This is a genomic window from Pseudomonas sp. ADAK7, from assembly GCF_012935675.1.
Classification (GTDB): domain Bacteria; phylum Pseudomonadota; class Gammaproteobacteria; order Pseudomonadales; family Pseudomonadaceae; genus Aquipseudomonas.
This window is the reverse complement of sequence record NZ_CP052861.1, coordinates 1320446-1426020: the sequence shown is the minus strand read 5'-3', so window position 1 is coordinate 1426020 and position 105575 is coordinate 1320446. Positions and strand designations below refer to the sequence as shown.

At 58.3% G+C, this 105575-nt stretch carries 136 protein-coding genes, 2 tRNA genes and 2 pseudogenes (2 of these 140 running past the window's edge); 82 read left to right on the top strand and 58 right to left on the bottom strand.

The window, feature by feature from the left end; all coding sequences use genetic code 11:
- The 3 genes from HKK53_RS06465 to HKK53_RS06455 all read right to left on the bottom strand — a co-directional run.
- Positions 1-445, bottom strand: the 5' portion of a protein-coding gene (locus HKK53_RS06465; protein WP_169370078.1) for a TauD/TfdA dioxygenase family protein. 425 nt of this gene lie to the left of the window's left edge; only the first 445 of its 870 coding nucleotides appear in the window; its start codon is at positions 443-445; its stop codon lies beyond the left edge, outside the window.
- Between the two features lie 242 nt (positions 446-687).
- Positions 688-2271, bottom strand: coding sequence for a rhodanese-related sulfurtransferase (locus tag HKK53_RS06460; RefSeq protein WP_169370077.1), 1584 nt, complete (start codon positions 2269-2271; stop codon positions 688-690).
- The gene (locus HKK53_RS06455; RefSeq protein WP_133838976.1) at positions 2268-2876 is read right to left on the bottom strand and encodes a cysteine dioxygenase; all 609 of its coding nucleotides are present in this window, start codon (positions 2874-2876) and stop codon (positions 2268-2270) included. Before HKK53_RS06455 ends, HKK53_RS06460 begins: the two co-directional genes overlap by 4 nt.
- Positions 2877-3105: 229 nt before the next feature.
- On the opposite strand from HKK53_RS06455, the gene HKK53_RS06450 reads away from it, so the two are divergent.
- Together HKK53_RS06450 and HKK53_RS06445 are read left to right on the top strand one after the other, a co-directional pair.
- Positions 3106-4011, top strand: a complete 906-nt coding sequence (locus HKK53_RS06450; protein ID WP_169370076.1) for a LysR family transcriptional regulator — start codon at positions 3106-3108, stop codon at positions 4009-4011.
- A 119-nt stretch (positions 4012-4130) separates the two neighbouring features.
- A complete protein-coding gene (locus HKK53_RS06445; protein ID WP_169370075.1) occupies positions 4131-4925 on the top strand; it encodes a class II aldolase/adducin family protein in 795 nt (264 codons plus the stop codon).
- Between the two features lie 36 nt (positions 4926-4961).
- Here the strand turns inward: HKK53_RS06445 and HKK53_RS06440 are convergent, their stop codons facing one another.
- Together HKK53_RS06440 and HKK53_RS06435 are read right to left on the bottom strand one after the other, a co-directional pair.
- Positions 4962-5909 carry a Dyp-type peroxidase gene (locus HKK53_RS06440; protein ID WP_169370074.1) on the bottom strand — a complete coding sequence of 316 codons (948 nt, stop codon included), beginning with the start codon at positions 5907-5909 and terminating at the stop codon, positions 4962-4964.
- Positions 5910-6071: 162 nt separating this feature from the next.
- Positions 6072-7160 (bottom strand): LLM class flavin-dependent oxidoreductase, encoded by a 1089-nt coding sequence (locus tag HKK53_RS06435; protein WP_169370073.1) that lies wholly within the window; start codon positions 7158-7160, stop codon positions 6072-6074.
- A 364-nt stretch (positions 7161-7524) separates the two neighbouring features.
- Between HKK53_RS06435 and HKK53_RS06430 the strand changes: the two genes are divergently transcribed.
- The 4 genes from HKK53_RS06430 (at position 7525) to HKK53_RS32555 (ending at position 10940) form a co-directional block, all read left to right on the top strand.
- Entirely contained in the window at positions 7525-8397 is an 873-nt protein-coding gene (locus HKK53_RS06430) for an ABC transporter permease (RefSeq protein ID WP_169370072.1), read from the top strand.
- A gap of 1 nt (position 8398) precedes the next feature.
- On the top strand, positions 8399-9178 hold the full coding sequence (locus HKK53_RS06425; protein WP_169370071.1) for an ABC transporter ATP-binding protein: 780 nt from the start codon (positions 8399-8401) through the stop codon (positions 9176-9178).
- On the top strand, positions 9171-10154 hold the full coding sequence (locus HKK53_RS06420) for an ABC transporter substrate-binding protein (RefSeq protein WP_169370070.1): 984 nt from the start codon (positions 9171-9173) through the stop codon (positions 10152-10154). Before HKK53_RS06425 ends, HKK53_RS06420 begins: the two co-directional genes overlap by 8 nt.
- A gap of 276 nt (positions 10155-10430) precedes the next feature.
- Positions 10431-10940, top strand: a complete 510-nt coding sequence (locus HKK53_RS32555; RefSeq protein WP_169370069.1) for a hypothetical protein — start codon at positions 10431-10433, stop codon at positions 10938-10940.
- 77 nt (positions 10941-11017) lie between these two features.
- Here HKK53_RS32555 and HKK53_RS06410 read toward each other — a convergent pair whose 3' ends face one another.
- From HKK53_RS06410 to HKK53_RS06400, 3 genes are all read right to left on the bottom strand, one after another.
- Positions 11018-11608, bottom strand: a complete 591-nt coding sequence (locus tag HKK53_RS06410; RefSeq protein ID WP_169374191.1) for a helix-turn-helix domain-containing protein — start codon at positions 11606-11608, stop codon at positions 11018-11020.
- A gap of 53 nt (positions 11609-11661) precedes the next feature.
- Positions 11662-11826 (bottom strand): hypothetical protein, encoded by a 165-nt coding sequence (locus HKK53_RS06405; protein WP_169370068.1) that lies wholly within the window; start codon positions 11824-11826, stop codon positions 11662-11664.
- Positions 11827-11961: 135 nt separating this feature from the next.
- Positions 11962-12915: an aliphatic sulfonate ABC transporter substrate-binding protein gene (locus HKK53_RS06400; RefSeq protein ID WP_169370067.1), complete on the bottom strand. Its 954-nt coding sequence runs from the start codon at positions 12913-12915 to the stop codon at positions 11962-11964.
- A 226-nt stretch (positions 12916-13141) separates the two neighbouring features.
- On the opposite strand from HKK53_RS06400, the gene HKK53_RS06395 reads away from it, so the two are divergent.
- Positions 13142-13357 carry a TOBE domain-containing protein gene (locus HKK53_RS06395; RefSeq protein ID WP_034150404.1) on the top strand — a complete coding sequence of 72 codons (216 nt, stop codon included), beginning with the start codon at positions 13142-13144 and terminating at the stop codon, positions 13355-13357.
- A 335-nt stretch (positions 13358-13692) separates the two neighbouring features.
- Here HKK53_RS06395 and HKK53_RS06390 read toward each other — a convergent pair whose 3' ends face one another.
- Both HKK53_RS06390 and HKK53_RS06385 read right to left on the bottom strand, forming a co-directional pair.
- The gene (locus HKK53_RS06390) at positions 13693-14325 is read right to left on the bottom strand and encodes a response regulator (RefSeq protein ID WP_169370066.1); all 633 of its coding nucleotides are present in this window, start codon (positions 14323-14325) and stop codon (positions 13693-13695) included.
- The gene (locus tag HKK53_RS06385; RefSeq protein WP_169370065.1) at positions 14325-15698 is read right to left on the bottom strand and encodes a cache domain-containing protein; all 1374 of its coding nucleotides are present in this window, start codon (positions 15696-15698) and stop codon (positions 14325-14327) included. The genes HKK53_RS06390 and HKK53_RS06385 overlap by 1 nt, the downstream gene beginning before the upstream one ends.
- Positions 15699-15975: 277 nt before the next feature.
- Here HKK53_RS06385 and HKK53_RS06380 point away from each other — a divergent pair, with 277 nt between their 5' ends.
- Together HKK53_RS06380 and HKK53_RS06375 are read left to right on the top strand one after the other, a co-directional pair.
- A complete protein-coding gene (locus HKK53_RS06380; protein ID WP_169370064.1) occupies positions 15976-18033 on the top strand; it encodes a carbon starvation CstA family protein in 2058 nt (685 codons plus the stop codon).
- Between the two features lie 15 nt (positions 18034-18048).
- Positions 18049-18246, top strand: a complete 198-nt coding sequence (locus HKK53_RS06375) for a YbdD/YjiX family protein (protein WP_123407681.1) — start codon at positions 18049-18051, stop codon at positions 18244-18246.
- A 168-nt stretch (positions 18247-18414) separates the two neighbouring features.
- On the opposite strand, the gene HKK53_RS06370 is transcribed toward HKK53_RS06375, so the two are convergent.
- Positions 18415-19266 carry a LysR substrate-binding domain-containing protein gene (locus HKK53_RS06370; RefSeq protein WP_169370063.1) on the bottom strand — a complete coding sequence of 284 codons (852 nt, stop codon included), beginning with the start codon at positions 19264-19266 and terminating at the stop codon, positions 18415-18417.
- A gap of 244 nt (positions 19267-19510) precedes the next feature.
- Here HKK53_RS06370 and HKK53_RS06365 point away from each other — a divergent pair, with 244 nt between their 5' ends.
- From HKK53_RS06365 to metC, 10 genes are read left to right on the top strand one after another with little or no spacing between them, the layout of a single operon-like run.
- A complete protein-coding gene (locus tag HKK53_RS06365; RefSeq protein ID WP_169370062.1) occupies positions 19511-20353 on the top strand; it encodes a transporter substrate-binding domain-containing protein in 843 nt (280 codons plus the stop codon).
- Positions 20354-20402: 49 nt separating this feature from the next.
- Positions 20403-21254, top strand: coding sequence for a transporter substrate-binding domain-containing protein (locus tag HKK53_RS06360; protein WP_169370061.1), 852 nt, complete (start codon positions 20403-20405; stop codon positions 21252-21254).
- The gene (locus tag HKK53_RS06355; RefSeq protein ID WP_169370060.1) at positions 21251-22675 is read left to right on the top strand and encodes an FAD-binding oxidoreductase; all 1425 of its coding nucleotides are present in this window, start codon (positions 21251-21253) and stop codon (positions 22673-22675) included. The genes HKK53_RS06360 and HKK53_RS06355 overlap by 4 nt, the downstream gene beginning before the upstream one ends.
- A complete protein-coding gene (locus HKK53_RS06350; protein WP_169370059.1) occupies positions 22672-23883 on the top strand; it encodes an aminotransferase class I/II-fold pyridoxal phosphate-dependent enzyme in 1212 nt (403 codons plus the stop codon). The genes HKK53_RS06355 and HKK53_RS06350 overlap by 4 nt, the downstream gene beginning before the upstream one ends.
- Positions 23880-24614 carry an amino acid ABC transporter permease gene (locus tag HKK53_RS06345; protein ID WP_169370058.1) on the top strand — a complete coding sequence of 245 codons (735 nt, stop codon included), beginning with the start codon at positions 23880-23882 and terminating at the stop codon, positions 24612-24614. Before HKK53_RS06350 ends, HKK53_RS06345 begins: the two co-directional genes overlap by 4 nt.
- Positions 24604-25392, top strand: coding sequence for an amino acid ABC transporter permease (locus HKK53_RS06340; protein WP_169370057.1), 789 nt, complete (start codon positions 24604-24606; stop codon positions 25390-25392). Before HKK53_RS06345 ends, HKK53_RS06340 begins: the two co-directional genes overlap by 11 nt.
- The gene (locus HKK53_RS06335) at positions 25379-26215 is read left to right on the top strand and encodes an amino acid ABC transporter ATP-binding protein (protein ID WP_169370056.1); all 837 of its coding nucleotides are present in this window, start codon (positions 25379-25381) and stop codon (positions 26213-26215) included. The genes HKK53_RS06340 and HKK53_RS06335 overlap by 14 nt, the downstream gene beginning before the upstream one ends.
- Before the next feature lie 17 nt (positions 26216-26232).
- A complete protein-coding gene (locus HKK53_RS06330) occupies positions 26233-26829 on the top strand; it encodes a hypothetical protein (RefSeq protein ID WP_054614483.1) in 597 nt (198 codons plus the stop codon).
- On the top strand, positions 26826-27482 hold the full coding sequence (locus tag HKK53_RS06325) for a glutathione binding-like protein (protein WP_169370055.1): 657 nt from the start codon (positions 26826-26828) through the stop codon (positions 27480-27482). The genes HKK53_RS06330 and HKK53_RS06325 overlap by 4 nt, the downstream gene beginning before the upstream one ends.
- 24 nt (positions 27483-27506) lie before the next feature.
- Complete coding sequence (metC, locus tag HKK53_RS06320; RefSeq protein WP_169370054.1) at positions 27507-30233, top strand: cystathionine beta-lyase; 2727 nt, start codon at positions 27507-27509, stop codon at positions 30231-30233.
- A 38-nt stretch (positions 30234-30271) separates the two neighbouring features.
- On the opposite strand, the gene HKK53_RS06315 is transcribed toward metC, so the two are convergent.
- Positions 30272-30481: a hypothetical protein gene (locus HKK53_RS06315; protein WP_169370053.1), complete on the bottom strand. Its 210-nt coding sequence runs from the start codon at positions 30479-30481 to the stop codon at positions 30272-30274.
- A gap of 194 nt (positions 30482-30675) precedes the next feature.
- Between HKK53_RS06315 and HKK53_RS06310 the strand changes: the two genes are divergently transcribed.
- Positions 30676-31665: an acyltransferase family protein gene (locus tag HKK53_RS06310; RefSeq protein ID WP_169370052.1), complete on the top strand. Its 990-nt coding sequence runs from the start codon at positions 30676-30678 to the stop codon at positions 31663-31665.
- Positions 31666-31725: 60 nt separating this feature from the next.
- Here the strand turns inward: HKK53_RS06310 and HKK53_RS32550 are convergent, their stop codons facing one another.
- Positions 31726-31923 (bottom strand): hypothetical protein, encoded by a 198-nt coding sequence (locus HKK53_RS32550; RefSeq protein ID WP_237150716.1) that lies wholly within the window; start codon positions 31921-31923, stop codon positions 31726-31728.
- A gap of 272 nt (positions 31924-32195) precedes the next feature.
- Between HKK53_RS32550 and HKK53_RS06305 the strand changes: the two genes are divergently transcribed.
- Together HKK53_RS06305 and HKK53_RS06300 are read left to right on the top strand one after the other, a co-directional pair.
- Positions 32196-32381 (top strand): hypothetical protein, encoded by a 186-nt coding sequence (locus HKK53_RS06305; protein WP_169370051.1) that lies wholly within the window; start codon positions 32196-32198, stop codon positions 32379-32381.
- Between the two features lie 197 nt (positions 32382-32578).
- Entirely contained in the window at positions 32579-32797 is a 219-nt protein-coding gene (locus HKK53_RS06300) for a hypothetical protein (RefSeq protein WP_169370050.1), read from the top strand.
- A 58-nt stretch (positions 32798-32855) separates the two neighbouring features.
- Here HKK53_RS06300 and HKK53_RS06295 read toward each other — a convergent pair whose 3' ends face one another.
- Both HKK53_RS06295 and HKK53_RS06290 read right to left on the bottom strand, forming a co-directional pair.
- Positions 32856-33161, bottom strand: coding sequence for a hypothetical protein (locus HKK53_RS06295; RefSeq protein ID WP_169370049.1), 306 nt, complete (start codon positions 33159-33161; stop codon positions 32856-32858).
- Positions 33162-33293: 132 nt separating this feature from the next.
- Entirely contained in the window at positions 33294-33830 is a 537-nt protein-coding gene (locus HKK53_RS06290; protein ID WP_169370048.1) for a sterol desaturase family protein, read from the bottom strand.
- A 477-nt stretch (positions 33831-34307) separates the two neighbouring features.
- On the opposite strand from HKK53_RS06290, the gene HKK53_RS32775 reads away from it, so the two are divergent.
- Positions 34308-34433 (top strand): hypothetical protein, encoded by a 126-nt coding sequence (locus tag HKK53_RS32775; RefSeq protein ID WP_272900297.1) that lies wholly within the window; start codon positions 34308-34310, stop codon positions 34431-34433.
- 1 nt (position 34434) lies between these two features.
- The gene (locus HKK53_RS32545; protein ID WP_237150714.1) at positions 34435-34623 is read left to right on the top strand and encodes a hypothetical protein; all 189 of its coding nucleotides are present in this window, start codon (positions 34435-34437) and stop codon (positions 34621-34623) included.
- A 17-nt stretch (positions 34624-34640) separates the two neighbouring features.
- Here HKK53_RS32545 and HKK53_RS06280 read toward each other — a convergent pair whose 3' ends face one another.
- Together HKK53_RS06280 and HKK53_RS06275 are read right to left on the bottom strand one after the other, a co-directional pair.
- Positions 34641-35216, bottom strand: coding sequence for a hypothetical protein (locus HKK53_RS06280; RefSeq protein ID WP_169370047.1), 576 nt, complete (start codon positions 35214-35216; stop codon positions 34641-34643).
- Between the two features lie 158 nt (positions 35217-35374).
- Entirely contained in the window at positions 35375-35863 is a 489-nt protein-coding gene (locus HKK53_RS06275; protein ID WP_169370046.1) for a hypothetical protein, read from the bottom strand.
- A gap of 443 nt (positions 35864-36306) precedes the next feature.
- Here HKK53_RS06275 and HKK53_RS06270 point away from each other — a divergent pair, with 443 nt between their 5' ends.
- Positions 36307-36543, top strand: a complete 237-nt coding sequence (locus HKK53_RS06270; protein ID WP_169370045.1) for a hypothetical protein — start codon at positions 36307-36309, stop codon at positions 36541-36543.
- Positions 36544-36654: 111 nt separating this feature from the next.
- On the opposite strand, the gene HKK53_RS06265 is transcribed toward HKK53_RS06270, so the two are convergent.
- Complete coding sequence (locus HKK53_RS06265; RefSeq protein ID WP_169370044.1) at positions 36655-36852, bottom strand: tautomerase family protein; 198 nt, start codon at positions 36850-36852, stop codon at positions 36655-36657.
- Positions 36853-37014: 162 nt separating this feature from the next.
- On the opposite strand from HKK53_RS06265, the gene HKK53_RS06260 reads away from it, so the two are divergent.
- Entirely contained in the window at positions 37015-37917 is a 903-nt protein-coding gene (locus tag HKK53_RS06260; RefSeq protein ID WP_169370043.1) for a LysR family transcriptional regulator, read from the top strand.
- 1026 nt (positions 37918-38943) lie between these two features.
- Positions 38944-39384 carry a hypothetical protein gene (locus HKK53_RS06255; RefSeq protein WP_169370042.1) on the top strand — a complete coding sequence of 147 codons (441 nt, stop codon included), beginning with the start codon at positions 38944-38946 and terminating at the stop codon, positions 39382-39384.
- Positions 39385-40326: 942 nt separating this feature from the next.
- Here the strand turns inward: HKK53_RS06255 and HKK53_RS06250 are convergent.
- From HKK53_RS06250 to HKK53_RS06235, 4 genes are all read right to left on the bottom strand, one after another.
- A complete protein-coding gene (locus tag HKK53_RS06250) occupies positions 40327-40536 on the bottom strand; it encodes a hypothetical protein (RefSeq protein ID WP_169370041.1) in 210 nt (69 codons plus the stop codon).
- A gap of 469 nt (positions 40537-41005) precedes the next feature.
- Positions 41006-42055, bottom strand: coding sequence for a tyrosine-type recombinase/integrase (locus HKK53_RS06245; RefSeq protein WP_169370040.1), 1050 nt, complete (start codon positions 42053-42055; stop codon positions 41006-41008).
- A 1-nt stretch (position 42056) separates the two neighbouring features.
- Positions 42057-42299 (bottom strand): DUF4224 domain-containing protein, encoded by a 243-nt coding sequence (locus HKK53_RS06240; protein WP_169370039.1) that lies wholly within the window; start codon positions 42297-42299, stop codon positions 42057-42059.
- Positions 42300-42336: 37 nt separating this feature from the next.
- Positions 42337-42894 (bottom strand): hypothetical protein, encoded by a 558-nt coding sequence (locus tag HKK53_RS06235; protein WP_169368740.1) that lies wholly within the window; start codon positions 42892-42894, stop codon positions 42337-42339.
- Between the two features lie 525 nt (positions 42895-43419).
- Between HKK53_RS06235 and HKK53_RS06230 the strand changes: the two genes are divergently transcribed.
- Positions 43420-44445: a hypothetical protein gene (locus tag HKK53_RS06230; protein ID WP_169370038.1), complete on the top strand. Its 1026-nt coding sequence runs from the start codon at positions 43420-43422 to the stop codon at positions 44443-44445.
- Between the two features lie 154 nt (positions 44446-44599).
- On the opposite strand, the gene HKK53_RS06225 is transcribed toward HKK53_RS06230, so the two are convergent.
- Entirely contained in the window at positions 44600-45199 is a 600-nt protein-coding gene (locus HKK53_RS06225) for a hypothetical protein (RefSeq protein ID WP_169370037.1), read from the bottom strand.
- A 94-nt stretch (positions 45200-45293) separates the two neighbouring features.
- On the opposite strand from HKK53_RS06225, the gene HKK53_RS06220 reads away from it, so the two are divergent.
- Positions 45294-45378, top strand: a tRNA-Ile gene (locus tag HKK53_RS06220).
- Between the two features lie 50 nt (positions 45379-45428).
- On the opposite strand, the gene HKK53_RS06215 is transcribed toward HKK53_RS06220, so the two are convergent.
- Positions 45429-47591 carry a DNA cytosine methyltransferase gene (locus tag HKK53_RS06215; protein ID WP_169370036.1) on the bottom strand — a complete coding sequence of 721 codons (2163 nt, stop codon included), beginning with the start codon at positions 47589-47591 and terminating at the stop codon, positions 45429-45431.
- Between the two features lie 79 nt (positions 47592-47670).
- Between HKK53_RS06215 and HKK53_RS06210 the strand changes: the two genes are divergently transcribed.
- Both HKK53_RS06210 and HKK53_RS06205 read left to right on the top strand, forming a co-directional pair.
- Complete coding sequence (locus tag HKK53_RS06210) at positions 47671-47856, top strand: hypothetical protein (protein WP_169370035.1); 186 nt, start codon at positions 47671-47673, stop codon at positions 47854-47856.
- 187 nt (positions 47857-48043) lie between these two features.
- On the top strand, positions 48044-48688 hold the full coding sequence (locus tag HKK53_RS06205) for a hypothetical protein (protein ID WP_237150712.1): 645 nt from the start codon (positions 48044-48046) through the stop codon (positions 48686-48688).
- Between the two features lie 33 nt (positions 48689-48721).
- Here the strand turns inward: HKK53_RS06205 and HKK53_RS06200 are convergent.
- A pseudogene (locus HKK53_RS06200) lies at positions 48722-49124 on the bottom strand (hypothetical protein).
- A 109-nt stretch (positions 49125-49233) separates the two neighbouring features.
- Here HKK53_RS06200 and HKK53_RS06195 point away from each other — a divergent pair.
- Positions 49234-50052 (top strand): putative phage abortive infection protein, encoded by an 819-nt coding sequence (locus HKK53_RS06195; RefSeq protein ID WP_169370033.1) that lies wholly within the window; start codon positions 49234-49236, stop codon positions 50050-50052.
- Positions 50053-50083: 31 nt separating this feature from the next.
- Here the strand turns inward: HKK53_RS06195 and HKK53_RS06190 are convergent, their stop codons facing one another.
- The 15 genes from HKK53_RS06190 to HKK53_RS06125 all read right to left on the bottom strand — a co-directional run bounded on the left by HKK53_RS06190 (position 50084) and on the right by HKK53_RS06125 (position 57545).
- Positions 50084-50404: a hypothetical protein gene (locus HKK53_RS06190; RefSeq protein WP_169370032.1), complete on the bottom strand. Its 321-nt coding sequence runs from the start codon at positions 50402-50404 to the stop codon at positions 50084-50086.
- Between the two features lie 72 nt (positions 50405-50476).
- Entirely contained in the window at positions 50477-50728 is a 252-nt protein-coding gene (locus HKK53_RS06185) for a hypothetical protein (RefSeq protein WP_169370031.1), read from the bottom strand.
- Positions 50688-50954 carry a hypothetical protein gene (locus HKK53_RS06180; RefSeq protein ID WP_169370030.1) on the bottom strand — a complete coding sequence of 89 codons (267 nt, stop codon included), beginning with the start codon at positions 50952-50954 and terminating at the stop codon, positions 50688-50690. The genes HKK53_RS06185 and HKK53_RS06180 overlap by 41 nt, the downstream gene beginning before the upstream one ends.
- A gap of 2 nt (positions 50955-50956) precedes the next feature.
- Entirely contained in the window at positions 50957-51619 is a 663-nt protein-coding gene (locus HKK53_RS06175; protein ID WP_169370029.1) for a lambda exonuclease family protein, read from the bottom strand.
- Positions 51619-52608: a RecT family recombinase gene (locus HKK53_RS06170; RefSeq protein WP_169370028.1), complete on the bottom strand. Its 990-nt coding sequence runs from the start codon at positions 52606-52608 to the stop codon at positions 51619-51621. Before HKK53_RS06170 ends, HKK53_RS06175 begins: the two co-directional genes overlap by 1 nt.
- Before the next feature lie 55 nt (positions 52609-52663).
- The gene (locus HKK53_RS06165; RefSeq protein ID WP_237150708.1) at positions 52664-53791 is read right to left on the bottom strand and encodes a hypothetical protein; all 1128 of its coding nucleotides are present in this window, start codon (positions 53789-53791) and stop codon (positions 52664-52666) included.
- A gap of 158 nt (positions 53792-53949) precedes the next feature.
- Positions 53950-54075 (bottom strand): hypothetical protein, encoded by a 126-nt coding sequence (locus HKK53_RS32770; protein ID WP_272900296.1) that lies wholly within the window; start codon positions 54073-54075, stop codon positions 53950-53952.
- A complete protein-coding gene (locus HKK53_RS06160) occupies positions 54072-54266 on the bottom strand; it encodes a hypothetical protein (protein ID WP_169370027.1) in 195 nt (64 codons plus the stop codon). The genes HKK53_RS32770 and HKK53_RS06160 overlap by 4 nt, the downstream gene beginning before the upstream one ends.
- Positions 54263-54496 carry a hypothetical protein gene (locus HKK53_RS06155; protein ID WP_169370026.1) on the bottom strand — a complete coding sequence of 78 codons (234 nt, stop codon included), beginning with the start codon at positions 54494-54496 and terminating at the stop codon, positions 54263-54265. The genes HKK53_RS06160 and HKK53_RS06155 overlap by 4 nt, the downstream gene beginning before the upstream one ends.
- The gene (locus tag HKK53_RS06150) at positions 54493-54741 is read right to left on the bottom strand and encodes a hypothetical protein (RefSeq protein WP_169370025.1); all 249 of its coding nucleotides are present in this window, start codon (positions 54739-54741) and stop codon (positions 54493-54495) included. The genes HKK53_RS06155 and HKK53_RS06150 overlap by 4 nt, the downstream gene beginning before the upstream one ends.
- A gap of 26 nt (positions 54742-54767) precedes the next feature.
- The gene (locus tag HKK53_RS06145; RefSeq protein ID WP_169370024.1) at positions 54768-55193 is read right to left on the bottom strand and encodes a hypothetical protein; all 426 of its coding nucleotides are present in this window, start codon (positions 55191-55193) and stop codon (positions 54768-54770) included.
- Between the two features lie 21 nt (positions 55194-55214).
- A complete protein-coding gene (locus tag HKK53_RS06140) occupies positions 55215-56033 on the bottom strand; it encodes a hypothetical protein (protein ID WP_169370023.1) in 819 nt (272 codons plus the stop codon).
- A 121-nt stretch (positions 56034-56154) separates the two neighbouring features.
- A complete protein-coding gene (locus tag HKK53_RS06135) occupies positions 56155-56337 on the bottom strand; it encodes a hypothetical protein (RefSeq protein WP_169370022.1) in 183 nt (60 codons plus the stop codon).
- Positions 56338-57045: 708 nt separating this feature from the next.
- On the bottom strand, positions 57046-57264 hold the full coding sequence (locus HKK53_RS06130; RefSeq protein ID WP_169370021.1) for a hypothetical protein: 219 nt from the start codon (positions 57262-57264) through the stop codon (positions 57046-57048).
- 83 nt (positions 57265-57347) lie between these two features.
- The gene (locus HKK53_RS06125; protein ID WP_169370020.1) at positions 57348-57545 is read right to left on the bottom strand and encodes a hypothetical protein; all 198 of its coding nucleotides are present in this window, start codon (positions 57543-57545) and stop codon (positions 57348-57350) included.
- Positions 57546-58091: 546 nt separating this feature from the next.
- On the opposite strand from HKK53_RS06125, the gene HKK53_RS06120 reads away from it, so the two are divergent.
- A complete protein-coding gene (locus tag HKK53_RS06120) occupies positions 58092-58313 on the top strand; it encodes a hypothetical protein (RefSeq protein WP_169370019.1) in 222 nt (73 codons plus the stop codon).
- A gap of 388 nt (positions 58314-58701) precedes the next feature.
- Here HKK53_RS06120 and HKK53_RS06115 read toward each other — a convergent pair whose 3' ends face one another.
- Both HKK53_RS06115 and HKK53_RS06110 read right to left on the bottom strand, forming a co-directional pair.
- Entirely contained in the window at positions 58702-58965 is a 264-nt protein-coding gene (locus tag HKK53_RS06115; RefSeq protein ID WP_169370018.1) for a hypothetical protein, read from the bottom strand.
- A gap of 211 nt (positions 58966-59176) precedes the next feature.
- On the bottom strand, positions 59177-59551 hold the full coding sequence (locus HKK53_RS06110; RefSeq protein WP_169370017.1) for a hypothetical protein: 375 nt from the start codon (positions 59549-59551) through the stop codon (positions 59177-59179).
- A gap of 180 nt (positions 59552-59731) precedes the next feature.
- Here HKK53_RS06110 and rhuM point away from each other — a divergent pair, with 180 nt between their 5' ends.
- On the top strand, positions 59732-60760 hold the full coding sequence (rhuM, locus tag HKK53_RS06105; RefSeq protein WP_169370016.1) for a RhuM family protein: 1029 nt from the start codon (positions 59732-59734) through the stop codon (positions 60758-60760).
- Between the two features lie 55 nt (positions 60761-60815).
- Here the strand turns inward: rhuM and HKK53_RS06100 are convergent, their stop codons facing one another.
- The 3 genes from HKK53_RS06100 to HKK53_RS06090 all read right to left on the bottom strand — a co-directional run bounded on the left by HKK53_RS06100 (position 60816) and on the right by HKK53_RS06090 (position 62304).
- A complete protein-coding gene (locus HKK53_RS06100; protein ID WP_169370015.1) occupies positions 60816-61070 on the bottom strand; it encodes a hypothetical protein in 255 nt (84 codons plus the stop codon).
- Between the two features lie 127 nt (positions 61071-61197).
- On the bottom strand, positions 61198-61509 hold the full coding sequence (locus HKK53_RS06095) for a hypothetical protein (RefSeq protein WP_169370014.1): 312 nt from the start codon (positions 61507-61509) through the stop codon (positions 61198-61200).
- A 42-nt stretch (positions 61510-61551) separates the two neighbouring features.
- Entirely contained in the window at positions 61552-62304 is a 753-nt protein-coding gene (locus HKK53_RS06090; RefSeq protein ID WP_169370013.1) for a S24 family peptidase, read from the bottom strand.
- 368 nt (positions 62305-62672) lie between these two features.
- Here HKK53_RS06090 and HKK53_RS06085 point away from each other — a divergent pair, with 368 nt between their 5' ends.
- From HKK53_RS06085 to HKK53_RS32950, 13 genes are all read left to right on the top strand, one after another.
- Positions 62673-62876: a hypothetical protein gene (locus HKK53_RS06085; RefSeq protein ID WP_020799051.1), complete on the top strand. Its 204-nt coding sequence runs from the start codon at positions 62673-62675 to the stop codon at positions 62874-62876.
- A 400-nt stretch (positions 62877-63276) separates the two neighbouring features.
- The gene (locus HKK53_RS06080; protein ID WP_169370012.1) at positions 63277-63699 is read left to right on the top strand and encodes a phage regulatory CII family protein; all 423 of its coding nucleotides are present in this window, start codon (positions 63277-63279) and stop codon (positions 63697-63699) included.
- A 244-nt stretch (positions 63700-63943) separates the two neighbouring features.
- The gene (locus tag HKK53_RS06075) at positions 63944-64681 is read left to right on the top strand and encodes a phage antirepressor KilAC domain-containing protein (protein ID WP_169370011.1); all 738 of its coding nucleotides are present in this window, start codon (positions 63944-63946) and stop codon (positions 64679-64681) included.
- The gene (locus HKK53_RS06070) at positions 64681-65478 is read left to right on the top strand and encodes a phage replication protein (RefSeq protein ID WP_169370010.1); all 798 of its coding nucleotides are present in this window, start codon (positions 64681-64683) and stop codon (positions 65476-65478) included. Before HKK53_RS06075 ends, HKK53_RS06070 begins: the two co-directional genes overlap by 1 nt.
- Entirely contained in the window at positions 65468-66262 is a 795-nt protein-coding gene (locus tag HKK53_RS06065; protein ID WP_169370009.1) for an ATP-binding protein, read from the top strand. The genes HKK53_RS06070 and HKK53_RS06065 overlap by 11 nt, the downstream gene beginning before the upstream one ends.
- A complete protein-coding gene (locus HKK53_RS06060; protein WP_169370008.1) occupies positions 66262-66552 on the top strand; it encodes a hypothetical protein in 291 nt (96 codons plus the stop codon). Before HKK53_RS06065 ends, HKK53_RS06060 begins: the two co-directional genes overlap by 1 nt.
- The gene (locus HKK53_RS06055; RefSeq protein ID WP_169370007.1) at positions 66549-66740 is read left to right on the top strand and encodes a hypothetical protein; all 192 of its coding nucleotides are present in this window, start codon (positions 66549-66551) and stop codon (positions 66738-66740) included. The genes HKK53_RS06060 and HKK53_RS06055 overlap by 4 nt, the downstream gene beginning before the upstream one ends.
- Complete coding sequence (locus HKK53_RS06050; protein WP_169370006.1) at positions 66737-67207, top strand: hypothetical protein; 471 nt, start codon at positions 66737-66739, stop codon at positions 67205-67207. The genes HKK53_RS06055 and HKK53_RS06050 overlap by 4 nt, the downstream gene beginning before the upstream one ends.
- Entirely contained in the window at positions 67204-67815 is a 612-nt protein-coding gene (locus HKK53_RS06045; protein ID WP_169370005.1) for a recombination protein NinG, read from the top strand. Before HKK53_RS06050 ends, HKK53_RS06045 begins: the two co-directional genes overlap by 4 nt.
- Positions 67812-68393, top strand: coding sequence for a hypothetical protein (locus HKK53_RS06040; RefSeq protein WP_169370004.1), 582 nt, complete (start codon positions 67812-67814; stop codon positions 68391-68393). Before HKK53_RS06045 ends, HKK53_RS06040 begins: the two co-directional genes overlap by 4 nt.
- A 287-nt stretch (positions 68394-68680) precedes the next feature.
- Entirely contained in the window at positions 68681-68863 is a 183-nt protein-coding gene (locus tag HKK53_RS06035; protein WP_169370003.1) for a Com family DNA-binding transcriptional regulator, read from the top strand.
- Between the two features lie 11 nt (positions 68864-68874).
- The gene (locus HKK53_RS06030) at positions 68875-69198 is read left to right on the top strand and encodes a hypothetical protein (protein WP_169370002.1); all 324 of its coding nucleotides are present in this window, start codon (positions 68875-68877) and stop codon (positions 69196-69198) included.
- 266 nt (positions 69199-69464) lie between these two features.
- Positions 69465-69773 (top strand): hypothetical protein, encoded by a 309-nt coding sequence (locus HKK53_RS32950; protein ID WP_169370001.1) that lies wholly within the window; start codon positions 69465-69467, stop codon positions 69771-69773.
- A 260-nt stretch (positions 69774-70033) separates the two neighbouring features.
- On the opposite strand, the gene HKK53_RS06020 is transcribed toward HKK53_RS32950, so the two are convergent.
- The gene (locus HKK53_RS06020; RefSeq protein WP_169370000.1) at positions 70034-70387 is read right to left on the bottom strand and encodes a hypothetical protein; all 354 of its coding nucleotides are present in this window, start codon (positions 70385-70387) and stop codon (positions 70034-70036) included.
- A 187-nt stretch (positions 70388-70574) separates the two neighbouring features.
- On the opposite strand from HKK53_RS06020, the gene HKK53_RS06015 reads away from it, so the two are divergent.
- The 5 genes and pseudogenes from HKK53_RS06015 to HKK53_RS05995 all read left to right on the top strand — a co-directional run bounded on the left by HKK53_RS06015 (position 70575) and on the right by HKK53_RS05995 (position 72040).
- Positions 70575-70901, top strand: a complete 327-nt coding sequence (locus tag HKK53_RS06015; protein WP_169369999.1) for a phage holin, lambda family — start codon at positions 70575-70577, stop codon at positions 70899-70901.
- Positions 70898-71275: a hypothetical protein gene (locus HKK53_RS06010; protein ID WP_169369998.1), complete on the top strand. Its 378-nt coding sequence runs from the start codon at positions 70898-70900 to the stop codon at positions 71273-71275. The genes HKK53_RS06015 and HKK53_RS06010 overlap by 4 nt, the downstream gene beginning before the upstream one ends.
- Positions 71244-71432 carry a hypothetical protein gene (locus tag HKK53_RS06005; protein WP_169368739.1) on the top strand — a complete coding sequence of 63 codons (189 nt, stop codon included), beginning with the start codon at positions 71244-71246 and terminating at the stop codon, positions 71430-71432. The genes HKK53_RS06010 and HKK53_RS06005 overlap by 32 nt, the downstream gene beginning before the upstream one ends.
- A gap of 167 nt (positions 71433-71599) precedes the next feature.
- Entirely contained in the window at positions 71600-71788 is a 189-nt protein-coding gene (locus tag HKK53_RS06000; protein WP_169369997.1) for a hypothetical protein, read from the top strand.
- Positions 71788-72040: pseudogene (locus HKK53_RS05995) on the top strand (hypothetical protein). The gene HKK53_RS06000 and the pseudogene HKK53_RS05995 overlap by 1 nt, the downstream one beginning before the upstream one ends.
- Positions 72041-72315: 275 nt before the next feature.
- Here the strand turns inward: HKK53_RS05995 and HKK53_RS05990 are convergent.
- Together HKK53_RS05990 and HKK53_RS05985 are read right to left on the bottom strand one after the other, a co-directional pair.
- Entirely contained in the window at positions 72316-72528 is a 213-nt protein-coding gene (locus tag HKK53_RS05990; protein ID WP_169369996.1) for a hypothetical protein, read from the bottom strand.
- Between the two features lie 99 nt (positions 72529-72627).
- A complete protein-coding gene (locus HKK53_RS05985) occupies positions 72628-72915 on the bottom strand; it encodes a hypothetical protein (protein ID WP_169369995.1) in 288 nt (95 codons plus the stop codon).
- Between the two features lie 116 nt (positions 72916-73031).
- Here HKK53_RS05985 and HKK53_RS05980 point away from each other — a divergent pair, with 116 nt between their 5' ends.
- The 20 genes from HKK53_RS05980 to HKK53_RS05885 all read left to right on the top strand — a co-directional run bounded on the left by HKK53_RS05980 (position 73032) and on the right by HKK53_RS05885 (position 89320).
- The gene (locus tag HKK53_RS05980; protein WP_169369994.1) at positions 73032-73655 is read left to right on the top strand and encodes a putative metallopeptidase; all 624 of its coding nucleotides are present in this window, start codon (positions 73032-73034) and stop codon (positions 73653-73655) included.
- Positions 73656-73687: 32 nt separating this feature from the next.
- On the top strand, positions 73688-74164 hold the full coding sequence (locus tag HKK53_RS05975) for a DUF2280 domain-containing protein (protein WP_169369993.1): 477 nt from the start codon (positions 73688-73690) through the stop codon (positions 74162-74164).
- A complete protein-coding gene (locus HKK53_RS05970; RefSeq protein ID WP_169369992.1) occupies positions 74139-75464 on the top strand; it encodes a phage terminase large subunit family protein in 1326 nt (441 codons plus the stop codon). The genes HKK53_RS05975 and HKK53_RS05970 overlap by 26 nt, the downstream gene beginning before the upstream one ends.
- On the top strand, positions 75464-76927 hold the full coding sequence (locus HKK53_RS05965) for a DUF4055 domain-containing protein (RefSeq protein WP_169369991.1): 1464 nt from the start codon (positions 75464-75466) through the stop codon (positions 76925-76927). The genes HKK53_RS05970 and HKK53_RS05965 overlap by 1 nt, the downstream gene beginning before the upstream one ends.
- Entirely contained in the window at positions 76845-77957 is a 1113-nt protein-coding gene (locus tag HKK53_RS05960; RefSeq protein WP_178117445.1) for a minor capsid protein, read from the top strand. The genes HKK53_RS05965 and HKK53_RS05960 overlap by 83 nt, the downstream gene beginning before the upstream one ends.
- A gap of 8 nt (positions 77958-77965) precedes the next feature.
- Positions 77966-78451, top strand: a complete 486-nt coding sequence (locus tag HKK53_RS05955) for a DnaT-like ssDNA-binding protein (protein WP_169369990.1) — start codon at positions 77966-77968, stop codon at positions 78449-78451.
- A gap of 84 nt (positions 78452-78535) precedes the next feature.
- Positions 78536-79273 carry a hypothetical protein gene (locus HKK53_RS05950; protein ID WP_169369989.1) on the top strand — a complete coding sequence of 246 codons (738 nt, stop codon included), beginning with the start codon at positions 78536-78538 and terminating at the stop codon, positions 79271-79273.
- Positions 79274-79276: 3 nt separating this feature from the next.
- Entirely contained in the window at positions 79277-80254 is a 978-nt protein-coding gene (locus HKK53_RS05945) for a phage coat protein (RefSeq protein ID WP_169369988.1), read from the top strand.
- Positions 80255-80305: 51 nt separating this feature from the next.
- Entirely contained in the window at positions 80306-80746 is a 441-nt protein-coding gene (locus tag HKK53_RS05940; protein ID WP_169369987.1) for a HeH/LEM domain-containing protein, read from the top strand.
- Positions 80747-80756: 10 nt separating this feature from the next.
- The gene (locus HKK53_RS05935) at positions 80757-81134 is read left to right on the top strand and encodes a hypothetical protein (RefSeq protein WP_169369986.1); all 378 of its coding nucleotides are present in this window, start codon (positions 80757-80759) and stop codon (positions 81132-81134) included.
- Positions 81135-81136: 2 nt separating this feature from the next.
- Positions 81137-81526, top strand: a complete 390-nt coding sequence (locus tag HKK53_RS05930; RefSeq protein WP_169369985.1) for a hypothetical protein — start codon at positions 81137-81139, stop codon at positions 81524-81526.
- A 2-nt stretch (positions 81527-81528) separates the two neighbouring features.
- Positions 81529-82125, top strand: a complete 597-nt coding sequence (locus HKK53_RS05925; RefSeq protein WP_169369984.1) for a hypothetical protein — start codon at positions 81529-81531, stop codon at positions 82123-82125.
- Positions 82122-82541, top strand: coding sequence for a phage tail terminator-like protein (locus HKK53_RS05920; protein ID WP_169369983.1), 420 nt, complete (start codon positions 82122-82124; stop codon positions 82539-82541). The genes HKK53_RS05925 and HKK53_RS05920 overlap by 4 nt, the downstream gene beginning before the upstream one ends.
- A gap of 70 nt (positions 82542-82611) precedes the next feature.
- Positions 82612-83259, top strand: coding sequence for a phage tail protein (locus tag HKK53_RS05915; protein ID WP_169369982.1), 648 nt, complete (start codon positions 82612-82614; stop codon positions 83257-83259).
- A 9-nt stretch (positions 83260-83268) separates the two neighbouring features.
- Positions 83269-83658 carry a phage tail assembly chaperone gene (locus tag HKK53_RS05910; RefSeq protein ID WP_169369981.1) on the top strand — a complete coding sequence of 130 codons (390 nt, stop codon included), beginning with the start codon at positions 83269-83271 and terminating at the stop codon, positions 83656-83658.
- 32 nt (positions 83659-83690) lie between these two features.
- Positions 83691-83960, top strand: a complete 270-nt coding sequence (locus HKK53_RS05905; protein WP_169374188.1) for a DUF1799 domain-containing protein — start codon at positions 83691-83693, stop codon at positions 83958-83960.
- 10 nt (positions 83961-83970) lie between these two features.
- Positions 83971-87444, top strand: a complete 3474-nt coding sequence (locus HKK53_RS05900; RefSeq protein ID WP_169369980.1) for a phage tail tape measure protein — start codon at positions 83971-83973, stop codon at positions 87442-87444.
- Between the two features lie 3 nt (positions 87445-87447).
- On the top strand, positions 87448-87789 hold the full coding sequence (locus HKK53_RS05895; protein WP_169369979.1) for a phage tail protein: 342 nt from the start codon (positions 87448-87450) through the stop codon (positions 87787-87789).
- Positions 87790-87800: 11 nt separating this feature from the next.
- Positions 87801-88553 carry a phage minor tail protein L gene (locus HKK53_RS05890; protein ID WP_169369978.1) on the top strand — a complete coding sequence of 251 codons (753 nt, stop codon included), beginning with the start codon at positions 87801-87803 and terminating at the stop codon, positions 88551-88553.
- A gap of 2 nt (positions 88554-88555) precedes the next feature.
- Entirely contained in the window at positions 88556-89320 is a 765-nt protein-coding gene (locus HKK53_RS05885) for a C40 family peptidase (protein WP_169369977.1), read from the top strand.
- Positions 89321-89388: 68 nt separating this feature from the next.
- On the opposite strand, the gene HKK53_RS05880 is transcribed toward HKK53_RS05885, so the two are convergent.
- Complete coding sequence (locus tag HKK53_RS05880; protein WP_169369976.1) at positions 89389-89793, bottom strand: HIRAN domain-containing protein; 405 nt, start codon at positions 89791-89793, stop codon at positions 89389-89391.
- Positions 89794-90278: 485 nt separating this feature from the next.
- Here HKK53_RS05880 and HKK53_RS05875 point away from each other — a divergent pair, with 485 nt between their 5' ends.
- The 8 genes from HKK53_RS05875 (at position 90279) to HKK53_RS05840 (ending at position 98075) form a co-directional block, all read left to right on the top strand.
- On the top strand, positions 90279-90890 hold the full coding sequence (locus HKK53_RS05875) for a tail assembly protein (RefSeq protein ID WP_169369975.1): 612 nt from the start codon (positions 90279-90281) through the stop codon (positions 90888-90890).
- Positions 90891-90948: 58 nt separating this feature from the next.
- The gene (locus HKK53_RS05870; protein WP_169369974.1) at positions 90949-94512 is read left to right on the top strand and encodes a host specificity protein J; all 3564 of its coding nucleotides are present in this window, start codon (positions 90949-90951) and stop codon (positions 94510-94512) included.
- A 3-nt stretch (positions 94513-94515) separates the two neighbouring features.
- Positions 94516-94872, top strand: a complete 357-nt coding sequence (locus HKK53_RS05865; RefSeq protein WP_169369973.1) for a hypothetical protein — start codon at positions 94516-94518, stop codon at positions 94870-94872.
- Positions 94869-95531 carry a hypothetical protein gene (locus HKK53_RS05860; protein ID WP_169369972.1) on the top strand — a complete coding sequence of 221 codons (663 nt, stop codon included), beginning with the start codon at positions 94869-94871 and terminating at the stop codon, positions 95529-95531. Before HKK53_RS05865 ends, HKK53_RS05860 begins: the two co-directional genes overlap by 4 nt.
- A 23-nt stretch (positions 95532-95554) precedes the next feature.
- Entirely contained in the window at positions 95555-96919 is a 1365-nt protein-coding gene (locus HKK53_RS32535; RefSeq protein ID WP_237150706.1) for a hypothetical protein, read from the top strand.
- A gap of 2 nt (positions 96920-96921) precedes the next feature.
- Positions 96922-97305: a hypothetical protein gene (locus HKK53_RS05850; RefSeq protein WP_169369971.1), complete on the top strand. Its 384-nt coding sequence runs from the start codon at positions 96922-96924 to the stop codon at positions 97303-97305.
- Positions 97306-97366: 61 nt separating this feature from the next.
- A complete protein-coding gene (locus tag HKK53_RS05845; RefSeq protein WP_169369970.1) occupies positions 97367-97792 on the top strand; it encodes a cell wall hydrolase in 426 nt (141 codons plus the stop codon).
- Positions 97793-97844: 52 nt separating this feature from the next.
- On the top strand, positions 97845-98075 hold the full coding sequence (locus HKK53_RS05840) for a hypothetical protein (protein ID WP_169369969.1): 231 nt from the start codon (positions 97845-97847) through the stop codon (positions 98073-98075).
- Here the strand turns inward: HKK53_RS05840 and HKK53_RS05835 are convergent.
- The 5 genes from HKK53_RS05835 to HKK53_RS05815 form a co-directional block, all read right to left on the bottom strand.
- Positions 98072-98767: an SOS response-associated peptidase family protein gene (locus HKK53_RS05835; protein WP_169369968.1), complete on the bottom strand. Its 696-nt coding sequence runs from the start codon at positions 98765-98767 to the stop codon at positions 98072-98074. The two genes, HKK53_RS05840 and HKK53_RS05835, sit on opposite strands and share 4 nt — an antisense overlap.
- A 28-nt stretch (positions 98768-98795) precedes the next feature.
- Entirely contained in the window at positions 98796-99140 is a 345-nt protein-coding gene (locus HKK53_RS32435; RefSeq protein ID WP_178117444.1) for a hypothetical protein, read from the bottom strand.
- A gap of 292 nt (positions 99141-99432) precedes the next feature.
- The gene (locus HKK53_RS05825) at positions 99433-100050 is read right to left on the bottom strand and encodes a hypothetical protein (protein WP_169369967.1); all 618 of its coding nucleotides are present in this window, start codon (positions 100048-100050) and stop codon (positions 99433-99435) included.
- A 278-nt stretch (positions 100051-100328) separates the two neighbouring features.
- Positions 100329-100538: a hypothetical protein gene (locus tag HKK53_RS05820; RefSeq protein WP_169369966.1), complete on the bottom strand. Its 210-nt coding sequence runs from the start codon at positions 100536-100538 to the stop codon at positions 100329-100331.
- A 216-nt stretch (positions 100539-100754) separates the two neighbouring features.
- Positions 100755-100842: transfer RNA gene (locus tag HKK53_RS05815), tRNA-Ser, on the bottom strand.
- Positions 100843-100965: 123 nt separating this feature from the next.
- On the opposite strand from HKK53_RS05815, the gene HKK53_RS05810 reads away from it, so the two are divergent.
- A complete protein-coding gene (locus HKK53_RS05810; RefSeq protein WP_092280745.1) occupies positions 100966-101637 on the top strand; it encodes a Bax inhibitor-1/YccA family protein in 672 nt (223 codons plus the stop codon).
- Between the two features lie 63 nt (positions 101638-101700).
- Here the strand turns inward: HKK53_RS05810 and HKK53_RS05805 are convergent, their stop codons facing one another.
- Both HKK53_RS05805 and HKK53_RS05800 read right to left on the bottom strand, forming a co-directional pair.
- The gene (locus tag HKK53_RS05805) at positions 101701-102027 is read right to left on the bottom strand and encodes a YceK/YidQ family lipoprotein (RefSeq protein WP_169369965.1); all 327 of its coding nucleotides are present in this window, start codon (positions 102025-102027) and stop codon (positions 101701-101703) included.
- Positions 102028-102085: 58 nt separating this feature from the next.
- Entirely contained in the window at positions 102086-102523 is a 438-nt protein-coding gene (locus tag HKK53_RS05800) for an Lrp/AsnC family transcriptional regulator (RefSeq protein WP_169369964.1), read from the bottom strand.
- A 135-nt stretch (positions 102524-102658) separates the two neighbouring features.
- Here HKK53_RS05800 and HKK53_RS05795 point away from each other — a divergent pair, with 135 nt between their 5' ends.
- A complete protein-coding gene (locus HKK53_RS05795) occupies positions 102659-103552 on the top strand; it encodes a DMT family transporter (protein ID WP_169369963.1) in 894 nt (297 codons plus the stop codon).
- Between the two features lie 3 nt (positions 103553-103555).
- On the opposite strand, the gene HKK53_RS05790 is transcribed toward HKK53_RS05795, so the two are convergent.
- Both HKK53_RS05790 and HKK53_RS05785 read right to left on the bottom strand, forming a co-directional pair.
- Positions 103556-104593 carry an FUSC family protein gene (locus tag HKK53_RS05790; protein ID WP_178117443.1) on the bottom strand — a complete coding sequence of 346 codons (1038 nt, stop codon included), beginning with the start codon at positions 104591-104593 and terminating at the stop codon, positions 103556-103558.
- Positions 104594-104631: 38 nt separating this feature from the next.
- Positions 104632-105575, bottom strand: partial view of an NADP-dependent glyceraldehyde-3-phosphate dehydrogenase gene (locus tag HKK53_RS05785; protein WP_169369962.1) — the 3' portion only. Its footprint extends 682 nt past the window's final position; only the last 944 of its 1626 coding nucleotides appear in the window; its start codon lies off the right edge, out of view; it ends in the stop codon at positions 104632-104634.

Below are 105575 nucleotides of genomic sequence, written 5' to 3'. Positions count from 1 at the left end.
CGCCAGTATCGGCCCACAGGGTATCGCCGCCCACCGGTGGCAAATCGACTGCGCGTAATACGGCGCCGAGGGTCGGGCGCAGCAGCCAACTGGTGTCGGTGTGCCAACGGCCGCTGATCCTCGGGCCGTAGAGTTTGCGTTCGTCCTGGGCTTGAATCAGGTGCGCTTGCGGTTGCGTCGGGTCGTTCTGCTGGGTGGTTGGGTGCACATACAGCTCGCCGAATTCCCGGGCGAAGGCGATCTGCTGGTCGGTGCTGATGAGCTGGTCGCGGAAGAAAATCACCTTGTGTTCGAGCAGCAGGTGACGCAGTTCATCGCGCAGCTCGGGCGTCAGTGGCTGGCGCAGGTCGATGCCGCTGATCTCGGCGCCGATGGTGGGTTCCAGGCGGGTGACCTGGAGTGTTTGCCGGGGGCGTGAGTCGGTGCGGTGCAGGACGGCGGACATGGTGTAACTCCTCTCGGTTGTGAATTCAGCCTCCGCCTGGAGAGGGGTCGGATGTGTGATGTGTCTTGTGAGTGGTGGGTCCTGTAGCAGCTGTCGAGCAACGCGAGGCAGCGTTCGGCGGCGAAGCCGTCGCAAACCCTGCGCACGCGGTTTACCTGAAAGATCGCGTCGGCAGATTTTACGACGGCTTCGCCGCCGAACGCTGCCTCGCGCTGCTCGACAGCTGCTACGACGGATTGCGGTTAGATCACGAAAAAGCCATGGGTGGCGTCGCGGGCCAGTTGTGCGACCAGGCCATATTCCCAATCCAGATACGCTTGCATCGCTTCACGCGGGCTGTCGGTACCTTCATAAGGGCGGCGATAGCGATCGATGCGCGGCGAGGCCAAGTGTGTTTCGCCATCCTCCAGCGGCAATTGCGCGGCGACCCAACTGGCGGTGCCGCCCTTGAGCAGGAACACTGGTTTGCCGGTCAGGGCCTCGACCTCGGCGACCGCCAGCCGCGCCAATTGGCTGCTGCCACAGGTCAGCACGTAACGTTGCGCGGTCGGCACATTCTTCAGCGCTTCACTTAATTGCCCCCGCAACGTCCACCACGCACCGGGGATATGGCGTTTGACGTAGTTGGCGCTGCTGGTGAAATCCAGCACCACGCTATCGCCATGAGTCAGCCATTCGGCCAACGTCTCGGCGCTGATTTCCTCGGCCTGTTGCGGCGCAGGCACGGGCGCCTGCCACGCACCGGTTTCGCTGAAATGCGCAGGTTGCACGTCATCCAGCACATGCACCTCCCAACCGAGTTGCGAGAGCCAGGACGCCGACATGTTGGCCCGCACACCGTCGTCATCCACCAGCACCAGCCGCGCACCGCGCACGCTAGCGAAGTGATCGGTTTCCTGCACCAGTTGGCCGCCGGGGGTCGAGCGGGCGTTGGGCAAGTGGCCTTGTTCAAATTCTTCTGGAGTACGAACATCGAACAAATAAGTGCTGCGCGTCGACTCCTGCTGCCAGCGCTGAAGATCGGCCTGGGTGGCGCGGCCTACCAAGGCTTTTTCGGCGACACGACGGGCATCCTTGGCCGCGATGTGCCGATGCTCGTCGCTGGTCGGCGCAAACCGGCGCGACTGGCCGTGTTGCAGTTTTTGCCCGGCGAGGGTCCAGCCGATGGTGCCGTTGCGCAAGGCGGAAACCGGGTTCGGAATGCCCGAGTTGATCAACGACTGCGTGCCAATAATGCTGCGGGTGCGTCCGGCGCAGTTGACGATAATCCGCGTCGCCGGGTCCGGCGCCAGTTCCCGGGCGCGCAACACCAACTCGGCGCCCGGAACGCTGATCCCGGTGGGAATGCTCATGGTCTGGTATTCGTCGAAACGCCGGGCATCGAGCACCACCACATCGGCTTCGCTGTCGAGCAGCGCCTGCACTTCTTCGGCCGCCAGGGACGGTGTGTGGCGCTGGCTTTCCACCAGTTCACCAAAAGCCTTGCTCGGCACGTTGACGTCGATAAACAACTCGCCCCCAGCACGCCGCCAACCGTCCAGGCCACCTTCCAGCAGGCCGACATTCACATAGCCCAGACCCTGCAAACGCTGCGCGGCAATCTGTGCCAGGCCTTCGCCATTGTCGTAAACGGTGACTTGAGTGTCGAGCCGTGGAATCCGCGAATACACCTCAAGCTCAAGCTTGGACAACGGAATGTTGGCCGCGAACAACGGATGCGCTTGCGCGAAAGGCGCTTCTTCACGGACATCCACCAAGGCCAGTTCTTCCTTGTTCAGCAGCGCTTTTCGAATCTCGGTGAAGGAGCGGATCGGTTGGTTGCTCATAGGGCTTGGCTCTCTTTGGACAGATCCCAGATGTTGGGGAGAAAGGCGTTGGAATAACCGGAGATAAACAGTTTCTCGCTGCCGTCGGGCTGATACACCGCACGGCGCACGGCACCGATGTTGGCGCCATACACATGAATGCTGATGGACACTTGGTCATCGAAGGCGTTGCTGACTTGATGGATATCGCCAATCTTCGGTGACACGGCCTCGACCTGACCGGGTTGCAATTGAATTCGGTTGCCTTCAGGCACCAGCGTGCCGTCGGTATGACGCGCAAAACCTTGGGAATATTCCGCGCCGCGCAACATGCCGATCAAACCCCAGACCCGATGATCGTGGATCGGCGTGCGTTGTCCCGGCCCCCAGACAAAACTGACGACGCTGAAGCGCTGCCGCGAATCGGCATGCAGTAGAAATTGCTGATAACGCTCCGGGTCGGGGCGGGCGAAGTCGTCCGGCAGCCAGTCGTCATGGCTGACCAATTGCCCGAGCAGCTTGCCGCCGCGATGCAACAGGTCACCCTCGCGCGGATTGCTGTCGATCAATTCCGCCAAGGCGCCTATGAATGCTCTGAGTCTCTCCGGGTGTCGGGCCTGGGTCATGGCGATTCCATCGTTGGTTTCGAAGGTTGTTGTAGTTATCTAAGCATAATGATTCGGCTTAATATGCAATTTTTAAATGATTAGCTTATAGCTGAAGGGAATTTAGAACTCGATTGAATAGCGTTAATCGTTATCGATCTGGACGCCTGAAGCTTCGAGCTATCCAGATTTCATCAATGGAACTATGCTTTTCAGACATCTTATTGACTGTTCTCTATGTGCGGACCAAATGAAAATTGATGATATCGATGCCTTCGTCGAAGTGATTCGTTGCCAGTCCATCAGCCATGCGGCCGAGTCCTTGCAACTGACCCAGCCCGCCATAACGCGGCGCGTGCAGAACTTTGAGCAAGCGCTGGGTGTGGAATTGTTCGACCGCAACACCAAGCCGCTCAAGCCTACTTTGATCGGAACTCGCGTGTATGAACAGTGCCGTTTGATCCTTCGGGAAATGGACGCACTGCGCGAACTGGTGGCGACCGACGCACCGCCCACCGGGCTGTTGCGCCTGGGCGTGCCGCAGACCATCGGCGACGTGGTGCTGCTCGATGCCCTCAAGCACCTGCGCGTCGAATACCCCGAATTGCGCACCCAGGTGGCGACGGGTTGGGGCAGTCAATTGGTCGGCAAGATCGAACGCGGTGAGCTGGATGCGGCCGCAGCGCTGTTCCCGGCGGGCAAGATTTTCCCGGACAACATCATCGGCGAGTCCATCGGCAAAATGGAACTGGTGGTGGTCTGCGCCAAGGACCAAGTGCCCAAGCGCCCGTGCAAACTTGCCGACGTCTACCAGAGTGGCTGGATTCTCAACCCCGATGGCTGTGGTTTCCGCGCCGGGTTGCAACGGACCTTGTCGGATCAGGGCCTGGCGCTGCGGGTCAACCTGGAAACCTTCGGCACTGAGTTGCAACTGGGCCTGGTTGCCGACGGCCTGGGCCTCGGACTGGTGCCGCGCCCGTTGCTGGAGCGCAGTGCGCATTTCGAGCAGTTGGCGGTGGTGCCGCTCAAGGACTTCAAACCGGTGATGGATTTGTGGCTGATCTATCCGCACTTCCTCGGCAACCTGCAGGGGCCGGTGGATGCCTTTGGCAAACTGGTCGTCGGGTCGCTGCAGAAGATTAAGAGTGCGGCATGACAGCAGGCTCAAGACATAAAAAAAAATGATAATTAGCTTAGATTAAAATGTGCTTTTTATTATTTTTTCGCTTCCCCTAGGCTGGCTGGAATTCTTAAGGCCATCCAGGAAGTTTTGCCATGAGCAGCGTCAGCCCGTTATCCAGCGTCTCGAAAAATGTCCGCCAGCGCGTCACCCCCGAAGAATGGGAAGTGCGGGTCAAACTGGCTGCGGCCTATCGGTTGGCGGCGCTGTTCAAGTGGACCGATCACATCTACACGCACTTTTCCGCGCGGGTGCCGGGGCCCGAGGAGCATTTCCTGATCAATGCTTTCGGGCTTTTGTTCGATGAAATCAGCGCCTCCAACCTGGTCAAGGTCGACCTCGACGGCACGATTGTCGACGACCCCACGGGCCTGGGCATCAACTACGCAGGCTACGTGATCCACAGCGCCATCCACGGCGCGCGCCCTGATCTGCAAGCGGTGCTGCATACCCATACTCGCGATGGCATCGCGGTGTCGGCCCAGCGTGACGGGTTGCTGCCGATCTCCCAGCATTCCATCGGTTTTTCCGGGCGTGTGGCCTATCACGGTTACGAAGGCATTGCCCTTGACCTGGATGAGCGTGAGCGGCTGGTGGCGGACCTGGGGGACAAGAGCGTGCTGATCCTGCGCAACCACGGCCTGCTGACGGCCGGTGTCAGTGTTGAACACGCGTTCCAGCAACTGCATGGCCTGGAGCGGGCCTGCAATATCCAGATCGCCGCTCAGGCCGGTGGCAATGCCGAGCTGATCTTCCCGCCGGCCGAGGTGGTGGCCAAGGTCGAGAAACAGGCCGAAGTGTTTAAAAGTGGCGACGGGCCGGGCGTGGCACGGCATTGGAATGCGCTGATCCGGCAATTGGAGCGCAGTGATACGGCTTACAAGGAGTGATATACAACCTTGTGGCGAGGGAGCAAGCTCCCTTGCTTAAGGCGCGCGATCCGCCAACTCTTCAAGTAAATCCGCCGAAGGCACAAAGAACAACCCGCCGGTGACCGCCGTGCTGAAATCCAGCAAGCGGTCATAGTTGCCCGCAGGCCGACCGACAAACATGTTCTCCAGCATCAGCTCGATCGGCTCCGGCGAACGGGCATAGCCGATGAAGTAAGTGCCGAATTCGCCTGCGCCTGGGCGCCCGAACGGCATGTTGTCACGGAGGATTTTTACCTCCTCGCCGTCCTTGGTGATGGTGGTCAAGGCACTGTGGGAATTGCTCGGTTTGACCGAGTCTCCCAGTTCGATATCGGACAGTTTCGTTCGCCCGATGACGCGCTCCTGAGCCTCGACCGACAGCCCGTTCCATGCGTCCATCTTGTGCAGATACTTCTGCACCAACACGTAACTGCCGCCGGCAAACGCCGTATCTTCATCACCAATGATGGTGAATCTGGCCATGTGCCGATCATCCGGATTCTCCGTGCCGTCGACAAAACCGATGATGCTGCGCATGTCGAAATAACGGAAACCCTGGACCTCATCGACCACCGAAACCGCATCGCCCAGCGCCGAGAGCAATTGCGTGGCCAGCTCAAAACACAGGTCCATCTGGTCCGCACGAATGTGCAGCAGGATGTCGCCCGGTGTTGCCACCGCGCGACGTCCCTCGTCACCGAATTCGCGAAAGGCGTGCAGCGAGGCCGGGCGCGGGCCGCCGAAGAGCGTGTCCCAGGCACTGGAACCAAAGCCGCAGACGCAGGACAGGTAACCGGTAGGCACGCGTTTGCCGACGGAGCGGGTGAGGGCGGCGATGTCGCCGCACCAGGCTCGCACTTTTTCTGCGGCATCGCTGCCGGGAGCCAATGTGGCGACGATGAAAATTGCGCTGCGGGTGATCGGGGCGCAGACGGCTTGAGGGTCAGGCGTTGGGTTGCTCATGGGCGTGAACGCTTTCATCGATGCAAAGTGCAGAGACAGTAGCAAAAAACTGAGGCGAGAGGGTTTCTTGTAGCGAGGTGGACGGTAGTGAGGGGCTTTCTGTGGTAGGCATCAATAACTGGGGCTTACTGCACAGTAAGCCCCTTTTGTGTGCGTTTGTAATCAGGCCACTTTTTCCGCCGCCTGCCGCTCCCGCTCAGCCACCAATTGGCGAGTCAGCGGTATCAAACGCTTGCCATAGTCGATCGCGTCATTGAGCGGATCGAAACCACGGATCAGGAACGTGGTGATGCCCAGGTCGTAGTAATCGAGCAGCGCTTCGGCGACCTGTTCCGGCGTGCCCACCAGCGAAGTCGAATTGCCCTGCGCACCCAGCAACCCGGCAATGCCAGTCCATAGGCGCTTATCCAGCCGCGAGCCCTGGGCCGCCGCCGCCAACAGACGTCGCGAACCCTCGTTCGGTGGCTCGCGCCGCACAAAGCCATTCTGTTCCGCCAGCGCCGTGGCCTGTTGCAGAATCTGTTCCGCACGTTCCCAGGCTTGCGCTTCGGTGTCCGCCAGAATCGGCCGCAACGACAAACTGAAGCGAATGCTGCGCCCATGCCTGGCCGCTTCCGCGCGCACCTGATTCACCACTTCGCGCACCTGTTCGTAGGTTTCGCCCCACAGCGCATAAACGTCCGCGTGCTTGCCCGCTACCGCAATCGCGGCCGCCGATGAGCCACCGAAGTACAGCGGAATGTGCGGCTGTTGCGGCGACTTCACCGATGAATGCGCGCCCTCGACCTGGTAGTACTTGCCCTGATAGTCGAAGGGCTTTTCGCGGGTCCATTCCTGACGCAGCACATCGAGGTATTCATCGGTGCGCGCATAGCGCTCGTCCTTGCCGATGTAGCTGCCATCGGCGCGCAGCTCGCGGTCATCGCCACCGGTGATGATGTGCACGGCGGTGCGCCCGCCATTGAACACATCAAGGGTGGTGAACTGCCGCGCGGCCAGCGTCGGTGCGGCGAAACCCGGGCGATGGGCAATCAGGAATTTCAGGTTTTTCGTGACACTGGCGGCATGAGAGGCAATCAGCGTGCTGTCCGGGCTGTTGGAGTGGAAGGCCACCAGGGCACGGTCGAACCCGGCCTCGTCATGAGCGCGGGCGACGGTTTCCACGTAATCGGGCTGCAACACCGGGCCGCTGCGTGGATGGATTTCCGAGGAGTGGTGGCCGCCGATGTAGCCGATGAATTCGATGCTCATGCTCAGTTCCTTGTCGTTGGATAGGCGTAATGAAAAGCCTCCACCTGGCAGGGGGTCGGTTTGTGCTATCGAAAGTAGGCGCAGCAGGGCAGGGCTGTGAAATGCCGATTTGTTCTAAGTTAATTATTAATTTAATGAATCATGTGAAATCTCAGATATCAGCAATACGCATTTTAAGGTCAGGTCATGGATAGACGCCGCAAAGGCCGCGGCCTGAGCCCTTTAATTATGCAAATAATTTATCTGGATCATGTTCTATCTGATTTTTAATCATATTAGGTTATTCCTAAAAAGCCTTTCACTGGCGTTTCTTATACGAATAGCATGAATCCGAAGCCATGTTATTGATGAGGAAGGAAGCCTGATGACCGAAAAGACCTTCGATACACAGAGCGCCAGCAGCTCGTTTTCAGTCAATAAGGTGGTTGATCGCCCCGAGGCTTCAAGGCTGCTCCCCAACTGGCTGCGCAACTGGCGAACCCCTGAAGTTTTCCTGCGCTTGCTCAGCCCGATCGCGTTGCTGTTGTTGTGGGAACTGGCCTCACAGTTCGGCCTGATCCCGCAACGCATCATCGCCGCACCGTCGCAAATCGGCGGCACGCTTTGGGCGATGATCATCTCCGGTGAGTTGGGCAAACATCTATTGGTTTCCCTGCAGCGCGCACTGTTGGGCTTGAGCATCGGCGTCAGCATCGGTGTCGTCGCGGGGCTGATCACCGGGCTGTCGAAGCGCGGCGAGGTGATCCTCGATTCGCCAATGCAGATGCTGCGCACCATTCCGTCCCTGGCGCTGGTGCCGCTGTTCATCCTCTGGTTCGGCATCGGCGAGTTCACCAAGATCGCGCTGATCGTCACCGGCACCACCTTCCCGGTGTACCTCAATCTGTTCTCCGGCATTCGCAACATCGACCCCAAATTGATCGAGGCCGCCAACACTCTGGGCCTGAATCGTCGCGAGCTGATCTGGCACGTGATCCTGCCAGGCTCGCTGCCTTCGTTCTTCGTCGGCCTGCGCTATTCCCTGGGGATTTCCTGGCTGGCCCTGGTGTTCGTCGAGCAGATCAACACCACCGCCGGCATCGGCTTCCTGGCCAGTGACGCCCGGGACTTCATGCGCACTGACGTGATCGTTATCTGCCTGCTGATTTACAGCGTCCTCGGCTTATTGATCGACGGACTGATCCGCACGCTGGAGCGTTTCGCCCTGGCCTGGCGCCCATCTTTTGTGAGGAACTGACATGTCGACTCTTGCAGCGAAAAACCTGCAATCAGAAGCACCGGTGCAACTGCGTAATGTGGTGCGCCAGTTCGGCCAGCAACGGGTTATCGATGGACTTGATCTGGACATCGCGCCCGGCGAATTCGTGGCGCTGCTCGGGGCCAGCGGTTCCGGAAAAACCACGTTGCTGCGTAGCCTGGCCGGGCTCGACAGTATCGACAGTGGCCAGTTATTGGTGCCCAAGGCCCGGGCCGCCGTGTTCCAGGAACCGCGCTTGATGCCGTGGAAACGTGCCTGGAAAAACGTAATCCTCGGCCTGCACATCCCGGATGCCAAGGCCCGCGCGGTGCAGGCCCTGACCGAAGTCGGGCTGGCCCATCGGCTGGAAGCCTACCCGGCGACCCTCTCTGGTGGCGAAGCCCAGCGGGTCGCGTTGGCCCGTGGCCTGGTGCGCGAACCCAAGCTGTTGCTGCTCGACGAACCGTTCGCTGCCCTTGATGCCCTGACCCGAATCAAGATGCATCGGCTGATCATCGAGTTGTGGCGCAAACACACGCCGGCGGTGCTGCTGGTGACCCACGATGTGGACGAAGCGATCCTGCTGGCCGACCGGGTCATCGTGCTGGCCAACGGCAAGATTGCCGAGCAATTGACCATCGATCTGCCCCGCGCCCGCGACACCGGGCAGGACGGTTTCCAGGCCATTCGCGCACGGTTGCTGAGCCTGTTGGGCGTCGAAGTGGAAACTGCGGCGGTGGTTGAGCGTCAGTCTGCGATCCGGCGGTTTGCCCATGCGTGATCGACGTTTATGGAAATCGGCGATGGTGTTGCTCTCAGGTGCAGCGCTGTTGCTCAGCGGCTGCGGTGACGCCATCGAGTCAAAAAACCAGGCCGACCTGTCCAGCGTCACGCTGATCCTCGGCGATCAAGCCAAGGGACTGCGCACGGTAGTCGAGGCGGCGAATGCGCTGGAGGGCATTCCGTACAAGGTCCAATGGGCCAACTTCCAGGGCGCCGCGCCGCTGTTCGAAGCGTTGCGTGCCGGGGCGGTGGATCTGGGGCCGGCGGGGGATACGCCGGTACTCGCGGCGGCCACCGGTGGCACGCCGTTGCGCATTGTCGCGGTACGGCGCAGTCAATCGCGAGGAATCGCCATTCTCGTCCCGCACGACTCACCGATTCACAGCGTCGCCGATCTGAAAGGTCGCAACGTGGTGGTGTCGTCGGCGCGGGGCAGCATTTCCCAATACCTGTTGATCCGCGCCTTGGCCAACGCAGGGGTCGATGAGAAAGACGTCAACGTCGGTTTCGTCCTGCCCACCGACGCCCTGGCGGCGTTCAACGCCGGCAAGATCGAAGCCTGGGCTACGTTCGGCATCTACCAGGCATTTGCTGAGCAGCAGGGCGCCCGGGTGCTGGTCAGCGGCGAGGGGATCAACACCGGGCTGACGTTTATCACCGCTTCCGATGAAGTGCTGACCGACACGCTCAAGCGCCAAGCGTTGAGCGATGTGTTGCAGCGTTTCGCCAAGGCCTTCGAATGGGCGCGGCAGAATCCCGATGAATACGCGCGGGTGTTCGCCAAGGTCAACGATGTGTCGCTGGAAGTCTCGCAGCGGCTGCGCAGCTGGGGTGATGAGTCGCTAATGCCGATCGAGGCGCGGGATGTACAGGCGTTGCAGCAGGTTGATGATTTGTTCGTGGAGAAGAAGATCTTTCCCCATCGCGTCGACGTGGAAAAGTTCACCGATGCGCAGGTGTTTTCCAGTCAGTAAGAATCTGCGCCAGCGTTAGATCGATTATTTCTTTCGGTTATTTATATAGGTTCGCATCGCATATCGATAACCGAGAGAAACGCGCTCCAGTTTGTATCTCATCTGCAATGAAAGCTGAATGTTCGCAGCAGCGGATAATCCCGTTCCACCCACCTGTTTAAAGTCGCTTGAGCATGCATTCCGGCTGTTTGATCGCCATCTTGCCGCGTGTTGGCCAATCCTTAGAATCCTCCCCATCAGCTTCGTCCACCTATCGAACCTTCGGGGAACACCACCATGATGAACGCCATGCAGATGCAAATGCCGATGAACGCCAACATGCCAATGATGCCGATGATGGGCATGCCGATGATGATGGCGACCATGAGCTGCGACATGATGGACGACGGCATGATGTGCAAGATGATGCCGGCCGCTGGCATGGACATGGCGATGTTCAAGAACAGCGCTGAAATGATGCAGATGATGATGAACTGCGGCATGCCGATGATGATGCATTGCGGCAACATGAGCATGATGTGCATGTCCCCGGCGGCCATGGCCATGCCAATGATGAACATGATGATGCCGATGCCGATGATGGGCATGCCGATGCCATCGATGAAGTGCGTGATGGAATGCACCCTGATGGACGACGGCATGATGTGCAAAATCATGCCGATGGCTGGCATGAACATGGACATGATGAAAAGCTGCTGCACCCTGATGATGAAAATGATGAACGACTGCAGCATGCCGATGATGATGAGCTGCAACGGCATGCCGTTGATGTGCTGCACCTGCTGATCCATCGCCATTGAAAAAGCCCGGCTAATGCGAATTAGCCGGGCTTTTTAATGTGCTTTTGCTTTTTGTAGGAGCCGTCAGTCCAGGCGTTCGGGGTAAGTCACGACCAGATACGCCACCGCCTCGCTGTCGGCGGGGTTGCGATAGCGGTGCGGCTGGTCGGCATAAAACAGAATCGAGTCGCCTGTGGAAAGCAGGTAACGTTCATCGTTGACGCTGATTTCCAGCACGCCTTGCGACACCACCAGGTTCTCCTGTACGCCGGGGCCATGGCCCTCGGAAATGTCCTCACCCAGTGGGCTCAAGCGCAGTTCGTAAAACTCCGATTGGCGCGCCACGTCGAACGGAAACAGCGCCCGGCTTACAAACGCGCCGCTGGCACTCACCAGCCGTTTGCTCTGGTTCGCCGACAACACCGCCACGCCTTCGAAAGCCCGATGCTCCAGAAACGCCGCCACCGAAACCTTCAAGCCCTTGGCGATTTTGCACAGCACTTTGATCGACGGCACGCTGCGTCCGGATTCGATCTGCGCCAGCATCGCCCGGCTCACACCGCACTGGCGGGCGAGGGCATCGAGGGACAGATGCCGCTTGCCGCGCAGGCGTTGCAGGTTCTGTGCGACGCGATCGCAGATCGGGTCTTCTTCCAGAGATTCCAGGTTATTCAAATCCAGCACGGGTTCATCGGCGCTCGCCAGAAAGCGCGAGGGTTGCTGCCCGTTCACGCGTGACGCGTCTCGGTGGCCAGTTGGGCTGCTTGCACCCACTGATAGGCCTGTAAGCCGGCGTTGCGTGCGTACATTTCCCACATGGCCCGTGCCCGTTGCTGAGCCTGTTTGCGTTTGCGGTAGCTGGCGAAGTCGATGAGGTTGTCAGTCGGATTCATGGGGCACTTCACTGTGTAATGAATGACGGGATGAGCTGACCATACGCGGATATTTTTATAACGATAAATACTGATTTTGTATTTATTAATTCGTTTTAGTTCTTTAGTGGTCTGCTTAAAGTGAGGCCATGGGAACTAGGGTTTCCAGATCTCGACGTCTTTGGCATCCACCGCTTTGGGCAACAAACCCTCGGCGAAAAATGCATCGGCGATTTTTTGCTGCTCGCCCAACTGATCGGCTTTCACCGGTTGCACCTGATAACTGCGATGGGCATTGGCGGTCTCGACGGTTTCCACATCCAGGTTGCCCCATAGCGGGCCCAGCACCTGTGCGGCGTCACGCGGGTTGTGCTTCACCCAGTCGCCCGCCTTGTGCAACTGCTCATAAACCAGCTTCAGGACTTGCGGGTGCTCTTTGGCGTAGGTGTTGCTGGTCAGGTAGTAGCGCTTGTAACTGGCCAGGCCGGTGCCGTCAGTTAGGGTGCGGGTCGGCAGTTGGCGTTGCACGCCGCTGAGGAAGGGTTCCCAGGTGACCCAGGCGTCGACCTTGTTGTTCTCGAAGGCCGCACGGCCATCGGCGGGTGACAGATAGGCCGGTTCGATATCGGAAAACTTCAACCCGGCCTTGTTCAGCGCAGCGATCAGTAAATAGTGCGAGCCTGCCGCTTTGGTCACCGCGACTTTCTTGCCTTTAAGATCCGCCAGTTGCTGCAACGGCGAGTCCTTGCGCACCACGATTGCCTGGGCTGAAGGTGAGGGTGCTTCCTCGGCGAAGTAGGTCAATTTGGCCTGCGCGGCCTGGGCGAAGATCGGCACGGTATCGGCCACGTCGGCGCTGATATCGACATTGCCGACATTCAACGCTTCCAGCAGCGGCAAGCCACTGGAGAACTCATGCCAGGTGACGTCAATGTTGTTCTGCGCGAGAGTCTTTTCCAGGGTGCCCTGGGTTTTCAGCAGGGTGATGAGGGTCGATGACTTCTGGTAGCCGATGCGCACGGTTTCCCGGGCCTGGGCCGTCAGCGTGAAGGACAAAGCCAGTGCGACAACCAGGCCGGCGAAGACAGCGTTCTTTATGGGTTTTGACATGATCAGCTCGACAGTTAGCGGAGGAGAAGGTGGCTATCTGTCATGAGCATAGGGTTCTAAGAATTATTCCTTAAATAATTTTTGGGTCTTAGCTTAGGGGGTTTGCATATGCGATATAGGAATATATAAATCGTTATTTATTCCTTTTGTTATCGCTTCCGCCGGTGCATTTTGAAGGCCTGCACCTCAGTGCGGTTTTGCCCCACCTCAGACAGGAAGCCTCAACATGACCATCAAAGCGATCAACGTTCGTAACCAGTTCAAAGGCGTTATCAAGGAAATCCTGGAAGGCGAAGTGGTCTCGGAAATCGACGTGCAAACCGCGTCCGGCATCGTCACATCGGTGATCACTACCCGTTCCGTGCGCGATCTGGAATTGAAGATTGGCAGTGAAGTGATTGCGTTCGTGAAGTCGACTGAAGTGTCGATTGCCAAGCTCTGATTTGGAGTCCGCGCAAAACACGCTTTTTGTCGCAGCTGCCGAAACACTGTTCGCTTGTAGCAGCTGCCGAGGCACGAGGCTGCGTTCGCTTGTAGCAGCTGTCGAGCTTGCGAGGCTGCGTTCGGCTGCGCAGCAGTCGTAAAATCAGGCGACGCGGTGTGTCAGGAAATCCGCATGCTCAGGTTTTACGACTGCTGTGCAGCCGAACGCAGCCTCGTGCCTCGGCAGCTGCTACAAGCGAACAGTGTTTCGGCAGCTGCTACAAGCGAACGCAGTGTTTCGGCAGCTGCTACAAGCGAACGCAGGCTTCGACAGCTGCTACAGATTGCGTACGGTTAGCGGGAAATCAGTCCGCGTTCAATCGCGTAGTTGAGCAACGCCGCCGGTTTGTCGATGTTGAGTTTGCGCCGAATGCTCAGCCGATGGGTTTCCACCGTGCGCACGCTGATATCCAGTTCGCGCGCCATTTCCTTGTTGTTCAGCCCCAACACCATCTTGCACAGCACCTCGCTCTCACGCGGGGTCAGTTCGTTGTCGGTCGGCCGGTCCGCCGCCAGTTTCTGCGCGATTTCCGCACTGTAGAACGTCCCGCCACTGGCAATCGCTTCAATCGCCGCGATGATTTCCCGAGATGGGGAGTTCTTCAGCACATAACCACTGGCGCCCGAGCGTACTGACTCGCTCACGTATTCATTGTTGTCGTACATGCTGAGGATCAGGATCTTGATCGACGGGTGTTCGCGGCGCAGCAACCGGGTCAGTTCCAGGCCGTTCATGTCCTTGAGACCAATATCCACCAACAGCAAATCGGGCTGGGTATCGCGGACCATTGCCACCGCGCTCGCACCGCTGTCCGCTTCACCGACGATGGCGAGGAAGTCCACCACCGCCAGCAAGGCACGAATGCCGTCGCGCACCAGGGAATGATCGTCGACCAGGGCGACACGGATCGGGAAGGGCAGGCTCATCAAGTCATTTCTCTTATTGTGTTGGCCGTCTCGCTCAGGGGCAGCAGCACATTCAGCTCACTGCGCCCCGGCGTCGAATGCAGGTCGAGTCGGCCACCAAAGTGCTCGACCCGTTCACGGATATTGCGCAAGCCGATACCGGCATTAAGGCGGTCAACCCGATTGACGTTAAAACCGATGCCGTCATCGACCACGATCAATCGCAAGGCCTGCGGCGAACCCTGCAGTGTGATCGACACTGTGCTGGCCTGGGCATGTCGTTCGATGTTGGTCAGCCCCTCCTGGGCGATGCGGAATACGGCGACGGCGGCACCGTCCACCAGATCGCAGTCGATCAGGTCGCTTTGATAATTGACCTGCAAACCACTGCGCTGCTGGAACTCGGCGGCCAGTTGCCCGATGGCGGCGGGCAGGCCCAGGGTGTCGAGCAGCGATGAACGCAAGTCATGGGAAATGCTCCGCACCTCGCCGATGGCACTTCCGAGGCGCTCGGTGGCTTCGCGCAAAATGTTCAAACCGTTGTCCCGACCGGCCTCGATCAAATGACTGGCCAACTCAAATTGAAACTTGATCGACACCAGTAACTGGCTGATGCCGTCATGCAATTCTCGGGAAACCCGTGAGCGTTCCTCTTCCTGCAAGCTGACGATGCGTTGGTTGAGGCGCTGCAGTTTTTTGTCGGCCAGGCGATGCTCGCTGACGTTCAGGGTCATGCCGCTGATAAACACCAGCAGCACGGCAATCAGCGCCACCGCCGCAATCGCCAGCATGGTGCCGTGGATGCCATGGGCGACTTCGTCCCGGGCTTGTTGGGTGGCCTGTTCGACGTCTTCGAGGTAGATGCCGGTGCCGAGCATCCAGCCCCAGCGATCCAGCATCACCACGTAGGCGAGTTTGTCGGTGACCGCGCCGGTCGAGGGTTTTTTCCAGGCGTAGCGTTGGAACCCGGCGCCGGATTCGGCGCTTTTCAGCAAGGCCTGGATCACCGGCAAGCCGTGGGGGTCGGTCATGTCCCAGAGGTATTTGCCGACCAGTTCGGATTGCCGCGCGTGCATCAGGCTGCGGCCCTGGCGGTCGTAGACGAAGAAGTAGCCATCGACGCCGAAACTGAGTTTTCGCAGTTCTTCGAGCACCCGCTGCTGCGCCACCGCATCGCCGTGGCCATCGTCATACAGTGGCTCGATCAGGCTCTTGGCCATTTCCACGTAGTTTTTCAGCTCGGCGCGTTTGCTGGCGAGAATGCTGTCTTCGATCAACTGCGCCTGCTGCTCGCCCAGTTGTCGGTTCTGGAAAATCACCAAGGCGCAAATCACTGCAATCGCCAGGATCAGCGGCAGGATGCCCAGGGCAACGATTTTGTGTTTGAGCTGCATATCTACTCCTGTCCAGACCGGGCGACGGTGCGGCAGGGCCGTTGGCGGGTGGCGTGGTGGGGGCATGATAGGCCAAAAAGACCTGCACTTCGCCAGCGCAAAGTGCCGTCGGACTAATGGATAGAGCCGGTCTGCGTAGTACTACGTAGAAGGGCCTTACGTAGTACTGCGGATTCCGCTGCTGGCGACATGCGCGGATATTAGGCGGGCTCGCATAACGGGCACCATTATAAAAATTATCGCCGCGGCCTATCGGACTGCCGGCAGGAGACACGCAATGACCCGTCTGGTTAAACACCTCGCCTGGTTTGTCGTGGCTGTCATTGGAGCGATTGCGCTGAGTGTCGTGGCCCTGCGCCGCGGCGAAGCGATCAACGCCCTCTGGATTGTCGTCGCCGCCACCGCCATTTACCTTGTTGCCTACCGCTATTACAGCCTGTTCATCGCCAACAGGGTGATGCAGCTCGATCCCAATCGGGCCACTCCCGCCGTACTCAATAACGATGGTCTGGACTATGTGCCGACCAACAAACACATCCTCTTCGGTCACCACTTCGCGGCAATTGCTGGCGCGGGGCCTCTGGTCGGTCCGGTGTTGGCGGCGCAGATGGGCTACCTGCCCGGCACGCTGTGGCTGATTGCCGGTGTGGTCTTTGCCGGTGCGGTTCAGGACTTCATGGTCCTGTTCATGTCCACCCGCCGCAACGGTCGCTCCCTGGGCGACATGGTCCGTGAAGAAATGGGCCGCATCCCCGGCACCATCGCGCTGTTCGGCTGCTTCCTGATCATGATCATCATCCTTGCGGTGCTGGCGCTGATCGTGGTCAAGGCCCTGGCCGATAGCCCGTGGGGCATGTTCACCGTGATGGCGACCATCCCGATCGCGATGTTCATGGGCGTGTACATGCGCTACATCCGCCCGGGTCGCATCGGCGAAATCTCGGTGATCGGTGTGGCGTTGCTGCTCGGTTCGATTTTCGTCGGCGGGCAGATTGCCGCTGATCCAGCCTGGGCCAAGGTCTTCAGCTTCACCGGTGTGCAAATCACCTGGATGTTGATCGGCTACGGCTTTGTCGCGGCGGTATTGCCGGTGTGGCTGATCCTGGCACCGCGCGACTACCTCTCCACCTTCCTGAAAATCGGCACCATCCTCGCGTTGGCGGTCGGCATCCTGGTCACCATGCCGGAGCTGAAAATGCCGGCGCTGACCCAATTCATCGACGGCACCGGCCCGGTGTGGAAGGGCGGGTTGTTCCCGTTCCTGTTCATCACCATCGCCTGTGGCGCGGTCTCGGGTTTCCATGCGCTGATCGCCTCCGGCACCACGCCGAAACTGCTCGCCAGTGAAGGCCATGCCCGTTACATCGGTTACGGCGGCATGTTGATGGAATCCTTCGTCGCCATCATGGCCATGGTTGCCGCTTCGGTGATCGAGCCGGGCGTGTACTTCGCCATGAACAGCCCGGCCGCGGTGGTCGGTGGTGATGTGATTCAAGTGGCACAAACCGTCAGCAGCTGGGGTTTTGCGATTACTCCGGAAGCGCTGCAAGCAGTGGCCAAGGACATCGGGGAAACCACCGTGCTGGCCCGCGCTGGCGGCGCCCCGACCCTGGCAGTCGGCATCGCACAGATCCTGCACAGCGTGTTGCCGGGTGAAAACACCATGGCGTTCTGGTACCACTTCGCGATCCTGTTTGAAGCGCTGTTTATCCTGACCGCCGTCGATGCCGGTACCCGTGCCGGACGCTTCATGCTTCAGGATCTGCTCGGCTCCTTCGTCCCGGCGCTCAAACGCACCGAGTCCTGGACCGCCAACCTGATCGCCACCGCCGGCTGCGTGGCGATGTGGGGTTACTTGCTGTACCAAGGCGTGATCGATCCACTCGGCGGCATCAACACCTTGTGGCCGCTGTTCGGCATCTCCAACCAGATGCTTGCCGGCATCGCGCTGATGCTCGCCACGGTTGTGCTGATCAAAATGAAACGCCAACGCTACATCTGGGTGACCTTGTTGCCGGCCGCGTGGTTGCTGATTTGCACCACCACCGCTGGCTTCATCAAGCTGTTCGACGCCAACCCGGCGATCGGCTTCCTGGCCCTGGCGAAAAAATACAGCGACGCCTTGGCCAACGGCCAGATCCTTGCGCCGGCCAAAGACATCAACCAGATGCAGCACGTGATCTACAACGCCTACACCAACGCAACGCTGACCGCGCTGTTCCTGTTCGTGGTGTTCAGCATCCTGTTCTATGCGCTCAAGGTCGGTATTGCGGCTTGGGGTACAAAAGAGCGTACGGATAAAGAATCGCCGTTCCAGGCTGTGCCGGACGCTTGATCGAGGATTGCCCACATGTTCAATGACCTGAGTCGCCTCGGTAAATACCTCGGTCAGGCCGCACGCCTGATGGTCGGCATGCCCGACTACGACAACTACGTCGAGCATATGCAAACCAAGCACCCGGACAAACCGCTGATGAGCTATGAGATGTTCTTCCGGGAACGTCAGGAAGCGCGTTACGGGAGCAAGGCTGGGCCGAAGTGTTGTTAATCAACGCGATGTTGCAGGCCTGACACTGACCTTGTGGCGAGGGAGCTTGCTCCCGCTGGGTCGCGAAGCGGCCCCCTCACCCAAAAGAGGAGGGGACTGCTGCGCAGTCCAGCGGGAGCAAGCTCCCTCGCCACAGGTTTTTTATCGTTCGTTCGATCCTCGTTCTGATCAGTGGCCTTGATTGCTCTTGATCAATTCATAAGCCCGCCGCACCAACGGATTCACCGTATTCGGCCGAATCCACAAGTGATACGTCACATCCGGCAATCGCGGCAACCCATCGTTTTCCCCCAATACCCGCATATCCGGCCCGAGCATTTCCATGCTTCTTGGGGTCACGCCCAACCCTGCGCGCGTCGCAGCTTTGATCCCGATCAGGTTCGACGCCAGGTACGCCTGGCGCCAGGGAATGTTCGCCCGCTCCAGCGCCTCCAACGCATAACGCCGATAGATGCTTGGCTCATCCACCAGAATCAGCGGCAACGGTTCGTTGGGGTTGTGAATGTACTGCGCCGAACAAATCCACCACACCGGCGAAGTACGCAAGGCGAAGCCTTCGAGGGATGGGTCGGCGCGGGTGGAAATCACCATATCGACCTTGCCCCGGTGCAAGTCGTCCATCAAAAACGGACTGCGCCCGACGTCGATCTCCAGGCGTAAACGCGGCGCCGAGCGGGCGATGTGGCTCAGCATCGGCGGCAGGATGGTGTCAGCAATGTCGTGGGGCGAACCAATGCGCAACACGCCGCTCAAGCTGCTTTCACGTAGGGAGTTGAGCGCGTCATCGTTGAGCGAAAGCATCTGCCGGGCATGGCGTAGCAACTGCTGACCCGCTTCCGTGAGCTGCTTTTGCCGCCCACGCTTCTCGAACAGACTTACGCCCACCTGTTGCTCCAGGCGTTGCATGTGCTGGGTCACCGACGACTGCGTGCGGGCCAATTGCGCGCCGGCTTCGGCAAAGCTGTGGTGATCGACCACGGCAATGAAGGTGCGCAGTAATTCGAGATCGAGGGTCGACATGGGGGCTGCTTTTTATATCAAGGGTAGGAAGCTAAACATTACATATTTTTATGTGTTGCTTGCCATGGATTTTATTCGGTGACAGTGAGAGGCAACAAATTCGGGGTTATAAGCTTTTTTCACAGATGGGAAACACGGCAAGTTATAACGATATTAGATATTTGTATTTCCGTTACCTCAGCGCTGTACCCAGGATGCCCACTCATCAGGTCGGGGTACGCCGATCATCCATGAGGGGAAATCCATGTTGTTCGAGCGCTCACCCGTAAAACGATTGTTGCCTGTAATGCTGGGCGCCTTGATCTCCTTGTCCGGCATCAGTGCCGCGCAGGCCGATGCCACCCTCGACAAGATCGAGCAACGGCATGTGTTGGTGGTCGGCGTGCTGCTGTCCGGCGGACCCTTTGGCGGGATCGATCCCACCAGCCAGAAACCTCGGGGCTTGAACGTCGACCTTGCTAACGAGCTGGGCCGACAACTCGGCGCCGAGGTGCAACTGGTGCCGGTACTGCCCGCCAACCGCGTGCAGTTCCTGCAACAGGGCAAAGTCGATTTGCTGATCGCCAACATGGAATGGACCACCGAGCGCGGCGAGATCCTCGGCTTCGTGCCAACGCCGTTCTACCGCGTCGGTGGCACTGCTGCGGTGCTCAAGGACAGCAAGATCACCCGGTGGGAAGATTTGAAGAATCAACCGGTCTGCACCTCCCAGGGCAGCAGCTACGTCAAGCCGCTGACCGAGTTGGGCGCCGAGATCAAGGCGTTCAAGAGCTCGTCGGAATCCTTGCTGGCCCTGCGCGGCAACAACTGCGTCGCCGCCGTGCACGATGCGACGCTGATCAACCCATTGATTGCCGACACCGCCGAATGGCAGGGCTATCGCGCCATCGAGCCGGAACTCAATCCGGCGCCGTCGGTGATCTGGACCCGTCGTGGCGAAAACGACACCCAGGCCAGACTCGACCCGATCATCAAGGCGCTGCACCGCAGCGGCTGGTTGATCGAAGCCCAGACCCGCAACCACATCACCCCGGCGTCCCCGGCGCTGGTCGAGTTGCAGAAGCAATTCCAGGCCAATGGCGCCTGAGCCCGGCACCTCATCGTTTTCCACCGACCGTCGCCCAAGGTAGCCGTGCATGAAGCCACTTTTTTCCGCTAGAACCCTGACCACCCTGTGCCTGGCCGGGTGCGCTGCGCTGGTCGCCAGCCTGGCCCAGGCCGACGCCACGCTGGACAAGATCGAGCAACGCCACGCCATCAGCGTCGGGGTAATTCTCAGTGGCCCGCCATTCGGCACCCTCGACCCGAAGACCGGCGAACACCTGGGCTACAACGTTGAGTTGGCCAAGGGCATCGGCAAGGCACTCGGGGTCGAAACCAAAACGGTTTCCGTCCTCGCACCGAACCGCGTGCAGTTCCTGCAACAGGGCAAGGTCGACATCCTGATCGCCAACATGCAGTTCACCGAAGAACGCGCCGAGATCCTCGACTACGTGCCGACGCCGTACGAAGAAGTCGGCGGCGCCGCGCTGATTCGCAAAGGTGCGGGTATCAGCCAGTGGGCCGATTTGAAAGGCAAACCGGTGTGCGTGTCCCAGGGCAGCAACTTCATCAAGCCGTTGCAGGAAACTTACGGCGCCGAGATCAAGGCCTTCCGCAGTCAGTCGGAATCGTTGTTGTCATTGCGCGGCAATGGTTGCTTGGCGGCGGTGCATGTCAGCCCGACCATGCATGCGTTGTTGAGCGAGGCCGAGTGGGCAGGTTATGAAATCCCGCTACCGGGGGATCTGATCCCGTCGAACTCGGTGATCTGGATTCGCAAGGGCGAGCACGATACCCAGGCCAAACTCGATGCCATCGTCCGCGATTGGCACCGCAGCGGTTGGCTGATTGCCTTGGGCGAACGCACCGGCATGGCACCGTCCCAGGCCTTGCGTGACTTGCATGAGCAATATCGCAACGCTGCGCCATTGGCGGTTCAGCCATGAGCCAAGGTTTGTTCGAGACCTTGCAGCAATTGCTCGGTGCCAACCATGTGCAGAGCAACGAAGACGCCGCGTCGTACCTGACGGATAAACAGGGCCGCTACGTGGGGCAAGTGATCGCCGCCGTGCACCCGGCCAACACCGACGAAGTGGCGGCGGTGGTCCGCGCCTGCGTGGCCAATGACACGCCGGTGGTGGTGCAGGGTGGCAACACCGGTCTGATGGGCGGCGCGACCCCGGACGCCAGTGGCCGCGCCGTGTTGCTGTTGCTTGATCGCCTGAACCGCGTGCGCAACGTCGATACGGATAACGACACCCTGACCGTCGAGGCTGGCTGCATTCTGCAAACGGTGCAGGACGTGGCGCGTGACGCCGGACGCCTGTTTCCGTTGAGCCTTGGCGCCGAAGGCAGCTGCACGATTGGCGGCAACCTCGGCACCAACGCCGGCGGCACCGCAGTGCTGCGTTATGGCAATACCCGAGAACTGACCCTGGGTCTGGAAGTGGTCACCGCCCAAGGCGAAATCTGGAATGGCCTGCGTGGTTTGCGCAAGGACAACACCGGCTACGACTTGCGCGATTTGTTTATCGGCAGCGAAGGCACCCTCGGCATTATCACAGCCGCGACCCTGAAACTGTTCCCGCTGCCCAAGGCCCAGGCCACGGCGCTGTTGGCGTTCGACTCGTTGGCGCAGGCCGTGCAATTCCTCTCCCATGCGCGCGCCGGTTTTGGCGCCAGCCTCACCGCGTTCGAATTGCTCAGCGCCGATTGCCTGGCGTTGCTGCGCGAGCAATTCCCCCAAGGCCCGCAACCGTTTCTCGGCGCCGTGCAGCCGTGGTTTGCGCTGCTGGAACTCTCCGACAACCACAGCGAAAGCCATGCCCGGGAAGCCTTCGAAACGGTGCTCGGCGAAGCCTTCGAACAGGACTTGCTGGCTAACGCGTTGATCGCCGAAAGCCTGGCCCAGAGCGAGGGCCTGTGGCTGTTGCGGGAAAACATGAGCGAGGCGCAGAAGCGCGCCGGTCGCAATATGAAGCACGACATCGCGGTGCCGATTTCCCAGGTCGTCGCCTTCGTTGCCCACACCGATGCACTGCTGCAACAACACTTTCCCTGCGTGCGGAATTTCACCTTCGGCCATTTGGGCGACGGCAACCTGCATTACAACGTCGCGCATCCGCTGGACTCGACCGTTGAGGCGCACATGTCCCATTACGCGGCACTCAGCCTGTTGGTGCACGACAGCGCCCATGCCCACGGTGGCTCGATCAGCGCCGAACACGGGATCGGCCAGCGCAAGGTCGGTTTGCTGGATCGCTACAAAAGCCCGGTGGAGCTGGACCTGATGCGCCGCATCAAGCACGCGCTGGACCCGAAAAACCTGCTCAATCCGGGCAAGGTCGTGGAGGTGGTTACGCCATGAACCTTCGTCTATCCAAATGCGTGCAGCGCGTGTCGCTGTCGGCCAATGCCGCCGCCAAATCCCAGGCCACGGCGTTGCGTGAGTTGGGTCGCGACATCCTCGACCTGACCACCGGCGAGCCGGATTTCGATACCCCGGAGCACATCAAGCAAGCCGCCTATGCAGCCATCGCCGCCGGCGCCACCAAGTACACGCCAACGCCCGGCGTGAAAGCGCTGAGACTTGCCGTACAACGCAAACTCCAACGCGAGAACCAACTGGAGTACCCGCTGGAATCCATCGTGATTGCCAACGGTGCCAAACAGATCATCTTCAACGCCTTCGCTGCGACGCTCGATGACGGCGACGAAGTGCTGGTGCCGATGCCGTACTGGCCGTCGTTCCCGGACAGCGTGCGTTTCAATGGCGGTGAACCGGTGTTTATCGAGTGTGGATTGGAACAGGGCTGCAAGCTGACGCCACAACAACTTGAGCAACACATTGGCGAGCGTACCCGCTGGCTGATTCTCAACGGCCCCGGCAACCCGAGCGGCGCGGTGTACAGCGCCGCCGAGTTGCAGGCGCTGGCTGAAGTACTGCGACGTCATCCGCAGGTGCTGATTTTGCTGGATGAGCTTTACGAACATATTCGATTCGACGGCCAACCACCGCAGAGCCTGCTTAACGTCGCGCCAGATTTGCAGCCGCGTTGCCTGTTGGTGGGCGGTGTCTCCAAGACGTATGCCATGACCGGGTGGCGCATCGGTTTCGGTGCCGGGCCCAAAACGCTGACCACTGCAATGGCAGTCGTGCAGTCGCAATCGACTTCGGGCGCGTCCTCGGTCGGACAAGCCGCGGCGCTGGCAGCCTTTGACGGTGGACTGGATTTCTTGCCGGAGCAGGTGGCGGCCTATCAGCAACGGCGAGACCTGCTGGTGAAAACCTTGAGTGAAGTGGACGGTCTGGAAGTGCTCGAACCCCAGGGCGGCTTCTTCGTGTTCGTCCGCTGCGAAGGCTTGTTGGGGCGCCATCGCCCGAATGGTGAACGACTGAACAACGACGCCGATGTCGTCGCGTACTTGCTCGAGGAGGGCGTCGCCGGCGTAGCGGGCAGCGCTTACGGTTTGTCGCCGTGGTTCCGCCTGTCCATCGCCACTGCGACCGACAGCGTTGCCGAAGCCGGACGCCGCATCGCCCACGCCTGCGGCCAATTGCGGGGCGCAGCATGAGTCATCTGTTGGAGCTGTTCGTCCACTGGACCGCCGGGCTCGGTCTCAATTACAACTTCCTGCTGGACGCCTATCAACGCGGCACCCTGGAACAAGGCGCGTTGACCACCGCGCTGCTGTGCCTGTTCACCATCGTCGGCAGTCTGCTGGCGGGTGTTGGCCTGGCGGCGATGCTGACCTCGGGCAAACCCTGGCTGGCCAGACCGGCGCGGGTCCTCATTGAAGTCACCCGCAACACGCCGACCCTGGTGCAGCTGTATTGCGCGTTCCTGGTGTTGAACATGTTGCTGACCCAAGCGGTCGGCACGGCGAACCCGCTGACACCGTTCGCCTGGGTGGTGATTGTGATCTCGCTGCACAAGGGCGCATTCCACGCCGAAGCCTTGCGCGCCGGTATCGAAGCGGTGCCGGCGGTGACGATGGAAGCCGCCAGTTCCCTGGCCTTCAGCAGCCGCCAGTTGCTATGGAATGTGCAATTGCCCCTGGCCCTGCGTTTTGCCTTGCCGTCGCTGATCAACAACCTCATCGACCTGGTGAAGATGACCGCCGTCGCTTCGGCGATTGCCGTCGGCGACATCACCTACGCGGCGATCATGATCTGGACTCAGAGCGATAACGTGCTGGAGCTGATGATCCTGATCCTGAGCTTTTTCGGCCTGCTGAGTTTTATCGTCAACTGTGTGGGGCGTCTGCTTGAAGCGCGCCTGAGGATGCCCGGCTATGGCCATTGAATCGTCCGTCAGCGCACCGCTGGCCTGGCCGCGGCGGCATGTTGGCAAACTGTTGCTGGCGGCTGGCGTCGTGTTATTTCTCTTTTACTTCGCCCCGCAGAGCCCGGTGTTCACGGCTTTGTTGCAATGGTCACCGGCCCTGGCCGTGGGTTTTGGCCAGAACATTCTGATCAGCCTGGTGGCGATCGGTTTGGGCTCGGTCCTCGGCTTGCTGGTGGGCGCTCTGGCGGTGTCGCCGCTGCGGTTGTTGCGCCTGCCGGCACAGATTTGGGTGCAGATTTTCCGTAACGCGCCGTGGTTGGTGCTGATCTATTTCACCACCTACGTGTTCCCGTTCGAGATCAAGCTCGGCAGCAGCTATGTCTCGTTCCCGGACTGGGTAAAAGTCACCATCGGCCTGGCCTTGCCGGCGAGTGCCAACGTTGCGGAAATCTTCCGTGGCGCCATCGGCTCGATCCCCAGCACCCAATGGGAAGCGGCGCGTTCCCTGGCCTTCACCCGTGGGCAGATCTTTCGCTCGATCATCCTGCCGCAGTGCTTTAAACGCATGTTGCCGCCGTGGATGAACCTCTACGCAGTGATCACCATGGGCACCGCGCTGGCCTCGCTGGTGGGCGTGCATGACGTGATCGACACCGCGCAGATCGCCAGCAACACCGTGAACCTGACCGGTTTTACCGTGGTGATTTACCTGAGTCTGCTGGTGCTGTTCTTTGCCTATTGCTACCCGATTTCCCGACTGACCCAACGCCTGGAGCGACGTTATGCCTTCTATTGAAACCGTCGCCGAGCCCCTGGTCAGCCTGCGCGATTTGCACCTGTCGTTCGGCGCCAACCCGGTGCTCAAGGGCATCGATCTCGACGTTCATCGCGGCCAGGCCGTGTCGATCATCGGCCCGTCCGGCTCCGGCAAATCGACCATCCTGCGCTGCATCACCGGCCTGTTGCAGCCCCAGCGCGGCAGCATCCGCGTCGGCGCCACCGAAGTGCACAGCCTGGCCAAGGAAACCCAGCGCATCGAGTTGCGTAAACGCGTGGGCTTTGTGTTCCAGCAGTACAACCTGTTCCCGCATTTGTCGGTGCTGGAAAACCTGGTGATCGCCCCGCGCAAGGTCTTGGGCCGCAGCCGCATCGACGCCGAGAAAGACGCCCGGGCCTTGCTGGCCAAAGTGCGCATGGAACACAAGGCCGATGCCTATCCGGGGCAGTTGTCCGGGGGCCAGCAGCAGCGGGTGGCGATTGCCCGTGCCCTGGCCATGCGCCCGGAACTGATCCTGTTCGACGAAGTGACCTCGGCTCTCGATCCGGAAACCGTCGGTGAAGTGCTGACGGTGATTCGCGAGCTGACGGAGGAGGGCATGACCTGCGTGCTGGTGACCCACGAAATGCGCTTTGCCGAAGAAATCAGCGACATCGTCTACTTCACCGAAAACGGCGTGATCGTCGAACACGGCAGCGCCGCGCAAATCTTCCAGCACCCCACCAGCGAACGCACCCAGGAATTCCTGCGTCATGCCTTGGGTGATCCGGGCCGTCGCCCGGCAAATGCCAATGATCCGTACCTGTTGACCAACCTGAGCCGCTACAGCCTGTCCGTGTAACACCGAGGAGCTAATTCATGAGTACCGATAACCGTGCCGTCGTCATCGAGGATTTCCTCAAGAAAATCCGCGTCATTAATCAACGGGGCGTTGACCGCGCCGCGCTGGTGGAAATCGTAGCCTTGCTCGAAACCCTGGCCGAGCGCCGCGACCTGTTCAACTTCGACGCGTTTCCGGCGCCTGTGCCGGGGCAGGGCAGCACCGCATTCCGCTATCGCCTCAACGACGATGGCGACACGCCGACGCTGTACCTGAACTCGTTGTTGCCGGGCAAAAGCACCATCGCGCACAACCACGAGACCTGGGCGATCATCAGCGCCGTCGAGGGCCAGGAAATCAACTACGTCTACGGCCGTAGTGACGAAGGTCGCGAGCCTGGGTTCACGACTTTGCACCTGGAAAAAGAAGTGATCGTGCAACCCGGCACGTCGATCTCGTTCCTCGGCGAAGACCTGCATGGGATTCGGGTGGAGGGCGAACAGGCGACCCTGCATTTCCACCTCTATGGCTTGCCGCTGGAATCCCTTAACGGTCGCTACGGTGTGGAAGCCGACGGGCGAATCCTCAATTACAACGCCTCGCAAATGGCGCCGTCGATCAAGGCCTACGCATGATCGACTTGTACTACTGGCCCACCGGCAACGGGCTGAAGATCGGCATCCTGCTCGAAGAACTCGGGCAGGACTACCGCGTGCTGCCGGTCAACATTCGCACGGGTGAGCAGAAAGAAGCGGCGTTCCAGCGCATCAGCGCCAATGGACGGATTCCGGCGATTGTCGATCATGCGCCCGAAGGTCTGGATCAGCCGCTGAGCCTGTTCGAATCCGGTGCGATCCTTAATTACCTGGCCGACAAGGCCGGGCGTTTTCTGCCGCCATCCGGTACGGCGGAACGACAAAAGGTTCAGGAATGGCTGTTCTGGCAGGTCGGGCATGTGACGCCGTACCTGAGCCAGTTGCAGCTGTTCAAGGAGAAGGCGCCGGAACCGATTCCGTTTGCCCTCGACCTGCTGAATACCGAGGCGACGCGGTTGTATCGAGTGCTGGAAACGCGTTTGGCCGAAATGCCGTATGTCGCGGGCGAGTATTCCATCGCCGACATGGCGATCTTCCCGTGGATTCAGCCGCTGCGACAGGGCCAGGACTTGGCGGATTACCCGCATATCCATGCCTGGCGCGAACGTCTCAAGGCCCGGCCGGCGATTCAGCGCGCCTATGCCAAGGGCCGCGACATCGCCGCGAATGAGCGCTCCCTCGCACTTCAATAACTCTATTTTCCAAGCGGGACTCCCATGAGCCAGACCGTAACTCCAGGGCAATTGCAGCAGTGGCTGTTCGACGGGCAGGAAATCGCCCTGTTTGACGTGCGTGAGCATGGCCAATATGGCGAAGCCCATCTGTTTTTCGGGGTGAATCTGCCCTATAGCCGCCTGGAGCTGGAGGTGCGGCGGCTGGCGCCGAATCCGCAGGTACGGCTGGTGATTTATGACCAGGACGGCGGCGACGTTGCGGCGCGCGCCGCCCGGCGTTTGCAGGCGCTGGGCTATGGCCGCGTGCACATTCTCGATGGCGGTGCCGAGGGTTGGCAGGCGGCGGGTTTTCAGCTGTTTGCCGGGGTGCATGTGCCGTCCAAGGCCTTTGGCGAGTTGGTGGAAGAGGCCAGCCATACGCCGCATGTCACCGCCAGGCAGTTGGCCGAATGGCAAGCCCGGGGCGAACCGTTGGTGGTGCTCGACGGTCGGCCATTCGATGAATACCGCAAGATGACCATTCCCGGTTCGGTGTGCTGCCCGAATGGCGAGCTGGGTTATCGCGTCCACGACCTGGTACAGGACGACAGCACGCCGATCGTGGTCAATTGCGCCGGCCGCACCCGCAGCATTATCGGCGCGCAGACGCTGATCAACCTGGGGCTGAAGAACCCGGTCTATGCCTTGGAGAACGGCACCCAGGGTTGGTATCTGGAGGATTTTCAGCTGGAGCATGGCAGCACGCGGCGCTATGCCGATGAGGTGTCAAGCGATGCCTTGCCGGGGCAGCGCTTGGCTGCCGCGCAACTGGCGGAGAAGGCTGGGGTGAAAACCGTCGGGACTGCTCAAGTAGAAGCGTGGGCGTTGGATAATGGGCGCAGCCTGTTCCTGTGCGACGTGCGTACCGCCGAGGAGTTTGCCGCCGGCAGTCTGTCGGGCGCGCAACACACGCCGGGCGGGCAGTTGATTCAATCCACCGATTTGTACATCGGCGTGCGCCGGGCGCGGTTGGTGTTGGTCGATAGCGATGGCGTGCGCGCACCGATTGTCGCCAGTTGGCTGCGGCAGTTGGGGCATGAGGCTTATGTGCTTGAGGGTGGCGTCGGCAGTTCTTTGGCGTTGCCGGTACTTGAAGCCGCTTCGCCTGAACCATTGCCATTGATCTCGGCGCAGGCCTTGGCCGATGCATTGAAGGATGACGCGGTCGCGCTGATCGATCTGCGCCCGAGCATGGTTTATCGCAAAGGTCATATCGGCGGGGCGCGCTGGTCGATCCGCTCGTTGCTGGCGGCTGATGTGGCCGGGGAGCAACGGCCGTTGGTGTTGCTGGCGGATGACCCAAGGCTGGCGGCTTTCGCGGCGCTGGAGTTGCCCGAGCATCAGCGCCAGCAAACCCGGTTCGCTTCGAGTGCACCCGGTTTTTCCCTGCAAGAGGACGTCAACACACCGCCTGACGAGCAGTGCATCGATTTCCTGTTCTTCACCCACGACCGCCACAGCGGCAACAAAGACGCGGCGCGGCAGTACCTGGCCTGGGAAATCGGCCTGCTGGCGCAGATGAGCGCAGAGGAAATCGCCAGTCTCAAACCGCTGAAAGCTTCCTATGGTGATCGGGTTCGCACTCGACTGGTCCATTCGGCGCGCACCGAAAAGGGCAACGGCGGTCGCGCGGTCAACGTCCCGGTCACGCGCTTGAGCACGGTGCTGTTCGACAGCCTCGCGCAAATGCGCGACGCCCGTTCCCGACGCGACCATGAGCGCGTCCTGAGCTATGGCGCCCGGGGCAATCCGACGGCGTTTGCCCTGGAGGACCTGGTCACGGAGCTTGAGGGCGGCTACCGAACTCGCTTGTTCGGCACCGGCCTGGCAGCGGTCGCGCAAACCTTCCTCGCTTACCTGCGCCCCGGCGATCATGTGCTGATCACCGACGCCGTGTACTCGCCCGTGCGGCGCCTGGCCCGGGAGTTTCTGCAGCCGTTCGGGATCGACGTCAGCTCCTTCGCCCCCGACGCCAGCGACTTGCCTGCAAAGCTGCGAGCCAATACCAGAATGGTCTACACCGAAGTGCCCGGTTCCTTGCTCTACGAACTCTGCGACCTGCCGGCCCTGGCCGCACTGTGCAAGCCGCGGGGCATCCTGTTGGCCGTGGACAACACCTGGGGCTCGGGTTACCTGTATCGACCGCTGACCCTCGGCGCCGACATCTCGATCATGGCGCTGACCAAATACCTGTGCGGCCACAGTGACGTGGTCATGGGCAGCGTCTGCACCCGCGAAGATGTCTGGCAACCGCTGGCGGCGATGAGCGACACCTTCGGCAGCGCCGTCAGCCCCGACGACGCTTACCTGGTGCTGCGCGGCGCCCGAACCCTCGCACCACGCCTGGAAGTCCACGAACGCCAGGCGCTGGAAATCGCCCATTGGTTGCAGGCTCAGCCGCAAGTGAAGCGAGTGTTCCATCCAGCACTGCCCGAGCACCCCGGCCACGCCTTGTGGCAGCGGGACTTCAAGGGCAGTAACGGTTTGCTCTCGTTTGAGTTGCGCGACGTTGACGCGGGTTACATCGAGCGCTTCATCGACGCGCTGCAGTTATTTGGCCTGGGCGCGTCTTGGGGTGGCTATGAAAGCCTGGTCACGGTCGCTGAGCTCAACGAGCGCGATAGCGAGCAGGATCGCGCGCTCAATCCGGTGCTGCGATTGCACATCGGGCTGGAGGATGTCGAGGCGTTAATCGAGGATCTGCACCGGGGATTCGCTGCGGCGGGGTGAACCCGGGGTCGAGGCAGCGAATCGGTGAGGCGCGGCAGTTACCAGAGTTTGTCGCCTTTCGCCGGATCCGCGTTGCGCCGATCCGGGCCATCGGGGTTGCCGAGGTTCACAAGCCTTCTTTCCAGCAGAACATTCTGAAGCGCCTGTCGTTCCTTCGGGTCCAACTGATGCTCGCGCTCCTTGAGCTCAAGCAGGATAGGGCTGGACCAGGCGCGACAGGTTTGCTCGTCAATTCGAACGGATGCCATCTATCTCTCCTTAGATAAAGCGTGCGCGATGAAGCGGGCGCTGTTCGATGAGGTAGAAACACTAGTCGAGGAAAGGGGTTATCGCCAGCCATCGGTCCGGCTGTTTCCTGGCCATGATCTGAAAGCACTGTCCTACTAGCCAAAAGCCACGTAACTTAACGCGCAAAATAATTAGACATTCAAGGATGAGGCGCGTGGGAGCTTTTCGACTGCTGCTGGCGGTGCTGGTGGCGATTTCAAATATGGGCGTGACGTTTGCGGGGCTCAATCCCGGCGTTGTCGCGGTGGTTTCCTTTCTGATCATCAGCGGCTACGTGATGACGTCCCTGATCGAGAGGAATTACAACAGTCCTGGGCAGTTTCCGTTGTTCTACGTGGATCGACTGTTGCGGCTTTACCCGCAGTTTCTGCTCTATTTCATCGCCTCCTGCGTGGTGATTTATTTTCTGTTACCCGGTACGCCGCCTGCGGCAGCGCTGACCGTCAAGAACATCGCCCTGAGCCTGACGATTGTTCCGCTGGATTTGTACATGTACGGCTTCACCATCCCCGAAATCCTGCCGGCAGCCTGGTCGCTGGGGCTCGAAGTGTGTTTCTACCTGCTGATCCCGTTCCTGATCGTCTACAAGCTGCGAGGCCTCGCGTTTGCGCTGTCGGTGGCGGTGTTCATGGTCGCGTCCCTGGGTTACATCAACACCGACGTCTACGGCTACAGACTGCTGCCCGGTGTGCTGTTTATCTTCCTTTGCGGCAGCTATATGTACAGGTTACAGGCCAGGGGCGGGATGATGGTTGCCGCTACCGCCATCATGGCCGCGCTAATGTTCGTGGCCATTGCCGCGGGGATCATTCCTCGGCGCCCCTTCAACGCCGAGGTGACCGCCGGCATCGCCCTGGGCGTGCTGGCCGTATTCTTGCTGAGCAGGCTGAAATACCACCGCATTGACGAGTTGCTGGGCAACATCAGCTATGGCGTGTTTCTGAACCACTTTGTGGTGATGTTTTTCCTGCGGGGGTTCTGGCCTGCTGCCTGTAACGTCCCGACGATGCTGCTGCTCTCGTTTTTGCTGAGCGGCGTGTCTTACTGCTTGGTCGAACGGCCGGCGCTGAAGCTCCGTCACTCGCTGCGTGCGGGCGGGGGATATGGCCTGGGACGGGAGCAGCGCGGTGCAAGCACCGCGTAGGGCGGGGCTTGCTGCACGCCAAATGTCGAGTCATCTGGCGTGTGACAGGGAAGTGTCGGATCAGGCGCAGGCGTGGCCGAGTGGGTTGTCTTGCGCTGCCGTGATCAAGTGCAGGGGCACGTGCGGTGGTGCATCGACGCAGGGCAATTCGAAATGGCCCACTATCTGAAGATGTCGCTCGTTCAGTCCGGTCGACTCTTGTGCCTTTGCCATAGCCATTCTCGCGTGGTTCGCTGCGATTTCATTGAGAGTTGACACGTTACATCTCCGGGGACTGAGCAAGCTGATTGTGATTGCCGCCGCGTCAGAATTACGTCGTTCTGGGGCCGCTAGACCGGCCTTTGCAATCCCCACGCCAGACAGGCTCGCGCATGCCACGCCACCTTTTTGCAGGCGACGAATGGTGTCATCCAGCGCCTGTTAACGTGCACCGACCGTCAGGCTGCGTGAATTATCGGTCATGGCCGGACTCCATTGATCGAGGGGCAATTGTTCCTCGATGGCGGTGTACTCCGCACTGAGGCAACGTAATGACATCGTTCGAAGATTTCAGAACCCAATCACACGCGCTCTTGATCGAGCTGGATGCCGCGACGATGGGAATGATGACGTTGGTGACATCAAAATGCGTTTCAGGGCCGGAATGGGACGCGGCCACGAAAAGACAGCACGATGCGTACGAACGCTGGAACGCCTTCCTTAATATCCGCGGCTAACACCTGCGAAGGGGCCAAGGCTCTCGCCGACAAGATGCTGAAACACAGAAAATAACCGCCGCCCAGCCATCGCGCTGGGCTTTTTCATTGGCGCGCGTTACCGGTGATCGGCCGCCGTGAATCATTCACCGAATACCGGCTCAATGTTCCTGAAGCCTTTGCTTCTCTGTTTTGGCAGGTCAATGGGAGTGGACGCAATGACGTCAGTCGACGATTTCAGGATCAAGTCCCACGCACTGCTGATGGATCTCGATGCGGCAACCGCGCAAATGATGCAACTGGTTTCCGCACGGTCGGTTTCAGGGCCGGCATGGGAGGAGGCCGTCAAACGCCAGCACGATGCCTATGTGCACTGGAACGCCTTTATCAACAATCGTGACGGCGCCGATCCGGCCGATGGTCCGCCTGACGCTTGAACAGCGAGCAATGGGCGAAAAAAAGCCCGGCGCTGGGCCGGGCATGTATTGTTTCGATTCAGCTCCCAGAGCCGGTACCCCCTTTACCCTCACCACCCCCTTTGGAACCTCCGGCGGGAGCAGGGCCGTTATCGGTCGTGCCAGAGTCGGCGCCATTGGATATGGTTCCCGTCGTGCCATCAATGCCGGTGGCCGACTTGCCACCGTCCGTACCCGTCCCGACGCTGTTCGTTTCGTTACCTTGCGGCTGCGCGGTCCCCGGTGGAAGGGCGGAGCCTTCGGTCGTCTTCTCGGCAGCCAGGCCATAAAGCGAACAGGTGGAGAGCAGACCGGCGAGGGTGAGCACTGCAAATTTGTTTTTCATGGTTCAAATCTTCCATAAGCGTGGTTGACACAATATTGGAAGAAGGGGAAATGCAAAGGTGCTGGGGAGCGGACGGGCGGTGGTTAAGTTGGGGGTGGGTGTGTGGCCCGCAACCCGATACGACAGGGTGTTTTATGTGTTTTCCTCGACCGTGCTGAGCGCCGGGACCCGGACATAGGTGCCGAACACGTGATCCCAGAGTGGCGAGGACACGCCGAAATTCTTCTCGACGCCTTTGCGGTGATGCAGGTCATGATTGACCGCCAGTCCCGAAATAAAACGGTAGGCCCAGTGTTCCGGGCGGTGCATCACGTAGTGCAATGAGATGTAGAAGAAGTAGCCGACGATCACGCCGGTGAAAGCCGACGTCAGGCCGGTCAACCACGCAAGTACCAAAAGTCCGGCATAGGCCGAGCTGGTCTTCCAACTGGAAATGCCGATGAAAGCGAGCACATCAAGATGATGGGTCCAATGTTCCCGGCGGTATAACGAGTGGAACAAGAAGCGGTGCACCAGGTACTCAACCAACGACCAGGTCAGCAGGCCGGCGAGTGCCTCACCGAGATGTAAGGGGGCGATACACAGGGCGAGGGCGACAAACAGTGGAACGGTAAAAAAATCGAGGTAATACGCAGCCGATGACATCAGCCATTTGTTGGACGCAGCCATGCGCAAGAATTCCTTGGTGTGCCCGATAGGCATCATTTTATGAGTCGATGGGGTGAAGCGCGGCAAAACTAACATAAGAGCATTGGATTGCATATTTCGGCTGCTCACTTTCTTGGCTGCGGGAGTAAAACTCACGTACATCCTTATTGATTGGATCCAAAAAAAGTTATAACCCTATTCTTTAACGGTCTGCGATATCAGTCGGTTTTACTGCTAGGTTGGCAATGCGCGACATCAACGTTGCTAATTGCAAACAGTGTACGGTCTGCCCATAAAAGTCCTCTTTGAACCCGATACTTGCACCTCGCGGCTTGAGATATAACGTGCCGTTACCCGGCCGATCAAGAGCAATGCGGTAGCGGCTTCGATAACGATCATCCGTCAACATCCGGCCAGGTAAACATCATCGCTTTTCAGTGTTGCTGTAACTGAAGGACTGCCGCCGCGCGGGCTGTTTTTTTGCAATTAGGAGCATTCATGTTTGCAGCGGCACTGATTTACATCATGGCGGTCATCAGCCCGGGCCCGAACTTCATTATTGTCAGCCGTTTTTCATCACTCCATTCGGTGACCGCCGGTGTCGGCGCCACAGTGGACCGATAAGGTGCTGGTGGTGCTGTTATGTTCAACGCTGGAGTTGATCTGGTATTCAACGGTGGCCTTGCTGTTCGGACAAGGCCGGGTCCGGGCGCTGTTTCTGAAATACACGCGCCAGATCGACGTCGGGCTGGCTGTCTTTCTGGTGGGGTTCTCGTTGAACAATGCCATCCCCGTTTTTATTGGCAGTCACTGAGGATGGCCTGTTCTACCTCAGCCCTGGCGCGATGCCGGTGTTCTGCGGTAGCGATGGGTCAGCAGCAAGGCCAGCATCAGGCCCAGCAGGCTGGCACCATAGGACATTTGCAGCGCCAGGAAGTAATCCACGGTTTCGCCGGGACGCACACAGCTGTAGCCATAGCTTTGGCCTTCCTGAGTGACGCCCGGCGCGTCGGTCAGGTCAACGGGTGGCAGGGGTTCCTGGGGTGCCGTCGGAGCATCGGGCTTGCCGATGTAGCTCGGGCTACTCCAGCTTTGCTCCGACAACTGATTTATCGCCGCCAGTTGCCCGGCGTTGCAACGATTGAGCGCATAGCCTCCGATGATAATCACGGCAAATACCAAGATCAGCATCGGCACCACGTAGTAGCGCTGTGCAGGTAGCAAGCGCACCACCACCAGTCCGGCAATAAAGCCCGAGACCCATGGGTTGGCCCAGAAAGCCCAACTGCCGCCCCAGCCCTCGGGGATCAGGAACATGAGCGTGTAGGGCACGACAAATCTCACCAGCAGATTGCACAGGGCAGCTACCAGGACGGCGATCAGCAGGGGTTTGATCAAAGACTTCATTGGGTAGTCATAACCTTGGGTGGGCAGTGTAGAGCGGGGAGAAAAAAAGGCGCGGCCACGCGACCACACTAAGCAGCGAACGCGGGACCCGTCTTGTCAGGCAGCAGGAGACGCCGTGAAGCCACAGGGCTCGCGACGTATCCATTTACTGCCGGGTATCAGGAAGCGTTCTGCTGATAGCTGCAACCCACGTAGAGATCGCTGTCCTTGTCTTCCGTGGAAACCACTCGCAGGGTTGCGCCGTTGTCGAGGCTGCGCTGGAAGTCGACATAACCGTCGGTATCCAGGACTTTTTTCAGCTCCAGTTTGCTGGCGATCTGCTCTGCATCGGCCTTTGGACTGCTGCTTTTGGCCTGGAGAAAGAAGCTGGCGCGGTCAGTCATCACTGCGGTGGTCGACGATACACCGTGCACCGTCAGCGCCGGCGTGACCTGCCACGCGCCGCCGCCCCATGGGCTGTGTGGCACATCCTTGGGCAACGACAATTGTCCAGCGTCCACCAGGCCATTGAACTCGGCCACCTGCTGCGCACTGGCCTGGCACTCCGCCAGCGCTTTGAACAGATCGCTTTGGCTCGGGCCGGCGGCCAACACAGAAAAGGTAGACAGGCACCCAGCCAGGGCGACGAAACCAAGAGAGACTTTCATGACGACATCCTTGTTCAGTTGAACCAACAGGTGATGGGCACCCGCGGTGAATAACAGCAGTTATTGGGTATTGAGCTTCCTGCCCGGCTGCACACGGGTTGGCGCTGCGGGGCAGAAGCTTGCCATCGCTGACGTTAATATGCCATCAGGGTATCCCCGAGAATGGGCTGCCGTGGAAAAGCCTGTTTTTTAGGCTGAAACCAATCAGTGTCCACCTGTTGAAAGGCATGAGTCAGCACTAAATATTCAACTCTTTATTGTTCCCGCCTTTAGCCGTTGTATCGTTTTTCTCCAAAGGTTCGACTATGCCGAATCGTGGTGTGAGCTTAAGTAGAGGCGCAACGTCAACCGCCCGGGCCATGCTCTACCTATGAGTCTGAACTATACGATGATCATCAAGTCAGGATGGTTAGCTGTACTTCTAGCCATATGAGGATGCCACCGTGCGCAACTTCACCCTGGAATACCTGTTCAACGGCGAGCCCCGCACGTACATGTTCCAATTAAAGCAGCTTCAACTGCCCGTCCACGAGGCGGCGATGCACCTGTTGCAGCTGCACTTCGGCGATGGGGAGAACAGCTTGATCATGCCTAATGCGGACGCGACGCCGGAGCAGGTTCTAGAGCAGGCTGAACGGGTAGGGCTGACGCAGATCAAGGTCGCCGATCAACCCCGATGACGCCAGGACTTGGCATCTGCGCTGCCGTATTTTTCAGAGTCCTTTTTTTGGCATCTCTTGGAGCAAGGGGGCGCATCGCTGACCAAGCCGATGCACGTAGCGGCCGACAACTCAGGGTTTATCTGGAGCTTGCCCGAACAGCTTGCCCGCACCCGCCCAGTCCGATGGCGCAATGTCTTCGAAGATGACGTAGATGTAGTTCGCATCAGTACCGGTGTACCTGACGATGCTTTCGGTGATGTCTGCGGCAACCGCAGCTTTTTGCTCGTGTTCCTTACCTTCGAACCAGCTCACACGTACGACGGGCATGACGTATTTCCTCTTTTAGGCATGGATCAGAGATGCGGCTTTGTTGGCGTCGAGCCGCATCGATGTCTTTCGAGAGCCCATGCTAGTGTGGAGTCTGCTGGCGATAAACAGCCTGAAACTATAATCTGGGTAGACATAGATTCTACAATCAGACGATTTTTTATGGTTCCTATCGATTCCTTTCAGGGTGTGATCACGTTTGTGGTCGCGGCGCGATCCACCAGTTTCACTCAGGCGGCCGAGCGCCTCGGACTCTCCAAGTCGGCGGTGGGCAAGTCCATTGCGCGGCTAGAAGAGCGTCTGGGAACCCAGCTGTTTCATCGCACCACCCGACGGATTTCCCTGACGGCCGATGGCGAGGCTTATTTGACGGCTTGCTCCACCGCCCTTGAAGAAATCGGCGCTGCTGAAAGCGGGCTCGGTCCAAGGGGCGCAGAACCATCAGGTCGCCTGCGGGTAGATATCCCGGTGGCATTCGGTCGTCGGGTAGTGGCCCCATTGCTGTTCGAGATCGCCAACAAATATCCCGCGCTGCAATTGCACATGACGTTTTCCGACCACATTGTTGATCCCTTCGAAGAGGGTATTGATCTGCTGGTGCGCTTCGGCGATTTGAAAGACACCAGTGGCCTGGTGGCGCGCCGGTTGACGCGCCAGCGCTGGGCGATTTGTGCCGCGCCCAGCTATCTGGCACGTTTTGGTGTTCCGCAAACACTGGAAGAGCTGAGCCATCACCACTGCATTGTCGGCCATCGCCGGGGCCAGCCGCTGTCATGGCGCGTCAGGCAAGGGGCAGAAACGGTGCGTTATGCACCACTGTCCGCCCACCAGATTGGTGACGGGGAAGCCATGATTCTTGCGGCCGTTGCCGGGACAGGCTTGTGCCAGATGCCGCGTTGCCTGTTCAGAGAAGACATCGAAGCGGGCAGGTTGGTTGAAGTGCTTGAAGCATACGAGCCGGATCCGGTGGATGTGCACGCCGTCTGGCCAAAGGTGTCGCATCTGCGTCCCAAGGTCAGGTACGTGGTCGATGAGCTGGTCAAGCTCTGTGAGCATTGGCAGTGAGGCTGTCGAATCCGACTTTCAGTATCAGTAACGCAGCGCATCAACGACCACAGCAAACGCGGACGAGGAGCTGATTCAGTTCGCCCCTAATTTGAGTTTTATGTTGTTGGATGGCCACCAAGACCATGACGGCGCTGGGGTATAGCAGCCTGGCTGATTGGCTGGTGTTGCATCGCAGCGGACGGTGTAGCCTTTGTTGTTGAGTTCCCTTCCGCCTTCGCCGGTACCGCGCTCACTGTATGAGGAGCAACCACCGAGTAAAGCCGCAATCAAAAGAATCGTTGTGTACTTCATAAATGCCTCCCTGCGTGGAGCACATAGCTTAATCATTGAATCCCGCCGAGTGCGGGCTTTTTTTCGCTCAGAGAAAAGTGATGCCTGTTATCGGGAAGACCGCGACACCCTTGCTCGCCTGCTGTGGGGCGAAGCCTCTAGCCGTTATGTCGAGGTCGTAGAGCTCTTTGCGAACTTTTGCGAGCTGCCCGGACCGCTGTCGAAGATTGCTCATTGCTTCCTCGCGGATACTGGCGCGCAACCAGGTTCACTCTAGTGAGATCAGTCTGGTGCTGCTCAACGACCGATTTAGCCGGCGAAGGTGGGGCAAGGACTTAAATTTGCTGGTTGGCTTTGTGCCTGTGGCAACGCTTTTTACTCTACGTAGGCGGGTCCGAAACCATTTTGCAAGTCAACCATGGCGTGGACCTCGGAGTGACATGCCCCCTATGGGCATGGGGCGTGAGCGCCGTTTAAGCCTGCAAGGTGTATGGGGCGGGCGCTTACATTACAAAAACCGTTGGTCAGTTTTCAATGCAACCCAACAAGCTAGAGGCTACGTTTGTGAGCGAGTCCGTAAAGCGACGGGAGAAACCAAGAAGTAGCTGAAGCGTTAATTTGAGCTGGACCCAATGACGTTGATTCCAGGATGGAACTTGAATAGGGCGCGGTACGTCGTTCAGGCGATGCGTAGTCAGACTTCCAGTCTGTAACGCAAAACCCGCCACCTTTAGCCTGTTAAGGAGAACATAGATGGCAATCAGCCAAGTACTCGAAACATCAGATAAGACAGCCCTCGTCAAAGCTGAGGTTTACCGTTGGTATAACCTCTTCTTTCCGTGGTCGCGCGGCGTGTCTTCTCAGTCAGAAGGCGCCATCAAACCCTTATACGATGCGCTGGCTAGTGAGTTCCGAGTGGTGCTCACGGATGGCCAGATCATGGGGCGGGCGGACTACTGGGAGCGACTCTGGGGCCTACACGGAAAGCGTGTCGGGAGCCCCGAATCGCACATCACTAATCTGTCGATCACACCCCTTCCAGGGGACTTCTTTCTAGCGGTATTCGATCTCGTAAAGGACGGTATTACCAAGAAGAAAATTGATTCGGCCCTCATGCGCATCGACCACACCTCCCCATCGGGAATCTCGTGGATTTACGTCCATGAAAGCGAGCATGAGAGGTTGCTCACGTGAGTCGCTGCGAAGCAGTGCATTCGATGAGTTTGAACAGACTGCGCTGCACTTTATGCTCCCGCACGTGAAAGAGAAGCTGTAGTTGTTGGACTGGGGTGACTACCTCGTCGCCGAGATCAAGCTTCAGTTCAGCAAGGCTTTCATTTCGAAATATCTTCGCCACGTTTTCGCTTATTTGCACTTTGTGGCGTGGACTTTCTATTGCCTGGTAGCGTACAGGCAACAAAAAGCCCGGACTTTGCCGGGCCTCTTTGAACATCACTCAGCGAGAATAAAGCTTCCTCACTTGCTCTTTGCGTTCGTAAATGGATTTACTCTTTCGCCTTTGAACCCAACCCCAGAGTGCGTGCACGGGGTGAAGTACGGCTCCAAGCACGCAAAGCAGCATGATGATGAAGAGCGAAATAAGCGGGATGCTTTCGTGCGAGAACATGGTGGGTTACTCCTGTATTCACTATGTCGGAACCTTGAGGGTAGACACCTGCAGCGGCGGCAGGATGAATGTATGTTCATCTTTCTCTGCTTGAATTGCGGCGGATCAGCTGTTACCCAACAACTCATTGATACTGCGGAACGAGCAATTGCAGGTGCTCCGTCGATAAGAGATAGGGTGGCGCCTTTCAGGGCGAGGAAGAATCAAGCGGATTTTGATATGGACGTTGTCGGGGGACATCGGCTGAGCCGCGTTCTTCGACCCCGTTGGCAAGCTCTAGAATGGCCGCTCATAGATATGGTTCAGAATCATCAGCTCAAGCACGGCCACCAACACACAGAATGCGACAAATCCCCGAGTAAAGGCCCGACGAGGCTTTTCGTAAGACGAAATATTGCCGAAGAGAGTGAGGAGGTCGGATAGAAACTCAAGAAGCCCCATAGATGTATGCCTTCGCTCCGTCAATTTACCCAGCCTGCAACTGGATGGCAGGCTGCCTCGTACATCACTTAATGGAGCGTCGCAACCCTGCGACTCTCGCCAATTCTGATCCGATCCAACGCTCTGTTTAGCGAATCCAAAGCATCAAGCAGCGCTTTCGCCTCAGATTCCCGGCCATCACCCCAAAGGCGTTCAGCCATTTTGTTCAGGGCCTGGATAGAGCGCTCAATGTCCGCAGCGGTCGCCGCCGTTTTATTTTCCTGCTGTTTCTTCGGCATTCAGTAACCCTTTTGCTGGACATTGCTTGGCTCTCAGGAGCTCGCGCGAGTCCATCGTTCGCTAGACCCTGTATTTGGTCGACTCCGCCAAGCCCAAAGCGCGAACTATGGCCGCTGGAAGGTCAGCGTAGCATCGTGTTACATGACGAATAATTAACGATCGGCAGGACGCCGGACGAGGGGTGTAACAGGTAGGGTTATGGGACACATGCCAAAAGGCAGCGATTTCACCAAATCCCAGAAACGAAAAAGCCCTGACTAATCAGGGCTCTAACGTATTCAAGATGGCGGAGGCGATGGGATTCGAACTCATGGACCTGTTACAGTCGACGGTTTTCAAGACCGCTATTCGAAGCCGCTGAAACCGGGCCCTGTAGCTGTTTTTCGTTACAGTACTTTCGTTTTACGGCTCCTCTGAAGGCCGCATTCTACAAGGGGTCAAGTTTGAGTTTTGTAACGGGTTTTTGGGCTACTTTGACGGCTTGGCGATGGCGCCGATGCGGCGGTAAACACGTTCGGTAATGTCGCCCTTTGTGTGACCCAGAAGCAGGCTCGCATCGCCGACGTCGAGGATTTCCGACGCGGCTTTCGGCCTAATGTCACGGAACTGGAAGCTGCCGATTTTCTCGGCCAGTTGAACATCGCCTTTCTCATCAGCCTCTTTCTTGGCTTTTTCACGAGCCTTGTCCCATCGGTCGCGGAGCATCTTCGCGGTCATGCGTTTACCGCGCGCACTCACAATCAGATAGCTGCAAATGTGCTGAGCATTGCGCTCAGCCATTTTTGCGATCAGCAGCCCCAGGCTGTTGGCCTCGTCGCCGTCGGTCATTTGAATACGCAGCTTTTTGTGTGTCTTGTTCTGCTGTACACCCAAATATTTCCCCTCGACATCGTCCTTTCTCATGACCAGGACATCTGCCGGCCGCTGCCCGGTCAGGTAGGCCAGGTCCATCGCGTCTTTCAGCTCTTGAGCAGCCTTCTTGTAAACAGCATCCCAAACAACATCATTCGCGTAATAGTCCCGCGGCGTTTCCTTGTTTTTACGAACACCCTGGCAGGGATTCTCTTTGGTCGTCAGCCCCCATTCCCGAGCGATATTGAAGACGTGGGAAAGGGTGGCGATCTCGCGATTCGCCCGTACCTTGGCCGTCCGCGCATCCCGGTAGCCAGCAATCGTGGCCGGGGTGATCGAGTCGATAGGGGCGCTGTCGAACATCGGCCGGAGCTGCTTGATCTCTGCCAGGTTGTCCTTCTGGGTGCGCGCCGCTTTCTTCGAGACGATATCGCGGATGTATCGGTCGAAGATGCCCTTCATGGTGCGCAGGTCGAGCGGCTTTTCCTTGGCTTCGAGCTCCGCCCATTTGATCCTGGCCAGGTCCAGGTCTTTACCCAGTGGAATCGCCTTCCCGGTCAGGTCGAGGTAGTAATAGGCGATCCAGTCTTTTCCGCTTTTCCGTGGCCGCGTCCATTGATACATCCGGGGCGGCAAATTACGTGTTTCGGCCTTGCGGGGTCGCATATCAGTTCACTCGCGAGAAGTCAGGCGTCCATGCCGGCGCCGCCGGCGGTGGGTTGGGGTCCATGATGGTCGGGGAGAGCATGCCCAGCTTCATGCGGGCGTACATCCGGCCCACGAGCGGCCGCTTGCCGCGGCTTTCGATAAACACCCACTGGCGATCAATTAGCCACCGGCGTTGGTAGGCCCTGGCCTTGTAGCCGGTAATATCGGCGAGCTCTTCGTCTGAGAGGATTTCTGTTTCCATGTTGTTGCTCCATGCCGCGCGTGACGGCAGAAGGTGGTTATTGGGCGGCTTTGGCGATTACTGCTTCAGCGGGGGCGAGGGCGGCGTTGTACTTGTCGAGTCGTGCGGAGCCAAGCCTGGCCAGACCGACGAGATTGGTGAGGCTTTCCAGCAGTTCTTTGCTTTGATCCGTCAGCTTGATCACCTCCTTGCGGAGCTGGTCAGCGTCCTCCATCCATTCCTCTGCCATTATTTCGAAGTGTTCGGCAGGCTCCCATGGGGATGGGACGACGTTCGTTACCCAGTCGGGCCAGTGCTCAACACTTTCGCCGCGTGCGATGCGTTCAGCCTTCATCGTGTCGCCCATGGCTCGCAGCTCTTTTGCTCGGCGCTCGGCATCTTCCCTATTGAGGCAGGGATATTCTTCGCCCGGGCCAACACTGTGGATTGCCCAGAGCTGCAAGACTGGCTCAGCCAGAATGCACCGGAGCGCCAGAACTTCAGATGGTGTCGCGCCTTTATCCTCGAGCGCCGTCAATGCTGCTTCGGCAAGGATGCGGGGTACGGTGACGACTTCGGCTGCTGGTGGCGATGGCGCAGCCATTTCTTCAAGCATTCGTTCTATTCCGGACATGATTGAGCCTCGCCCGCCTTTTCACCGGCAGGCCTTGTGGTTTAATGAGAGAAATTAAGGAGAAGTTGCTATGGAAAACGCGTTTCGAAACCCGTTGTTTCTAACAGGGCTACCACTGACCGTTTGTGGCTTTGCTATCACCGCGCCTGGCTTGTGGATCCCAGGTTTGGTTTTGATGGTGTGCGGATGGGCCAAGGGGAAGAAGCAAGACTGAGGTCATCATCGCGGCCCCTTGTAGCAGTACACGTAGGCGAACTAGGCGAGGGCGATCATGGCTTCACCTCGCGGCGCGCCCAGCTGACGAAAGCCCCGTTTTCGGTGTCAAAGATTCCCAGCAGGAACCATTCAGGCCCGGGTGCGACCGAGTCCGAGCCGAGCCCGCAGCACATATGGAAATGTTTGAAGGTTCGTTTCGCTAGTAAGTAAGACTCCGTGCAACCACAAAACTATAGGGTGGCGTTAAATTGAAAACTGGGATAAAAAGATGTCAAGATTGGGCTGGGATCAATGAGCTGGGTAGTAGGTGAAACTATGGAAAGAAGCAAGGCTAGAAATCATCACTATATATCGCAAGTTGAACAGCGGCTAAATGCGATTGATAAATCCGTCAGTTCAGAAAATCAGCGGATCTTCAAGTTTGAGGTCGTTGATGCTGAGTCAAAAATAATAAAAAATCTGGATCTTGCAGGTAAAAAGATAGAAAAGAATCTTGCGATTAAAGATTTGTATGCTCTTAAGATGTTAGAGGGAGGCGGTCAAGAAAATTTAGAAGCTGCCTTTCAGGTCTACGAAAATGATATCGGAGAGTTAACGAAATCTCTGCTTGAAAAAATTGCGGATCCAAATTCAACAGATTTCAAAGTGGAAATTTTAAGGCTTTATCTTTTGAAGTTTCTAAACTCATTCAGAAATCCCTATTCAATCAAAAAAACACTACACACCCTTGCGTCGTTGAAAGGCGTTGTGCCGGGTAGTGCGCAGTTGGCGGAAAATTTCTCTAGCATCGACGATGGTCGTAGAAGCCAGGTTGCAAGAATTTGCAGGGAATATGGTGTATCGGAAGATGAATATATTGAGTGGTTAAAGGCCATATATCTTTTGATTCTTCAGCCGCTTGATAATGGACTAAATTTGCTTGAAACAATGGTCAAGTCTTTGGTGGAGAATGAGCGCCTAGTAAAAGATATTACGGTCTTTAGTTACGACAATGAGGGTGGTGGTGTCGGTATTCTACTTTGTGATCGTGGAATGGTTGAAGGTAATGTCGATGATGGTGTTTTGATACAGCTGTTTAATTTAGATGCAAATAACTTTGTGTCTTTTATGTTTATCGATGTTGCGGCTCAGCAAATAGTTCCAGTTCCGCCAAGATATCTTGAAGGCATAGAGCGACTAGCCAAAGAAACTAAGGTTAGTAACCCTGTCAACGACATGAACATGCTTGCTGCATACAATCGGTATTGCGTATGGCAGGCAGCTAGTCACGTATATTGCTCAAGGGTAATTGTTTTCGGTATTGAAGTTATCCATTAGCAGTAACTTCCTAGAAAGAGGCGCCCGGGATGTTGTGATAGGTGGTGTTAGCTAGCATGCTGCAACTGCTCGTCGCCAGTGGCGATACTGCCGTCGATTCATATAGCGTAGATTTCAGCCGGTAGCTTGGCGGCGATACGCCAGAAGAGACTGATCATGCCGCACGCTCCTGCTGATAGAAGTCCCACGCTGCTTTGTCACCCTGGGCCACGTACCAAGTCAGGTCGCCGTTATCTTCCTGATCGCGGACTGAGCCGCCGTACTGGCAGCCGGGGAATTTGAACGTGGTGGACATGACGATCCACGGGTAGCCAATCTTAAATTCGCCGAATGTTAGGTCGGGGCGCTCGGCCAGCACCCTGACCTTGAAGGATTCACCCTTGGCGTTTGCATCTGCGATCAGCTTGTCCCGCAAGTCTTTGCAGTCCTGATCGCAGTAGGCGTGCCGGCCGGCGTAGATGAGCGTGAGCGGATTACCTTCGTCGTCCTCGGCGTCCTCATAAAGCGGGGTTTCGCAGTTGTTGCAGTACAGCCACCAGCCTTGGTCGTGATACGCCTTTGCTGGAATGAAAGATTGCCCGGCGAATTCATCTGCCCACGGCGCGCGCCGGCAAAAGCTCACTTCCTCGAAGGCCAGGTTCAGTTCGTTCCCGCCTTCGCGGCGAGCCTGGGCGCTGCTGCTGGCGAAGGTGATGACATGTTCGCCTTCGGACCCTTCACCAACGTGATAGGCCTTTTGTTTTTCTGTGGGCATGGAGCGTCCTCGCCGGTAGTGGCGTATTGATATTTTCTTGGCGGTGAGTTAAATTTCCTGCCGCTCAGCCTCCTGCGGAAAGCAAAAGCTTTCCAGAGGTGGCAGAGTGGCCGATTGCACCGTCCTAATAAGTCGGCGAATGGGCAACCGTTCCATGGGTTCGAATCCCATCCTCTCCACAAAACCCCTTCCAGCAATGGAGGGGGTTTTGCGGTTCTGGGGTATGGGATTAAGCGGCGGCCGCCTGCCTTTCTATTGCTCGCCACGGGTCGTTGGCGCGAGCCAATGCTGCCATTGGCGGCGGGCTGACGCTGTTCCCGCACATGTGCACCTGCTGGGTCTTGGTGAATGGTTTGCCATCGGCGCCGTGGCTGATGATGTAGTCAGCGGGGAAGCCCTGAGCCTTGTAGAGCTCTGCCGGTTGCAGCATCCGCAGGCAGATGTCGACGATCACGTACGGAGTGCCTTTGATGGTGACGGTGACCAGGGCCAGCCGGTCCTTGGTGGTGATGGTCGGTGCGGGCTCGCCAGCGGCGCTCACGTTCTCAGTGCCGTAGTAGCTGATCAAGAATGCTGCGACCAGCAGCGCGCCGGCTTCTACCTCGGGCGAAAGCTGAAACTCGACCAGCGAGCTTTTGCCGCCGCCTCCCGCCGTGATGGTTGGTGCGGGTTCGTCCACGGCCTGGCCAACGCTGGCGCCAAACTGGCGTTCCATGAAGGCGGTGACCAATCCGTGGTGGGTGCCGCCGGCGCTGATGGTGTGTAGCGGGTCTGCTGCGTCCCGCGCGTCGCAGTTGCCGCGCAGATGCACCAGGTTCGCCGTCACCAACTGCTGCTGGCTGCCAGTGTTGGTGACCGTCGTCATCGGGTCTTCGATGCTCTTGGCGTCGGTGGTGTTGAAGCCGCCATTCATCTGGGCCATGAACACCGTCGAGATACCCATCGCGTGGGCCGCTCCGGCTGGGCGCTGATAGTTGCCGCCGCTGGTGATGGTCGGCAGCGGCTCATTGAGTGCCTTGCCTTCATCCGAAAACCGGAACTTCACTAGGTGCGCGGCGGCGATCGCGCGGTGGTTCTGGGTCATCAGCGTCCCGGCCGGCTGATCAATCGATGCCGGCTTGCCCGAGTACTCAGGTCCACCGGTACCGACCAAGACAGCACTGGTGAGAGCATGCTTCACACCGCCGGCTACCACTGTGCCAAGCGGCTGATCCAGACCAGGCACGCGCGGCTCCTGTCCCGGGCGTTCGCCGTATCCGGTCTGAATGAGCGTCGGACTGATCAGCGTCAGCTCTCCGCGGTTGGCGCAGGTCACCGTCGGCAGCGGGGCGTGTGGGTCGTTGATCCGGTCGCTGCCCTGGTGCGTGGCTGGCGCGATGATCGGGCTGGCCATTGCGAAGGATCCGCCGCGCGGCCAAGAGGTGACAGTGCGCAGCGGGTCGTGCGCTGACTGCACGCTTTCTCCGGACCAGTTTGCGATCGGCACGATAAAAGGGTCGGCGGCATCGATGACGAACTTCTTCATGCCCTTGGCGATTCGGCGCAGGGTGGCGGGTGCCAGCGGCTTGGGCCGATCGAAGATGCTTTTGCTCGGGATCGTCCAGTCGATGCATTCGGCGGCGGTGCGCCACTTCTGCTGACCCTTCACCGGGTGCTTGGCGTGTGTCGGCGCCGGCCAGACAATGGGCTCACCGTCACAGCGGGCGATCATGAACAAACGTTCCCGACTGGTTGGCGCGCCGAAGTCGCAGGCCTTGATGACGCGCCACTCGACGACATAGCCCAAGCGCTGCAGCTCGGCAACGAAGGTTGCCCAGGTCTGGCCGCGGCGCTTCGGGTCAGGCACCAGGAACTGCTGGTGGACCGGGACGACTTCACCCAGCTCGGCAATGGCTCCACCCAACTTCATCACTCGGCCAGTTGCCTTGCAGCGTTTGGCGATCAGCGGCCCCCACTGGAGGATCTGTTTCACGTTCTCTAGGCTGATGACGCGGGGCTTCTTCTTGCCGGCCCACTTCAGACCAATCCATGACAGGTTACGAATCTCACGCTTACGCGGCTGGCCGCCGGCGGCCTGGCTGTGATGTGTGCAATCCGGCGACATGTGGAACCAGCCAACGGCCTTGCCGCCGCATTCGGTATCCGGATCACCCTCGAACACGTCGGTGGTGTAATGAACAGCGCCCGGGTGATTCACGGTGTGCATGCTGATCGCTTGAGGGTTGTGGTTCTTCGCTACGTTCACCGCGCGGCCCAAGCCCATTTCCAGACCGGTACCGGCGCCACCACCACCACAAAAGAAGTCGACAACGATCTCATCGTCCTGAGTGCTGAAGCCAAGTCCGTATTGGGTTTTGAAATCGAAGGGGTGTTTCTTCTGTTGTGCGGACATAGGGGATCCTCGCCGGCTGGCGTGATTCAAAAAGTTGGGGTATTTATTTATGTCGAACTCAGCCTGGCTGGAGGCCGACATGAGACTGCAAAGCGATATCGATGCACTCGCGGCGATCGAGGAAGACGCGCGAATGATGCTGAAGCGAATAGGGATACCCGACGACAAGCAGAAGCTGGAAGTCGTGATCTGTTTGCGGCAGATCATCGACCTGGCGAATTACAGGAAAGCGACTGATCGATTTTCAGAGTCGTCAGCGCGGTAGGTGGTGCCTTTCGGCTGCTGGCGTGATTCGTTGAAGTGGGTTATTTGTGTTCGGCCCGACATGGGCTGGACACATTCGAGAGAAAGCAATGGCAGAGCGAAACCAGCATGGACTTGGCCGGTACGTGCCAAAGGATGTCCGTCGTGAAATCCGGACTCGGTGTGGGTTCGGCTGCGTGATATGCGGCTTGGCTTACTATGATTACGAGCACTTCGATCCCGACTTCAAGGATGCGAAGGAGCACAATCCAGCCGGGATGACTCTGCTCTGCATGCAGTGCAATCAAAAACGAGCGCGTGGAACTCTATCTGCCGCAACTGTTGCCAGAGCGAACGATAACCCTGTGTGCAAGCAGCAAGGGTTTGCCTCAGAGTTGTTTGATTTCGGCCCTGATCCTATTGAAGTTCGATTTGCCGGCGTCAGCTTCGTTGATTGTAAAGTTCTAATTCAGGTCCATGGAGTGAACCTGCTATCTGTTCGACCTCCCGAAGAGCCGGGTGCACCGGTTCTACTATCGGGATTTCTTGCGGATACAACAGGCGCAACAACACTGAGGATCGATGACAACGTGTGGTCAGCCGGTGACGACAATTGGGATGTGGAAATTGTCGGGCCTTTGATAACAATTCGTCGTGGCCCTACGGACATTGCTCTGCAAGTGCGGACATTACCTCCGCATGCAATCGCTATCGAAAGAATCGATATGCTATTTGAAGGTTATTTCTTAAGTGGCGACGAGAGTGCTCTGCGGATATCCACTGATGGAAAGAACTGGAGTGCTTTTTCAACGGTAGGGATGCACGGTTGTGACATCGGCATAAGCTTGCGCTGAAGAGTTTGATCTGAAGCAATAAATTATGACTAATCAGGCGCGCCGAACGTTAAAGTGCAACATCGCCTTTATGCTGTGGCAGTAATCCTGAAGCCGCTCGTAGGCCTTGTATTTGGCCTGACTTCGAGTGGCAGCCCACACCCCTGACCAGATCTTCGCGGGCCTCGCGGTTCCAGTCCAGATCATCCCAGTCATGCTTGAACTGCAGGGCCAACCACTCTTTCAGCGGCAGCGTCTCGGCCATTTCGCCGTACTGCATTTCGTGCGTTGGGTGGTAGTTGCCGATGCGCTTCTTCGGGGCTTCATCCAACGCCACGCCGATGTAGTGGCCACGATCCGCCAGGATGACGCCGGGCTTCCCGTGGGCAATCACGCGGCGGCCGATTTCTGCGGGCACTTGATAGTGCTGCCGGACGTATGCGCAGTTGTGGGTCAAGGATTATTTCCAGTCAGGCGCCGCCCTCCGTGACCGGTGGTGGCATTTTGATTTGGGTTAAGGTATTACGGTTGACCGGCATGGAGCCGGGTCAGATAGGTATAAATATATGAAGAAAAGAATTAGTGCTGAAGCAATGATCGCTGGCGGTGTATTGGCAGTATTAATAGCATATGTTGGCTATTATTATTTTTTGTACTCAGGTTATTCCTCGTCGGAGGCTATTACTGATTTGAAGGGGGTTCGCAGTGGGACATTTGGAGATGCATTTGGCGCCCTAAATGCCCTTTTTTCAGGCTTGGCGTTCTCTGGCGTACTAATCACGCTTTATTTTCAGAGAAAGGATTTAAAGGAAAGTCATATTCAAAACGCTAAGCAGCAAACAGAGTCACAATTTTACAATATGCTTGCCCTTCAGCAGCAAGTTGTCCAAGGATTTGATTTGCATCGTAGTGGTCCCGATGCCCATACGATACAGGGACGAGATTGCTTTCGCGATTGGAAGCGAAAAATGCAGGCGCGGTACGTCGCTCTGAGCCCAGATTTTCAAGGCAAGCCGGATATCAGCCGAGGAATTGAAGCTTTTAAAAAAATATACAGAGCTCATCAGGGCGATTTGGGTCTTTACTTTAGAAGTCTTTATTCTGTATTTAGATTTCTTGATGGGGTGGATCCTTCGCAAAGAAAACATTTAGGAGCAGTCATGCGCTCTTTGTTATCTGATTATGAGCTGGTATTTATTTTTTATAATTGCCTTAGTGAAAAAGGACGAAAATTCAATCGTTTTGCAATTGAGTATGCTTTGTTTGATAATTTGGATGCTCAACGGCTGCTGAACTTCGAACATGTGGCTCATGCGGATCGATTATCGCTAGGTGAAAACCAACTCGCATTGAAAATCAGAGAGGCCGCATACACTAATAAGTAAAACTAATTCAGAAGCGGAACGATTAGAACATTTATGGACTAACAATTTCATCGCCAGGGTTTTTTCGAATCTCGATCAGGCTCTGATTGTGAAATTTCCGCGCCACGTTATCGCTAATTACGATTTTGTGGCGCGCAGTTAATGCCATTCGAGCACCCTCAGGTCCGAGCGAATGCACATAGCGCAGGCAGCCTTCAATCACTGAGGCCTGCTCGGTATCATCGTTCCAGGCCATGAGCGTTTCCAGCGTCTGCCGCGTACCGAGCCTGACCCGGTGCCGCAGTTCCTTCTCGTCGTACTCGATCCGCTTCTCGGCGGCCTTCGCCGATCGCTCTTGTCCACTCTTGGCCATGGCCAACCTCTTCTATGCCACTGGCCGGCAGCGCCAGCCAGGTTTGTCGTTTGCGTTGTTGTGACCGGCTCTTCATCGAAACGCCGGCTCCAGCTTCGGATAATCGATGTCGTAATCCTTGATCAACCGGTAGAGCAGCGTTGAGCTGATGCCCAGGGTTGCGCAACACCGCGTTCGGTTGATGCCTTTGGCTATGCAGTCCTTCACCTGGGTGACCAGCAACGAATCGGATTCAAGCGCCGTCTTGTTCGGCGCGAAAGCCTTCTTCGGGCCGGCGGTGAACTCAATGGCGTAGCGCGCAGCAATGCCCCGAAGAACCCCCATCGTTATACTTTCTTGCTCGCATATTTCGGCCCTGGTCAGTTTCTTGGCCAAGGCGCGGATCCGCGAAATCTGCTGCGACGTTTCGGATTTCACCGCGGGCCGTTGGAAGTTCGGAGGCTGGCGCCCGCTGGATAAAGACCATGGCCAGGAACTGCGCGACCTGGGTGGCGAGTTCCATGGCCACTGGTTGGCGCTCGTTGATGATGTTGAGGTGGTTGCTGATCATGATCAGGCTCCTAAACGATGGGCTTGCGCACGAGCTTTGTCCGCGACCTCATCAACCATACGATTCAGCTCCAGGTTGAACTGGACCAGTTCAATGTGCAGGTTTGCGATGTAGTCTTCGTCGCGGTGAATCGTCTCGATGTAGAGCTGACACTCTTCATCCTGGCGAGAATCGAACGACAGAAAGTCCCACCATTTTCGGCCCGTAACGAACATGCAGCCCTGGACCTGCGGCATGTGTTCCTCTGGCATGCCTTCGAGCCATGTCCTGACGTGAATCGCTTCATTGAAAGGGCACTTCGACTCTGTGCCCCCGTCATCTTGGACCAAGCCGTCTGGAGAGCAGCCAAGCCAGTCGTACTTCGGGTGGACGATGAACTCGGACGGTATGACGATGTTGCCGGTTAACATCTCGTAGGCGTCCTGCGCCTTCTGCTCTTCGGTGTGGCCCCACTTCATGGAAGCACTGCTGACGTTGTGTTTCGACTTCTTTGCCAGTCGCTCGAAGCACAGTTCGCGCATGTAGGAGGTACGCGCTTGCATCGGCTCGCGCTTGCCATTTTTGTCGGGCTTACCCCAGGCCAGCACGTCTTTAAACCGGCTGGCGGTCACTCGGCCAGACCGGTCTGCATTCCACTTTTCAGTGCCCTGAAGTTCCGTTCTCACTATGCCGCTTCCCCGGCCTGAGTCAGGCCGTCGTGGGTGCCATTCATGTCGGTAAAGTCGGCATCAACGGTAGCCGCCATGTTCTTCAGCGCTTCGTGGCATTCCAGGCCGATGGCTGCACGCTGTTTAGGCTTGAGGCCTGCCCAGGCTGTCGCATAGGCTTCGATGTCCTGCTGTTTCGCGACGACCAAAAGGTCCGCAAATACTCCGTCGATTTCCGGAGATGGGGATTTCGGACCGAACGACACGCCAGCAGTGGCCGCGGTGTTTGAAGCCTGCTTGGCAGGAGTGATATCGATTTCGCCGCCGTACGAGTCTTCGAATTCGTCGGGGGTATAGACGCCGAGGATGACGTCAGGGCAGAAGAGTCGCGCCCATTTTTTTGTCACTAGGTAGGCGATCTGCTGTTTGGGGTCTTCCGCCCAAAGCGTAGAGTTCCGCGTGCGGACCTGGGTAAGCAGGAGTTCCAGAACGCGCGGCTCGTCTTCACCTTTGAAGGTTGCCCAGACCTTGATGCCGAGGCCCTTCTCATCGTCAAAGCTCCATCCGGGAACGCGATACTTCTTGAACTCGCCAGTGTCCTCGTCCTTCTTGGTCCGGCTAGTGACTTCGCGCATCTTCCCGATGACGTTTTCCCAGGCACCGAACCATTCGAAGTTCAAGCGACCCTTGACGGGGGCCTTGGCGATGATCACCGCGTTGACGAGTTGCGCCTCATAACTCAACGCGCCGCCATTGACGATGAATGTCTTCTGCGCAACAGCGAATGGGTTCATCTGCCACTGCATCGCCTGTAACACCACCGCCATGCAGTCAGCTTGATTGCCCCTCAGATGCTTGGGGACCGCTGTCACGCCTTTCGACATCATCAGCGCGAGGTCGCTCATCGACTTCATGGTGCCTGGGTCGAGAATGAGCGCTGCCGCGTTGTGCGATGGATCGTGGTACGTGGCGAGGCCGGTTTGTGCTTGGTTGTCTGAATCGGTCATTGCGCTCTCCGTGGCCGGTCAGGAGTTGGTCGGCCTTTAGATGGAAAGAGGGGAGTTAGAAGCGGATGGCTTGAAGCCAGGCGCGAGCAGTGTCGAGGTCCACGTCGAAGCCCAGGGCTACAACCTCGACAATGTCGTCAACCGATGGGGCGGTCGTAGTTACGTCGTCGGATTGAGCGGCGGCTGCATGTGCGCCGATGGGCACGACTTCGACCTTCTCTGCGACCACTGGCGCGGCCACCGGGGTGACTGGAGCAGGCGCGGCGGCCTGGGCGCGGAGACGGACCAGTTCTTCCTGGTCACGTTGATACTGTGCATCGCGCTCGCGCTGTTGGCGTTGCTGGGCTTCCATGTCGCGGCGCTGCTGGTCCAGTTCGTCCTGCTGCTTCTTCAAGCGCAGGCGGTCCTCCTCGGCACGTTGCTTGCGCAACTCCTCAGCCTCAGCGTCGGCAATGCGCTGCTTCTCGCGCAGCTCATCAAGTTCTTTCTGCTGGACCAGCAGCTTGGCGGCAGCCTCTTCTCGATCCAGGGCAGACTTGTGCAGCGTTTCCAACTGCTCAATAGCGTTATCGCGAGCGATGGTGCCTTCAGCTTCGAACTCTGCATATTCTTCCGGCAGGATCACCGATAGCTTCACGCCTTGCAGGATTTCGGCGATATCGACGGCGCTACGGCTCGCATATCCAGCAGCCACCGAGCTGAAGCGGGTAATCTTTGCCCTGATGGCTTCGACACGTTCGGCCTCGACGCGCTCGCGCTCGGCCTTGGCGTCAGCTACGCGCTTTTCTTCGGCCTTGATTGCTTCGTCGACAGGCGCCTCGATCGCCAGCACGCGATCCTTCAAGGCCTCGCCGAACTCCTTCACCTGGTTGACGCGAGCCTGGGCGTCTTTGACCTTCTGCTGATACGGAACGAGCGCGGTCTTGGTGGTGTTCGCCAGGGCATAGCGCACGTCGCGGATATCGACGCGTACTTCTTTCGCATTCGCCAAGCCTTCGCTGGTCGAGCAGTCAACGACCAGCTTCGCGTAAGTCGTTTCCAGGCGGACGATCTGCTCTTCGTGCGGGCGATATTCAGCGATGTCGGTGACGGCTACCGCAGGGACTACAGCTTTTGGTGCGTCGACGGTTTCGCTCATTTCGAGCGATTCTTGTACGGAGGCTTGCTTGGCATTTGCGGACATGACAGTTCCTTGCCGCGCGGTGCGCAGCTTTGAAAGGCGTGAGGGTTATTGAGTGACGCGGTCAGCGAGAGCGCTGAGCAACATCAGGAAAGCGAAGAGGCCGAGGGCGGGGAAAGAGCCGCGCCAGATCAGCAGGCGCCGCGCCCGCTGGCGACTGGTCACCGGAACACCCGGTAGGTCGTCGAGTGCGGCACCTGGCATACACCAGAAGCTTCGCGCTTGACGTTGTAGGCGAGCATCACCACAAGCAGGCCGGCGGCGAGTAGCCAGAAGACTGGCTTCATGGTCGAACCCTCACAGCGATCCGACCACCCTTCATGGTTGCCGCCAAACGACGTGGCAAGCTGGCAACCAAGGATTCGCGGGATTTTCCGATCACCTCGTTGAAGGGAAGGCCGAAACCCAGCAGGACCAGCTTCGATTCGATTTCATCGAGCTGCTCGTCGATCAGGGATTTAACCGGTGGGGTCGTCATGCTGCAGCTCCTTGCTTGATCGATTCGTTGTAGGTGGCGTAGATCTGGTCGACCCGCGCCCGGTAGTGGCGGTGCTCGTTGTCGTCGATGGCGCGCAACAGGTAGGCCAGGGTGATGACCGATGTTGCTGCCGAACTGGCGTTGGGCTTCCCGAGGTCGCGGATCATGTTGTCGATCTCGCCCTCGATCCAGCCGATCGCTGTTTGGTGATCGCGCTGCTGTGTGTTCACGACGACTTCTCCTTCAAGCCCCAGAATTCGCCGATCGCATCAGTGGCGGCGGCGACACGTTTGGCACTGGCCTTGCGCTCATCCAGTTCACGAACTGACCGATCTGCCAGTGCCTGGGTGCGCTTCAGCGCCTCGGCCTCGTAGTCGTGGAACTCTTCCGGCTGAGGCCTCTTCTCTCGCCCCCAAGCGTCGTAGCGCCTGTCCCACTCCCGGGCCTGGGCGCTGTCTGCATAGCTGGTTGCCATGGTCGCCTCCAGAGTGGCGGGGTGATTCAGTCTGTGTAAGCGATGTACTTAAATTTGCCTTCGCCGAGACGCTCGAAGCGACCACCGAAAGTGCCGCGCACCTTCGCCAGAATTTCTTCTGTAGTTGTGCCTTCGGGGTATACGCCTTCGCAGATCTGCGAGGAGTTGGTGTGCGAGCAGATTCTGTAATCGATCTTGCTCGGGTCGAGTGGGCGAGGTTCCCAGCTCCGGTAGATGCCGGTTGCCTTGTCCACATTGACGACGTAGTCGTTGACGATCACGTCGTCAGCTTCGTCCCACTCGCATTTGTCACAGAAGTGGCGCGCATCGGTGCAAGCCGAGCAAGGAGGGTTGATGTGGCAGCTACAGCCGTCCGCCTTGCGTATCTTGATCAAGCCTTGGCAGCCTTTGCGACGGCAGACATCACCTTCGCAGTGTCCGAAATCGCTCATGGCGACCTCCAGTGTTTGGGGTTAGGCGGCAGGAGTGACTTCAGCCTCAAGCTTCGCAAGCTGCGTGCGCAATTCTTCGATACGCTTCAGTGTTTGCTTGTGCTGCTCAGCGCTGTGCTTGTCACGAACAGCCTGAGGGATGGCGATGCCTTCGATTTTTTCCCAATCGGTTAGATGGATGCTGATCCGATCCGAAGCGAGGTAAGCGGCGGCGTCTTTGTCTAGCTGCGCCTGGGCCATAGCCAGCGCATCTTCGTAGCTGGTAGCGGGGTAGATTGTCTTGCTGCTACCGCTACCGTCGCGGTAGTCATGCAACCGATAGGCGAGGTCGCCATCCGACTTGCCCATCAGGGAGACGAGCTTGATACCTTCGACTCTTGTGCGACCACCGTAGGAGTCGCAGTCGTAGACCTTGCTGCTGTCTGCCCAGCTGATGATTTCGGGCGAATAACCAGCGACAAAGAGGTGGGTGATCTGGCCCGCCATGAAGAGCTTCAACGTTTCAATCTGGCCTACGTCGCCCCCCTTGACGAAACTAAGCAGCACGTCGGCATGAACCTTTGCCTTTTCCTTCGCCAGTGAAAGCCGGCTGCCCTGCTGGTCAATCTGGGCTTGGAGTTTTTTCCGATCACTTTCGTAGCGCTGCTCAAGCTCGCGCAGGTTCTTTTCCTTCCACGACTCAGCGGGCTGATCGTGAAGGCTTTTCACAACGAAGTTTTCGCCGCTCGGGATTTCCTGCCCGGCGCTGACGAATATTTCCTGGACGATGGTTTGTTCAGCGTTGAGCTTGCCGACGACCAAAACCTTTTTGCCGTCGCTGGTGTATTTGATATCGGTCATCACTTGCTCCTGATGGTTGATCCAACAAAACTCGGCTGCACTCATCCGTTCCGCTCGTTGCCGTTGGGCGCAGAGGGGAGTGCATGCGGGTGGTGTCGGGAGGAGGGTGCAGCCGGCCCGATTAGGCCAGCCGGAATTTTCTTTCAGGGAAGTCCCTTTCGAACTCCTCAAGAATGCGGCCCGCAAGTTCCGGGCATTTGCGTGGAAGGGCGTGGTCGCGGTTGTCAGTCGTTTCCAATTTCTTCCCAATGAAGCAAAAGACGAACGCCCAGCCTTTGTCCGTTTGGACTTGAAGCTTTTCCATGTGGCGGCTCCGTTTTGAGATGTGGGGCCCAGGCCCGCTACTGGCGACGGCCTGGGTTTGCAACGTCAAGTTGTCCTGGTGCGCTGGGGTGGCCTACCGGAATCCCGGCCGATGCGCGGTGACATCGACGGCCTACTGTCCGCTGCCTGAATGAGTGTTGGGCGCAGCCTTCAGGCTTGCTGTGCCACGCAGGTGAATCGTTCAGCTACTTCATGGCGCGCCCTCCGTGCGGGGTTTCAACTGCGGGAAAGCCCACTGGCAGTTGGTGTTGCAGATGGCCGGAGCTGATCCCGGCATGAAGTACTGAGTTCGTCATGTCACTGTTCCGCATGACCGGCTTCGATCCTCGCCCCTGTAATCCCGCGAGGTATCCCAACAAGGCCCGAGCCCTCTGCGCATCAGCACTGCGCATTCATCTGCTTGCCGGTTACGTCTCCGGCGCCAGCCTTTGCTGGCCGTGGCCCAGGGTTTTGAGTCCTTCTGCTACTGGTGCTCTACAGGACTTGATGCAGGTGGGCGGTTATAGGCCGCAGTTTCGTCCGCATCGGGGTGTGATCTGGCCGGTACTGAACTCCGGCTTTGCGGATAGTCACCGCTTGGGTTACCCCAATTCCGCTGGACCTTAGCCAATCAGTCTTGGCATTCAGATCACACCCCGATGCGCTCTCATAGAGAGGATCGGGCAGTTGTAAACTCCGGGTTTACAACTCAATTACCTTTCATCAATTCGAGCGTTGTGATGGCCGAGTTGTAACCGCGAGCCCACTCTGCCGGTTTTCCGCGCATCTCATCCTTCAGCTTGATGATTGCCTCGTCGATAACCAGATTTCTTTCCGCCTGGTACTTCTTCTTCCAATTGATCGGCGGCTTCGTCGGTGCGGCGTGGCGCTTTTTGAAGCCAGCTACGTAGTCGCTTGCTGTGACCATCTCTGTTGCCTCCGAACCGTCAAGCCTGACTTGTCAGTTGATTTCCCGTCTGGCCCTGTCGCCAAGGCCAGACAGTGGAATCTTCACGCCTTCAGTTCGGCAGCAGCTTCGGCTGGAGTGCAGCCATCGGCGTAGTAGTCGAACGCATCGCTTTCTTCATCCGACCCTGCAGCAATGAAGTGGCCGAGGATTGCGCCAAGGCGCGAGATCCAGCGGCTGTAACTGATTTCAGCAGCGTCGGTGCGGCACTCGTCGGCCGCCATGGTTGCCATGTTGAACATCGTGTTGCCCTCCGGTTGTCATCCCAAAACCCGCTCATTGAACGGGCTTCAGTGATGCTTTCCGCCGTGACCCGCTTCTGGCGTCGGTCACTGGCCTATCCCAAATTATTCGTCCAGCCGCGGGCCTTTCGGCTTGTTCTCCCGCTGGATAACTGTTCTTGGCGTTTTACGCTGCACGCCTGGGTCAGTTGCCAACCCTCTGAACCGTTGAGGCCGGTTCATCGCTGCCTTTGAATCTGGGCCGGTGGTGATCCGGCAAGGTGAAGCGGAGAAGCTAAAGAGCGGTTGTGCGTGCTGCTTTGCTGTCTCGACTTCCGGTCCCGATGTGGGGACTGGGCTTCGATGGAATGAACATTACCTATGGGTAACTTCATATGCAATACCTTCGGGTAATTATTTTTGCGTGGGCGAAAAAAAGCCCGCGCGCGGCGGGCTTTGATCTGGCTATTTATTTTGCGGTGGGGGTTAGCAGCCCCGTACGTCGATCCTACAAAACATCAGCGACGGCGCAGCATCTACCAATTACAAACAACCAGGTGAGCTGCAATGAGCGAAGATCAAAAAGAGAAGGCGATAGCTACTTGGCGCAGGCTGCTGGAAGAACCTGAGATCCGCATGAGCGTCGAAGAACAGTTCGAAGCCCTGGTGATGATGGCGGACGAGCTGAAGCGCACCGGGGTGATCGACAGAGAGGAATGGCGGGAACTGGCGGAGGAGGCCAGCGCCTTCTATGCGCACACCATCGAGGGGCTGGAAGGCGGGACGTGACAGAGGAGTTTCAGGCAAAAAAAGCCCGCCAAGGGGAGGTGGGCTGTAAAAAGTCATGAGGACATGTAGCAGCATAGGCAACCACTACTGCCACGCAAAAAAGCAAAGAAAAATCCGCGCTCGACTACGTCTGGCCACCATTGGTCGCGCGAAGTGCCATCACACTGAACGCCTCCAACGCTCCGCCCTCTACCCCCCAATAGAACAATAATAAGGTGCTCCAAATGAGAGAGGCACAGCGAAGACTGGCCATGACAGCCTGGCGTGAGCTGTTCGGACTGGCTGGAAGTCAAATGGATGCAGAGGTTAAGTACTTCGGGTTGTTGAGGCGGGCTGACGCCATGGAGCGCGCCGACCTCATCACCAGCGACGAGTGGCGAAGGCTTGTTCAGGAGGCAGGGGCATCACTTGCGAGCACCGCAGAGTGCATGGGAGGACCAGGGTAGGGTGGGGAGAGCAGCTCTGTAATTGCCCTATCCATCACCTCCGCGTTGAATCTCAGATCGCCAACGCGAACCCTCAGCTTCTGCGTCGTTTCTGTCGCACCTTCTTTATCCAGCCACGCTGCGATTTCCTCGAAGGCCTCGCCGATCATCATTTGATTCAATTGAAGGCTGGCCAGCACAGCCGGGAATAGTTTTGGGTGGGCCACGACTCATTCCTCCATAAGGGCATTGGGCGCAGACAACAAAAAGCCCGCACTGGGCAGGATATTTGTCGAAGGGGCGCCGATCCGTCAGCCCGGCCAGTGTGCAGCCACGCGATGTGACCGCTCAACAGCGATACGACGAAAGGCGGGAATGAAAAAGCCCGGCGCTGGGCAGGGCTCGATGATGGATACCTATGCTGCTACCGCCAAGGCATTACCCCTCACAAGCAGTCGGATCTTCATAGACTTCGCACCACGCAGCCTTCATCAGCGGCTTGCACTCCGCGTCATACTTTCCCCTTAGCTTGGCAGTGCTGGCCGGGGTCATTGGTCCTGGGATTTCCTCGCCTAAATCCACCATCTTTTGCGCTACGGCGTCCTGGGCTTCTTGGGTATCGCCGGCGCGCTTCAAAAGTGCATAGAAAGCTTTTGACGACTGTTTGCGACTTATGTCGGGCTGGTCGCCAACAACCGACAGTAATTCGTAGTAGGCCGCACAATGAATGTCCTTCTCATTTGAAGCATCGGCTAGGGCAATAGACGAAGCGCTGCAGCAAAGGACAGCCAGTAGCCAAGAAATTCTGATCATTACTTTCTTCCAATAAATGTGTTGCGCAAGTGCGCAGCCATAGTATCGGCGAGAAAGTGAGGGTCTAGAGTGCGGGGAGAGGGGGCAGTCAAAAAAAACGGCGCTGGGCCGGGCGCGGTTGATGTGCAGGGGGTAGAGTGGCATCGTGACAAGTTACGAAATCAAATATCGGAGCAAGTAATGTCAGTGGAAGAAAATGGCAGCAATCAGCCAAAAAATAACCAAATGCTGTTCACTGATGAGGAGACGGAAGTAAGTCTTAGATTTGACTCCGAGGACCAGTCGCTCTGGGCTACAGGCCAGAATATTGCTCAGCTCTTTGGCGTTGACTATTCAAACGCGTTAAAGCATATCAAGAACGTTTATGCAGACGAGGAGCTTGATAAATCGGCAACCATGGCAAAATTTGCCATAGTTCAGAATGAGGGTGGTCGGGATGTGATGCGCGCGGACGTGCCTCACTACAACATCGACATGATCATCTCTGTTGGTTATCGCGTAAATGCCAAAAGAGCGGTGAAGTTTCGTCAGTGGGCCACTAAGACACTGAAAACCTTCATTGAGCAAGGTTATGTAATCAACGAAAAGGCTCTGCGGGAGTCGCCAGAAAAACTCAACAAGCTTGCCGCTGCAGTACGAGCTCTCCGGTCTGAGGAGAAGCAGGTCTACGCCAAGGTGCGAGAGTGTTTCAAAATTTGTTCCTCGGACTACGACTCTGGTTCGAAAACGGTCAGAAACTTTTACTCGTTACTACAGGATAAATTTCATCACGCAGTTACTGGAATGACAAGCTCAAAGCTGATCCTTGATCGGGCGAATCATCATACTGAAACAATGGGCATGCAATCAATTCGCGGCGACTTTCCGACACTCGAGGAGGCTAAAACAGGAAAAAACTATCTGAATAGTGACGAGCTTTACCGCCTTCACTTGCTGTCTGAGCAGTTCATGTTATACGCGGAGAGTACAGCCCTTACGAAGCGTCCCATGACCATGGAGTCACTTCACGGAAAGCTTGACGCCCTGTTGGTCTTTAATGATTACCCAGTATTCAGCGGATATGAGGATTACATTAAAGAAGAGGCGATCAGTCATGCACGTCAAGAACTGGGGTTGTATAAAAAGCGTAAGAAAATCGAGTCGCTGGGCTATGCATACGACGAGGACGCCTTGGCTTCCGGCGAATACGACGAGCTTCTAATCGATTAAAGAGTCAGGCAAATGACTGGAATCTGATCCTAGCCAAACTGCTGGCAATACTCGCTTACTCAGCCTTGCCCCGCACAATCCTTCCCGCCTTCACCTCATCAGCGTGGCGGCGAATCTTTTCTTGCTGAGCTTTCAGAAGAGCGGAGATCTTCATAAGCGCAACGGCATCATCGGGGGATCTGCCGCGGCCGGCCATGCTGGTCAATTCGGCCACTGACCAGTCGATGACCGCGGACGCATCGTCTAGGTCGTAGAACAGCTCTTGCTGGGCTGTTCTGGGGCCGTCGAGGCCTTGTATGAGATCTGCCATCTATTTGATTGTCCTGGTTATTGCGCCGGCTTTGATCTCGTCTGAATACGCGGTTAACCGGTCTTCGTCCGAATGGAACGCAGTGCACATCTTCAACAATGCCTGGACATCGCCTAATGCGCCTGCATCATCGGTCGTACCGCTTGCCGCCCGTGGAGATCAGATAGAGCGACTCTGAGTAGGGTAGGCGGGCGAGAATTTTCGTATTGTTCACCACGGCACCCATGGTCACCCCTCGGCAAAGCAGACTAACGCTGCCCTGCAGGCGCTCGCACATGGCGTCGGCACTGTCGATAAAGTTGGTCTTGTTCAGCCGCAGCATTATCACCGTGCGCCCCTCGGGCACTGCGCCGATCGGCGGCACGGCAAAGATAGTTATCTGGGTGTAGATGACTATCGCAACGAGAGCGACGATTCCAGTAATCACCAGCTTTTTCATGGAGTCCATTCCTTTTGGTGTGTGGTGCGAGCGTTGCGATTGTTATCGGGAGTACATTGCCCACCAAAACACGTGACCCAGGATCGCGATTTGCTGCTCCTGAATCTCGGCGAAGGTGTAGTCCTCATCCGGGTGCTCGTCACGATTGAAGCTGCGCAGGCGGATACCGGTTGGCAGGCGATAGACCTGCTTCACCCGGAGCTGGCCGTTATGGTTGATCGCGTACATATCGCCGTCGACGATATGGCCTAGCGAATTTTTGCCGACGTTCACGCCTACCGTGGCACCGTCGCGCAGCACAGGCAGCATGCTGTTACCACTCACCACCACACACTTCGCGTTGCTGAACTGCACGTTGTTGTGTCGGAGGTCTTTCTTGAAGAAGCGCAGCCTGGCGCTGTCGCTTTCAGCGATCGCGAACCGGCCCGAACCCGCGGCCAACTCTACTTCTTGGAGGAATGGCACGTAGACCTCGTCGTCATCGAGCGGGGTTTCGTCATCCCATGTATCGATATCGGAAAGGTGATCGGGCGGACTTTTTCTAGATCCGTCGCTATCCGCTGGCATTCCTACTTTATCGAGCTGATACCGGTCCAAGCCCAGTGCCTGCTCAATCTCCCGCGCAAAATCCTCGCCGATGTTCTTCCTGCTCGATGCTGGCATCGATGTTGAAAGGCATCGCGATATGTAATTTGCGCTTTTGCCGAGGGCGTCAGCCAGGCGGGCCTGCTTTCCCTCGAAGCGCTGCTTCATGAGCGACCGCAAGTTTTCGCGGCGAATTTCTGAAATTTCCATCGCCAAATCATCCCTTCCTGTTACCAAAAGGTAAATTCCCTGTAGGTATTGCTTTGTGATTACCTGCGGGTAATAATCAAATTACCTAAAAGGAGGCCCGACATGCGGACCAAACACCCAAGCCTGCTGGCCTGGCTCAAGGCGGCAACAGACACCGATGTCGCCCGCACAGGGACCACTCGCGCATATCTGAGATTGATCGCCTACGGGCACAAAACTGCGTCTGCCGAAATCGCTGCTCGTACAGAGAGCGCGACCGGAGGGTCGGTTACGCGCCAAGAATTAAGGCCTGAAGACTGGCGCCAAATTTGGCCTGAGCTTTCCGCCGCCTAACCCAGCCCCGTCACACCGAAAGCGGAAGTGAACCTATGGCCTACGACGATAAAGCGCACCGGCACGAACACCAGGTGAAGGTGCGCCTCGATGACGAAGTCTTTCAGGAACTGAAGGACGTAGCCCGCGACATGAAGCTGCAACACAGCGTGCTTAGCCGAGAAATCATCGAGGCCGCGCTTGAGGTCAAGCGAACGCTCGGAGAGCTGCCGTTTGAGCTGGAGAAAAGACGCGCCTGAGAAGGCCATAGAGGGGGATTCATGCCCAGTGCAGTAGTTGAACTCAGGAAGGGCGCAACAGAAGAACTGGCGCGATGGGCGTCGGAGATCGGAATCACCCCGGATGCCTTGGCCTCCGAGCTCTTGCGACTGGCCATGCCAGGACTCAAGAAAGCGATCTGCGACAGCACACCACCCGAAAGCAACGTGGTTGCCTTCCCTCCAAAGCGGTGATTCACAGCCCTTATTAGGGACCGCAGGGCGAGCAGGGCAGGCCGGTAGCGGGTTTCAAGATTGTCCACGGTCCCTGTTTCGGGACTGGAGAAAAAGAAGGTCATGGATTCGTCCCTGATCAGTTGATGAACGAATTATTTCCTTGTTGGCGTATCGCCACCACGGAAACAGAAACGAGGTTTTACGAATGGAAGATTTCCTGCGGGCCTGCCAGAGCGCTGTTCTGGACAACGAGGCAAAAGCACTGGCGGCAAAGATGGGCGTTCCGCATGTAGGTCTTCTTCAGCGGGCAAACCCTGACAACGATGCGCATCACCTGACCGTGGAGCATTTGTTCGGGATCTTGCTGCACACCGGCGACATGCGCCCGCTGCTGGCCTTGGCCAACGAGTTTGGTTTCGACCTGGTCGCCAAGACCGCGCCCAAGCCTCAGGCGCTGACCAAGTCGCTGATCAACGTCGGCAAGGAAGTGGCGGACCTGACCATCGCAGTTCACCAAGCGCTCGACGACGACCGCGTCAACACCTTCGAGAAAACCCTGATCCGCCAAGAAATCAACCATGTTCGTCAGAGCCTGGACGTGATGGATGCGTCGGTGAAGGCCGCCTGATGTTCCCGCATGCACAAGCTTTATTTGATGGTGCAGATGGAAAAGCCCAGAAAAAGGAGGGCTCCCCAACACTATTTGGGTAACGGCTTCAAAACCCAGGCACAAAAAAGCCGACGGTCGAGGTCGGCTAATTCATTAACACTTTGTGGGACAGATTATGCAGAGCCAACTCACTTCAAGCAATACCCCGAACCATGTCGCGACACGTTTTCTGCAAACGCAAAACGTGTCGCGGAATGAAACCATGAGCAGCTTTGAGCTTCTGGACCTGGTCAACTCGGCGCGGTCCTCGTTCGGTGAGGGAGAAGTCCGGCGCAATGATTTCGCTGCTCGCTGCAAGGACGAGCTGGAAGGGGAGCACTACGAAACTTTCGTAGTGAAGAACGCCAACAATACCGAGTCCGAAGGCATCCGGATGACCAAGGATCAGTGCATGTGCGTGCTGATGCGGGAGTCAAAGGCCGTGCGCCGCAAGGTAGTGATTCGACTGAACGAGCTCGACGCCAAGCCAGCCTTCGACTACGCAGCCGCCCTCAACGACCCCCGCACCTTGCTGGCCTTGCTCACTGACAATGTGAAGAAGGTCGTCGCCCTGGAAGCGGACAACACCGAGCTTTCCCACGAAAACCTGATGCTCGAGCAGAGGGTTGCCGCCGATGCGCCAAAGACAGCCTTTTTCGACGCAGTGACCGTCACGCACGAAACGTACTCGGTGGCCGAGGCCGCAAAGCTGATCGGCACCGGCCAGAACCGTCTGATGGCGTTCCTGCGTCAGCGCCGCTGGGTCACCCTCCGCAAAAACGAACCAATGCAGGGGCCGATTGAATCCGGCTACCTCACCGCAAAGCTCAGCACCTTTGAACATCCCGAAAACGGCAAGACCACCGTATCCACGCCACGTGTCACCGGCAAAGGCCTGACCAAGCTTCAAGCCCTATGGGCGCGGCGTGACGCTGACCTGCTCAACATGGAGGGCAAGTAATGGCCCGCGCACGCAACCTCAAGCCCGCCCTGTTCAAGAATGAACTGCTCGGCGTGGCAGACCCAATGCTCACCCTGCTGTTCGAGGGCCTGTGGCTTCTCGCTGATCGGGAAGGGCGCCTGGAAGATCGTCCACTTCGCATCAAGGGTGAACTGTTCCCGTATCGCGACGGCCTCGACATGGACGACATGCTCAACTGGCTTGCCGAAACCGGCTTCATTTTTCGCTACACCGTGGGTGAAAAGCGTTACATCGAAATCGACAACTTCGTGAAACATCAGAACCCGCACCGTAATGAACCCGAGTCGTTTATCCCTTCAGTATCAGATGGATGTATCACTTCGGATTTTGGCAGAAGTACTTCCGATAAAATCGGAAGCGCTCCGGCTGACTCCCTCTCTCTTGACTCCCTTAACCTGACTGCTGACTCCCTCACACCACCGACGCCGGCGGCATCGGCGACCGAGGATCTGTTCCCGAAGTTCTGGAAGCTGTACCCGAACAAGAAGGGCAAGGCGAACGCCGAGAAGGCCTGGAGGAAACTCAAGGTCACTGACGAACTGTTTGCCCTGATCGCCAGAGGCCTGGCCCGGCAAGTCGTCTGCGCCGAGTGGACCAAGGACGGCGGCCAGTACATCCCACACCCGGCGACCTGGCTGAACGGCAAGCGCTGGGAGGACGAGGTCAAGCCTGTCAGCAACGTGCACCAGTTCCCGCAATCCCGTCACACAGGCTTCGCTGAGCGCGACTACACCGCCGGCCTGACCCAGCGGGAGGACGGCAGCTATGCGATCTGAAAAAGTAATCGCCATGCCAAGCACGGCGCCCGCACCGCAAAAGATCACCGGCATCTGCGAAGACCACGGCCAGTTCCCGCAAACCGTGAACGTGATTTTCGGCAAGGTGTTCAAGACCGGCTGCCCGGAGTGCACCCGGATCGAGAAGGAAGAAGCTGCTGAGCAGGCCAAGATTCACGAACGCTACGAACTTTCCATCAAGCTCGGCTCGGCTCTGATCCCGAAGCGCTTCGCGGGCAAGACGCTGGCTAGGTACGTGGCCACCACGCCCGAACAACTCAAGGCCCTTGGCACTTGCCGCCGGTACGTCACCGAGTTCCCGCAGATCTCCGAATCTGGCCGTTGCCTGCTGATGCTCGGGAAGCCCGGCACCGGCAAGACGCACCTGGGCTCCGCCATCGCGAACGAGCTGATGCGCAAAACCGCCGCTACGGCCGTGTACCGCACGATCGGCTCAATCCTGCATGACATCAGGTCCACCTACGGCGGCGGAACCGAGCGCACGGAGGGGATGATCCTGGCCGGCCTTATCGCTCCGTCTCTGCTCGTTCTGGACGAAATCGGCGTGAGCAAGGAAACCCCGAGCGACTTCGAGCTGACCACGCTGTTCTCAATCATCAACGGCCGGTACGAGCAGATGCGCCCCACGGTGATCATCTCGAACCTCGACGGCAAGGCGCTGCCGTCGGCCATGGGCGAGCGCTGCGTGGATCGTCTGCGGGAGGGCGGGGTGATCGTCATTCCGTTCGAATGGGAATCTCAGCGCGGCAAGGAAGGCTTTTGATGGCTATCGACAAAGAGAAATTGAAGGCGCTGCTCTGGGCTGAAGCAGCCTCATTTCGAGCCGACTGCTCTGACTGGAAACGCAACACCGAAGCGCTGCAAGACTTCCTTGGCGAGAAGACCGTCGAGGAAGCGGCGCTGGAGCTGCTGGCCGAGAACGAGGCGCTGCGCAAAGATGCCGAGCGGTTCCAGTACCTCGACGCAAACCCTGATTTTCAGATCGCGTACACCGGCGATATGAGTCTCGGCCATTACATCGACGCCGCAATGGGCAAGGGAGAGCAGTTATGAGCGTGATCATCTGCCCAAGCTTCCTCGTCGCCAAGGCATTGTCGCGCCTCGACACGTTTTACCACCTGCGGGAGCGGGATCGTAACAGTGCAGTTCCAGCCTTGCGCGGTCTTGCTATTGCAGCGAAAGCCTACGGCATCGTTTCGCATGATCGGACGTTGGCATGTGCAAGCGAGGGCGCCCGATGACCGACAAGATCAGCGTCAACAGCCAGGCCAAGCTCACCGAGGCCATCACCAGTCTGACCACCATGTACAAGGACAAGAAGTTCGTCGTTGTCTCACTGCGCCCGGGCAAGGACCGCACCCTCGACCAGAACTCTCTGTGGTTCGGGATGTACAAGCGCATCGCCGAGATGACCCAGATCGGCGATGCGGCCGACGCCCGGCGCTACTGCAAGCTGCACTTCGGTGTGCAGATTCTGCTGAACGAAGATTCAGGGTTCCAGGCTGCGTGGTATCGGGTCATGCGCCATCTGCCCTACGAGGAGAAGCTGGCCATGATGGGCGAGTGCAAGCTGTTCGGTCCGGACGGCTTCCCCGTCACCAGCCTGTTCAATCGCGCCCAGGGCATCCAGTACACCGACCGCATGGCCGCGTTCTTCACGGGCCAGGGCGTTGTCCTCACCGATCTGCTGAGCAAGGAAGCCGCATGAAGCGCACCCCACTACAACGCAAGACCCCGCTCACGTCCGGTGGCCCGCGCCGGAAGCGCTGCCCGTCCTGCCGAGTGATGTACACGCCTGCCCGCGACTCGCAAGCCGTATGCGGGGAGATCGAGTGCGCAATCGCTCACGGACAGTCAGAGAAGGGCCGGGAAACCACGCGTAAAGCCTTCGCGGATGCCGGGCGCCGGGAGATCAAGGTTCGCAAGGAGAAGCTGAAGAGCCGGGCCGAGCATCTCAAGGACACGCAACAGGCCTTCAACGCCTGGGTGCGCGAGCGCGATGCCGAACTGCCGTGCATCAGTTGCAGCCGGCACCACCAAGGCAAGTACGACGCAGGGCACTACCGCACCGTCGGCAGCAATCCCGCGCTGCGCTTCGAGCCGCTGAACTGCCACCGCCAGTGCTCGCCATGCAACACCCGGCTTTCCGGGAACATCGTGAATTACCGCATCGAGCTGGTGAAGCGGATCGGCGCCGAGCAAGTCGATTGGCTGGAAGGACCGCATGAGCCGAAGAAGTACACCGTCGAAGAACTGAAGGCGATGACCGCCGACTACCGGGCAAAAACAAGAGAGCTGAAGGGGAGAGCAGCATGAAAATCCATTCCGCGCGCCAGGCTTGGCACGACTGCAACTACAACCCGGCCCCCGGCCAGACTTCTGACGCCGCTGAACTGGGCGTGGTGGTGCAGGGCACGGAGCGAGGCCCGACGGCTAACCCTGCCATGCACGGAGCGCTGGCCGGCCACATCCAGTCAGCAATTGCTCGGCTTCATTTTCAACTGCGGGCTTTCGGCAATGCCATGTATGCGGCCGAGCCGACAGATGATGATCGGGAGGAGGCAGAAGGTGCTGTTTTCAACCTGGCATGCTCACGGGTAGAGCGTATGACCGCCAGCAAGCGGGAGCGGGCCGAGTATGTCGCCAAGGGTGTGTTCCGTCGTTACCGCTACATGCACCAAGGCGGGCAATCGGCCAATGCCGATCCGCTGATCAAGCCCGAGTTGTTCCGCGCCTGGATGAAAGGAGAGTACGACGTCGAGCTTCCGTCAGCGGCATGGGGGCGAGATTGGGAGCCATTCGTGCAGCTTTGCTTCGATGCCTGCTATGACATTGACGCTCGTGCGTTGAGTCCAATTGGCGGTGTAATTTACAAGATGAAAGAGGCTGCTTGACTTCCCGCACGGCTGAGGGCATGATTTCCCCATAGTTAGTATTTTGCCTTCGGCAAGTTACTTAGAAAGCCGGCCACTGTGCCGGTTTTTTTATGCCCGCAAGAAAGCAAAAAGCCCCGACAAGTTCGGGGCTTTTTTATGCGCGCAGAAAAAGAGAGGGCGATTCCAGAGGGTGCGCGAACACCCAAAAGAAACGCCGGATCGCAGATAGTGCCTGCAAGCCAGCCAAGGCCCTCACTGCTCGCGCGAGCGGGACGGAGCCTAGCAGAAATCAAACGGACTTGCAGATGTTGAAAGAATGCAGATGTGGAAATTGCAAACGACTTCTCGCCCGAGTGGGTGAGTTTACCGAGCTCCAGATCAAATGTTCCCGATGCGGGACGTTGAATCATGAGAAGGCCGCGAGCCTCGAGCGATCGCCTTTGAGCGACATGAAAGCGGAATCCTCCGCGAACAATCATTCGATTTAAAGGTGAAAAAAATGGAACCAGTAACTATTGGTGCAAAGTTCTACAGCTCCGACACATATAGTGTTGAAGCGATCATCAAGCCAACTGAAAACGTCGCAGGTGCCGTAATTCGTACAGCCTCGGTGAGCGGCACTCATCTTTCCGGCCTAATTACCGGAACTGTGGCTCCGAAGCTCGGCTCGGACTATGATGGGAAGCCGATCCTGATGACTCTGGGTAGTGGCTCCCAAAATCTTTCGTATCCGATCCAACTGCCGCCTGGCTATGGTCTGTGGATTACTGCAAACAGCAGCACCCCGAGTCGCGCTTGCGTGACTTACGATTTGCTGCCTTAAGGAGCGAAGGGCTGCATAAACAGCCACTTGTTGTTGCTCTGTGGTTACGTGACAGGGTTTAGGCCCCAGCAGATGCTGGGGCCTTTTTTGTTTTCAGCTCCACCACGCCCATCACTCTGAGCGGCAAAGATTACGCCCCTATTCAAGATCGTGTACCGAGCGGGGCTATCGTGTTTCACCGTTCGTCCAGCGCCCGGCACTCGCCGATCCGCGCCGCCTCTCAAGTTCATGCACGGATATCCCGCGCCTCAGAACGGAGACTCAGCATGGACATCGACGAGAATGCGCCAGGGAACATTTCCCAGAAGGGCGTGACGAGTGATACGGACAACGAAACAGGCCATGATCCTAAGCGGAATGAGCCAGAAGTGCCGCTGCCTGCGGATGACGAAGCACCTGTCGAGGCAGATATGTCAGACGTGGATGCCAACAATTCGGTGTCGAGTGAGCATACAGAATCTGGAAAGAGTGGGCGCGTCGATGATCCGGACGCAGACCCACTGATGAATGATCAGGACGAAGACGATAAGGAGGCTCGCGGCCTACCTGCGAGCGACCCTGAATCAGGGGCCTGAACAAATCTTTGGATTATTCCAATTGCCCGCATAGCGCGGGCTTTTTTACGCCTCAGATTTACCTGTAGCCAGAGCAGCACCCGGGAATGCCTGGACGTCGATAGCCGAACAGTACGACGTACGGAAATAACACCGACAGCCCGCGCACCCTGACCTCACCAATGCTGCAGGGTGGCGTGAGACTGGACTGCGAGATCGATGCAAAGGCGCGTCGACGCAGAGAAGGTCTTCGGCGGACAGGAGAGGAAAGACCCTCACGCCTATTCAGATTGCAAACTGCTTAGGTATTTTTTGCAGAAATCAGATTCTGTAATTTTTCGAGCGCGACCCTTCCACACTTCAACGGTTGAATTGGGTACGCCGAATATCTCACTCATGATCTTTTCAGTATTGGCAGTCTCTTCCGCAGGAGTGTCTTCGAGATTGTGCTCATTCATATACTGAGCAACTACGCCGGCGGACTTGATTAATGTCTCTGCGTTGGAGTCGTCATCCATCGCATATGCGGCTTCACATCGGTTAACCTGGAATACGTAATCGTCTTTGCTCTCGCTTCCGTACAGCGAGAGGCATGAAGCCGAAACCAGTGCTACAAAAATTTTAGATCCTTTCACTTTTCCTGTCCCTATTACGCCAAGATTTCGCGGTGGGTTATACCTCCTGCGCTGTCTTTATGCTCTTATCCAAGGCTTCGCTATCGCGCGGGGCCTTTTTCGTTTTCGGCTCCACCACACCCTTCGCTATGGCTGGGAGTGCTGCTGGAGCCGTACCTATCACGCTCCCCGAAAGGGAGGACATCGGATGAAGCTCATGCCCGAAAAGAACCCGGACGCCTGGGCCGCTATCTGGATGGCCCTGAGCAATCCACTTTGGCAGGGCGCAATTATGGCGATCCTTATCTCCTTCCTGCGCGTCCTGTATGACGCTAAAGAAACCAGCAAGCGCCGGATCTGCTTCGAAGCGTTGATCTGCGGTGGATTGAGCTTGTCAGCCAGTAGCGTCATTGAGTGGATGGCCTGGCCATCGAGTTTGTCTGTTGCCGCCGGCGGGACCATTGGGTTCCTCGGCGTCACGGCCATTCGCGAGATGGTGACCCGCTTCCTGGGTCGCAAGGTGGATTCGCTATGAAGGCCTTCGCCGCTGCAGCAATCATCGCGCTCGTTGCCTGCCTGTTGCTGGGTATCCAGCACTACCAGGTCATTGCGCTTGAAGGTCAGGTGACGATCGAGGCTAAGGGCAAGCAGGACGCCATTGCGGCCAACACCGAGAGCCAGGCGACGATCACCACACTTCGCGCCGAAGCCCAGCGCAACGCCGCCTACACCGCAGACCTCAACAAGAGAATCAAGGCCAGCGAAGACAAAGCCAAAAAGGCGAGGAAAGATTTTGAAGATCTCAAGCGCAACAGCAAGCCTGTTCGTGACTGGGCTGCTCAGCCTCTGCCTGACGGCCTGCGCGGGAAAGCCGGCAGTGGTAACAAAGACCCAGGCCGTAAGAATTGAAGCGCCCGAGCTGGTCCCGTGTGAGCGGGTAGACCCTGACGAGTCTGACCTTCGCCTCAACGGCGATGTGTGGGAGCTCAAGGATCAGGCGATCAAGCTGCTCGACACGTGCGCCGACCAGGTGGACGCCCAGATCAAACGCAGCCAGAGCAAGTAACCGAATCCGCGACACGTTTCGCGAATCAGTAAATCGTGTCGCGACCTGCGACGAGGGAATCACCATGGCTTCGAACACCAATTTATCCAAAGCAGTATCCACTCTCGGCTGGATCGTAATCGCGGTCATTGCCTTGGGCGTTGTTGCGCTGAGTCTCGTGTGACGGCATGACCAACGTCACCCGTCTGCGCCACGTCCTGCCATTGAGCCCGGACATCAACAAGGCCGTCGCCGATCTGGATAGCGCCATCGCCAAGGCGGTAGATGCTGCCAAGGCCGCCGGCCTACCTCAGGGCCTGGTCGTTTCCCTGCTGCACGGGCACGCCCAGGTGCAGACCACCATCATGGTGAGCTAATGACAGTCAAGGTTCTGGAGTTCAAGCGGAAAGGACTGGCGCGACGCCGCCAAGACCCTGCGTAAGATTGCTGATGATCTCGATGCTGGCGAGCATCCGGAGTGCAGTGTTGGCGCCTTAACCCTGATCGGCCCAAAAGGCGAGGTGACTGTATTCGGGTTGGGGCCTAAGTGCGACGACCTGCAATGCCTCGGTGCCATGCGCCTGGGCGAGCAGAAGCTGATTGATGTGCTGTTGGATGCTGATGACTAACGGCTTGAGCGGATCAGGTAAGAACGAACTGGCCCAGTATTGCCATCATGGTGATCACCAATACAGCAAGCCCTACCGCAGATGTCCATTCGGATTCTGGTGATTGGGAAAACCATGAGCCTTTCGCCGGATACTTCCCGAGCGTGACTACCCGCATTACGGGCCACCCGATAGGGAAGCAAATTGCGCGAAATACCGTTTCAACCAGTATGTCCATCAAGATCGCGAGTCCTTTGCTGGGTTAGTGTGCCGCAGGTGAGTGCGGCACGGATAGATCACTCTTTGTGTTCGGCGTTCAGCTTTGCGCAAACAGAATCCGCATCTGCCCTGTCGTCGTACACGCCGTGCTTATTGGCATCGCCTCGATTTTTTCCGTCATAGATCCGGTAGCGCGTGGCTCCGCTAGTGGCGTGAATGAAGTCCAGCACCTTGAATCTCGGTTCCATGGTGATTGCCCTTTGAGAGTTGATCGTCAGCAATACCGGCACCCCGCCACCTTTTCAAGTAACAGAGCGTCCCGACGGCCATCAAACAACCCGACCGGGAGGCAATTGAACGCGCCTTTCAGTCGGGCTGCTGTCAAACACCTACGGACTGATGTGCTTAAAGAAGCATGGACCAACAGGTTGACCGTATGCTGCACATTCGGCATGGATTTCGGTTATCCCCTGGGTAAAGCTCCCGATACACAACCCCAAAAGTGCCGCAACGACTACAAAGGCCCATACCCGATCGGTTGGCATTGGCTGCTTCTTCATCCACGAGTCAAAACATCTGGCTCCGTAGAATAGAAAGTACAGGACGATCAATGCGGCGACGCCGATTGCCGAGTAAATGCCCAGCGAAAAGATACTGAGCGGTTTTAGAAACTCCATTGCACATCTCCTTTTTTAAAGTGCGACTCGATTGAAGCATTCCGTCATCACCCTCGCCACTCAACCACGTGTAGTTTCTCGCACTTGTGTGGTTTGCCCCCACAGGATGACTCCAAATGCGCAGACCAATGCCTTCGGCACCAATGCTTGAGCTGTCCGACCTGTCCGACTTCGGTATTCGCCTGACTCCAGCCCCTGATGTGTGGGAATGGCTCCAGGCTGAGATCCTTGCCGATACCGGGAGTATTCACAACGAAGACCATGCCCATCTACTGGATGCAGACATCCGGGTGATGTGGGCGTCGGCAGCCTTCGATAAGCAAGGACGCACCGTCCTGGGACAAGCCGAGCAGGTAGCGTTCCGCGCCGGCGGTTGGCAGAAGGCCCGGATGGAGCAACAGATGCGTGATTGGTTTGGCGATGTGCCGGCCTTCATCATCACCTTGGCCGCTGACTACAGCGCCCAGTGTTCCGACGCCGCCTTCTGCGCGCTGATCGAGCACGAGCTCTACCACATCGCCCAGGCGACCGATAAGTACGGTCAACCAGCCTTCACCGAAGAAGGTGCACCCAAGCTGAAGCTGCGCGGTCATGACGTCGAAGAGTTCGTCGGTGTGGTCCGCCGCTACGGTGCGAGCCCTGACGTTCAAGCGTTGGTGGATGCTGCAAACAGTCCTGCCGAGGTGGGGAAATTGAATATATCGAGGGCCTGCGGAACCTGTCTGCTCAAGTCGGCCTGATTCCATGACAGGTATTGACGGATGACAACCATATGGCAGTACTACGAAGCGAGGTCAAAGCCTTCATCGTTCAGGCACTGGCCTGCTTCGATACGCCATCCCAGGTGGTAGCAGCGGTCAAGACAGAATTCGGAATAGAGATCACCCGACAACAGTGCGAAACACATGACCCGACAAAGTTTGCTGGCCAAAGGCTGGGGAAGAACTGGGCCGACCTGTTCCACGCCGCCCGTAAACGATTCCGCGAAGAGACAACCGACATCCCGATCGCCAATCGTGCCTACAGGCTCAGGGGGCTGGGTCGCATGGCCGAGAAGGCCGAGAACATGCGAAACCTGGCACTGACCGCTCAGTTGTACGAGCAGGCCGCCAAAGAGGTGGGCGATGTCTACGTGAATCGCCGTCTCGAATTTGAAAAACCCCTGGGCTCCCAAGCGGACCAGCAGCACGCAGTTGCTGAGTACACCCTGGAGCCTGATGAGAATGTCCCGACTACCCCGCACCTTTGACCCGCCGGTAAAGCTGACGCCGAAGCAGGCGAACATTTACTGCTGGGGGTTTCAGCCTGAAGCACGCTTTCGTGATGCTGTGTGTGGTCGCCGGTTCGGCAAGACGTTCCTGGGCAAGGCCGAGATGCGCCGAGCGGCCCGTCTTGCTGCCGAGTGGGGTGTAAGCGTTGAAGACGAGATCTGGTACGGCGCACCGACCTTCAAGCAGGCCAAGCGTGTGTTCTGGCGGCGACTGAAACAGGCCATCCCAGAAGCCTGGCGTTCGCACCGTCCAAACGAGACGGAGTGCTCGATCACTCTGAAGTCAGGCCACGTCATGCGCGTGGTCGGGCTTGATAATTACGACAACCTTCGGGGCTCTGGTCTGTTCTTCGTCCTAGTGGATGAGTGGGCGGATTGTCCGTGGGCTGCGTGGGAAGAAGTTCTTCGGCCGATGCTTTCGACCTGCCAGTACACGATCCCTGGCATTGGGCTGCGCAAGGGCGGGCACGCGCTGCGAATTGGGACCCCGAAAGGATTCAATCACTGCTACGACACCTACCTTGACGGTAAGCCTGGCGGAGAGCCGGACCACAAAAGCTGGCAGTACACATCGCTGCAGGGGGGCAACGTACCAGCCGAGGAGCTGGATGCTGCCCGTCGCAAGATGGACCCCCGCACGTTTCGGCAAGAGTACGAGGCCGGCTTCGAAAACTATGCAGGCGTCGTGTATTACACGTTCAACCGCGCCGAATGCCGCACCAGCGAACGAATCAAGCAAGGCGAAGCGCTGCACATCGGGATGGACTTCAACGTCATGAAGATGGCGGCAGTGGTCTATGTCGTGCGCGACGACCTGCCGCTTGCACTGGATGAGTTTCACGGGGTGCGCGATACGCCGGAGATGATCGAGAAGATCCAGGTGCGTTTCCCAGGACACGCCGTTGCGGTTTACCCAGATGCCAGCGGCCAGAACACCAGCAGCAAGAACGCCAGCGAGTCCGACCTTTCGTTGTTGAAAAAAGCCGGATTCACGGTGGTGGTTGATTCGACTAACCCGGGCGTCAAAGACCGCGTTAACTCGGTCAACGCGATTTTCTTGAACACCTACGGCGAGCGGCGATTGAAGGTCAACATCGACCAGTGCCCTCAACTTACCCTATGCCTGGAGCGGCAGACCTACACCGACAAGGGTGAGCCGGACAAAGATCCGAAAAAAGGTCACGACCACATGAACGACGCCGCCGGCTACTTCATCGCTAAGCGTTACCCGATCAAAACACGCACAGGCGGAACGCGCCGTATTGGAGGATTGGCCTGATGCCAGTGCAATCGACAAACCCCGACTTCGACGCACACATCGCCGAGTGGGAAATGATGGACGACGCGCTCGAAGGTGAGGGCGCCATCAAGCGCAACGATCGGAACCTGCCGAAGCCCAGCGGCATGGTGGAAGCTGAAAAGCTCGACGCCACCGGCAACAAATACCTGTACCAGAACTATACAAACCGGGCTCAGTACGAACACTGGGTGCGCGACTCACTTCGGTCGATGATGGGTCTGGTGTCTCGGCTGATTCCTGAAATTGAGCTGCCGGCTGGGCTGAAGGGCTTGGAAGACAACGCCACGTCTGACGGCTTCGGCCTGAAGCAGTTGTTCTTCCGCATGGTACGACAGGCGATCTCCCACGGCCGGGTGCCGCTGGTGGTGAACATCGACGACAGCAGTGAGCCGTATTTCTCGACTTATGCCACCCGCAACGCGATCAACTGGAAGGTAGGCAGCCAAGGCGGCGGCCGGCAAGACCTGGTGCTTGCCGTATTCATCGAGTTCCGAGACGACAAAGAGGACGAGTTCGACCACGACTGCAAGATGGTTTATCGCGTCTTCAAGATGGTCGGCGAAGTTTGCTACAGCGAAGTGCTGGGTGAAAACGGGGAGGTCATCGAAGAGCTGAAACCGCTCGGCACGACCGGCACAGACAATCGCCTGGTGAGGGGCCTGGAGTTCCTGCCGGTGATCTACTGCGGCTCAACGGACAACTCGCCCGACGTGGATGAAGTGCCGCTTCTAACGATGGCCAGGGCCGCGCTGAAGTCCTATCAGCTCAGTGCTGACTATTTCACTGCTCTGCACCAGACCAGCCACCCGCAACCGTGGGTATCTGGCTTGGATGAAACGGTAGAGTTGAGCGTAACCGGGCCATCTGCCGCGTGGGACCTTGGGCCGAATGGCAAGTGTGGCTATCTGGAGTTCCAGGGCGCCGGCATTGAAGCCGTCCGCAAAGCCATGGATGACCAACGCAACGCCGCTGTTGAGGCTGGTGCCAAGGTAATGGACGTCGGCGGAACCGAGTCGGGAGAGGCGCGCAAGACGCGCCAGAACGATCAGCACGCAACGTTGCACAGCATCGTCATCACTGTGGCCGAGGCCGTAGAGCAGGCGTTGCGATACGCCGCTGAATGGAAGGGCTACGACCCGAAACAGGTGACATTCAAGGTCAACCCTGAGTTCGTTATTCCTCAGGTCGACCCTCAGGTCTTGGCTGAGCTTCAAAAGAGCGTCATGGCCGGCACGGTCAGCGCCGACACCTATTGGCAGTACCTCACGACCGGGAAGCTACCGGAACGTCTTTACGACGAAGAAGCCGAGCTGATCAGCGAAGAGCGCGAGTCGGTCGGCCTCAACCTGGACAACGAAGATGCCAACAGCAAACCAGGAACAGGCCGACAGCCAGCTACTGGAGCAGACGACCCGTCACTCAGTGATGATCGAGCGGCTTAAGGCCGGCGAGGTCAAGAAGTTCGAGAAGTACTTGCGCAAAATCGACGCCCTGGTGCGGGAGCAACTGACGCGCAAGGAGTTGACGACCTACAGTCGTGATCGCCTTGAGCAGTTCCTTGCCCGGGTCGACGGCAAGTTGCTGGAGATCTACAAGGCCTTCGGCGATGTGGTGCAGGCCGATCTGGTGGATATCGCGCTGTATGAGTCGACCTTCGAGGCCAACAGCCTCAGTCATGCGATGTCGATTGATGCCGTAGTCCCGGCCAACGCCGTGATTCGCGCCGCGGTGTTCTCGTACCCGCTTCAGGTCAAAGGGTTGGACGGCGGCAAGCTGTTGAAAAGCTTCCTCAGCGGCTGGACCAGAACTGAAACAATGCGGGTGACGAACACGATCCGGCTCGGCTTCGGCCAAGGCCAGACGAACGCCCAGATCATTCAGGCCGTACGCGGCACCGCGGCGCAGAATTTCACCGACGGCATTCTCGCCGTGAGCAACCGTAACGCGGCGTCAGTCGTGCAGACGGCCATCCAGCACGTTGCGACCACTGCGCGCATGGAAACCCTCAAGGCCAACAGCGACGTGGTGCTGGGTTATTACTGGTTGTCGACGCTGGACCGCAAGACCTCTCAGCAGTGTAAAGGCCTAGACGGCATGCGCTTCGACCTGGGCAAAGGGCCGTTGCCGCCGGCCCACATTAACTGTCGATCCACAACGGTACCAATAACGAGGCTGTCTGAGATGTTCTCAAAAGGCGCCACGCGAGCATCGGTGGGCAATACTGGCGGTGGCCAGGTCGATGCAAGCATGAACTATTACGAGTGGCTGGCGACGCAGCCGGCGAGCTTCCAGGATCATGCGCTCGGACCGGTGCGAGGCAAGCTGTTTCGCGATGGCGGCCTGACTCCAGAGAAGTTCGCCATGCTGCAGCTCGACAAGAAGTTCAAGCCGCTGACCTTGGCCGAACTGAAGGTCATTGAGCCTGACATGTTCACCCGGGCAGGCGTTACACTCGGTGCTCCACCAGGTTGAGATGACCGATGCAGATCATTGTTGAGGACGGGCAGGGAAGGCCGGATGCCAACAGCTTCGTGCTGCTGGAGAAGCTGACCTTCTACCGCGACTACTATGGCTTTCGAATCCCTGAGGAGGAGGCTGATCAGGTCGCGCTGCTGCTGCGCGCTGCGGCGGATATCAACGCCCGGCAGTGGAAAGGGCGCAAGGCCAATCCAGATCAGGCAATGGCCTGGCCCCGGCGTGACTGCAAGATCGAATACCAGACGCTTTCAGAGACGTTCGTGCCCTTTGAGCTTGAATGGGGGCAGGTGCGGCTTGCTGCCGAGCTGTTCGCCGCAGAGCAGGGCTTTCAAATTGACGAGCCAACGCACTGCACTGAGCCGAACGGTCGGCGGACACGCTTAAATCGTGACAATCCGCGCGTCCGAATGCGCCCACCGCCATACGCGCCGAGCAGGACGCAGTTCGCCGATTACCTGGTGATGCGCGGGCTGTCGATAGTCCGATAAAACATAGAATTCACACCAAGCCGCCCAATGGGCGGTTTTTTTATGCCTGCAAAGCGGGCCGACCATACCCAAGGGGTGCACCAAGTGGCAGACGAAAACCAGATTGATCTTGAAGACCCGGCCGTTCAAACCGCCATTGCAGCAGCTGTTGAGGCTGCGACACTGGGTCTCAAGAACAAAAACACCGAGCTGCTTGGCTCGCTCCGAACCACCAAAACCGAACTGGACGGTTTCAAGACCCAGTTCGAGGGCCTGGACATCAACGCGGTGAAGGCCTTGCTCACCAAGGTCGGGCAGGACGAGGAAACTCGGCTGCTGGCCGAGGGCAAGCTCGACGAGGTCATCACCAAGCGTACCGAACGCCTGCGCACGGACTACGACACCAAGCTTGCCGCCGAGAAGACCCGAGCCGACAAGGCCGAGGCCTTCGCTGCCAAGTACAGCGACAAGGTGCTGGCCGACTCCATCCGTGCTGCTGCCATCAAGGCCGGTGCGCTCCCCGAGGCTGCCGAGGACATCATCCTGCGCGCCCGGGGCACTTTCAAACTCAGCGAGGACGGTGAGGCGATCGCTACCGACCGTGACGGCGAAGTCGTTTACGGGAAGGACGGGAAAACCCCGCTGTCACCGCTCGAATGGGCGGAATCGTTGCGTGAAACAGCAACACACCTGTGGCCAAGGGCTCAGGGTGCCGGTCCGACCGGCGATCAAGGTGGCAAGGCCACGAAAAAATGGGGCGAGTACACGGAAACCGAGCGCGCTGCGCTGGCCCGCGATAACCCCGAGCAGTTCAAAAAACTCTTGGCCACCAAAGGAACCTAATCCATGGCAACTACCCAACTGGCAGACATCTTTGTCGCCGACTATTACGGCGCTCTGGCGCCGGTCAACTCCCCGGAAAAGACCGCGGTCTTTGAGTCGGGCATCATCACCAAATCCCCTGAGCTTGATGCCATTGCGCAGAACGGCCAGGGTACTTCGGAAATCAGCTACTGGCAGGACCTGGACGCTGACGAAGAGCCGAATATCTCCAACGATAACCCTGACGACCTGGGTGAAGTTGGCAAGGCAGAGCAGGGCAGCATGCGCGCCCGTACCCTGTACCTCAACAAAGGTTACGGCGTAGCGGATTTGACCTCGGAGCTCGCCAACTCCGAACCGATGCAGCACATCCGTAACCGTTTCGGCACCTACTGGACTCGCCGCTGGCAGCGTTACCTGCTCGGTGCAGCCCGTGGCGTGATCGCTTCGAACATCGCGAATAATGCCGGTGACATGGTTGTCGATGCCGGTGCGACCATCAGCGCCGGCGCGTTCCAAGATGCAGCTTTCACTTCGGGCGATGCTGCTGATGTGTTTGCTGCTATCGGCGTGCACTCCGTGGTGATGAACCAGATGGTGAAGCAGGACCTCATCGAGTACCTGCGCGACTCCGACGGCAAGATCATCCTGGCGACCTACCTCGGCAAGCCGGTGTTCATGGATGACAGCCTGATCTACGGCCCTGGTCGTTATCTGTCGGTCTTCTTCGGCCAGGGTGCGTTCGGCTACGGCGAAGGCAATCCAACCGTGCCTGTCGAGCTGGAGCGCAAGGCTTCCGGCGGTAACGGTGGTGGTGCGGAGGTCCTGTGGGAGCGGAAGACGCTGATCCTGCAACCGGCGGGCTTCAGCTGGAAGGGCAGCACCAACCAGAACCTCAGCCCTACCGCCGCGCAGTACGCGGCTGCTGGCAACTGGGAGCGCGTCTTCGACCGCAAGCAGGTTCCTTTCGCGGCTGTGATCAGCGGCACCGCCACCCCGTAAGACAGCCTCGGCGGGGCGCCAGGTGGCGCTCCGACCGCAACGGAGAGAATCATGAAGGTTATCTATACCGACAAGCCGAGTGCGGAGCCTGGGGTTTGCTATCGCCTTACCGATGAGTTCTTCGGTGTCATCAGCGCAGCAACCAAGGTAATTGTCGACGGCGACTTCCCGCATATCACTGCGGCCTATCAGCGTGCCGGCATCGCGGTTGAAGACGGGAAGCAGTCGGCAGGCCTGCGCGAAGACGGCCCAACGGTCGCTGAATTCGTCGCTGCCGGCTACAAGGCGAGCAATTACCCGCCTGAAGGCTACGCCTCCCGCAGCACTGCCGAAGAAGTCGCAGAGGCGATGAAGATCGAGCAGGCCGCACCGGAAACCGATCCTCTGAAAATGAAGGTCCCCGAGCTGAAAGAGTGGCTCACCGCCAAAGGCATTGCCTTCGACGCAACCGCTAAGAAAGAAGACCTGCTGGCCCTGGTGCCGGCGGAATAAGGACAAGCAAATGACCGACTTCATCACTGTTGCCGATGTTGATGCCTCGCTGGGTCCTGGCTGGGCCGGCACCGGTGATCCGGTCCTTGCTGTGGCCATGGCCAACGCCTGGCTCACGGCCAAGATTAAGCGGGCTGTCCCCGACCCGGTTCCGGCCGAGATCAAGACGGCCGGCGCCCAGGTCGCCAAAGAAGCGGCGGCGGGCAATTTGTACAAGGCCACCCATAAGGAAGTGCTGAGCAAGACGGTGTCCGCTCAATCTGGCACCTCGACAAGCAAGACTTACGCAGCCGGGTCAACAGACCTGTCCGCTGGCGAGAACTTCGCCCTAGCTCTGCTGGTGCCGTGGACCAAGCGTTCCGGTGTGATGATGCTCAAGAGGATCTGATAATGGGGATGCGCGACGAGATTCAGGCTGAGATGGCCGAGGCGTTCGATGATCCCGACGGCCTAGCCGATGCTGTGAAGCCGGTGCTCGGCGTGCGGAAGGTGGCAGGCGAATACGACCCTGACACCGGTACCGCTCCCGAAGTGGTTGTCACCTATGGCGGCCGCGGAGTGTTCGGCAGTTATCTGGCCAGGGAGATTGATGGCTCACTGATCCAGACGACTGACGTGAAGTTGCTGATCTTGCAGAACGAGTTATTCGTCACGGTTGCTGGAGTTCCCACGGCTGAAAGTGCTACGCCTGTCATTGGCGACATCATCAGCGGGAAGCGAGCCTTAAATGTCAGTCAGGACCCGGTGGGCGCCACCTGGACAATTCAGTTGAGGGTTTGAAGATGGCATCCAAATACGCCGGCCAGTCCGGCAGCTTTGCGTTGAGCCTTGCCGAGTTTGCGGCCCAGGCCACGGAAGCCATCGACGCCAGCCTTCGCGAGATCATCATTCAGGTCGGCATAAGCGTTATCAAGATATCTCCGGTAGGCAACCCTGAGATCTGGGCGCAAAACGCCGTCGCGAGCCAGTACAACAAGGCCGTGGACGAGCACAACAGTGGCCTGCGCAGCGATCCCGCCAACCTGACAAAGGCGGGGCGGTTGAAGGCTGGGCGCAAGCTGAACGACGGCATGGACATCTCCGCGCCGAGTGGCTACGTCGGCGGCCGGTTCCGCGGGAACTGGATGTTCAGCATTGGCGCCCCGGACAGCACCACGACCGAAGAGGTCGACCCGAGCGGAGCCAAATCAACGGCGCGAATCATTGCCGGTGCAATCGAGTTCAAGGCGGGCGACACCTGCTACATCACCAACAGCCTTGGGTATGCGATTCCGCTGGAGTTCGGGCATTCGACCCAGGCACCGGGTGGCATGGTCCGAATCACCGTGGCCCGCTTCCAGCAGATCGTGCTGGAGGCCATCAGGAACAACCAGGTATGAGCCATAACCTGATCGCATCAATCTACGAAGCCAGGCTGATCGCCTGGGCGAAAGCGTTGCCGGTACCGCTGAAGGTCGTCGTCGAAAACGAGGCCTTCACGCCCGTCGATGGCATCACCTACCTGAGGGCGTTCACGCTGCCGGCCGATACCGCCAGCAACACGCTCGGCGGAGACCACAAGCTGTACACCGGCGTGTTTCAGGTCAGCATCGTGACGCCGTCGGGTAAGTACCGCGGCGCGGCCGGCGCACTGGCAGACCAGATCGCCGCTTTATTCCCGCTGTACCAGCGGAACACCAAGGGGGCGCTTACGGTGGTGACCATGACGCCGGTCGACCCTGGCCCCGGCATTCCAGACGACACCACGTTCACCGTGCCCGTGTCGTTCCAGTACCGGGCCGACACCACAACTTAATCCGCCCATTGGGCAAACCCAGAACCCGCCATTGAGCGGGTTTTGTCATTTCTGAGAAGAGGAAGCACCAATGGCCGTTTTTCTACCCAATGGCTCGACCGCCGCCATCGCTGGCTCGTATGACGCGCCGATCATTTTTACCGCGATCACCAACGCAACCGAAGCTGTTGTGTCGTCGGCCGGCCATGACCTTGAGGTGGGCGACTTTGTCGAAGTCACCTCGGGCTGGGCACGCCTGAACAATCGTATTGCTCGAGTTAAAACGGTGACCACCGACTCGTTCGCGCTGGAGAAGATCAATACGCTCAATGCGGCACGCTTCATCGCCGGTGCCGGTGGCGGTTCAGTGCGGAAGATCCTGACCTGGGTACCTATGAGCCAGGTCACGGAGTCGAGCAAGTCCGGCGGCGAGCAGCAGAACGTCACCTACTCCTTCCTCGAGGAGGACGATGAGCACCAGATCCCGACGTCCAAGTCGGCGTTGTCGTTCACTCTGACTATGGCGGATGACCCCGAACTTCCGCACAACGAAGTGCTGCTGGAAGCTGACGACGACAAAAAGCCGCGCGCGGTCCGTGTAAACCTCGCCTCTGGCGGCGTCATCGCCTACAACGCTTTCGCCTCGTTCGATAACGTGCCCTCGCTGACCAAGAACAACATCATGGCCGTCACTGCCGTGTTCGCTGTGGTCGCAAAATTCATCCGCTACGGCGCTTAAGGGGTATCCATGGCCAAGTTCAAGATCGCCCAAAATGCCACGTTCAAAGCCGACGTGGACATTCCGCGCGTCGGCGGTACCACGATCAAGGTGCCGTTCGAGTTCAAGTATCGCGACCGCAAGGAGCTCGCCGCGTTGTTCGCGGGCTGGCAGGAGAGCGCTAAGGAGGATCAGGAGCGCTTCAAGGCGAAAGGTGACGAACTCACCCTGATCGAAATTACCGACTCCCACATCGAGCGCCAGGTGGAGCAGGTCACTCAGTTGGTCGCCGGCTGGGGCTTCGACGACAAGTTGAGCCCTGATTCAATCCGTGCACTGGTCGAGACTTCGGCCGGTGCTGGTGATGCCGTGGTCGATGCCTACCAAAAAGCATTTTCCCCGGCCCGACTGGGAAACTGACCGGCGTCGCGCGCTCCCTCTATCAGCCGAGCATTCAAGGGCAGGACGCCTTTGGCTTCTCGGCTGAGGATTACGGTGATGAATGCGAAGTATGGCCAGACAACTGGCCGGCCTTCTGCCTCTTCAATGCCCTGTCCACGCAATGGCGGACAGGGGCGTGCGGCGCTACCGGGCTCGACTACACGTCCATCCGCGACGTGGCCGGATACCTCGGCATCAAGAAAAAACAAATCGCTGAGATTTTCCACGACCTCCAGGTGATGGAGGCCGAAGCCCTGCTCGTCATGAGCGAATCGAAGTAACGGAGCACTCATGTCGGGCACAATCGCGCAGTTGGGCATCGAGGTAGATTCGGGTGATGCTGTCCAGGCTGCCACGGATCTGGAGCGCCTGACTCAGGCTGGCATCAAGGCAGAGAAGGCAGCGGAAGGTGTGGCTGCCGGCTTTGACAAGGCGGCGACGGCGTCGACTGGCCTGGCCACGGCCGAGGGCAAGCTGTCCGAATCCACCGAAGACGCAATGAAGCGTCTGACGGCCATGGCCAAGGCTTCGCTGGACTCAAGCGACTATTACCAGCGCCTGACCACCAGCGTGGCCACCAACTCGTCGGCACTGGACAATTCCAGTTCATCGGTCAGTAGCCTGGCCGCGCTTCAGCGACGGTTACAGGCTGAGTCTGACGCCCTGGTCGGCTCGACAGATCGGCAGGCTGAGGCAGCGAAGAAGGCGGCGGCAGCCACCGGCGTTCAAGCCGAGGGGCTGCAAGCGCTGCTGGCCAAGATCAACCCCGCTATTGCCGCACTCGATAAGCTCGATCAGCAGCAGGCGCAGTTGCAGAAATACAAGGCTGCCGGCCTGATCGACGCCGAAACGTTCCGGGACTACTCGACCCGCATTGACGCCTCCCGGCAGAAGCTGGGCGACTTCGACGAGGGGCTGCGCAAAACCGGCGTGTCTTCGGCACAAACTCAGGCGGCATTGCGTCAACTGCCCGCGCAATTCTCGGACATCTTCACCAGCCTGGCGGGCGGCCAAAACCCGCTGATGGTGCTGATCCAGCAGGGCGGCCAGATCAAGGATTCGTTTGGCGGCGTTGGCAACACCTTCGATGTATTGAAGGACAAGTTCCGCTCGCTGTTCAGTGGTGGTGCCGGCGCGGCAGTGCTGGGCGAGTCGCTCGCCGGCATCGCGACTAATGCCAAGGACGCGGCAGAGAACACCGGCAAAGCAGGCGAGGGCCTGTCCAGCCTGGCTGAAGGCACGAATACTGCCGCAGAAGCCGCAGAGAACGCGAAAAAGGCGTACGGCGCTTTGCCTCCAAGTGTCACTGGGGCCTCGATGAGTGTCGTAGGCATGACGGTTGCAGTGCTGGCCGCAGCGGCTGCTATTGGCATCCTGATTTACGGTTACAGCCAAGGCAGCAAAGAGGCTCAGGAGTACAACAAAGCCCTGATCCTTACCGGCAACTACGCCGGCACTTCGGCGGATCAGATGGCCAATTTGGCCCAGCAGGTCAGCGCCACCAACGGCACGACTGGCGAGGCAGCGGCATCGCTGACCAAGCTGGCGGCAAGCGGTGTAATTGCCGGCGACAGTTTCAAGGAAATTGCAGACGCCGCCGCAGCGATGGAGGACGCAACCGGTAAATCGGTCGATGCGACCATCGCTGAGTTTGTCAAAATCGCCAAGGACCCGGTCGCAGCAGCGAAAGAGCTGAACGACCAGTACAACTTCCTCACGGCGTCGACCTATGCGCAGATCGTTGCGCTGAAAGAGCAGGGCGACACCATCGGCGCGGCCGACCTGCTCACCAAGGCGTATGCCGATACCGTGCAGAATCGCTCCAAGCAGGTAACTGACAACCTGGGCTTGTGGCAAAAAGCCTGGAAAGGCGTAAAGGACGCCGCAAGCGGTGCTCTCGACGGATTGAACAACGTTGGCCGGGCCAAAACCTACAGCGAGCAGATCGAGGATCTGAAGGCGAAGCTGACAGGCTCGAATGCGTATGACGTTGGCGGTTTGAGGATGAACCCCGGCGCCGTCAGCGACAAAGAACGTGAGGATATTAAGGGGCAGATCAGATTCCTTGAGCTGCAAGAGGATGCTGAAAAAAGCCTCAATAAGTATCTGGGGGATCGAACTCAGACTCAGAAAGAGGGTATTTCCGCTGAGCAGCGGCTCAAGCAGATCAGCGACTCGAACCTCTCCAATGCAGAGAAGCGCGACAAGTTGAGCAAGGCGTACCTTCGGGACGTAGAGACGCTGAGAAAAGCCAACCCTGATGATCCGAAAGTCCAGGCCGACTATGTCGCCAAGACGCTTCAGAACATCAAGGATAAGAACAAGGACCCGAAGGCGGCATCGTCCGCTGGCGCCGTCGATCTCACCAGTGTCAATGCCACTCAAAATGCCCTCAAGGCGATCCAGGCTGAATACGCGAACACTGAGAAGCAACTGGATGCCGCGCAAAAGGCTGGGTTGATCTCGCAGGACGCGTACGCGACACAGCGTTCCGTACTTATCAAGGCCGAAAAGGACGAGGTCACCTCGGCCTACGAGGCAGAAATCGCCGCTCTCGAAGAGGCCAAAGGCAAAGCGACAACCACTGGCGAGCAGCGAATCCAGCTCGACCAGAAGATCGCCGATGCGCGCGCTGACATGGTCAAAGCGCAGAAGTCGGCAGACAGCGAACTGGAAGTGCTGGCCACGAACGAGCAGGGCCGGCTGAAGAAACAGGAACTGGCGGTCCAGACCTATACCAGTGCGCTGCAGCAGCAAGTCGACACGTTGCGCCAGCAAGGACAGCGCGCCGCGGCCGGACTTGGCCAGGGTGATCGGCAGCGTGGCCTGACCGACCAACAGAACGCTATCGACGACCGCATCAACTCGCAGAAGCTCGACCTGGCCAACCAGTACGGTGACGGCTCGCGGGGCATGAGCCTCGACGAGTACACGAAGAAGCTGGCGGCGCTGAAAACCACGCAGCAGGATCTGCACGACACCGTGCAATCCAACTATGACGAGATGACCGACGCCCAGGGCAGCTGGAGCGCCGGCGCATCGTCGGCGTGGCAGAACTACTTGGAGTCCGCACGGGACGTTGCCGGGCAGACGAAAAGCCTGTTCACCAACGCCTTCAGCTCGATGGAAGACGCGATCGTCAACTTCGCCATGACCGGGAAGCTGTCGTTTGCGGACTTCGCGAAGTCGATCTTGGCTGACATGGCGCGGATTGCGACCCGGCAGGCGAGTTCCTCGGCACTCAGCGCGATCTTCGGTTTGGCTGCCTCTGCCGGTGCGTCGTACTTTGGTGGCGGCACGGGTTCGGCCGGCTCCACACAGGCTGGCTACACCGGCACCGATCTCTCTGGCTTCACGCCTGGCAGCGTTCAAGCCAATGGTGGCGCGTGGTCGGGCGGCGTGCAGATGTTTGCCGATGGTGGTGCCTTCTCCAATAGCGTGGTCAGCAAGCCGACAGCCTTCGGGATGGCCGGCGGACAGACTGGGGTTATGGGGGAGGCGGGGCCGGAGGCGATCATGCCGCTGACCCGCACTGCCGGCGGCGCGCTTGGCGTGCGCGCGCTGGGTGGCGGATCGGGTGGCGGTACCGTCATCACCGTTCAGGTCAACGTTGCCAGTGACGGTTCGACCAGTTCCACCACTGACGATCCTGCCTATCAGCAGTTCGGCAAGGACCTGGCCGACTTCGTTGATCAGCGTTACCAGAAGTTGGTGAGCGTTGACTTGCGGCAAGGCGGGAAAATCAACAGGGCCATCAAGGGGTGATCCATGGCAATCGAGCGATTCACCTGGCAAATCGAGAAGGGGGCGACTGGCGAGATCAAGCAGCGCAACCGATCCAAGCAGTTCGGCGACGGTTATGAGCAGTCGGTCTCGGACGGCATCAACAACAAGGTGCAGTCCTGGCCCATCAGCCACACCGGGAGTGCGACGCGGATCAAGGAAATTATCGACTTCCTCGATCGCCACAAGGGCGCGAAAGCTTTCCTGTGGACGCCGCCCCTTGGTGAGCTCGGCCTTTACAAGTGTCCCAACGGCTACCAGCCATCACACAAAGGCGGATCGGTCTACACCCTGACCGCCACCTTCGAACAAACCTTCCACCCTTGAGGTAATGCCGCATGGCTTTGATTACGGACATCCAGAAACTGGAGCCCGGCGGGGAAGTGCGGCTGTTTGAAATCGACGGTACTGAATATGGCGCCGACGTGCTGCGCTTCCATGCTTACGCGATCCCGCACACGCCGGACGAGTTGCTGGCCTATGAGAGCTCGCCGGACGAACTGCCGGCGAAGTCGATTATTTGGCAGGGCAATGAGTACGCGGCCTGGCCGGTGCAGATTGAAGGCATCGCCGCCGACAGCAGCGGCAGCGCAAGTCGGCCGACTTTCATGGCCGGCAACGTCAACGGGCGAATCACCGCGTTGTGCCTAGCCTTCGACGACCTGCTGAAGTTTCAACTGACCGTGCGCGAGACGCTGGCCCAGTACCTGGATGCAGCGAACTTTCCCGACGGAAACCTGACCGCAGACCCAACCCAGGAGGCGCTGGAAATCTGGTTCATCGACCAGAAGACCGGCGAGGACGGCGAGGTCGTGCAGTGGGAACTGTCTTCCCCGGGCGAGATCGACAACCACGGGCTGCCTGGGCGTCAGATGACGACCTTTTGTCACTGGGCCATGACCGGTGGCTACCGCGGGCCGAACTGCGGCTATACCGGCGGCGGGATGTTCGACGATGACGACAACCCCACGGATGACCCGAGTAAGGACGAGTGCAAGGGCGGGCTGAAGTCCTGCAAGTTGCGCTTCGGTCAGAACAACGAACTTCCCCACGGCGGATTCCCCGCAGTGTCACTGATCGCACGGAGCTGACCATGCGCAAGCACATCCTGAGCGCGATGGAGGCGCACGCGATCTCACAGTATCCGAAAGAGGCCTGCGGCCTGGTGCTGGCGATCGGGCGCAAGCAGAAGTACTTCCCGTGCCGAAACATCGCGACCGAGCCGGCCGAAGAGTTCCGAATCGATCCAGAGGATTACGCCGCAGCGGAAGACGTGGGCGAGGTGATAGGGATTTTCCACACTCACCCGGACGCAACAAGTCGGCCGTCCCCGCATGACCTGGCGATGTGTGAAGCCACTGCCTTACCCTGGCACATCTTGAGTTGGCCGGAGGGTGACTTGCGCAGCATTACCCCTACCGGCAGCACGCCGCTGCTCAATCGCCCGTTCGTGCACGGCGCTTGGGACTGCTGGCAGGTTTGTGCTGACTGGTACAGGCGCGAGTGGGGGCTGGAGTTCGAGGCTTTCAAGCGCTCCGACGGCTGGTGGGAGAGTGCAGAGGCGGAAAGCCTGTACGAATCGAATTACGAGGCCGCCGGCTTCGTGAAGGTGGACCGGCCACGGCGTGGCGACATGATCGTCATGACAGTCGGCCGCACGGCGCACCCGAACCACGCCGGGATTTATCTCGGCACTGAGCCGGCACTGCCCGGCGAAGAATCGAACACCTTCGGCCCTGGGCCGTTCCTGCTGCACCACCTGTACGGGCGCCCGAGCGAGATCATCGTCTTCGGTGGGCCGTGGCTTGACCGAACACGCCTGATCCTTAGGCACAAGGATGCACAACCAACCAAGTGATGCGGGAGGGCCGCTGGAGAAGGGGGATTCGTACAGCACTTGGAGGCCATGCAAGTACAGCTGGAGTATTAGTCGGGCCCAGCCGGAAGATTAAGCATCACTCCGATTTTTGGTCGTTCGCCAAAGCCGCCAGTCAGTTTGGCGCGAATTTGGAAGCACGACTCTCCGAACACTCCGTTTCCGCGCATCTGCGTCACGTAGTCCCTGGCAGCGTCACTCGGAAGATATCCAACCTTGAATGAGTCGATGTAAACAGCGCAGGCGTTTTCATCATGAGGGTTGTTCGGTTCGGTCACAATGAATGCTTCTAGATCGTTGTCGTAAGCTACTGACATGTTATTTCGTATGTGCCTCAGCTCGACCTGAAAATACGATTCGCCAACAACATGAAAGCCAAAACCTGTCGTTCCTCGGATTCGTCCGGTAAGGGCCGGAAGATCTACGCGTTGTAGCTTACTTGGTCGTCGGGACATCTTTATAGTCCGGTTGCGGAGAGAGGGGCTGCACCAAGCATAGAGCAGCCAATCGAAGCGGTGCTACAGTCGCTCCTTTCAGGACGAGGAATAATCATGCGGATTTTGATAGGGGCAGTGGCGGTGATGCTGTTGGCGGGGTGCTCGACTTCTGGGCTTGAGCAAGATAAACCAGTCTTTTCGAGCCAGTCTAAAAAGACCCCTCAGCAGTTTGCTCGCTGTCTTGCTCCCAAGTGGCAGGAATTCAATCCATCCACAAGCTCTATAGAAACGGAGCATGGGTACAAGATTGCAGCCTCTGCAACTTTCTCGGGGGTTGTGGCTCTGGCGGTTGTTGACCAGGCGAGCACCGGCTCCTCCATTCGTGTTTTCCTTCCTATGGATTGGGCGGGAACGAGTGGTTGGAAGGAGGCTGCAAGAACGTGCATTTGAATTAGTGACACTAAACCGCCTCCGGGCGGTTTTTTATTGCCTGGAGAAACGCTGTGTCAAAATTTTCAATTGAGTATCAACCGCTGACCACCATCAAGCTTTATGGAATTCTCAGGCAGTTCGGTCGAGAATTCAAACTGTCTGTTCGGACGCCGGCCGAAGCAATAAAAGCTCTTTGCGTGCAGGTTCCTGGTTTCGAACGCTTTATTTCGAACGCTAAATCCAGAGGGATGGAGTTTGCAGTCTTTCGCGGAACGAAAAACATCGAAGAAAAGGAACTAGGTTACAGCGGTTCTGGAGAAATTAGGATTGCCCCGATCGTGACCGGCAGCAAGCGAGCAGGGGCGTTACAGACGATCATTGGAGCGGTCCTTATCGTTGTGGGCATGGTAGTGAGCGGAGCTTCATTCGGAGCCGCCGCTCCTCTTGGTGCTGCGATGATCTCTGCTGGCATTGGCATGGTAGCCGGCGGCGTGATCCAACTGCTCAGCCCGCAGGCTGGCGGCCTCAAAACGAGCGCCGCCCCCGAGAACACGCCCGGCTACGCCTTCGGCAGCGCCAAGAACACCACAGCATCTGGCAACCCGGTCCCGCTTTGTTACGGAAAGCGCCGAGTGGGCGGGGCCATCATCAGCGCCGCGATCTACGCCGAAGACCAGATGTAGCCAATACCCGAACACCGCAGCCGCCCATGAGGCGGTTTTTTATTGCCTGGAGAAAAGCATGGGCGTAGCACAGCAGCTCGATATTTACGGCGCCAAAGGTGGATCGGACAAGCCAAAGACCCCGACCGAAGCGCCGGACAGCCTGCGCTCGGTGGCCGTGGCCAAGATCCTGATCGCCATGGGGGAAGGCGAGTTTGCTGGCAACCCTACCGCGCAGGACATCTACCTCGACAACACTCCGTTGCAAGATCCCCAGGGCAACATGAACTTCCCGAACGTGAAGTGGGAGTACCGCAACGGCTCTGTCGAGCAGGGCTACATCCAGGGCATCCCGTCGGTAGAGAACGAAACAACTCTGGGCATTGAGCTGCGCAGCGGCACGCCCTGGGTTCGAGCGATCAGCAACACGGAGTTGTCGGCGGTGCGCCTGCGCTTCGCCTGGCCGGCCTTGCAATCGATCGACGCCAGCGGCAACGTGAATGGCTACCGGATCGAGTACAAGGTCGAACTGGCCACAGACGGAGGCGCCTATCAGCAGGTGCTGAGCGAGGCCGTGGACGGCAAGACCACCAGTACTTACGAACGCACCCGGCGTATTGATCTGCCGGCGGCAACCAGCGGATGGCTGATTCGTGTCACCCGGGTCACGCCGAACCAAAACAACAACAAAATCGCTGACACCATGCAGATCGCAGGTTTCACCGAAGTCGTTGACGCGAAACTGCGATACCCGAACACCGCGCTGCTCTATATCGAGTTCTCGGCCGAGCAGTTCCGCAGCATTCCGGCGGTGACGGTCGATACCGAACTGAAAATTATGTCGGTGCCGAGCAACTACGACCCTGTGTCGCGCTCGTACACCGGGATTTGGGACGGCACTTTCAAGCAGGCGTGGACCGATAACCCGACCTGGATGACCTACGACATCACGACTGTCGACCGATTCGGCCTGGGTCGTCGCATCAAACCATGGATGGTCGACAAGTGGGAGCTGTACCGGATTGCCCAGTACTGCGATCAGTCGGTACCGAATGGCAAAGGGGGCATGGAGCCGCGCTTCATCTGCAACCTGAACCTGCAAGGCAAGGCTGATGCCTGGTCGCTGCTGCGCGACATCTCGGCGATCTACCGCGGCATGACCTACTGGGCTCAGGGCCAGGTTTTCTCTCTGTCGGACATGCCGCGGGCTACCGACTTCGACTTCGCCTACACCCGGGCGAACGTCATCGACGGCAAGTTTACCTACTCGAGCGCTTCGGAGCGCACCCGGTACAGCCGCGCTCTGATCAGTTACGACAATCCGGCGAACAACTACGACACCGACGTCACGGCGGTAACCGATGCCAAGCTTCAGCGGCGCTATGGCGACAATCCGCTGGAGATCAGCGCCATTGGCTGCACCCGGGAATCCGAGGCGCAGCGTCGCGGTAAGTGGGCGCTGCTCACGAACTCGAAGGACCGCGCCGTCAGCTTCCGTGTCGGCCTCGACGGCCGCATTCCGCTGCCGGGCTACGTCATTCCCATCGCTGACGAACTGTTGGCAGGCCGGCCAATTGGCGGTCGCATTGCTGCGGTGAATGGCCGCGCTATCACCCTCGACCGAGACACCCAGGCCAAGACCGGCGACCGGCTGATCCTGAATCTGTCGAATGGCAAGTGCGAAGGCCGCACCGTTCAATCGGTAGCGGACCGCGTAGTGACTGTCACGGTTGCGTATTCGGCCGCGCCAGAGCCTGAGCTTGTTTGGGCGCTGGACGCCGACGATCTGGCTGTGCCGCTGTACCGCGTGACCAGCGTGTCGCGCCCGGAGTCAGGCGTATTTGAGATCTCGGCCGTCCAGTACGACCCCAGCAAGTTTGCGCACATCGACACCGGCGCCCGCCTGGAAGAGCGCCCAATCAGCGTGATCCCCATCACCGTCGTTCCGGCGCCGGCCAGCGTGACAGTGTCGTCGAACTCGGTCGTGTCCCAAGGCATTGCTGTCGCCACCATGACCATCACCTGGCCGGCGGTGAACGGCGCGGTCGCTTATGACGTGGAATGGCGCAAGGACAGCGGCAACTGGATCAAGCTGCAGCGCGTCGGCACCACCAGCGTCGACGTGGTCGGGATCTACGCCGGTGCGTACCTGGCTCGCGTCCGTGCCGTGAGCGCCTTCGACATCTCATCGATCTGGCGCGCCTCGATCCTGACGAACCTCAAGGGCAAGGAAGGCCTGCCGCCGGCGGTGTCGTTCCTGACGGCCACGCCGCTGCTGTTCGGCATCTACCTCAAGTGGGGTTTCCCTGCCGGTGCCGAGGACACTCAGCGCACGGAGATCTGGTACGGGCCGTCGACCAGCCTGGAAGCGGCCACAAAGCTGACCGACCTGTCGTATCCGCAAAGCGATTTCTCGATGCTGGGCCTGCGCGGGGGCGTGACCTTTTATTTCTGGGCGCGCCTGGTGGACCGGATCGGCAACATCGGTCCGTGGTATCCGATCGGGCTTGGCGTGCAGGGTCAATCGAGCGCGGACGCAGCGGCAATTCTGGAGATGATCGCCGGCCAGATTGGCGAAACCGAGCTGGGTCAGGACCTGCTGGACGAAATCAATAAAATCCCGGGGCTTCAGGCGCAGATCGATGCCCTTGACGGCCTCAAGACCTACGACCCGGACGCCACCTATGTGGAGTACGACCTTGTCGTGGTCGGCAAGCGGATCTACCAAGCCACTGGCGCGGTGCCGATCAACACACCGCCGCCGAATGCTGCGTACTGGCTGGACGTTGGCCAGACCGTGCAGACGGCAAATGGTCTGGCGCAACAGGTTGCGACCAACACTGCCGACATCACCGAGATCGACGGAGTGGTCACGGCGCAAGCGACTGCGTTTCAGGCTCTGCGGGCGTCCTTCCGTGATGACAACGGGGAGGGTGATCTTGCGGATGCAATGAAGGGGTGGAGCAGTACGGCGGCCATCGCGAGCGAGGAGAAAGTCCGAGCCTCTGAAAACCTCGCCACAGCCCAGAAAGTCACCACGCTGACCTCGGCAGTGGGTGACAACCAGGCGGCCGTCACGGACCTTCGGCAAACCGTGGCCACGGACAAGGAGGCCACTGCCACAGCGATCACTCAAGTGAACGTGAAGGTTGGCGAGAACAGCGCGGCGATTCAGGAAACCTCGACCGCTTACGCGAACACGTCCGGACAGCTGTCTACCATGTGGTCGGTGAAAATGCAGATCACGGCCGACGGCAAGTACGTAGCCGCAGGTATTGGTCTGGGCATCGAGAACACTGGTGCCGGCTTGCAAAGCCAATTTCTGGTGAGTGCGGACCGCTTCGCCATCGTCAACACCATCGCCGGGGGCGCTATCTCGGTGCCGTTTGCGGTGCAGGGCGGTCAGGTCTTCATGAACTCGGCGTTCATTGCTGACGGGACAATCACTAACGCGAAGATCGGCAGCTACATCAGCTCGACAAACTACATCGCCGGCCAGCAGGGCTGGATCCTTAACAAGGATGGAACCTTGGAAATCAACGGCATTGTTCCTGGGCAAGGTCGACTGGTGATCAATTCTCTGAACGTCTCTGTCTACGACGCCAACAATGTGTTGCGTGTTCGTCTCGGCTATCTGGGGTAATCAATGGCTCTATTTGGTCTGCGCGTTTTTGACGGGAGCGGTCAGCTCGCCATGGACACCAACTCGTTTACGTATCAGGTGATCTGGCAGGGCGCTCTAGACTTCAGCGGAATCGTGCCCAGCTACACCCTGAATATTCCCGGTTTCAACCCGGCCAACTGTGTATTCATGATCATCCCGACAAGGGCGCAGGATGTGCAGTCGTCCGAAACTGACGGCAGCGGAAACCAAAAGTCATATCCGTTCGTCACCACTTCGATTGGTCAGGTTGTTGTCAGGAAAAAGAACCCCTCTGCTAGTGCCTCTACGATCGGCTCAACGACTGTCGCCAAGGGCTACGCAATAAGGTACTCAACATGACCTATGGGTTTCAGAGCATCAATGACAATTCATTTGTCCAGATTGATTCCGAGGCGCCGCGACTCTGCCTGCTCGCCAAGGGGGCATATTCGGGCGTGGCGACCGCGTCAGGAGTATTCGCAAGGGCAGTGACAAGCCAGGATCCTCCGCTTGTTTTCATCAGGCCTGATCAGACTGGAGCAATTCAGGTTCCGATATCGGTGTGGTTCACCGGAGGGCCAGGCAACTGGACCGGGTTCGCCATGAATGCATCGAAGGTCAACGAAACATTGAGTGGCCAGTATTTCGTCGCAGCGTGGGCGTCCATGGGCACGGCGGCATACGGGATGCGCTTATGGGATCAAAACAGCACCTTGGTCTATGACAGCGGGGCTCCTGCGGTCCTCGTGACGTTTGCGGCAGGAAACTGGACATACCTTGGAACAGAGCAACTAAGTATTAGTCGCCGGTATTTTTGGGGCATAAACAAAATCCTTGGAGCTGGAGAATATGTTTCTCTTAACCCCTTTACGATGAATTGCCATAACGACGGAACGGGGGGTGGCTGCGCTCTTGGCGTTGATTACGCAAATGGCCGAATCATGATGTACAGCCTCGCATTCACCGCCTGGACCGACCAAGGCCACAGGCCTTTTCTCTGCGCCAAATTGCTGGCCTGACCCTTATTTTCTGGAGATATCCAATGCCCTGGTACAAATCCGGGACGGTTTCTGTCGTCCAAAATTCCAATGCCGTGATCGGTGTCGGTACCGCCTTTATTGCCAATAGCCGGGTCGGTGATGCCTTTCGCGGTCCCGACGGTGGCTGGTACGAAGTCACCAACATCGCCAGCGATACTGCGATGTCGATCGCGCCGAACTACCAGGGTGCAACTAATTCAGCAGGAACTTACGCACTGGCGGCGATGCAGGGTTACGTCAAGGATTCGGCCGATGCACTTCGGACGCTTGTGAATCAGTTCGGTGGTGTGCTGGCAGTCCTTGGAAACACAGCTACAACGGCTGGCGTGCGCGCCGCCCTCAATCTGACCAGCGCGGATGGCTTGCCCGATGGGGCGACAAACAAGTACCTGACGAATGCTCGAGTTCTTGCATCGGTCCTTACCGGGCTCGACGTCTCGGTAACCGGGGCTGTGGTGGCGACCGATGGGATACTGGCTGCCCTGGGGAAGCTTCAGGCGACCAAAGCTGATTTGAGTGGTTCGAACAAAGCGGTGTCAATCGCACAGGGCGGTACCGGTGCGGTAACGGCTGTAGCCGCCCGCGCCGCTCTTGGTGCGTCCGGCGGGAAAAACCTACTCATCAATGCCAGCTATTCCATAAACCAGCGTGGGTATGTGTCCGGAACGGCGACGACGGCGGCGAACCAATACACCTTTGATCGCTGGAGAGTGGTGACCAGCGGGCAGTCGGTGGTTTTCGCCGCCAGCGGCACGGGCAATCAAATCACAGCCCCGGCGGGAGGAGTCGAGCAGGTCATCGAAGGCATCAATATCGAAGCCGGTGTACACACATTGAGTTGGGGCGGAACCGCCACGGCCACTGTGAACGGCACCCCGATTGCGAGCGGCGCGCAAACATCTGCATTAGCCGCGGGGGCAAGCGTCACGGTGAGATTCACGGGGGGCACCGTCAAAGAGTGCCAGCTTGAGTTCGGTTCGGTTGCTACGGGATTTGAAAAGCGGCTTAGAGCCGCAGAGCTATCACTGTGCGCCTGGTACTTCGAAAGGATTACCTGGCCTGCAGCGTACGAAAAAATCGCCATTGGGCAATGCACCAACACCTTTGTGGTGGCAGGGATGGGGTACTTCCAGCATCCAAAAAGAGCCGCCCCAACCATTACGCCCGGCCCATCCAACACCTATTCGGTCCAGACTGCTAATGGGGGTGGTGATACGGCTGCCAACGTGAGTTTTAACCCGTCCTCTCAAAACACCTTCAACTGGGCCGCCACGTCATCCTCAGCATCCCTTATCACGGGCAATGTAACTGCACTTGTTGGTAAAGCCTCTGGCGGCAACTACATCGATGTATCGGCGGAGATTTGAGCATGTACAAGATTCAAAGTTACGGAGTTTTAAGGGTTGAAGACAATGCCGCCATCCCCGGCGACCCCGATAATTATGATTGGAAGGCGTATTTATTGTGGTTGGCCGAAGGCAATACGCCGGCGCCAGAATTCACCGATGATGAGTTGGCTGCCCTGCAGTTAGCTAAGGATATTGAAGCGGCCAGCGCCTGGAGATTTACGGAGCTTCAGTTGACTGCTCGCCAGCTCGAAGCCATCGAAGAAGATGAAGCGGACGAGACTCCAGCTGATCTGTTGCCCGGAACTCGTAAGCAGTGGCTGAAGTATCGCGGTCAAGTCAGCAACTGGAAGGAAGGCACCGAATCATTTCCTGATATTGAGCATCGCCCCGTGCGCCCGTCGTAACAAAACAACTGCACCTGCCGGCCCGCCATCGAGCGGGTATTTTTTTGCCTGGAGAAAAGTGATGCCTGTTACCGAGAAAGACCGCGATGTCCTCGCGCGCACGCTGTGGGGTGAAGCCCGCGGTGAATCGTTGGCTGGGCAGATCGCAGTGGCCTGGGCCATCCGCAACCGCGTGAACGACGGCAAGCTGAAATCGTGGTGGGGCGAGGGGTACGCCGGAGTGTGCCAAGCCCCGTACCAGTTCAGTTGCTGGAACAAGAACGACCCGAACTTCGACTACCTTTCCGGCGCGAGGGCGATCCCGTTCCGCGAGTTGGCCCAGGCACGAATCGCTGCTGACCAGGTGATCGACGGCAAGGTGCCCGATCCTACCGGCGGCGCCACGCACTACTACGCGCTCGCCATGAAGAAGGCGCCGGCCTGGGCGGCGAAGGCCAAGCAGACGCTGCGGCTCGGCGGTCACATTTTCTTCAAGGATGTCCCTTAAAGCGAGCAGGCAGCTATCCTTCAATCCATTCTCCGAATGAAGGGATGGCCGTATGGAAGGTGTGTCGCTGAGCCCAAAGATTGAGCGCGAGGCCGATAAGCTTCTTGCTCAGATCGCACGGGCTGATTCGATGATTGTTGCGGCGAAGGCGGGGGCCCGGGCTGAAGGATTCGTCCTGGGCCTAGAATCGTCCGGAGCTTTGAATGATTCAACCATTGATCAGCTCTATGTCATCTTCGATGTTGCCACTGAAGATCGACTGAAATCGCTGGCTCCTATTTAGAACAAGCTGTCTGGCTCCATTGGCTTTATCAAATCAGGTCTGTGATTGCGGACGTTCCCAATAGCTCGATCCACTTGGAACCATTCGAACGCCTCGGTCGGCTCACCCTGGAGCAGAACCATCTGCTCGGCGCGCTCCTTGGGCGTGGCCGGGTCCAGCCATTCCCGCGCCAGTTCTGGGGAAAGCGTCACCGGGCGGCGGTCGTGGATGTCGACCATGCCGCCGGCGCTGTCGGCAGTGATGATCACGAAGCCGTCGTGCTCGCCTGGCGGGTGCTCCGCGTTGGGGTATTGGCCAATCGCGGCGCACAGGATCGGCGCCCGGTCCTTCCGGCGAATCAGGTAAGGCTGCTTCTTCGGTCCGCCTTCATCCACCCACTCGAACCAGTTGTCGATGGCAATGATTGCCCGATGCGGCCAGATCGCGCGAAAGAAAGGCCCGTGGGCGACTTTCTCCACCCGGGCGTTGATCGGCGCGGCGCGGTCTTTCGCCCAGTGCGGACGCCACCCCCAGCGAACCATGTCGGCCCGTAGAAATTCGCCTTCCTGGTGGAAGAGGGCGAGTTGCGTTGACGGTGCGGCGTTGTAGCGTTCGAAGGGCTGATCGCCGGTGTAGTTGAGCAGGGCATTGGGGATGCTCAGCGCTGCAACAAAGTCGTGAATGCCCCTGTACTGGGAAAGTCGTCCGCACATGGCTAAACCCTCAAGCTGAATACAGAGCTTAGATGATCGTTTTCGAGCCGGGGGTGAGGCCGTCCAGCAAGCCGCGCAGCCGATCAGCTTCCCGTTTGTAGCCTCTCGCTGCGATATCGAGGTCGTACAGTTCCTTTCGGACCTTTGCGAGCTGCCCGGCGCGCTCGCGCAGATTGCTCATTGCTTCATCACGTTGTGCCGAGGCTTCGTCGTACATTTGCACCAGGCCGAATATGGTTTCTCTCGCTGCACGCAGTTGCAGATTCAACTCCTGGACTTCGTTTTCCAGCATCTGTTTGTAGTGGGTGATGGTTTCCAGTTCCGTCGGGCATCCAAGCCAGTCGCTGGTGTCTTCGATGTCGAGAGGGTCCACGGTTATGCCTTAACAATACTGTTCGAATGTACAGTAATTGAGGTTGGCATGATCGAGCGAGAGTGAGGCGACGAGCTGTAGGGTTTTTGGTGTTGTACGGTCGGCAGGGCGCCGGGGAAGGGAAGACTGCTGTAGGAGTATCCAACGCTAAGTTATTGATTCTTATAGGAAGTATAGCGGTTTTTATCCGCTAGAAAATAGCTTGTTTTTCTTTATAAATCAGTAGGTTATGGATGGTTAAAAGTCACCTTGACATGGTGGCGATTATGCCACTCGATTATGGATTGGATTATCACCAGTTTGGAAAGTCCAGGATCAGCGATGGCAACCGTTCTGCTGCGACCAGGGGAGCGAAATCGTCAGCGCGTCCCCACCACTCGTTGATGGGCATAATCGTATTGGCGAAGCTCAAGTAGTAACCCTCTGGTACTGCTTGCCCGATATTGGATTTCGATAAGACCGCTACACCGAGTAGCGCGAAAATCACGCGGTCAGAGAGTTGAACTTTCCCCTTCTCTATACGAATTCGAGTTTTTCCGTCTGTTACCGAGGCATTCGGCCAAAGGTCGAATCCTTCAGGTAATTCATCGCCGTGCCCATGAGCACAACGATGGACGCCATAAATGACGTCTGCTATGTCGGGTAAGCCGCCAGGAGCTTTAGGGCTTTTCACCGTAACTGGCCAACGAGTCTCTTCCAAATTTATGCCGGGAAGACCCATAGGCCCAAAAATAGCGTAGTTGTCTCGGATCATCTTCGTAAAGCGTGCATTGTTTTGCAGGTTGGGGAATACCTTCTTCGCAGTGCCATCTACTGCATTGCAGGCATGGAGCATTGCGAACTCAAACTCGCCAATGGACCAGTCTTCAATTGCTTTTCGAACTGAGTTACCGACACTTGCCATCAGCATTTCTCGCAGAATTTCCTATGAGTTGTGGGAACTCGAGGGAAGAGGTAGACCCACAGCACGATCTGATAGCAGATAGATACATGTCAAGCGCTCAATAAACGGCGAGGTTGCGCAAAACCTCCTCTGGAGGCCGCGTGGTTCCGTTTGCATAAGCGCAAAAAAAGCGGATGTTTTGCCATCCCGAATACAGGGTTTTATTTTTATAAAACAATTGCTTGGGTCGAGACCGTCCCCAGCATAGGTGCTAGGACTCGAGTGTGTTTCTTGATCGATTACCATCACTCTGGCGCCATCAACACCGCCAGCGTCAGCTTAATGAACTCTTCGTTCTTGTCGATGGCGTCCAAGGCGCTGCGCACGTTATCGGCGACATCGGCTGAGCCGCGTGCTTCGACCCAGTTTGTGAGCTCCAGGATGGCCGCCTCAAGGGCGAGCTGGTTCTCGTTGATCTTGTACAGCAGGGAGGGGAGAAGGTCTGAATGTGGCATCGCGAATCCTCGGTTTTTGAGGTCAGCGTAGCAGTGGAAATGTCGTGACACATATAGGAAATTGAAGCCGTCGGCAGGACGCCGGAGGAGGGGGTAAAGCGGAAAGTTTTGTAACGGTTACCAAATAGTTTTGTAACGCCTCCAAAAAACAGAGCGGATCCCCAAACCCCAGAAACGAAAAAGCCCTGACTAATCAGGGCTCTAACGTATTCAAGATGGCGGAGGCGATGGGATTCGAACTCATGGACCTGTTACAGTCGACGGTTTTCAAGACCGTTGCCTTAAACCACTCGGCCACACCTCCGTTTGCGTTGCGGGCGCCATAATACCTGAATGAAACACACTGTCAAACTCTCTGCATGGCTTGTTACAGAGCGTCTGTTATGATCTTTGCGACTGAACGTTTCAAACCAACAGGAGTGTCGCCATGCGCGAACAGGATTACGCAGTTAATAACAGCGTGCAGGCTGAGCAGCTAGAGGTTAGCCGCGTCCTGCGCAACACGTACGGCTTGCTCGCTCTCACCCTCGCATTCAGCGGTGTGATGGCGTTCGTAGCTCAACAGATGCGTGTCGGCTACCCGAACATTTTCGTGGTGCTGATCGGCTTCTACGGCCTTTTCTTCCTTACCAACAAGCTCCGTGACTCGGCCTGGGGCCTGGTGTCGGCCTTTGCGTTGACCGGCTTCATGGGTTTCCTGCTCGGCCCGATCCTCAACCGTTACCTGGGCATGCAGGGCGGGGCTGAAGTGGTCAGTTCCGCTTTCGCGATGACTGCCCTGGTGTTCGGTGGTCTGTCGGCCTATGTGCTGATTACTCGCAAGGACATGAGCTTCCTGGGTGGCTTCATCACCGCCGGGTTCTTTGTGTTGCTGGGCGCGACGCTGGCCAGCATCTTCTTCCAGATCAGCGGTCTGCAACTGGCGATCAGCGCAGGTTTCGTGCTGTTTTCCTCGGTCTGCATTCTGTTCCAGACCAGCGCCATCATTCATGGCGGCGAGCGTAACTACATCATGGCGACCATCAGCCTGTATGTATCGATCTACAACCTGTTCATCAGCTTGTTGCAGATCTTCGGCATCATGAGCCGCGATGATTGATCGCAGCCCTGAGTAATAAAAAACCCGCTTCGGCGGGTTTTTTATTGTCTGCGATTCAGGATACTAGTTGATGATGATGCTGCCATCGGCTTGCTGTCGGTAGATGGTGTAGGGCAGCAGCAATGTGTCCAACGCGCCGGAAAGGACTGCGTCGACCAGTAAAACAAAGGGGACAGAGGTATGTGTCTGCGCATCGATTCCTTTCTCAAGCGGCGCATTCAGATAGCAGAAATCGTACGTCACACCGCTATAAATCCATGGAACAGCGCCGCAGTAACTTTTCCGCTCCTTGAGGCTTTTCACCGCCACGGCATCACCGCGCACCACGGTCTGGACCGTGCCGCAGCCCGCCAGCATCAGTGCTCCCAACAGCAAAATATAAGCTTTCATACAGCCAGTCCTTTAGCCGAAAAACCATCAATCTATCCCATTCAGCCCCAAACAACACTCACGCCATCGGTGGCAACCGGCGCTTGACCGGGGTTTTCTTCACGATCGCGGTGTTGGTTTCAGCGTGGCTGTTAAGGCGGTCGAGCAGGCTGTCCAATTGCTCCATCGAGCGCACATGCAGGCGCGCAATGAAGCAGTCGTCACCGGTGACCTTGTCGCACTCGGTAAATTCGGGAATGGCCTGGATTTGCCGCTCGACTTCCTGCAATTGCCCAGGCAGCGGGCGAACACGCACGATGGCCTGGAGCTGATAGCCAAAGCATTTGGGGTCGATCTCGACGGTGTAGCCTTTGAGCACGCCACGTTCTTCGAGACGGCGCAGACGCTCGGCGACACTGGGCGATGACAACCCGCTGATCTGCGCCAGCGCTTTGAGCGAACGCCGTGAGTCTTCCATCAAGGCGCTGATCAGCACTTGATCAATGTCGTCGGTCATGGCGAAACCTCGATTAGGCAATTAAACAAAACGGCCTCGATAAAAAAGGCAAAAACCGAGTTTAGCCTGATTTTTGCGCTGGAGAAGGCCCTCAGCGGATTGGCATAATTTGCGCTCGAACACAGGAGTTTGATGATGGACAAAACACTACGTCGCGGGTCATTCGAAATGACCGCCGCCATGCTCATATCCGGGACCATTGGCTGGTTTGTGCTGGTGTCGGGCCAGCCGGTGCTGGATGTGGTGTTCTGGCGTTGCGTGTTCGGCGCCGGCACGTTGTTGCTGATTTGCGCCGCATTCGGCTTCCTGCGCCCCGGCATTCTGACCCGCACCACGTTCCTGTTGGCGGTGCTCAGCGGGATGGCGATTGTCGGCAACTGGGTGCTGTTGTTTGCTTCCTATTCCCGCGCATCGATTGCGATTGGGACGGCGGTGTACAACGTTCAACCGTTCATGTTGGTCGGCCTGGCGGCGCTGTTTCTCGGGGAGAAAATTACCCTGCAGAAGCTGTTCTGGCTGGGTGTTTCGTTCCTCGGGATGCTGGCGATTGTCAGCGCCCATGGCGAGCAGGGCGCGGGCGGCAATGATTACTTGATGGGGATTGGCTTGGCGCTCGGCGCGGCGTTCCTTTACGCGATTGCTGCGTTGATCATCAAGCGCCTGACCGGCACGCCACCGCACCTGATCGCCTTGATCCAGGTCTGCACCGGCGTGTTGCTGCTCGCGCCTTTTGCGCACTTTTCGGCATTGCCCCAAGCGCCGAGTGCCTGGGCCAGCCTGGTGACCCTGGGCATCGTGCACACCGGTTTGATGTATGTGTTGCTCTACGGCGCCATCCAGAAACTGCCGACGGCGCTGACCGGCGCACTGTCGTTCATCTACCCGATTGCGGCGATTTTCGTTGACTGGTTTGCATTCGGCCATCGCCTGGAACCACTGCAATGGCTCGGCGTGGCCGCGATCCTGCTGGCTGCCGCGGGTATGCAACAGGGCTGGGGCCTGAAGCTGCGCCGGGCGGCTACGCAGTAAATCTCAGAGGTTCCAGCGCGGCGCGGTCTTGGCCAGGCGCTGGCGCATTTCGCCGACGTTGGCGGCCAACTGCCGGGTCAACAAACGGTAACCATCCAAAGGGCTGTAGACCGGCGCGTCGAGACCGGCGTCCGGCAACTCCACCGGTCGATTCAGCCGCTGTGAGGCGCCGGATTTCAAGGCTCGGGCCATGCCAATCAACTGAACGCGGATCTGCCGATGCTCAGCCTTCAGCGCCGTTTGCAGGTGACCCATGGCCACCGGGTCACTGGCATCCGGACGCGTATTGCCAAGGATTTCCAGGGTGCTGACGCACATCCGCAGGTTACGTTGAATGGCATCCAGTTCAGTCATGGAAATCCGCACTTCCTTGGACACCGACGGCATCAGCGAGCGCAGTTGTACCAGCACCGTATTCAGGCGGCCCATGATCTTCAGGTGTTCATCCGCGGTGACCGGTTGGCCATTGATGATGCGCCCATAAAGGGTCGCGCAATCGCGCAAGGCATCGGCCAGGTTGTAGCGCCAAGAGAACACCGCGTACAGCGGCAGGGCGAAGGAAAATGCCAGGGCCAGGGCGATGCCGATCAGAATGTCGACCCCGCGCCATAACCCGTCGGTGACCGGGTTATCGCCATGCCCGGCGACGATAAACACAGTAATCGCCGACAGCAGCGCCGTGTATCCGCCCTTGCCGATGGCATGATACGAGAAGAACCCGCACACCACCGACATCGCGAAATAGGTCAGCCAGGGCATACCGAGCCAGGCCTGTTGCGCCACCAGCAGTAAGCCGACCCCGGCGCCAATCAAGGTGCCGATCGCACGTTCGGCGGCTTTCTTGCCGATGTTGCCGTGGTGCTGCAAGCCGCCGATCACCACCAGCATGGTCACCGACGCCCACTCGCCGTGGGGCAGGTGGATGCCGGTGGTCAGCAGGATGGTCGCCAGCAATCCCAGCGACACCCGCACCGCGTGGATCACTCGCGCGTTGCGATAGCGCCGATACGGATCCAGCAATGGACGCAGCAATCGACGCATCAGCGGTGGCAGGCGATAGGCGCTCAGATAGCGTCTCCTCAGAAAATGTAATCGGTGGTCAGGAAGCTCGAATCCCGCCCGCGAATGATCTCGCTGATCAGCGCTTTATTGCTGTCCTGGAACTTGGTCGCCACCAGCGTGCGGATCGAAAACACCCGCAGCGCATCATGGACCGACAAAGTGCCTTCGGCGGAGTTCTTGCGACCGTTGAACGGGAAGGTGTCCGGGCCGCGCTGGCACTGGGCGTTGATGTTAATGCGCCCGACCTGATTGGCAAAGGTGTCGACCAGTCGGCCGACCGCCACCGGGTTGGTGCCGAAGATACTCAACTGCTGGCCGAAGTCCGATTCCAGGACGTAATCGATCACCGTGTCCAGATGCCGGTAGGGCACGATCGGCACCACGGGGCCGAACTGTTCTTCCTGATAGACGCGCATCTGCGGGTTCACCGGGAACAGCACCGCCGGGTAGAAGAACGACGCCCGGGCCTGGCCGCCGTTGGGGTTGACCACGGCAGCGCCTTTGCTCACCGCATCCGCCACCAGCGAATGCAGGTAATCGACCTTGCTCGCTTCCGGCAGCGGGGTCAGGGCCACGCCGCTGTCCCACGGCATGCCGGGTTTGAGGGTGGCGAGTCTGGCGTTGAATTTTTCGATGAACGACTCGACCACGTCTTCGTGGACGAAGAGGATTTTCAGCGCGGTGCAGCGCTGGCCATTGAACGACAGCGAGCCGGTCAGCGCTTCACTGACGGCGTTATCCAGATCCACCTCGGGCAGCACGATGCCAGGGTTCTTCGCGTCCAGGCCCAAGGCCGCGCGCAAGCGGTGTGGTTTTGGATGGAGTTTCTTCAGGTCGCTGGCGGCCTTGTTGGTGCCGATAAACGCGAAGATATCAATCTTGCCGCTGGCCATCAGCGCGCTGACGGTTTCGCGGCCGCTGCCGTAGATCACGTTGATCACGCCGGTCGGAAAGCTGTCGC

What these genes read in the sequence shown, in the direction of transcription:
- HKK53_RS06460 (WP_169370077.1), bottom strand. Translation starts at nt 2,271, where the DNA reads ATGAGCAACCAACCGATCCGCTCCTTCACCGAGATTCGAAAAGCGCTG.
- HKK53_RS06455 (WP_133838976.1), bottom strand. Translation starts at nt 2,876, where the DNA reads ATGACCCAGGCCCGACACCCGGAGAGACTCAGAGCATTCATAGGCGCC.
- HKK53_RS06450 (WP_169370076.1), top strand. Translation starts at nt 3,106, where the DNA reads ATGAAAATTGATGATATCGATGCCTTCGTCGAAGTGATTCGTTGCCAG.
- HKK53_RS06445 (WP_169370075.1), top strand. Translation starts at nt 4,131, where the DNA reads ATGAGCAGCGTCAGCCCGTTATCCAGCGTCTCGAAAAATGTCCGCCAG.
- HKK53_RS06440 (WP_169370074.1), bottom strand. Translation starts at nt 5,909, where the DNA reads ATGAGCAACCCAACGCCTGACCCTCAAGCCGTCTGCGCCCCGATCACC.
- HKK53_RS06435 (WP_169370073.1), bottom strand. Translation starts at nt 7,160, where the DNA reads ATGAGCATCGAATTCATCGGCTACATCGGCGGCCACCACTCCTCGGAA.
- HKK53_RS06430 (WP_169370072.1), top strand. Translation starts at nt 7,525, where the DNA reads ATGACCGAAAAGACCTTCGATACACAGAGCGCCAGCAGCTCGTTTTCA.
- HKK53_RS06425 (WP_169370071.1), top strand. Translation starts at nt 8,399, where the DNA reads ATGTCGACTCTTGCAGCGAAAAACCTGCAATCAGAAGCACCGGTGCAA.
- HKK53_RS06420 (WP_169370070.1), top strand. Translation starts at nt 9,171, where the DNA reads ATGCGTGATCGACGTTTATGGAAATCGGCGATGGTGTTGCTCTCAGGT.
- HKK53_RS32555 (WP_169370069.1), top strand. Translation starts at nt 10,431, where the DNA reads ATGATGAACGCCATGCAGATGCAAATGCCGATGAACGCCAACATGCCA.
- HKK53_RS06405 (WP_169370068.1), bottom strand. Translation starts at nt 11,826, where the DNA reads ATGAATCCGACTGACAACCTCATCGACTTCGCCAGCTACCGCAAACGC.
- HKK53_RS06400 (WP_169370067.1), bottom strand. Translation starts at nt 12,915, where the DNA reads ATGTCAAAACCCATAAAGAACGCTGTCTTCGCCGGCCTGGTTGTCGCA.
- HKK53_RS06395 (WP_034150404.1), top strand. Translation starts at nt 13,142, where the DNA reads ATGACCATCAAAGCGATCAACGTTCGTAACCAGTTCAAAGGCGTTATC.
- HKK53_RS06390 (WP_169370066.1), bottom strand. Translation starts at nt 14,325, where the DNA reads ATGAGCCTGCCCTTCCCGATCCGTGTCGCCCTGGTCGACGATCATTCC.
- HKK53_RS06385 (WP_169370065.1), bottom strand. Translation starts at nt 15,698, where the DNA reads ATGCAGCTCAAACACAAAATCGTTGCCCTGGGCATCCTGCCGCTGATC.
- HKK53_RS06380 (WP_169370064.1), top strand. Translation starts at nt 15,976, where the DNA reads ATGACCCGTCTGGTTAAACACCTCGCCTGGTTTGTCGTGGCTGTCATT.
- HKK53_RS06375 (WP_123407681.1), top strand. Translation starts at nt 18,049, where the DNA reads ATGTTCAATGACCTGAGTCGCCTCGGTAAATACCTCGGTCAGGCCGCA.
- HKK53_RS06370 (WP_169370063.1), bottom strand. Translation starts at nt 19,266, where the DNA reads ATGTCGACCCTCGATCTCGAATTACTGCGCACCTTCATTGCCGTGGTC.
- HKK53_RS06365 (WP_169370062.1), top strand. Translation starts at nt 19,511, where the DNA reads ATGTTGTTCGAGCGCTCACCCGTAAAACGATTGTTGCCTGTAATGCTG.
- HKK53_RS06360 (WP_169370061.1), top strand. Translation starts at nt 20,403, where the DNA reads ATGAAGCCACTTTTTTCCGCTAGAACCCTGACCACCCTGTGCCTGGCC.
- HKK53_RS06355 (WP_169370060.1), top strand. Translation starts at nt 21,251, where the DNA reads ATGAGCCAAGGTTTGTTCGAGACCTTGCAGCAATTGCTCGGTGCCAAC.
- HKK53_RS06350 (WP_169370059.1), top strand. Translation starts at nt 22,672, where the DNA reads ATGAACCTTCGTCTATCCAAATGCGTGCAGCGCGTGTCGCTGTCGGCC.
- HKK53_RS06345 (WP_169370058.1), top strand. Translation starts at nt 23,880, where the DNA reads ATGAGTCATCTGTTGGAGCTGTTCGTCCACTGGACCGCCGGGCTCGGT.
- HKK53_RS06340 (WP_169370057.1), top strand. Translation starts at nt 24,604, where the DNA reads ATGGCCATTGAATCGTCCGTCAGCGCACCGCTGGCCTGGCCGCGGCGG.
- HKK53_RS06335 (WP_169370056.1), top strand. Translation starts at nt 25,379, where the DNA reads ATGCCTTCTATTGAAACCGTCGCCGAGCCCCTGGTCAGCCTGCGCGAT.
- HKK53_RS06330 (WP_054614483.1), top strand. Translation starts at nt 26,233, where the DNA reads ATGAGTACCGATAACCGTGCCGTCGTCATCGAGGATTTCCTCAAGAAA.
- HKK53_RS06325 (WP_169370055.1), top strand. Translation starts at nt 26,826, where the DNA reads ATGATCGACTTGTACTACTGGCCCACCGGCAACGGGCTGAAGATCGGC.
- metC (WP_169370054.1), top strand. Translation starts at nt 27,507, where the DNA reads ATGAGCCAGACCGTAACTCCAGGGCAATTGCAGCAGTGGCTGTTCGAC.
- HKK53_RS06315 (WP_169370053.1), bottom strand. Translation starts at nt 30,481, where the DNA reads ATGGCATCCGTTCGAATTGACGAGCAAACCTGTCGCGCCTGGTCCAGC.
- HKK53_RS06305 (WP_169370051.1), top strand. Translation starts at nt 32,196, where the DNA reads ATGACATCGTTCGAAGATTTCAGAACCCAATCACACGCGCTCTTGATC.
- HKK53_RS06300 (WP_169370050.1), top strand. Translation starts at nt 32,579, where the DNA reads ATGACGTCAGTCGACGATTTCAGGATCAAGTCCCACGCACTGCTGATG.
- HKK53_RS06295 (WP_169370049.1), bottom strand. Translation starts at nt 33,161, where the DNA reads ATGAAAAACAAATTTGCAGTGCTCACCCTCGCCGGTCTGCTCTCCACC.
- HKK53_RS06290 (WP_169370048.1), bottom strand. Translation starts at nt 33,830, where the DNA reads ATGGCTGCGTCCAACAAATGGCTGATGTCATCGGCTGCGTATTACCTC.
- HKK53_RS32775 (WP_272900297.1), top strand. Translation starts at nt 34,308, where the DNA reads ATGTTTGCAGCGGCACTGATTTACATCATGGCGGTCATCAGCCCGGGC.
- HKK53_RS06280 (WP_169370047.1), bottom strand. Translation starts at nt 35,216, where the DNA reads ATGAAGTCTTTGATCAAACCCCTGCTGATCGCCGTCCTGGTAGCTGCC.
- HKK53_RS06275 (WP_169370046.1), bottom strand. Translation starts at nt 35,863, where the DNA reads ATGAAAGTCTCTCTTGGTTTCGTCGCCCTGGCTGGGTGCCTGTCTACC.
- HKK53_RS06265 (WP_169370044.1), bottom strand. Translation starts at nt 36,852, where the DNA reads ATGCCCGTCGTACGTGTGAGCTGGTTCGAAGGTAAGGAACACGAGCAA.
- HKK53_RS06260 (WP_169370043.1), top strand. Translation starts at nt 37,015, where the DNA reads ATGGTTCCTATCGATTCCTTTCAGGGTGTGATCACGTTTGTGGTCGCG.
- HKK53_RS06255 (WP_169370042.1), top strand. Translation starts at nt 38,944, where the DNA reads ATGGCAATCAGCCAAGTACTCGAAACATCAGATAAGACAGCCCTCGTC.
- HKK53_RS06250 (WP_169370041.1), bottom strand. Translation starts at nt 40,536, where the DNA reads ATGCCGAAGAAACAGCAGGAAAATAAAACGGCGGCGACCGCTGCGGAC.
- HKK53_RS06245 (WP_169370040.1), bottom strand. Translation starts at nt 42,055, where the DNA reads ATGCGACCCCGCAAGGCCGAAACACGTAATTTGCCGCCCCGGATGTAT.
- HKK53_RS06240 (WP_169370039.1), bottom strand. Translation starts at nt 42,299, where the DNA reads ATGGAAACAGAAATCCTCTCAGACGAAGAGCTCGCCGATATTACCGGC.
- HKK53_RS06235 (WP_169368740.1), bottom strand. Translation starts at nt 42,894, where the DNA reads ATGCTTGAAGAAATGGCTGCGCCATCGCCACCAGCAGCCGAAGTCGTC.
- HKK53_RS06230 (WP_169370038.1), top strand. Translation starts at nt 43,420, where the DNA reads ATGAGCTGGGTAGTAGGTGAAACTATGGAAAGAAGCAAGGCTAGAAAT.
- HKK53_RS06225 (WP_169370037.1), bottom strand. Translation starts at nt 45,199, where the DNA reads ATGCCCACAGAAAAACAAAAGGCCTATCACGTTGGTGAAGGGTCCGAA.
- HKK53_RS06215 (WP_169370036.1), bottom strand. Translation starts at nt 47,591, where the DNA reads ATGTCCGCACAACAGAAGAAACACCCCTTCGATTTCAAAACCCAATAC.
- HKK53_RS06210 (WP_169370035.1), top strand. Translation starts at nt 47,671, where the DNA reads ATGAGACTGCAAAGCGATATCGATGCACTCGCGGCGATCGAGGAAGAC.
- HKK53_RS06195 (WP_169370033.1), top strand. Translation starts at nt 49,234, where the DNA reads ATGAAGAAAAGAATTAGTGCTGAAGCAATGATCGCTGGCGGTGTATTG.
- HKK53_RS06190 (WP_169370032.1), bottom strand. Translation starts at nt 50,404, where the DNA reads ATGGCCAAGAGTGGACAAGAGCGATCGGCGAAGGCCGCCGAGAAGCGG.
- HKK53_RS06185 (WP_169370031.1), bottom strand. Translation starts at nt 50,728, where the DNA reads ATGGGGGTTCTTCGGGGCATTGCTGCGCGCTACGCCATTGAGTTCACC.
- HKK53_RS06180 (WP_169370030.1), bottom strand. Translation starts at nt 50,954, where the DNA reads ATGATCAGCAACCACCTCAACATCATCAACGAGCGCCAACCAGTGGCC.
- HKK53_RS06170 (WP_169370028.1), bottom strand. Translation starts at nt 52,608, where the DNA reads ATGACCGATTCAGACAACCAAGCACAAACCGGCCTCGCCACGTACCAC.
- HKK53_RS06165 (WP_237150708.1), bottom strand. Translation starts at nt 53,791, where the DNA reads ATGTCCGCAAATGCCAAGCAAGCCTCCGTACAAGAATCGCTCGAAATG.
- HKK53_RS32770 (WP_272900296.1), bottom strand. Translation starts at nt 54,075, where the DNA reads ATGAAGCCAGTCTTCTGGCTACTCGCCGCCGGCCTGCTTGTGGTGATG.
- HKK53_RS06160 (WP_169370027.1), bottom strand. Translation starts at nt 54,266, where the DNA reads ATGACGACCCCACCGGTTAAATCCCTGATCGACGAGCAGCTCGATGAA.
- HKK53_RS06150 (WP_169370025.1), bottom strand. Translation starts at nt 54,741, where the DNA reads ATGGCAACCAGCTATGCAGACAGCGCCCAGGCCCGGGAGTGGGACAGG.
- HKK53_RS06145 (WP_169370024.1), bottom strand. Translation starts at nt 55,193, where the DNA reads ATGAGCGATTTCGGACACTGCGAAGGTGATGTCTGCCGTCGCAAAGGC.
- HKK53_RS06140 (WP_169370023.1), bottom strand. Translation starts at nt 56,033, where the DNA reads ATGACCGATATCAAATACACCAGCGACGGCAAAAAGGTTTTGGTCGTC.
- HKK53_RS06135 (WP_169370022.1), bottom strand. Translation starts at nt 56,337, where the DNA reads ATGGAAAAGCTTCAAGTCCAAACGGACAAAGGCTGGGCGTTCGTCTTT.
- HKK53_RS06130 (WP_169370021.1), bottom strand. Translation starts at nt 57,264, where the DNA reads ATGGTCACAGCAAGCGACTACGTAGCTGGCTTCAAAAAGCGCCACGCC.
- HKK53_RS06125 (WP_169370020.1), bottom strand. Translation starts at nt 57,545, where the DNA reads ATGTTCAACATGGCAACCATGGCGGCCGACGAGTGCCGCACCGACGCT.
- HKK53_RS06120 (WP_169370019.1), top strand. Translation starts at nt 58,092, where the DNA reads ATGAGCGAAGATCAAAAAGAGAAGGCGATAGCTACTTGGCGCAGGCTG.
- HKK53_RS06110 (WP_169370017.1), bottom strand. Translation starts at nt 59,551, where the DNA reads ATGATCAGAATTTCTTGGCTACTGGCTGTCCTTTGCTGCAGCGCTTCG.
- rhuM (WP_169370016.1), top strand. Translation starts at nt 59,732, where the DNA reads ATGTCAGTGGAAGAAAATGGCAGCAATCAGCCAAAAAATAACCAAATG.
- HKK53_RS06100 (WP_169370015.1), bottom strand. Translation starts at nt 61,070, where the DNA reads ATGGCAGATCTCATACAAGGCCTCGACGGCCCCAGAACAGCCCAGCAA.
- HKK53_RS06095 (WP_169370014.1), bottom strand. Translation starts at nt 61,509, where the DNA reads ATGAAAAAGCTGGTGATTACTGGAATCGTCGCTCTCGTTGCGATAGTC.
- HKK53_RS06090 (WP_169370013.1), bottom strand. Translation starts at nt 62,304, where the DNA reads ATGGAAATTTCAGAAATTCGCCGCGAAAACTTGCGGTCGCTCATGAAG.
- HKK53_RS06085 (WP_020799051.1), top strand. Translation starts at nt 62,673, where the DNA reads ATGGCCTACGACGATAAAGCGCACCGGCACGAACACCAGGTGAAGGTG.
- HKK53_RS06080 (WP_169370012.1), top strand. Translation starts at nt 63,277, where the DNA reads ATGGAAGATTTCCTGCGGGCCTGCCAGAGCGCTGTTCTGGACAACGAG.
- HKK53_RS06075 (WP_169370011.1), top strand. Translation starts at nt 63,944, where the DNA reads ATGAGCAGCTTTGAGCTTCTGGACCTGGTCAACTCGGCGCGGTCCTCG.
- HKK53_RS06070 (WP_169370010.1), top strand. Translation starts at nt 64,681, where the DNA reads ATGGCCCGCGCACGCAACCTCAAGCCCGCCCTGTTCAAGAATGAACTG.
- HKK53_RS06065 (WP_169370009.1), top strand. Translation starts at nt 65,468, where the DNA reads ATGCGATCTGAAAAAGTAATCGCCATGCCAAGCACGGCGCCCGCACCG.
- HKK53_RS06060 (WP_169370008.1), top strand. Translation starts at nt 66,262, where the DNA reads ATGGCTATCGACAAAGAGAAATTGAAGGCGCTGCTCTGGGCTGAAGCA.
- HKK53_RS06055 (WP_169370007.1), top strand. Translation starts at nt 66,549, where the DNA reads ATGAGCGTGATCATCTGCCCAAGCTTCCTCGTCGCCAAGGCATTGTCG.
- HKK53_RS06050 (WP_169370006.1), top strand. Translation starts at nt 66,737, where the DNA reads ATGACCGACAAGATCAGCGTCAACAGCCAGGCCAAGCTCACCGAGGCC.
- HKK53_RS06045 (WP_169370005.1), top strand. Translation starts at nt 67,204, where the DNA reads ATGAAGCGCACCCCACTACAACGCAAGACCCCGCTCACGTCCGGTGGC.
- HKK53_RS06040 (WP_169370004.1), top strand. Translation starts at nt 67,812, where the DNA reads ATGAAAATCCATTCCGCGCGCCAGGCTTGGCACGACTGCAACTACAAC.
- HKK53_RS06035 (WP_169370003.1), top strand. Translation starts at nt 68,681, where the DNA reads ATGTTGAAAGAATGCAGATGTGGAAATTGCAAACGACTTCTCGCCCGA.
- HKK53_RS06030 (WP_169370002.1), top strand. Translation starts at nt 68,875, where the DNA reads ATGGAACCAGTAACTATTGGTGCAAAGTTCTACAGCTCCGACACATAT.
- HKK53_RS32950 (WP_169370001.1), top strand. Translation starts at nt 69,465, where the DNA reads ATGGACATCGACGAGAATGCGCCAGGGAACATTTCCCAGAAGGGCGTG.
- HKK53_RS06015 (WP_169369999.1), top strand. Translation starts at nt 70,575, where the DNA reads ATGAAGCTCATGCCCGAAAAGAACCCGGACGCCTGGGCCGCTATCTGG.
- HKK53_RS06010 (WP_169369998.1), top strand. Translation starts at nt 70,898, where the DNA reads ATGAAGGCCTTCGCCGCTGCAGCAATCATCGCGCTCGTTGCCTGCCTG.
- HKK53_RS06000 (WP_169369997.1), top strand. Translation starts at nt 71,600, where the DNA reads ATGACCAACGTCACCCGTCTGCGCCACGTCCTGCCATTGAGCCCGGAC.
- HKK53_RS05985 (WP_169369995.1), bottom strand. Translation starts at nt 72,915, where the DNA reads ATGGAGTTTCTAAAACCGCTCAGTATCTTTTCGCTGGGCATTTACTCG.
- HKK53_RS05980 (WP_169369994.1), top strand. Translation starts at nt 73,032, where the DNA reads ATGCGCAGACCAATGCCTTCGGCACCAATGCTTGAGCTGTCCGACCTG.
- HKK53_RS05975 (WP_169369993.1), top strand. Translation starts at nt 73,688, where the DNA reads ATGGCAGTACTACGAAGCGAGGTCAAAGCCTTCATCGTTCAGGCACTG.
- HKK53_RS05970 (WP_169369992.1), top strand. Translation starts at nt 74,139, where the DNA reads ATGTCCCGACTACCCCGCACCTTTGACCCGCCGGTAAAGCTGACGCCG.
- HKK53_RS05965 (WP_169369991.1), top strand. Translation starts at nt 75,464, where the DNA reads ATGCCAGTGCAATCGACAAACCCCGACTTCGACGCACACATCGCCGAG.
- HKK53_RS05960 (WP_178117445.1), top strand. Translation starts at nt 76,845, where the DNA reads ATGCCAACAGCAAACCAGGAACAGGCCGACAGCCAGCTACTGGAGCAG.
- HKK53_RS05955 (WP_169369990.1), top strand. Translation starts at nt 77,966, where the DNA reads ATGCAGATCATTGTTGAGGACGGGCAGGGAAGGCCGGATGCCAACAGC.
- HKK53_RS05945 (WP_169369988.1), top strand. Translation starts at nt 79,277, where the DNA reads ATGGCAACTACCCAACTGGCAGACATCTTTGTCGCCGACTATTACGGC.
- HKK53_RS05940 (WP_169369987.1), top strand. Translation starts at nt 80,306, where the DNA reads ATGAAGGTTATCTATACCGACAAGCCGAGTGCGGAGCCTGGGGTTTGC.
- HKK53_RS05935 (WP_169369986.1), top strand. Translation starts at nt 80,757, where the DNA reads ATGACCGACTTCATCACTGTTGCCGATGTTGATGCCTCGCTGGGTCCT.
- HKK53_RS05930 (WP_169369985.1), top strand. Translation starts at nt 81,137, where the DNA reads ATGGGGATGCGCGACGAGATTCAGGCTGAGATGGCCGAGGCGTTCGAT.
- HKK53_RS05925 (WP_169369984.1), top strand. Translation starts at nt 81,529, where the DNA reads ATGGCATCCAAATACGCCGGCCAGTCCGGCAGCTTTGCGTTGAGCCTT.
- HKK53_RS05920 (WP_169369983.1), top strand. Translation starts at nt 82,122, where the DNA reads ATGAGCCATAACCTGATCGCATCAATCTACGAAGCCAGGCTGATCGCC.
- HKK53_RS05915 (WP_169369982.1), top strand. Translation starts at nt 82,612, where the DNA reads ATGGCCGTTTTTCTACCCAATGGCTCGACCGCCGCCATCGCTGGCTCG.
- HKK53_RS05910 (WP_169369981.1), top strand. Translation starts at nt 83,269, where the DNA reads ATGGCCAAGTTCAAGATCGCCCAAAATGCCACGTTCAAAGCCGACGTG.
- HKK53_RS05900 (WP_169369980.1), top strand. Translation starts at nt 83,971, where the DNA reads ATGTCGGGCACAATCGCGCAGTTGGGCATCGAGGTAGATTCGGGTGAT.
- HKK53_RS05895 (WP_169369979.1), top strand. Translation starts at nt 87,448, where the DNA reads ATGGCAATCGAGCGATTCACCTGGCAAATCGAGAAGGGGGCGACTGGC.
- HKK53_RS05890 (WP_169369978.1), top strand. Translation starts at nt 87,801, where the DNA reads ATGGCTTTGATTACGGACATCCAGAAACTGGAGCCCGGCGGGGAAGTG.
- HKK53_RS05885 (WP_169369977.1), top strand. Translation starts at nt 88,556, where the DNA reads ATGCGCAAGCACATCCTGAGCGCGATGGAGGCGCACGCGATCTCACAG.
- HKK53_RS05880 (WP_169369976.1), bottom strand. Translation starts at nt 89,793, where the DNA reads ATGTCCCGACGACCAAGTAAGCTACAACGCGTAGATCTTCCGGCCCTT.
- HKK53_RS05870 (WP_169369974.1), top strand. Translation starts at nt 90,949, where the DNA reads ATGGGCGTAGCACAGCAGCTCGATATTTACGGCGCCAAAGGTGGATCG.
- HKK53_RS05865 (WP_169369973.1), top strand. Translation starts at nt 94,516, where the DNA reads ATGGCTCTATTTGGTCTGCGCGTTTTTGACGGGAGCGGTCAGCTCGCC.
- HKK53_RS05860 (WP_169369972.1), top strand. Translation starts at nt 94,869, where the DNA reads ATGACCTATGGGTTTCAGAGCATCAATGACAATTCATTTGTCCAGATT.
- HKK53_RS32535 (WP_237150706.1), top strand. Translation starts at nt 95,555, where the DNA reads ATGCCCTGGTACAAATCCGGGACGGTTTCTGTCGTCCAAAATTCCAAT.
- HKK53_RS05850 (WP_169369971.1), top strand. Translation starts at nt 96,922, where the DNA reads ATGTACAAGATTCAAAGTTACGGAGTTTTAAGGGTTGAAGACAATGCC.
- HKK53_RS05845 (WP_169369970.1), top strand. Translation starts at nt 97,367, where the DNA reads ATGCCTGTTACCGAGAAAGACCGCGATGTCCTCGCGCGCACGCTGTGG.
- HKK53_RS05840 (WP_169369969.1), top strand. Translation starts at nt 97,845, where the DNA reads ATGGAAGGTGTGTCGCTGAGCCCAAAGATTGAGCGCGAGGCCGATAAG.
- HKK53_RS05835 (WP_169369968.1), bottom strand. Translation starts at nt 98,767, where the DNA reads ATGTGCGGACGACTTTCCCAGTACAGGGGCATTCACGACTTTGTTGCA.
- HKK53_RS05825 (WP_169369967.1), bottom strand. Translation starts at nt 100,050, where the DNA reads ATGCTGATGGCAAGTGTCGGTAACTCAGTTCGAAAAGCAATTGAAGAC.
- HKK53_RS05820 (WP_169369966.1), bottom strand. Translation starts at nt 100,538, where the DNA reads ATGCCACATTCAGACCTTCTCCCCTCCCTGCTGTACAAGATCAACGAG.
- HKK53_RS05810 (WP_092280745.1), top strand. Translation starts at nt 100,966, where the DNA reads ATGCGCGAACAGGATTACGCAGTTAATAACAGCGTGCAGGCTGAGCAG.
- HKK53_RS05805 (WP_169369965.1), bottom strand. Translation starts at nt 102,027, where the DNA reads ATGAAAGCTTATATTTTGCTGTTGGGAGCACTGATGCTGGCGGGCTGC.
- HKK53_RS05800 (WP_169369964.1), bottom strand. Translation starts at nt 102,523, where the DNA reads ATGACCGACGACATTGATCAAGTGCTGATCAGCGCCTTGATGGAAGAC.
- HKK53_RS05795 (WP_169369963.1), top strand. Translation starts at nt 102,659, where the DNA reads ATGGACAAAACACTACGTCGCGGGTCATTCGAAATGACCGCCGCCATG.
- HKK53_RS05790 (WP_178117443.1), bottom strand. Translation starts at nt 104,593, where the DNA reads ATGCGTCGATTGCTGCGTCCATTGCTGGATCCGTATCGGCGCTATCGC.